We start from the raw sequence: 82,386 nt of genomic DNA on the forward strand, positions 1-82,386 counted from the left end.
CCTAAGTGAAATTACACGCGATACTGCAGCTCTTAGCCAAGACTTCTGACTAGCGACGGGTCACCCCCGTCAAGCAAGGTGGCGGATAATAGGGATCTTCTTTGGTGCCGTCAAACGTTTTTTGTAAATTAGTTACAACCACTTACAAAGCTGTTATTTACTGACTATTTTTCAACCATAAAACGCAAAAAAGGCGATGAAATATCATCGCCTTCTAAATTAGCTCCTAAAGTACTCCACTAGCGCCTGAACAAAGGCTTCGTAGCGCTAAGGTCCAAGCTAGTTGCGCTTTAACAACCTCGTTACTGGCCCAGACAGCGCGTAAGCCGCGAAAATAACTAACAGTGCTAATGGCGGGTTCATCGCCACCACCACAAAGATCACCACTAACAATACAATCTTGCGGATAGGCACTCGTCCCTTTAGGTCTAAACCTTTGAAGGAGTTGTACTTGAGATTAGTAATCATGGCCAAACCGGCAAAGGCAGTAACCACTGCGGCAGCCACTTGTACCCCAAAACTGGTTTCTACGTCATAGCCGAACCAAACCATACCCGCTACTAAGGCGGCGGCGGCCGGACTTGGCAAGCCGGTGAAGTAATTCTTATCTTCAACACCCACCATGGTATTGAAACGCGCCAAACGAATGGCCGCACAGGCCACATAGATGAAGGTAGCGGCTAGACCGACCTTACCCAAGCTATGGGTAGCCCAACTATAGGAGACTAACGCCGGGGCAATACCAAAGGAGCACATGTCCGACAAACTGTCATACTGAACACCAAACTCACTAGTGGTGTTAGTCAGGCGTGCCACCCTGCCATCCAGACCATCAAAAATCATGGCAAAGAAAATGGCAATGGCTGCGGTTTCGAACTGGGCATTCATTCCCGAGATCACCGCGTAGTAGCCACAGAAGACCGCTGCAGTAGTTAGTGCATTAGGCAGTAGGTAAACGCCTCTGCGACGTACCGGCTTCCCATCTTCAAGCACCTCTTCTTCGTGCTCATCCACGGGAAAGATGCCTTCGGCGGCTTCAATAGTCTGCTCAAAGGTATCCTTTTCCGGACCGTTTGTTTTGTTAGTTTCGTTACTCATATAACTCTCTATATAACGTCGAGTGTCGTAAGCATACAAAAAACGCGGCTAATTTGCCGCGTTTTTTTATCAGCTCATGATTTGCTGAGCTGTTTTACCTCGTAAATTACCGTGAGTCACCGGCCGTATTGAACTAACCGGCAACACCATCACAGCACTATTAGTTACGAGTTTTATCAATGATCTTGCTCTTGGCAATCCAAGGCATCATGGCACGAAGCTTCGCGCCCACTTCTTCGATTGGATGCTCTTCACCTAAACGACGCTCTGCCTTCAGGCGCGGCTGACCAGCCTGCGACTCCAACATGAAGTCCTTCGCGAACTTACCGCGCTGGATGTCATCCAGTACGCGCTTCATTTCCGCCTTGGTTTCGGCCGTGATGATACGTGGACCGGTTACATAGTCACCGTACTCAGCTGTGTTAGAGATTGAGTAACGCATGTCGGCGATGCCGCCCTGGTACATCAAATCAACAATCAACTTCAATTCATGCAAACACTCGAAGTATGCCATCTCCGGCGCATAACCCGCTTCAGTCAGAACTTCAAAGCCAGCCTGCACCAATGCTGAGGCGCCGCCACATAGTACCGCTTGCTCACCGAATAGATCCGTTTCAGTCTCTTCACGGAAATTGGTTTCAATGATACCTGAACGACCGCCACCGTTAGCACAGGCATACGACAGCGCCGTATCCTTCGCCTTACCTGAGGCATCTTGGTAGATCGCGATAAGTGTTGGTACACCGCCACCTTCCGTGTAGGTTGAACGTACAGTGTGACCTGGGCCTTTCGGGGCGATCATGATCACGTCAACGTCGGCACGCGGCTCAATCAACTGGAAGTGGATGTTAAAACCGTGTGCAAACGCTAGCGTTGCGCCCTGCTTTAGGTTTGGCGCGATGTCTTTCTCATAGATACCCGCCTGGTACTCGTCCGGTGCTAGGATCATCACAAGGTCAGCATTCGCCACAGCGTCAGCAATCTCGGCAACCTTAAGGCCTTCGCCTTCCGCTTTTTTCCAGCTAGCTGAACCCTTGCGCAGGGCAACGGTAACGCCTTCTACGCCAGAGTCGCGAAGGTTAAGTGCGTGGGCGTGTCCCTGTGAGCCGTAGCCAACAATGGCTACTTGCTTGCCCTTGATGATGTCAATGTTACAGTCTTTATCATATGAAACGTGCATGGTGTTGTTCCTTAATTCGTAAAGTTCGAATGCTTTAATTTGAGTAAAATTTAAATACTAAGAATCTTTTCGCCGCGAGAAATGCCGGAAATACCGGTTCTCACCACTTCGAGAATTTGTGTGTCGCCCACTGCCGCAATAAAGGCATCAAGCTTTTCCTGCTTACCCGCCAACTGAATGGTGTATGCCGTTGGCGTGACATCCACAATGTCACCACGGAAGATATCGGCGTTACGCATCACTTCTGCTCTGGCCTCACCCACCGCACGAACCTTAATTAACATTAACTCGCGCTCAATGTGCGGGCTCTCGGTGAGATCCACCAGCTTCACCACATCGATGAGTTTGTTTAAGTTCTTGATGATGCGTTCCATGTGGTCGTCGTCACCAACGGTAGTAAGGGTTAAGCGCGACAGCGTTGCGTCATCCGTTGGCGCTACCGTTAGCGTTTCAATGTTATAACCACGCTGAGAGAATAAGCCCACAACGCGCGATAAGGCGCCCGGGGCGTTTTCCATTAGAATCGAGACTATTCGTTTCATTAGGTACGCTCCGTTTTGCTAATCCACATGTCTTGCATTGAGCCATTTGGCATGATCTGCATGGGGTAAACGTGCTCGCTTTGATCCACCACCACATCAACGAAGATCAACTTATCTTTCTGGCTAAACGCCCACTCTAAGGCTGGCGCCAAGTCTTCTAGCTTCTCAACGCGAATGCCATCGTGACCATACGCTCTCGCCAGCGCGATGAAGTCTGGGAGTGAATCCGCATAGGTACTGGCCGAGTATCGCCCTGCGTATTGCATATCCTGCCACTGCCTAACCATACCCAAGGCCGAGTTATTCAGATTAATAATCTTTACTGGCAAGTTGTAGTGCGTACAGGTTGCCAACTCCTGAATATTCATCTGAATTGAGCCTTCGCCCGTCACCACGGCAATATCGCGCTCTGGATGCGCCAACTTTGCACCCATCCCTGCCGGCAAACCAAAACCCATTGTGCCTAGGCCGCCTGAGTTAACCCACTGGCGAGGCTCTTTGAACTGGTAGTATTGCGCGGCGAACATTTGGTGCTGACCAACGTCCGAGGTCACAATGGCATCACCGTTAGTGGCCTTGTACAACGCTTTGATCACTTCCTGAGGCTTAATAGGCCCATCGGCTTGCTGATCATAATTCGGCTGACGGTAGATACTGTACTGCGAGCGCCACTTCTCGATGCGCGCCCACCAGTCAGTTAAATCAACCTGCTCGAGCTCGGTATTCTGATAGATATCAATGGCATCGGTGAGCACCGATTTAACCGGCCCTACAATTGGTACGTCAGCGGTAACCGTCTTGGAAATCGACGCAGGGTCAATATCAATGTGAACAATCTTGGCGAACGGACAGAATTTATCCGGGGTATTGGTAACGCGATCATCGAAACGAGCACCCACCGCGAAAATCAAATCCGCATGGTGCATGGCGTTATTGGCCTCAACGGTGCCGTGCATACCCAACATGCCAATAAACTGCTCGTCGTTACCCGGGAACGCACCCAAACCCATGAGGGTATTGGTGACTGGCGCGCCACAGAGTCTGGCGAGTTCGGTAAGTTCGGCTGACGCTTCGCCCAGCACCACACCGCCACCGGAATAGATTACCGGGCGCTTTGCCGCCTTTAATAATTTCACTGCTTTGCGGATCTGCCCTAAATGCCCCTTCTGAATAGGGTTATAGGAGCGCATCTTCACTTCAGCAGGGTACTCGAAGGGATAGGTCTTGTCTGGGTGACACATATCCTTGGGAATATCGACTACTACCGGCCCCGGTCTTCCACTGCTGGCAATATAGAATGCCTTTTTGATGGTCTCGGGAATATCTTCGGTCTTCGTCACTAGGAAGCTGTGCTTCACGATAGGGCGCGATACCCCTACCATATCGGTTTCCTGGAACGCATCATCACCAATCAGATGGCTCTGCACCTGACCAGAAATCACCACCATTGGAATAGAGTCCATATAGGCGGTGGCAATACCGGTAATGGCATTGGTGGCACCCGGACCTGAGGTCACCAGCACTACACCGGGCTTACCGGTTGTCCGTGCGAACCCATCCGCGGCATGCGTAGCAGCCTGCTCATGACGAACGAGAACGTGTTCAATTTTGTCTTGTCTGAAAATGGCATCGTAAATATGTAGCGCTGAACCGCCTGGGTAGCCGAAGATCACTTCAACACCCTCATTCTGTAGCGATTTAACTAGCATGTCTCCGCCGTTAAGCATTTCCACGTTGTTTCCCCTTAGGAATGCAGCATAAATTTTGGCGCCTGTGGAACGCAGCGGATAAAAATTCGACGTGCTTGAGCTGAACTCAAGACTGATAGCAGATTTCCTTCCGACCCTGCGTGGTACACAAGAGGCCTTTCAGCAGATGCAAAAGTAAATGCACCTGTTGGACCGCTAGTGAGCTCATGGTAAAGCTAACTATCCCTGGACACTTTCGTGTTCAGGGCAAAACGAATCCCTTGTGCTCATTGTCGTCGAGGAGCGTTCAATGTCAATGAAAGACCGTACGAAAAATGAGCTTTTTTCATGGTGATTTAGAATTAGCTGCATAACCTACGCTTATACCGCTACCTCAATTACCGTGGACGGCGAGTTTTATGCTTGTTTTGATGATGTGTGGAGTGTGGTGTGCGCAGCGTTCCATACAGATACGCGCGTGCTGCGCAGAAAAAAATCCCGGCGCTAGTGTTAACTAGGCCGGGCACTTGGGGAGTATCGTTGGGGATAAGTTTAATGTGCTAATGCTACAGCTTTATTACTAAACACTAACTGATCGTTCTCAACCGTGGTGTAAATCACATCACCTGGCAGAAAGTCTCCTCGAAGGATGCGTTCTGCTAACTGATTCTCAACCAATTGTTGAACCGCTCGTTTTAGTGGCCGAGCTCCATAGACTGGGTCATAGCCCGCATCCACTATCTTACTCATTGCGGCAGCGCTTAATTCAATGTTCAACTCACGTTCGGCCAGACGCTTACGCAGGTGACCTAACTGAATATCGGCAATGCCAGCAATCTGATCCTTCGCAAGCGAACCAAATACCACCGTCTCATCAATACGATTCAGGAACTCTGGACGGAAGTGTGTTGATACCACCCCCATTACCGCTTCCTTAATGGCCTCGTAGCCTTCGTCGCGCTTCGCTTGAATTAGGTCTGAACCTAGGTTTGATGTCATCACCACCACGGTGTTGGAGAAATCAACGGTTCTACCCTGCCCATCGGTTAGGCGCCCGTCATCTAATACCTGTAACAGGATATTGAAGACATCGGGGTGCGCTTTCTCCACCTCGTCCAGCAATATGACTGAGTAGGGCTTACGACGCACCGCTTCCGTTAGGTAGCCTCCTTCTTCATAGCCTACATATCCCGGCGGCGCACCCAGTAAGCGGGCCACCGAATGCTTCTCCATGAACTCCGACATATCAATACGAACCATGGCATCTGGGGAATCGAAGAGGAACTCCGCGAGCGTTTTACACAGCTCGGTTTTACCCACACCCGTTGGCCCTAAAAATAGGAACGAGCCGTTTGGACGATTTGGATCCGAAAGCCCCGCACGGGAGCGGCGAATAGCATTCGATACCGCCACCACGGCCTGCTCCTGACCCACCACACGCTGATGCAAGATACCCTCCATAGCCAGTAGTTTGTCGCGCTCGCCCTCCATCATTTTGCTAATTGGAATACCGGTCCAGCGCGAGACCACGTCGGCCACTTCTTCCTCCGTCACCTTGTTGCGGAGCAGGGTGTTCTCTACCCCCTGTTCTTCACGTTCAGTAGCTTCTTTCAAACGCGCTTCCAAGGCGGGAATCACCCCGTACTGTAGTTCACTCATTTTAGCCAAGTCAGCCGCTCTACCCGCTGCCTCAAGATCCAAACGCGCCTTCTCAAGCTCTGTTTTCACCTGCTGAGCGCCCTGCAAAGTCGTCTTTTCAGCAACCCAGACATCATTAAGGTCAGCGTATTCGGCTTCCAACGCTTTGATATTGGCATCGAGATCAGCCAAGCGCTGCTGAGACGCTTTATCGTCTTCCTTCTTGATCGCTTCGCGCTCAATCTTCAGCTGAATTAAACGGCGATCCAACTTATCCATGGACTCAGGCTTGGAATCAATCTCCATGCGAATACGACTGGCCGCTTCGTCAATGAGATCGATGGCTTTGTCCGGTAACTGTCGGTCAGTAATATAACGCTGACTCAACTTGGTGGCCGCAATGATGGCGCTGTCACGAATGTCGACACCGTGGTGAACTTCGTAACGCTCCTTCAAGCCCCGAAGAATGGCAATGGTGTCAGCCTCGCTAGGCTCATCCACCAGCACTTTTTGGAACCGACGCTCCAATGCGGCATCTTTCTCCACGAACTGACGGTACTCATTCAGCGTGGTGGCCCCCACACAGTGAAGCTCACCACGCGCTAGGGCAGGCTTCAACATATTACCGGCGTCCATGGCCCCTTCGGCCTTACCAGCCCCAACCATGGTATGCAGCTCGTCAATAAATAGGATGACCTGACCCTCTTGCTTTTTTAGGTCCGTGAGGACGGCTTTTAGACGTTCCTCGAAGTCACCACGAAATTTCGCACCCGCCAGCAGCGCCGCGAGGTCCAGCGACAGCAAACGTTTGCCCTTCACGCCCTCTGGGACTTCGCCATTAACAATGCGTTGCGCGAGCCCCTCGGCAATGGCGGTTTTACCCACACCCGGTTCACCAATAAGCACTGGGTTGTTTTTAGTTCGGCGCTGAAGCACCTGAATAGTCCGACGAATCTCGTCGTCTCGGCCAATCACGGGATCTAATTTGCCGTTTTCAGCAAGTTCGGTGAGATCTACCGTGTACTTATCCAGCGCTTGGCGCTGATCTTCTGCGTTTTCGTCCATTACGCGCTCTCCTCCACGTACCTGCTGAACAACTGCTTCGAGTTGCGGCAATTTGACTGATTTCTTGAGTAGTTTGGCAACGTCATCGTTACCATCGAACAGCGCGAGTAGCAGCGTTTCGACGGCGACAAACTCATCGCCCATGGCCTGCATACGACGGTCCACAAGATTGAACGCGCGACTCAAATTTTGCGACAGGCTGATGTCGCCCGTGCTGTTCGTTAAGGTTGCCTGCTTATCCACCAAGGCTAGGGCGTCTTTACGCAAAGCAATGGTATCGGCATTGGCCGAGGCGAGTAACTTCGCCGCGGTTTTATCCTGTTGATCCAATAGCGCTACTAACAGGTGGCTGGTATCAATGGCGGCATGATTTCGGCCAGCCGCCAACGATTGCGCATCAGCAATAATAGCTTGGGTATTGCGAGTAAATTTATCTGGGCGCATGGTTTCCATCCTTAAAAATATTTGCTTGTTAAAGGATAGATGAGGTCGATAATTTATTTTTCAAGGCATAAAGGACAATTATTTTGTTTATTGTGGCAAAAAAGCCACATTAAATGAGTTTCTGCTAACGAAACCGCCTTGGTTTGGGAGATTAAGCTGCCGGGGGACCAACAAGGGTGGCTAGCCTATTAATAGTTTTATGGTGCCGATAACTGAAAAAACAAGGGTCCGCGGCAGTACAGAGCTGGCTTTGTTGCACATCCACGCCTGCGGTTTGCAGTTGGTGCTGGGCTAAGCCCGCTAAATCCGCGCGCAGATGCTCAGTGCCATCCGCTTGAAAATACGCGCTGAGATCCTGCTTCCATTTACTTTCAAACTCCTGACGAAAGCTTAGCGGGACTTGATACTGCGGCTGTGAAATCGCCGGGCCGATATACGCATGAAGCGCGTTGGCGCTGAAGCATTTCACGGCATTGAGCAAAATACCATTCAATAGTCCACGCCACCCAGCATGTACCGCAGCATACTGAGTGCCGCACTGGCTGTAGAGTATAACCGGCAGACAATCCGCGGTGAGCACCGCTAAGGTAGGTCGCTGGGCTAATGTTGTAGCGCTGGCGCGGGCAAACAGCCCATCCACGGTTGGCGGCGTTGAAATTGACGTTGGAATTGGCGCTGACGTTGACGCGAGAGTTGGCGTTGGAATTGACGTTGGGTCTGACGTTGAGGCTTGCAGCGGCAGATAGCGACCGTCAGCCGTGACTTCAGCCAGCGCCGTGGAGTGAACCTGGTTCATCCAGTGAATGGCGGTGCGCCAACCGTTGGCAATCTTTGCACGATTAGCCACAACGCGCTGCGGTTCATCGCCCGTATGCAGCGCCATATTGCCGTCAGCCGCCTCACTCACACCAATCAGCAGTGGCGAGGCGGTTGCCAACGGGACCCATCTCAAAGCGAGTCTTCCGCCTTAATGATTGCCAGCAGGTGAGCCATGTCATCTGGTAACGGCACTTCCCACTCCATTTGATCACCGGTTTCCGGATGAATTAGCTCCAACGCCTTGGCGTGAAGTGCTTGGCGCGGGAAGTTGCGCAGCGTATCGAGCAGTAACTCGGAAGCGCCCGCTGGTACTTTTTGTCGGCCGGCATAGGTGGTATCGCCCACCAGCGGAAAACGGAGGTGCGACATGTGAACGCGAATTTGGTGTGTTCGGCCAGTCTCCAGTTTTACCCGCACATGAGTGTGGTGTCCGAAGCGTTTGAGCACACGATAGTGAGTGATGGCTTCTTTGCCGCCACTCTTGACCACCGCCATCTTCTGGCGTGCTTTGGGGTGCCTACCAATTTGCGATTCAACCACCCCACCTCCGGTCATGGTACCCATTGTAATCGCCTCGTACTCACGACCAACCGTTCGCTCATGTAATTGCGCCACGAGATCAGCATGAGCGGTAAGTGATTTCGCCACCACCATGAGGCCGGTGGTGTCTTTATCTAAGCGATGCACAATGCCAGCACGCGGCAGCGCAGCACAATCAGGAGCATGGTGAAGAATAGCGTTCAGCAAGGTGCCGTTACGATTGCCAGCGGCCGGGTGAACCACAATGCCGGCGGCTTTGTTGATGACTAACAGGTGGTCATCTTCGTACACCACTTCCAACGGAATGTCTTCAGGCTGATGGTCTGAATCCGGTTCTAACTGAACCTCTAGGCTCACTATGCTTTCTACATAGACCTTCTCTTTTGCCTTCAGCGGATGACCGTCCACCACTAAATCGCCACTTTTAATCCACGTTTGTAGTCGGGCGCGTGAATAATCGGGGAACAAAGCCGCCGCAACGTGGTCGAAACGTTTACCGCTAAGGTCGCTGGGAACTACTTTTGATGCGCTTATCGTCTCTAACATAAGTTTTTTCCAAAAAGGTTTCTGCCAGTAGGTGCTTATGGTTAAATACTGGCCTATTAAATATAAAGATATCCGTTTTTTTTCGTTGGGAGTTAAATTGTAATGAGCCTGTTCAGAATTGCTGGCCTTTCACTAATTGTGTTGTTGTCGGCCTGCTCGAGTACAGAAGAACAAGAAACTTCCGAACAACAGTTGTACACGTCTATTCAAGGTAGTTTGCGCTCATCACAATGGGATGCCGCAATTTCTAAGCTCCACCGTATTGAATCTGAGTACCCGTTCGGTAGTTTCGCAGAACAAGCACAGCTCGAATTAGTGTACGCATATTACCAAAGTAACGAGCCAGATGCTGCCATTAGTGCCGCGGATCGTTTCATTCGTCTTCACCCCTTGCATGAAAAGGTAGACTACGCCTATTACATGCGCGGTTTGGCGGCGTTCACCCAGAGCCAGAGTGTTATTGAGCGCTTTATGCCTACGGATATCACCCAGCGTGATCCGGGCGCGGCACGTGAGAGTTTTAACTACTTTAAGCAGCTGACTGATCGCTATCCCGATAGCATCTATGCGTGGGATGCTACGCAGCGAATGATCTATCTTCGTAACGTGCTGGCACGCTATGAACTTCACGTTGCTAACTACTATTTCACTCGCGGTGCTTATGTTGCGGCATTGCGTCGTGGTCAGTTCGTACTCGAAAACTTCCCAAGCACTCCAGCGGTTCCGGATGCGCTAGCGACCATTATTCAGGCCTATCACTTGCTAGATATGAATGATCTCGCCGATGAGAACTTGGCAGTACTTAAGCTGAATTACCCAAGCTATCCGCTGCTTGATGACGACGGTCAACTTCAGTTGGCGAGAAATCGTGGTGCGAACCAGCGTTCTTGGATCAACCAGTTGACCTTCGGTCTTGCTGATCGTCCAGAGCCACCGGGTTTCGACACCCGCATTGACGGCGAGTTTGAGCGCGACTGGGACGAAACAACTCCCCAGCCGAACTAATCAAACCGATAAAAAAACGAGCCTAGCGCTCGTTTTTTTTGGCCGCTGGAAATTGACGGATGGGCGGCCTAGTGGAATGAAGGGCCCGGCAACACGCTACCAATAGCTGGGATCACTCAGCGCCGCAATATTTTGATCTTGGCTGCATTAAGTGAATTGCATCCTAGTGACAACCCTTCTGAGTTAGATTCCCGGTTTCCATCCGTTGGTGATGGGGTAACGACGGTCACGACCGAAGCCACGCTGAGAGATTCGCACACCGATTGGTGCTTGGCGGCGTTTGTACTCGTTAACGTCAACCAGACGCACCACCCGATGAACATCGTCAGCATCAAAGCCCGCCGCAATGATCATATCCCGAGATTCGTCACAGTCGATGTATCGATAAAGAATCTGATCCAAGATGTCGTAAGACGGCAAGTTGTCCTCATCTTTTTGATCGGGCGCCAGTTCCGCCGAGGGTGGCCGGTCAATCACACGCTGCGGAATCACTGGTGACAGAGTGTTGCGATAAGCCGATAGTTCAAATACCAAGGTCTTTGGCACATCCTTAAGGACGTCAAAGCCACCGGCCATGTCACCATAGAGCGTGGAGTAACCAACCGCCACTTCACTCTTATTACCCGTAGTCAGAACCAATGAACCATTTTTATTGGATAGGGCCATGAGGAGCACACCGCGCGCTCGAGCTTGAAGGTTTTGCTCCGTGGTATCTACCTCGCGGCCTTCAAAGTGGGGTGCCAGCTCCTTCATAAAGGAATCGTAGATGCCCTCAATAGAGATAACTTGGTAATCCACGCCCAGCGTTGTTGCCTCTTCCGCCGCATCCTGAATACTCATCTCCGAGGTATAACGGAACGGCATCATCACTGCCGAAACGCGTTCAGCACCTAAGGCGTCTACGGCAATCGCCAGTGTAAGAGCCGAGTCGATACCACCGGACAAGCCCAGCACCACGCTGGGGAAGCCATTCTTATTCACATAGTCTCGCACCCCTACCACTAGCGCTTGGTAGGCCGAATCCAAATAGGACAATTCCGCGGCACGCTCAGTGGCTGGAATCTTAACACCGTCATCGGTATTGATATCCACATAGGCTAGCTGCTCTTCGTAGCGGATTAGCTCAGACAGGATCTCACCGTCTTTTGCCACCAAGAGAGAACCACCATCAAATACCAACTCATCTTGACCGCCTACTTGGTTAACATAGACGATAGCCGCGTTCGCCTCGCTGGCGCGCTGCTGTAATAGCTCAATGCGTTCGGACTGCTTATTCTGATGGAACGGCGACGCACTAAGATTGATCAACACATCAATCTCGCCCTGCGAATAATCCTCACAGAGGCCCGGATGCCAGATATCTTCACAAATTGAAACACCAAAATTAACACCTAGGAAATCAACCAGCATCAACTCACTGCCGGGCGTGAAATAGCGGTGCTCATCGAACACTTGATAGTTCGGCAATTTCTGCTTGAAGTATTCGCCCACCAACTGGCCACCGTCAAAGAAGCCCGCGGCGTTATAGAGTTTGCCTTCTTCGTGGCGCGGGTAACCCACCACAACGGCAATACCATCCGTAGCCATGGCAATCTCGTCAAGCGAGCGTTCAACACGCGCCTTCAAACTTGGACGCAGCAACAAATCCTCTGGCGGATACCCTGTGAGGGTGAGCTCGGGGAAGATCACTAAATCTGCGCCCTGTGCTTTTGCCTCCGCAATGGTTTGTAGAATTACTAAGGTATTGCCTTCGATAGCCCCTACATGTGGGTTAATCTGTGCCATTGCTAATTTCATGTTGGTTCCTACTTTGGTGTTCCCGTAATGGGCGCTATTGTTCACAATTACCGGCAGAAAGGCAAAGTGTCTTTATACCTACACAATTGTCACTTACACTGATCTATCCGTAACGACATAAAGAGTGCTATGGCTGCTACCAAATTCGCCCTGTCGCAACAGCGATACTTAACGCTAAGAAGCTACAGTATATACCGTCTGCTTCTCGCTATCGCGCTGATCACATTGCTTTGGGCTGACTTAACCCAACAGCTAGTTGGTGATTATGAGAGTGATATCTTTAAGTATAGTGTGTATGCGCTAGGTATCGTTGGGCTGATTGGCCTGAGCGTGATCTTTCGCCCCCCGTTCGATCCAAATAGTCAGGAAATTGTTGGGTGGCTGCTCACTGACACCTGTCTTACCTTCGCGTTCATTTACGCCACCGGTGGTTTGGGGAGTAGTTTGCTGCCGCTTTACCTGGTGATTGTGGTGGTTGGTGCAGTATTACTGCAGGGGCAGTTGGTGTTCCTTATTGCCTCAGTGGCAACCATTAGCCTGCTAGTTGCCGCCGTATCCATTGCCAACAGTACTTCCGAGGCACAATCACTGTTCACCGCAGCCGCTTGGGGATTCGGTCTCTTTCTCATGGCGGGAAGTGTGTCGCTGCTCGCCAAGCGCCTCTACGCCACAATGGAATCTGAAGAAGCGCAATCTTCGCTGATTATCGAACTACAGGCGATCAACAATCGTATCATCGGCCGAATGAATACGGGGGTGATTGTGATTGACCACCTACTTAATGTGAAACAAATTAACCCCGCCGCGAAACGACTTCTGGCCTGTGAAAACGAAGATATTCGCAATCTTAGCGCGCTGAAAGAGGCTGCCGACTGTTTTCATCAATGGCAGGAAAACCCTCATCACTACGCCCGAGAGATAGCCGTTGATGATACGCATGTGGTGAAGCTGAGTTTCGTTGAGCTGGTAGAACAGCAGGAGAGTTTAATATTCATTGAAGATCAGGCGCGTCTGCGCTATCGCGTGGAGCAAATGAAGTTGGCCTCACTTGGCCATTTAACCGCCAGTATTGCGCACGAGATTCGCAATCCTCTGAGTGCTATTAGCTATGCACGAGAATTGCTTTCTCAGGCGCCTGAGCTCACCGACGATTCACGTCACTTCCTGGACATCATTCAGCGTCAGGAACACCGAGTGAACCGTATTGTGAGTAACACCTTCGAACTCTCAAAGCACGATAGCGTCAACAGCGAGCGGATTGACCTGAAGCCCTTCCTTGAAGCGGTCCTTCAAGAACTCCAAGAAATGCACGAATTTCAGAGTGGCGATATCATTTTTGCTGCCAACGAACCCGCATTCACGGTAGAGTTTGACCGCGACCACTTACGCCAAATTACTATGAACTTATTCGAAAACGCGAAGCGCTATGGCAAGCTCCCCATCTCCGTTGAGTATCGAATCCTTGCCGGCGCGCTGTCACTGGATATCTGCGATCAGGGTGAGGCGCTTGACGACTCCACGCAAAAACAGATTTTTGAGCCATTCTTCACATTGTCCGATAAGGGCACGGGCCTAGGTTTGTATATTAGTCGCCAGCTATGCCAAGCTAACCGTGCAAACCTCATGTATAGCAATTACCGAGGGCATTCTCGCTTCAGTATTGTCATGTCAAGTTGGTCTAAGACTGCCGACGATTAATAATAGGAACACCATGAAAGACGCCAGAATTTTAATTGTTGATGACGAAGCCGACATTCGCGAACTACTTGAAATAGCCTTACTTCGCATGGGCGCCAATACGTCTACCGCTAGATCTGTGAGTGATGCCTATGCCAAGCTCAATGAGAACGAATTCGATCTAGTACTCACGGATATGAAAATGCCCGGTGGCGATGGCTTAGATATCATAAGACACGTTCAGACCCTTAAAAATCAGCCTCCCGTTGCCATGCTCACCGCCTACGGCAACACCGAGTTAGCTGTGGAGGCGCTTAAAGCTGGTGCCTTCGATTTTGTCTCAAAGCCCATTGCGTTAGATAAACTCAGATCGCTAGTGGAAGGGGCCGTCAACATCTCGAAAACCAACCTTGCACCCAAAGCGAGCCTGATCGTTGGCGAATCTATTCCCGTGCAAAAGCTTCGCAAGCAGATAGCTAAGCTCTGTAATAGCATGGCGCCGGTCTACATTTCGGGCGAATCAGGCAGCGGTAAAGAGCTGGTTGCCCGAGCCTTACACAGTGAAGGCAGCCGGGCCGCGCAACCTTTCGTGCCGGTAAACTGCGGGGCCATTCCCGCCGAGCTCATGGAGAGTGAATTCTTCGGCCACAAAAAGGGGAGTTTCACCGGTGCTCATTCCGACAAAGCCGGCTTATTCCTTTCAGCCAACGGCGGTACGCTCTTTCTGGATGAAGTAGCTGACTTACCGTTGGCCATGCAAGTGAAGTTACTTCGCGCCATCCAAGAACGAGGCGTTCGAGCCGTTGGCGGCGAAGTGGAGCAAGCGGTTGATGTCCGAATTCTCTGTGCAACCCACAAGAATCTGGTAGACGAAGTTGAAGCCGGCCGTTTTCGACAAGACCTCTATTACCGTCTGAATGTTATTGAACTACCCGTTCCTCCCCTGCGGGAACGGACCAGTGATTTACCCATGTTAACCAATCACTTCCTCGCACGTTTCGCTGCTCGCGCTGAGTGCAGCCAGCCTGCCCTAAGTGAAAGTGCACGACAAACACTTTCGCACTACGCTTTCCCAGGCAATATTCGCGAACTCGAGAACATCCTGGAACGCGCCTTTACGCTCTGTGAAGATGACAAAATAGAGGCAGCCGATTTAGGCTTGAGCGCGAACACAACCCAGATGCTTGATAGCGTAGATGACGTGGACAACATTGACGAGTTCCTAGCAGTGATGGAACGACAAGTCCTAATCCGTGCCTTAGAAAAAACACAGGGAAATAGAACCGAGGCCGCTAAGAACCTTGGTATTAGTTTTCGAAGCATCCGCTACCGTCTAGACCGATTAAATATTAATGTTGACGAAATTGACGCGCCCTAGCGCTTAAAAATTCAACCTTTGTGGGGCTCTCAACAGAGCGCTTCTGTTGCTAGTCTCACCGAATGAATCAATTTCCTTTTCGCCAATCAAGCAAAACCATTCGAGCCGTGCCTACGAGGGTGGGTTCAGTTCCTACTCTCCGACCAAGCAAAATCACTCCTGCTTTGCCTACGAGGATGAGTGAAGCCTCTGTTCGCAAACCGAGCAAAATCACTCCTGCTTTGCCTACGAGGGTGAGTGAAGCCTCTGTTCGCAAACCGAGCAAAATCACTCCTGCTTTGCCTACGAGGGTGAGTGAACGGGGTGTGCTACTTATCGAACTATTGGCCTACCTCGTTATTCTGAGCATGGCGAGTACCGCATTTATGAGCTGGCTTAACTACTTACAACGCCAGCATTTAAGCACGGAGCTAAGTCAGCTTCAGATGGCCTTCCTTGGCGCCCAACAGTTCGCGATTGCCTCGGGAAGAACAGTCTTTATTTGCCTCGCCACAAGTGATTATCAATGCACTCAGAACAAGGCCGATGCCACCCAATGGCTAATCCACCACGATATTAGCCAACCCACCAGCCCAGCTACTGTCACTATCCTGCAAACCCTTCCTCGAGATACTAAGGTTTCATTGGAAGGTCGCTGGCAAGTATGGCGCGTGGGCCGAGATGGACTAATGCGCTCGTGGGGTAGTTGGTTGCTATGCAGCGGCTCAAATGGCGCCAAGGTCACCATCAATCGCGGGCTAAACTTCGCCAGTACCCCGCAACATTGTGAGACTTAGAGTGCGGCAGCATCTCGTAACACAGCAAGACTTGGAGTGCGGCAGTTCCTCGTAACACAGCAAGACTTGGAGTGCGGCAGTTCCTCGTAACACAGCAAGACTTGGATTGCGGCAGTTCCTCGTAACACAGCAAGACTTGGATTGCGGCAGCCTCTCGTAACACAGCGAGACCTAGATTGCGGCAGCCTCTCCTAACACAGCGAGACTTAGATTGCGGCAGCATTTCAAACACTACGAGGCTAAGACTTCGTCAACAACTCAAAACACATTAATAGCCACAACGAATAGCTAAAACCATCAGCCGTTAGACAACACACTCAACACTAGCTAGATGAGTGAAGCGCACAGTCGGGCACGCCGTCACGACCTCCGCCTTAGCTCTGGCGACGAGGCTGAAGCCACCGGTAGCGAGCGCTTCGAATTCAACCGAAAATTCCGCTTCGAGCTCTGCGGCAGTGACACTATCCACCCATTCATAGCTTCCCTTTTCAAGGGCACGCCGGTTAAGTTGCTGTTGGATAATCTGCCAATGGGCGCGCCGCTGTTCATCCTGAGCTCGCACAACGTGCTGCTGATACCTTGGCAGAGCAATGGCTGACAGCACACCAACAATCGCCATTACCGCCAGCAGTTCAATCAGCGAAAATCCCCTCACTTTCATCCAGTTCCCTCCGGTAGATGATCTGTATACTTCGTGTTGCGTGGTCATAGCGTATTGCTTCACCACCCTGAGTAGTTTGACTGGCAATTGGCAAGGCCATATCGAATCCCTGTCCACGGAGTTCAATTGTTTCAACAATTACGTGATTGTTGGAGCCACCATCAGTACCCAAAAACTCAATGAGGCATTCTTCGATCAGCGGCAGCTCGGATTTCGCCCACTGCGAACGCAGCCATTTGCACAGCCACTGCTGGATAGTATTGCGCGTATCACTAGTTCGCCGAGGGTTGAACCCATCTGGTGTGCCGTTTAGCGCCCCCGAAGACGGAATATCAAGCTTGCTGGGTCCATCTGGATGATCATCTAGCATTGTAGAGGCGCCACTAATGAGGTAGTTCAGAAAATTGCCCGAAATGCCCAGATCGCCGTTGAGTTCACAGCCACCGTAATGACTATTTAGTTCATCATCACTTGGACTATTTTCTAGCTCAAGCCCTTGCTGGAGCCAACAGCTACCGGGAGGAAAAGGCCCTTCATATTCATGCTGTGGATTGAACGCTGGGACACTCTCAAAACCCTCTAAACTCTCAAAGTTCTCAAAGTTCTCAAAGTTCTCAAAGTTCTCAAAGTTCTCAAAGTTCTCAAAGTTCTCTAAGCTCTCTAAGCTCTCTAAGCTCTCTAAGCTCTCTAAGCTCTCTAAGCTCTCTAAGCTCTCTAAGCTCTCTAAGCTCTCTAAGCTCTCTAAGCTCTCTAAGCTCTCTAAGCTCTCTAAGCTCTCTAAGCTCGTTAGGCTATTGGCAGGCCCCATGAAGTCAACACTGCCTCCTAGCCAATACGCTGCAAGTTGCAGCAAAATTAAGGACTTGGCAGAGCGAAATAGCTTACCAAACACCATAGAGCAACCACCCCTCCTGCATAATAAAGACGTTTTCCTGCTGCGCCTGATGATTAGCTTGCGCTGCACGCGCTACAACGAAGTTAGCTCTTAAATAGGGGCGCATGGTTCCGTCCAAATTTAGAAAGCAGAGAAACTCAATACCCGTATAGACCTGTGAACCATCCTTATGGGCTGTTAGCGTCATCCAATTGGTATTGAAACTCCCCTCCTCGGAAAGATAGGGCACCTCGGGTTGAAAGAACTGATTGCGGTGACGTTTACAGCTTGTGTTGCTCTCACGATCTAGCCAATCTCCCAGAAAGCACTCCCCCCCGTGGCACCTTCCACCGATAAAGCTTACCAAGCCCTGATTGAATACCCGTTGTTGCGCAAGATCAAAGAATTCTTCGGCCTCTGCCCGATAGCTATCACGTTGCGACCGCAGCGCTTGATGTTGTGTGGATAACTTACTCATGGAAACAGCCGTGACGACGGCTAAGGTCGCCAGCATCAAAAGCACTAAGCCCGTTAAGAGTGCAGAGCCATATTGTCGAATAGAAGTAATCGGGACTCGCGGTTGGCGACATACAGTGGGCGCCCGTTCTTCACTTCTCATAGAGGTATCTTCATTTCGAGTAGCGTAACCTTCGTCTCGAGTAGAGGTATCTTCATTTCGAGTAGCAGTGCCTTTGTCTCGAGTAGATGTACCTTCATTTCGAGTAGCGGTGCCTTTGTCTCGAGTAGATGTAGTGACGGCGCTCAGTGCGAGATTTTCAGCTTCGAGCGCGGCTAAGTCATATAAGGCGTTCCGATCAAGTTTATTCATAGACCCCGTGCTCACCCTCCGCGAACTTCACTCGGCAACGTGCTAAACGTAGGCCGTGTGGCCTGCGCAAGCTGTATTGACTGCGTTGACTGTGTAAGCTTTATTGACTGTATTGACTGTATTGGCTGAGTAAGCTGCATTGACTGCCCAGTCGCTAATTGGGGCCAGACGCGCCTCTGAGCGGGGGCTCCCACCATAAGCTGCAAGCCACCATGATCGTTCTTCAACTGCATCGCAATAAGTTGTGGCGAAACGGTGTTGTCATCGTATCGCCAATGTAACCAATCCCCGTCATACCATGCCCAATCCCACGCTCCGGCATAAAAGCCAATAGTGCTAGTTGCGCCGCCCGTACTCACTAACTCCGAGGACAATGCCGAACTCTGGTTTGGGCCGTTGAGTTGTCGCCACGGATGGCGGTGTTCGCGCAGGCTTAGTTGGCCTGTTGCATCGGTAAACAGCCACTGTTGCTTACGCAGAAAAACTAGCTCTCCTACCGTTTGCTGATTCCGGTAGAGACAGTTCTCCCGCTGCCCGGAGCACGCTCCCAGGTCATAGCGATAGAACCCATTGGATACACTGGGTAACGGGGGCTCGGCAATAGCCAGTTCGGCGCCGCCACAATAGGGAGAGACCAACCAATCACCAGGCGCTAGTTTGCGCGATGAGTAGAGCCTGACTTGATCACTAACCAGTTGCCAATACGCCCGATCCTGCGGTTCGGCCACCAGCAGACCAACTACCGATTTATCATCCGATAACGTTAACAACGGAGAGGGGATAGCAAAGTCCAAGCAGCTGCGATTCATTGCTCGCTCAACGCTACTCATAAGTTGCTCTGCCAACTGGAGTTGCCGTGCACTTTGCTCAGCCTGCTTGGACAGGCTGTAGGCAAAACGATTTTGACTCAGTACAAAATCAATCAGTGCCGTGAGAATTAACGCCGATATCAGGGTCCCAACTAGGAGTGATACAAGCGAAAATCCAGCCGCCGCTGGACTTGAGCGGGAAGCAATTATGTTCATTGACGCCGCTCCAAGCAGGCCTGCTCCAAGCCATACTGCCAACACACGGGGCTGGCGCTTAACCCAGTGGTTTGAAGTGACCGTGGGAGTGGCCAGGGCCAGTCGCATGCTGAGGATACGTCACAATTTAAATGGCGGTGCTGAGGCCTGATTAGGTAGCGCTCCGCCGAGGTGACAAAACGCCTTGCTTCGGCCAATTGAAAGGTGGCACTGGCGTGGGCAAGAAGTTGCTGCTGACTGGCTAGCACCAGCGCCGTTAGCAGAACTAATAATAGTGCCTCGATTAAACTGGTACCGCGTTGAGCAAGATAGGCGCTCCGCCGAGGCGAAGCACCTCGTTCATCATAGCGTTTGGCGGATGCTAACATGGTAAATCCTCCAATGGATTGACCGTTAGCATGACGAAAAAAAGGCGAGTTATGCACTCGCCTTTTAGGGGTTAATGAGAGCTTTTAGTCCCGAGTGATATCAACCAAGCGCAATTCTTTGGGCAGTGAAAAACGAATATTCTCTTCAATACCACTAATCTCCGCGGCAACGCCCGCACCAAGCTCTTCGAGGCGAGTGAGTACAGATTGAACCAATACCTCAGGCGCCGATGCGCCAGCGGTGATACCTACGGAAGTCACGCCGTCTAACCAAGCACTATCAATATCTTCCGCTGAGTCAATTAGGTAGCTCGTAGCACCTACGCGCTCAGCAAGCTCACGGAGACGGTTAGAGTTCGAGCTGGTTGCCGAGCCTACCACTAAGACCAAATCATTATTTTCGGCAAGTTCACGCACCGCATCTTGGCGATTCTGCGTGGCGTAACAAATATCGTCTTTACGCGGCCCATGAATATTAGGGAACTTTGCTCTTAGCGCATTAATCACCATGGCCGTATCATCCATGGACAAGGTAGTCTGGGTCACATAGGCTAACTTACTATCATCATCCACAGACAGTGCTGACACATCCGCTTCATCTTCAACAAGATGAATTCTGCCGCCAAAGGCGGTGTCAAATCGGCCCATTGTGCCTTCAACTTCCGGGTGCCCTTCGTGGCCAATGAGAATGCAGTCAAAGCCGGCTTTCGCGTACTTCACGACTTCCATATGGACCTTGGTGACCAGCGGACAAGTGGCATCAAATACTTTCAGGCCGCGCTTTTCTGCTTCAAGTTCAACGGCCTTCGACACGCCGTGAGCGCTAAAGATCACGATGGTATCATCAGGGACTTCGTGTAGTTCCTGAACAAAGACTGCGCCGCGCTCCTTGAGCGTATCTACCACATATTTGTTATGGACTACCTCGTGGCGAACATAGATGGGCGCGCCAAAACTATCGAGCGCACGATTAACAATTTCAATGGCTCTATCTACGCCCGCACAAAAACCACGGGGATTCGCTAAGCTAACATTCATACTCACTCGGCTGACTCCACACCAACAATAAGAACTTTGAAATTGAGCGTTTCGCCAGCTAAGGGATGATTAAAGTTAACCACCACTTCGGTGTCCGTAATTTCATGAATCACACCGGCAATTTCACCCTCGGGGCCGTTGGCGAAATTCATCACCAGCCCCACTTCAATGGCTTGATCCGGGGCGAAAAGATCGCGTGCTACGCGCTGGAAGTTTAGCTCATTCGGTTGTCCGAAGGCATCTTCCGGCGGCACGGAAAAGGTGCCCTCGAATCCGGGCGTAAGACCAACAAGGTGTTGCTCAAAGCCAGGCAATAAGGAGCCGTCACCCATGACAAAGCTGACCGCATCCCGATCAAAGGTGGAATCTATTTCGCGGCCATCTGCAGTGGTTAGCGCAAACTTCAAGCTCACTTTGCTGGTAGGTGAAATAACCTCAGACATCGGCTGTCTCCTTGGCCTTTTTGTGGTCACGATAGGCGTCTATGAGTAGCAGCACTCCACCAATACAGATTGCCGAATCGGCGATGTTAAATGCCGGCCAATACCACTGCTGGTAGTACCACTGAATAAAGTCAATCACATAACCAAACATCACTCGATCGTATAAGTTACCCAAGGCACCACCTAGGATCAGAGCAAGGGCTAACGACAATAGCTTTTGTTCGGTGGCAATGCGTTTAATCCACACCACTAAGCCCACCGAAATAATACTAGTGAGAATCACAAAGAACCAACGCTGCCAGCCACCGGCTTCAGCAAGAAAGCTGAACGCCGCACCAGTGTTATACAACAGCGTGAAATTAAATCCCGGCATAACGGCAACAGGATCAGCATAATTCAGCTGCGTAACCGCAATGGTCTTGGTGACTTGATCAATAACAAGAATAACTAGGGCAATCACATACCAACGTGCTACAGACATCATGCGAATTGACGCTCCTCACCATCACCATCCACGTTCGTTACACAACGACCGCACAGGGTTGGGTGTGATTCAATTTGACCCACATCTTCACGATGGTGCCAACAGCGCTCGCACTTCTCATGTGCGCTCTTTACAACGGCTACCTTCAAACCGTCAATCTCCGTGGCTGACGCATTGGCGTGCTCGCCAACCGTGGCACCGGAAGTGATTAATACAAAGCGCAGCTCATCACCGAATACGTTGAGTAGCGAGGCCAGTTCGGGATCCGCTTCTAGCGTTAGTTCGGCATCCAAGGAGCCGCGTATTACACCTTCGTTACGCGCCTTCTCAATGGCCTTGTTCACAGCGGTTTTAACTGTCATCACTCGCTGCCAATCTTCATCGGTGATTGCCACTTCTCCCTCTAGACGAGCGAGCTGATCATACCAGTGAGCAATGAAGACTGACTCTTCGCGCTTACCTGGGAGATACGCCCAAGCTTCGTGAGCGGTGAAGCTGGTAATTGGCGCTAACCAACGAACCATGGCCTCGGCAATATGGTAAATCGCCGTTTGCGCAGAACGACGCGCCAGCGAATCCGTACCGCAGGTGTACTGGCGGTCCTTGATGATATCGAGGTAAAAACCACCTAGATCGACAATGCAGAATTGCTGCAGTTTCTGGTAGATGGAATGCAGACTATAGGTTTCATAATCGGCTTTGATTCCGTCCTGCACTTTCGCGGCGCGATCAACCGCCCAGCGATCAATAGCCACCATATCCTGCGCGCTGACTAAATCAGTTTCTGGATTGAAACCCACCAAGTTGGACAATAGGAAACGCAGGGTGTTGCGAATACGACGGTAGGACTCTGCAGTGCGCTTAAGAATTTCATCGGACACGCTCATCTCAGCACTAAAGTCCGTCGCAGACACCCAAAGGCGAAGAATATCAGCACCCAGGTTGTTAACGACTTTCTGCGGTGACATCACGTTACCGATTGACTTGGACATCTTTCGTCCTTGCGCGTCTACGGTAAAGCCATGAGTCAGTACCTGCTTGTAGGGCGCTTCGCCGTGCATCGCGATGGCGGTCTTTAGTGATGATTGGAACCAACCACGATGCTGGTCACTGCCTTCGAGGTAAAGGTCCGCAGGGAAACGCAGGTTATCGCGACGAGACACCACCGAGTAATGAGTAACGCCTGAGTCAAACCAAACGTCTAAGGTATCGGTGACTTTGTTGTAGTGCTGAGCGTCAGCGCCCAGTAATTCCTCGGCATCCAGCTCGAACCATGCCTCAATACCTTTGCCCTCAACACGCTGAGCCACTTGCTCAATCAGGGCCGCGGTGTTGGGGTGAAGGTCACCCGTTTCCTTGTGAATAAAGAGCGCGATGGGAACACCCCAGGTACGCTGACGAGAGATACACCAGTCTGGTGAACCATTCAGCATGGTTTCGATACGGGCTTCGCCCCATTCTGGCAACCATTCAACCTGTTTTACTGCCGCCAGTGCAGACTCCAACAAACCCTCTTGGGTCATACTCACGAACCATTGCGGTGTAGCGCGGTAGATGAGCGGCGTTTTGGTACGCCAGCAGTGTGGATAAGAGTGACGGAACTTCTCTGCTTTAAGCAGCACTTTGTTCTCGCGCAGTAGTTCAATGACTTTTTCATCCACTTTGTAAACGTGCTCGCCCGCAAACAACGGCGTGCTGTCACGGTAGATTCCGTTATCATCTACACGGTTGATAGTGCCAATGCCGTACTTACGACCTACCGCGAAATCTTCAACGCCATGATCAGGCGCAGTGTGCACAGCACCCGTACCCGCATCAACGGTAACATGGTCACCTAAAATAACGGGGAGCTTGTCCTCGTAGAAGGGATGTTTAACAAGTTGATTTTCAAACTTGGCACCCATCGCATGAGCAATGATTTTGTAATCGTCTAGTTCATAGCGCTTGAAGGAGTCTGCCACTAGGGCTTCAGCAAAAACAAAGTACTCACCCTGGTGCTCAACCAAGCAGTATTCAAGCTCAGCATTCAAGCTGACCGCCTGGGACGACGGTAATGTCCACGGCGTTGTGGTCCAAATCACCACACTTACCTGACCAAGATTTTCTTGGCCAAAGGCTTCAAAAACTGCCGCTGGGTCTACCGCACGGTAGGCAACATCAATGGCGTAGGAAGTCTTGTCCTGATACTCAACCTCAGCTTCAGCCAACGCTGAACCGCCGACAACACTCCAGTAGACGGGTTTGAAGCCCTTAACGAGGTGACCGTTCTCGGCAATCTTGCCCAGTGCACGAATGATGTCTGCTTCGGTTTGAAAGTCCATAGTGAGATAGGGATTGTTCCATTCACCTAAAACTCCCAGACGAATAAAGTCAGCCTTCTGTCCGGCTACCTGTTTTGCTGCATAAGTACGACACGCTTCGCGAAACTTAGCGTAGGGAACTTTGACGCCCGCTTTGCCCAGCTTCTTTTCAACGTTGTGTTCAATGGGAAGGCCGTGACAATCCCAGCCCGGGACATAGGGCGCATCAAAGCCAGAAATGGTTTTTGATTTGACGATAATGTCTTTCAGAATCTTGTTAACGGAGTGACCAATGTGGATATCACCGTTGGCGTACGGTGGTCCATCATGAAGAATGAACTGCTCACAACCTTTACGCGCCTCGCGAATGAGCTCATACAATCCTGATTCGTCCCATTCTTTGAGCATCTGTGGCTCACGCTGTGCCAGATTTCCACGCATAGGGAAACCAGTTTCTGGCAGGTTTAATGTACTTTTGTAATCACTCATTCAATAACCTTAAACTCATTAACAAAGTAATCGCGAGCGGCCTGTTGGTCGCGTGCGATTTGTTGCTGTAATTCTGCAAACGATGAAAACGCTTGTTCATCGCGAAGTTTAGTCAAAAAGACAACCGTTATGGCTTGCCCGTAAATATCTTGATCAAAATTAAAAAGGTGAGCCTCTAACGACGGTATTGGCTCCGCACCAACGGTAGGTTTTACGCCAATATTTGCCACGCCTTGATGCCATTCACCAGCCACTAGCACACGAACCGCGAACACCCCATGCAAGGGCGAGCGACGCCGGCGCAGTGCAACGTTCGCAGTTGGCACGCCAATGGTTCTGCCTAACTGCCTGCCCTTGCCCACGTGACCTTGAATGCTAAAGTCTCGGCTTAAGAGCTGCTTCGCTTGCGCGCAGTCTCCGCTTAGCAGTAGCTCGCGAATACGCGTGGAGCTGACCCGCTCACCATGCACTTCCGTGGTAGGCGTATCTTCAACGATGAAGCCCGATTGAGGTGCTAGCTGTTGCAGCAGCGCGAAGTCACCCTCACGGTTGGCACCGAAACGAAAATCATCGCCCACGATTAAGTGCTGAGTTTTCAGCCCCTCTACCAGCACCCTAGACACGAACTCCACCGGCGTCATGTTCTGAATTTGCTGATTAAAGCGCAGACAGACAATTCGCTGGATGCCATAGGACATCAGCAACTCAACCTTATCGCGAAAACGACTGAGCCGAGCGGGCGCCTGATCCGGCGCAAAATACTCACTCGGCTGAGGTTCAAACAACACCACGGTAGGCACCGCATTGGCGGCTTCAGCGAGTTGTTTGACGCGATTAAGGATGGCTTGGTGCCCTAGATGTAAACCGTCGAATGCACCAATGGTCACCACTGATGCAGAGCTGATTTGAACTAAGTTGTGCAAGCCCCGTATCAGCTGCATGTAAGGCGATTCTCTTTGATCAAAATATGATCGTCGAAGTATACCTATAAATTGATAGCATTTCAGCTAAGAACAACAATTATTTTGGCGCTAAAAGATGGCGTTTTCGCCAGCCCAATAACGGCACTAAACCGAAGTAGCAAACTAAGCCAGAAACCACATAGAGCGCTAGATAGGAAGCGCGCTCGCCAAATTCAGCACCGTCCCAAAACAGCGGGAATTCCAGCTGCAGGAACACCAACAATGACGCCATGCAACACCCCGCGAGTAGGGGTGGAAGGATACTCATACTCTGCTGCGCCGACAACCAAGCGCCGTCTCGGCGCAAACCAAACCAAAGTAGACCCGCGTTGAGCCAGGCTGATGCCGCGGTTGCCAGCGCAAGTCCGGCGTGACCGAGATGATAATCGACCAGCAGGTAAACAAAGATAAGGTTGAAGACCATATTGGCGATCATCGCGACGATGCCATACTTCACCGGCGTTTTGGTATCCTGGCGAGAATAGAAACCCGTAGCCAGCACTTTGATCCACATGAATGCCAATAACCCTAGCGCGTAGGCGCGGAGCGCCCATGCGGACTGACGAACCCCAAAATCACTCAGTTCGCCATAACCGAATAAGGTGAAGATCAGCGGCTCAGCCAAGACGATCAACGCAATGGCCGCGGGGAAACCAATAGCGAACACCAATCTGGATGCCCAACGCAGCGTGTCTGAAAAGGCGTCAATACCCCCACGCACATGCTTGCGGGATAAGTTGGGTAACACCACAGTGGCCAGCGCGATACCGAACACCCCCAGAGGCAACTCAGCCAAGCGGTCTGAATAATACAACCAGGAAACGCTACCACCCGGAAGAAATGAGGCGATAACCGTATCCAGTAGCAGGTTGATCTGACTCACGCTGACACCAAAGAGCGCGGGAATCATTAATCTAAGTACCTTAGAAACACCCTTGTCGCCGCGAGTCATCTCGGGCTTTGGCAGGAGTTGAAGATGAGCCAAAAATGGCAACTGGAAAATTAACTGAATCACTCCCGCAATCAAAATACCCCACGCCAGTGCATAGGCGGGCTCCTCGAACCATGGCGTTAAGAAGATGGCGCAGGCGATTAACGACAGATTGAGAAATATGGGCGTAATGGCTGGCACCGCAAAGCGGTCATAGCTGTTTAAGATCGCTCCCGCGAAGCCTGTTAGTGAGATTAAGGCCAGATAGGGAAAGGTAATCCGCAGCATCTCCGAGGCCATGTTGAACTTCTCGGGCTCATCCCAGAAGCCAGGCGCAAAAATAAGCATCACCTGCGGCGCAAAAATCACCACCAACACGGTGATAGATATCACTGAGGCGCCCAGCCACCCACACATTCGATTGATGAATTGATGTACCGCAAACTTGGAGCCATTCTCTCTGTACTCCGACAATACTGGCACAAATGCTTGCGCGAACGCGCCTTCGGCAAACAGTCTTCGGAGAAAGTTAGGAATTTTAATGGCCACGTAAAATGCATCGGCCGCTGCAGTATCGCCCACAACTCGCGCAAGGATGATATCGCGCGCTAAACCAAGCACCCGCGAAATCATTGTCATAGTACTCACGATCAGGCCACTACGGACCAATCCTTGCGATTTTGCCAATTTCTTATACTCCTACGTAATTACGCAGATCTTAACACCATTACCAGTTGTGCTACACTAGCAGCCTATTGTCGATTTATTCGACATTATTGCGATTGACTATTGACAATCGGTGGCGCGAGCGGCATAGTTCGCGACCTCAATTTTTGAACCATGATTTCTTAAAGGAGCTTTACGGTGGCAAACTCCCCGCAAGCAAAAAAACGCGCTCGTCAGGCTGAAAAGTCTCGTTCGCACAACGCGAGCCTGCGCTCCATGGTGCGCACCTACATTAAAAAAGTAGTTGCCGCCATCGAAGCAGGTGATCACGAAGCAGCAAAGGCAGCATTCGCTGCAGCAGAGCCGGTCATTGACCGTTTTGCAGACAAGGGTATCTTCCACAAGAATAAGGCAGCTCGTATCAAGAGCCGTCTTAACACCCAGGTCAAAAAGCTAGCTGCTTAAGATCGCGTTAAAAAGAACCGGCTTTATGCCGGTTTTTTTTCGTCTGTACTTTTTCGCTACTTGGCGTACCTAAGCGGCCTCTCACCACTACAGCAAAACTAGATTGTCTCGGTGGATCGCCTCTCGCTCTGGCTCGAAGCCAAGCAAACCGGCAATAACGCGCGATGACTTACCCGCCATATCCTGCAATTCAAGCGCACTAAAGTTAGTCAAACCTCGCGCAAAGACAGCGCCACCCTCATCCTGTATCAGTACACATGCGCCGCGATGAAAATCCCCTTGAACGCTTACGATACCAACCGGCAGCAACGACGAACCATTCTGCTCTAAATGCTTTCTAGCGCCCGCATCCACCACCATCACTCCGCTATGCTGTATATGCCCCGCTAACCACTGTTTGCGGGCTCGAAGCGGTATTGACCTAGCTAGCAGCTGCGTACCCACACTAACCCCCGTCAGCGCCCGCTGAATGACCTGAGGCGCCGCCGCATTAGCGATAACGGTCAGTGTGCCCGAGCGCGCAGCTAAACGCGCCGCCGACACCTTGGTACTCATTCCCCCGGTCCCCACTTTGGAGCCAGAGCCTGAGGCGTACTTCAGCAGCCGATCCTCATCGGCGAAGGCCTCAGTGATCAACTCAGCCGTTGGGTCCGTATTGGGATTTCCAGTGTAAAGACCATCTTGGTCAGTAAGAAGTAGTAGCCCATCTGCGTCAATCAGGTTGGCCACAAGTGCGGCGAGATTATCGTTGTCACCCAGGCGAATTTCATCGGTAGCCACCGAGTCATTTTCATTAACCACAGGCACCGCCGACAAGCCAAGTAGGACCTGAATTGCTGCTCTGGCGTTTAGATAGCGCTCACGATTGCTGATGTCTGAGTGATTAAGCAGCACTTGCGCGACAGGGATATTCAGCTGAGCGAATTCATCGCGCCATGCCTGAACTAAATCAGATTGACCAATGGCTGCAATAGCTTGAAGTTGGGATATCTGCGCCGGACGATCGGCCATTTGAAGGCGCGCCATGCCAGCGGCAACAGCACCTGAAGAAACTACGACAATCTCGTAGCCCTGCGACATTAACGCCGCTATGTCAGCCACCCAAGCTGACAAGGCCTGAGTTGCCAGAGATGTTCCGTGATTAGTGAGGGACGATGACCCCAGCTTAACTACCCAACGCTGATTTGCCACTCATCCCCCTGCACTAATTTAAGCCGTTATTTGACGTACTCGACTTCAACGTCGTAGTCGTCTTCGTTCCAATCATCATCGTCGGAATCGTCTTCGTCTTCAAGTGTCTTACCGGCTTTTTTCGCTCGGTAAGCCAAACGAAGCTCCTCAATACGCTGACGAGCTTCTTCCTGCATGGCCAATTGGGTCTGATGCTCGATTTCAGCCAACTCTGGGTTAGCCTCCTCTTCCTCTTTCATCGTTTCCAAGCGCATCATGAGATCGTGGCAAAGTTGCTCTGTCCCTTCACCATTGATGGCACTCACGCGATAAACAGGCCCTTCCCAGCCTAGGGCATCAATCACTGACTGACAGCGTGCTTCGCGCTCCTCCTCGGGGACCATATCGAGTTTATTCAACACCAACCAGCGCTCTCGCTGAACTAAGGTTGGCGAGAACTTTTCTAACTCACGAACGATGGAAGTTGCGGCTTCAGCCGGGGTGATATCATCCCAGGGCGCCATATCAATGGTATGCAGTAGCACTCGGTTGCGAGTCAAATGCTTAAGGAAACGAATCCCCAGACCAGCACCCTCAGAAGCCCCTTCAATCAGACCCGGGATATCGGCAATGACAAAACTACGGTGACGCTGTAAACGGACCACTCCCAGGCTTGGCACTAAGGTAGTAAACGGGTAATCGGCAACCTTTGGCGTGGCCGAAGACACTGAACGGATGAAGGTAGACTTACCGGCGTTTGGCAAACCCAACATACCCACATCAGCAAGCACCTTAAGCTCTAGTTTAATTTCCCGCGACTCACCCTCTTGGCCAGGTGAGGTCTGACGAGGTGCCTGATTGACCGAAGATTTAAAACGGGTATTACCCAAACCATGCCAGCCACCTCGCGCAACCATAACTTGCTGGCCCGCTTCAGTGATATCCGCCAAGATTTCGTCCGTTTCCATATCAATTGCCGAGGTACCCACTGGCACCTTCAGGATGAGATCCTCACCCTTTCGACCTGTCATGTTACGACCTTGACCACCTTGACCGGTTTCGGCACGGAAGTTACGGGTAAAACGGTAGTCCACTAAGGTGTTCAGCGAGGCATCACCCTCAAGGAATACCGAGCCGCCATCTCCGCCGTCACCGCCATCCGGACCGCCACGTGGAATATACTTTTCTCGGCGAAAACTGAGACAGCCATTACCACCCTTACCCGCCTCGACGCGAATCGGTGCTTCATCGACAAACTTCATTTTCTACCCTCTTTGATCTGAACATTGGGTTCGATAAAAAATCGAACGCTTTCACTTAGTATGTACCCATAAACAAAAAAAGCCCCATCCGAAGACAGGGCTTTTTTCGTACGCATTGTTACTTATGCAGAAACGATGCTTACGTACTTACGGTTGTGCGGGCCCTTAACATCGAACTTAACAACACCATGTTCTGTAGCGAACAATGTGTGGTCTTTGCCCATGCCAACACCAGGACCTGCGTGGAAACGAGTACCACGCTGACGAACCAAAATATTACCTGCTAGTACTTCTTGACCGCCGAAACGCTTAACGCCAAGGCGCTTACTGACCGAATCGCGACCGTTACGAGTACTACCACCAGCTTTTTTATGAGCCATTTTACTTTACTCCTAAAACCTTTTTAAGCTTAAGCTTGAATACCAGTGATCTTCACATCAGTGTGCCACTGACGGTGACCTTGTGTCTTCTTAGAGTGCTTACGGCGACGGAACTTAACAATTTTCACTTTGTCACCGCGCAATTGGCCAACAACCTCAGCTGTTACCTTAGCACCTTCAACGACTGGCGCGCCGACTTTAACGTCTTCGCCATTAGCTACTAGAAGAACTTCGTCGAAATCGACTGATTCACCAGTTGCTACTTCAATCTTTTCTAGACGAACTACTTCGCCTTCCTGAACACGGTATTGCTTACCGCCGCTCTTAATTACTGCGTACATATATATTGCTCCAACTCCGCTATTAGGACTGTGACGCCGTGGTTACGGGGCTGAACCACTGAATTTCACAAGGTGCGGCATTCTACGAAAAACTTTGCCATAGAGCAACCCCTGTTATGCTTATTTCTTTTGTGAAGTTGACCTTCGGGCTGCATACTTCTAGCATACTCAAAACTCGGAGATAATATTGCCTAATCATGCAGTCTTTCCTAGACCTTACCAGTAGTGACCTTAAGCAGGTCGACGCCCTAATTTTAGAGAATCTAAACTCGAATGTCGCGCTCGTGGAGCATATAGGAGAGTACTTAGTTCAGGCAGGGGGAAAACGCCTAAGACCGATGCTTTCCCTTATAACCGCCAAAGCGCTTGGATTTGAAGGCTCATCTACGTTTCAGTTGGCCACCGCGGTTGAGTTCATCCACACCGCAACATTACTGCACGATGACGTCGTGGATGAATCCAACCTTCGCCGCGGTCGCGATACGGCGAATGCCAAATGGGGTAACGCACCGGCGGTACTAGTTGGCGACTTCGTCTACTCGCGCGCTTTTCAGCTATTGGTTAAAATTGGCAATCTCGATGTTCTCGACATTCTTTCCGAGACCACCAACGTACTCGCCGAAGGTGAGGTACTGCAACTCGTGAACGCCGGCGATGCGAGCCTGAGTGAGCGTGACTATTACCAAGTGATTCGCGCTAAGACCGCGAAATTGTTTGAAGCCGCCTGCGAGGGCGCAGCAATTCTGGCTTCCGCCTCTACCGAACAACGCCAACAGCTCGCCACGTTTGGCGATCAGTTAGGTATTGCTTTCCAGCTTGTCGACGACCTACTTGATTATGTTGGAAATGTGGATACCATGGGCAAGAATGTTGGCGACGACTTGGCTGAAGGGAAAACAACACTTCCCTTAATTCATGCCATGCAACACGCGTCAGCTGAAGATGCAGGGACGATCCGCACCGCCTTGCAGACTAAAAATACCGATCAGATCGACGATATCATCCGAATAGTGGAAGCGACCGGTTCGCTTAACTACACTCGTGATGCAGCTTATCGTGCAATCGAAACGGCAAAAGGTGCGCTATCCACACTACCCGCCTCTGTCTATCGTTCTGCACTCGAAGAAATCGCCGATTACTGCATCGCCAGAACGAAGTAATTAAAAATAAAGGCTAGAAACTATGTTTTTAAAACAACTGCAGCAGCTTGCGGAGCATGCTGGCGACGAGTGCGTTGCTACGCTGTGCCAGAACCCTCAACGTTTTTCCCAATTTAAAACTTCGGCGGCCGAACTCACGCTCGATACGAGCCGGCAGAAGATGAGTGCCGAGACCTTTACGAAACTTACTGGACTCGCTAACGAAAGCGGCTTCAATCACGCCTACAAAGCCATGCGTCAAGGTGATGAGATCAATTTCACCGAAGGCCGCGCGGTACTGCACACGCTGTTGCGCAACCTTGATAGTAGCGATCCACGAGCGGAAGAAGTCCGCGCCTCATTAGCTAAAATGCAAACGCTAACGAAGGCAGTTCAATCCGGCGAATGGAAAGGCTATAGCGGCAAGGCAATTCGTGATGTCGTCAATATCGGCATTGGCGGGTCGGACCTCGGACCCAGAATGATCTACCGCGCTATGCTGCACTATCGCCACAACGACATCAATGTTCACTGGGTAGCGAATATTGACCCCGCTGACATTGAGAAGAAATTGGCCACTCTAAACCCAGAGACCACCCTGATCGTTGTCTCTTCGAAAAGCTTCTCGACACCAGAGACGCTCAACAACGCCAATGCCGCCCGCAAGTGGTTGATAGATAATGGCGTCACAGACGTTGCTAAGCACGTTGTGGCGGCAAGCTCTAACGTTAAGATGGCCATTGAATTTGGTATTGATGAAAGCAATATCTTCCCGCTTTGGGACTGGGTTGGCGGGCGTTTCTCTTTGTGGTCTGCCATCGGCTTGCCGTTGATGATGGGCTTCAAACCAGGCACCTTCGAAGCCATTCTAGGCGGCGCGCTAGCCATGGACGAACACGCCGAATCGGCACCAGCAGAGCGCAATTTACCCGCTCAACTGGCCCTATTCGAACTCTGGAACGTCAACGCCCACGGTACTAGCTCGCGAGCGGTATTACCTTATTGCCATGATCTGCGTCTTCTCCCTGCTCACCTTCAGCAACTGGAGATGGAGAGCCTAGGCAAGTCCGTCAACCTCAAAGGTGAACGAGTAGACTATCCAACTGGCGGAGTGGTCTGGGGAACTGAAGGTAGCAATGGTCAACACTCTTACCACCAGCTACTACATCAAGGAAATCAAGGCATTGCCGCAGAGATTATCCTGCCACTTTCATCGCCCAACGAACCGGTACAGCACCTCAAGCTCATCGCCAATGCACTCGCTCAAAGCCAGGTATTCTGCTATGGACAAAGCGCCGCTGAAGCCAAGGAAGCATTACTCGCGCGAGGAATGGATCCAGATCAGGCCAAGGTAATCGCCAAACACAAAGAAATCTTGGGTAATCGTCCACACAGTATTGTGACGATGGAATCGCTTAACCCTCACACTTTAGGCGCACTAATAGCCGCTTACGAAAACAAAGTGTTTTTCTGTGGCTATTGGCAGGAGATCAATGCGTTTGATCAGTGGGGTGTTGAATTAGGAAAGGTACATGCCAGCACTATGGAAACCGTGCTGACATCAGGTGATACGGCAAACGTCGATGACGGCTATGCCGCCATCGTTAGCGCCTATCAATCAGCCACGCAATAAATTGCGTTTTAGGCGGCGGTTTACGGGCCGCTCGCCTAACCAAATACCGAACATCCCCTCTTTGAACAGCGCGCCTTCAACCAGGATAAATTCCTCGCCATTACGATAGGTGATGACGCCACGAGCTGGATCGTTAAAAACGGTGTAAATATCACCTTCAACAATCTCTTCCACGAACTGAGCCAAGTAATCTTCGACCACCTGCTCCACTTCCTCATAGCGCTCATACTTCTTGAAGCCATCTAACACCGCTTCCGTGAACAACGCGGTACTCACTAAGCTAGAGCGAACCTCAATTCGCAACGCCATCGGCGAAATCGTTTCGCTGACGAGCGTTTCTTGGTCTTGGCCTTCTACCGTGTAGAGCGCGATATCGTATAGCGGCACCATGAATTTGCGACGCACACCTTCACCTTGCTTCTGCATCTCGGCCTCGGCCAGCGTAAAAGTTTCCGGTGCCTCCGCGCTTACCGAGACAGCCGTTGTTAGCCCAAACAGGACCATCAACATGCTTGCGAATAACTTCTTCATTTTAACTCCTCAAACCACATTATTGTGCTTACGCACTTGTTATTATCGCGAGTAATTCATCTCGCTTTGCTTCCATCAACGCCGTATCCGCCTTCGACTCTACGTTGAGTCGGAGTACCGGTTCCGTGTTAGACATTCGTAAATTAAAGCGCCACTCATCGCCAAAGCTCATACTCAAACCATCGGTGCGATCCACCGAAGTAGCTGCGCTTTGATAGGTTGACTCAATCTGTGCAATGGCTGCTTCAGGATCTTCAAGCTTGGTGTTGATTTCACCACTGCATGGGAACGCCAACATACACTCATCCACCAATGACGCTAGGCTCACATTGCGCTGGCACATCAACGCCGTGATCAACAACCAAGGTATCATGCCACTGTCGCAGTAAGCAAAATCTTTGAAATAGTGGTGCGCACTCATCTCACCACCATAGATAGCGTCTTCGTGACGCATACACTCTTTGATAAAGGCATGGCCCGTTTTACTCATAATTGCCTTACCGTTGTAGCGGTGAGCCACTTCAATGGTATTCCAAGTGAGACGGGGATCATGAACAATCTTCGAGCCAGGTTGCTTTAATAGGAAGGCTTCGGCAAGTAAACCTACCACGTAGTAGCCTTCAATGAAGCGCCCGGCAGAATCGAAGAAGAAACAACGATCAAAGTCACCATCCCAAGCAATGCCTAAGTCCGCATTATTTGCTACGACAGCGTCAATGGTTGGCTGACGGTTCTCTTCCAACAGCGGATTAGGCACACCATTAGGGAAGTGGCCATTTGCCTCATGATGAACCTTGATGAATTCAAACGGCAGATGTTGCTCAAGCAAGTCCACCACTGCGCCCGCACCACCATTACCTGCGTTGACAACCACCTTAAGCGGCTTGAGCTGAGCGGTGTTTACATAGGTAAGCAAGTGCTGAATGTAAGCCTCACTATGATCTAAGCGACTGACCGATCCTTTTTTCTCGACTTCGGCAAAGTCACCCTGTTCCGCTAAGGCTTGAATATCGAATAAGCCGGTATCACCGGAAATTGGCTTTGCGCCCTCGCGCACAAACTTCATGCCGTTATAGTCCATGGGGTTATGACTAGCTGTGACCACAATACCGCCATCGACAGCTAACTCTTTTGCCGCAAAATAAATCTGCTCTGTGCCGCACTCGCCAATATTGACAACGTCGGCACCGCCATCGGTCAAACCTTCAGTCAACGCATCGCAAAGTGTCTTACTCGTCAGGCGGATATCGTAACCCACTGCTACGCGCTTGGCGTTTAAGAATTGAGCGTAGGCACGGCCAATACGGTAGGCCACATCGTCATTGAGTTGGTCCGGAACGCGGCCCCGTACATCGTAGGCTTTAAAACAGCTAATTTTCATTTTTTCTCCACGCGACATTCTTGTCATGTTGTTTTGCATCACACTATACCATTCAATCTGAGAGCTGTTTAGCACCGCTTAGGTGAATTATTTCCGCTGTAGGGGTGAATTTTACAATTCGACCAAAGCCGCCTGGATATTCACAAATTGTGAATTGCCGATAGTGACTTAAGAAACGCATTCCCATAAAATGACCGCACAGTCGCGCTAATTTTCATGACATTTCGCGACATTTCACAGCAATTTTTTCGAGATGTACTATGACTCAGCAAAGCTCTTATACCTACGAGGAACTTATTTCCTGTAGCCAAGGCGAACTATTCGGCCCGGGCAACGCCCAACTTCCAGCCCCTAACATGCTAATGCTAGATCGCATTACCAGCATCAGCGCCACTGGCGGCGAAAATGGCTGTGGAGAGCTAATCGCTGAACTCGATATCACGCCAGACCTCTGGTTCTTCGACTGTCACTTCCCCGGTGACCCGGTAATGCCAGGATGCCTCGGCCTCGACGCTATGTGGCAGCTGGTTGGCTTCTTCCTAGGATGGAAAGGCAACCCAGGTAAAGGGCGCGCACTAGGCTGTGGTGAAGTGAAGTTCACCGGGCAAATTTTACCCACCGCGAAGAAAGTGACGTACAAGATCACCCTAAATCGCGTTATTGAACGCCGTTTGGTTATGGGCATCGCCGATGGCGTTGTCATGGTTGACGGCCGCGAAATCTATCATGCAAAGGACCTCAAGGTTGGTCTTTTTCAAAGTACTGAGAATTTTTAAGGAGTATCCACCATGCGTCGTGTAGTCATCACGGGAATGGGCATTGTATCTAGCCTCGGCAACAGCATCGCTGATGTTGAAGATTCCCTTCGTAACGGCAAATCTGGCATATCGTTCCAGGAAGAATACAAAGAAGTTGGCCTTCGTTCGCACGTAGCCGGTTCAATTGACATTGATTTTAAAGAGCACATTGATCGTAAAGCGCTGCGCTTTATGGGTGATGCCGCTGCCTACGCTTTCATCAGTATGGATCAAGCTATCAAAGATTCAGGTTTGAGTGACGATCAGGTATCAAACGAACGCACCGGTATTATTATGGGTTCTGGTGGTGCGTCATCGCACAACCTAGTGGAGTCTGCTGACATCATCCGCAACCGAGGTGTAAAGCGCGTTGGCCCCTACCGTGTAACGCAAACTATGGGTTCAACCACTTCCGCCTGTTTGGCCACGCCATTTAAGATCAAAGGTGTCAATTACTCCATTTCATCAGCCTGTGCTACCAGTGCACACTGTATTGGACACGGCGCCGAGCTCATTCAGCTAGGCAAACAGGATGTGATTTTCGCAGGTGGCGGTGAAGAGCTTCACTGGGTTATGTCATCACTATTCGACGCGATGGGCGCGCTGTCTACTAAGTACAACGACACCCCAGACAAAGCCTCTCGCGCCTACGATGAAGGTCGTGACGGCTTCGTCATCGCTGGCGGCGGCGGTTGTGTCGTCCTTGAAGACTACGAGCATGCGGTGGCGCGTGGCGCAACCATCTACGCTGAACTAGTAGGCTACGGCGCTACGTCTGATGGCTACGACATGGTTGCACCAAGTGGTGAAGGCGCTGCACGCTGCATGCGCATGGCGATGGCTACGGTTGACGAGCCGATTGATTACATCAACGCTCACGGTACCAGCACTCCTGTGGGTGATGTGGCCGAATTAGGCGCCGTTCGCGAAGTATTTGGTGACAACACGCCGCTAATTGGCTCAACCAAGTCACTATCTGGCCACTCATTGGGTGCTGCCGGCGTACACGAAGCTATCTACTCCATCATTATGCAGCAGAATGGTTTTGTTGCCGCTTCGGCAAATATCGACAACCTTGACGAGCAAGCACAAGGACTAAATATTGTTACTGAAACTCAAGAGAAAACGCTGAAGACGGTTATGTCAAACAGCTTTGGCTTCGGTGGCACTAACGCAACATTGATTTTTAAAAGCCTGTAATTAGCCGCTATAGGCGCTAAAAAAGCCCTCAAACTGTTGTTATCTGCGGTTTGAGGGCTTTTTTTGTGGGCTTCTTTGTGGGCTTCTTTGTAGGCTTTCTTGTGGATCCCTTCAGTTGACTTTCGCAGCCTGAAAGTTAGCCTAAAAACGCTCGCCAGCGATCTAACAATCCTACCCGCCAAGGTTTTGGCTTGATGCCGAAGGCGAACTTCAGCGCCGTCCCGTCAAGCGTCCGATCAACACCTAGGCCAGCACCCGCAACAAGTTGATCCGTTGTTTCTTCACACTTATCATCACAGAGGTAGGCCGTTAAACGATGCCAGGTTACCTTCCCGCCCGATGCATAGGTGTAGCGGCCCCAGTTCTCTCCGCCCGATAACAGCTGCGCAATGACCGACGCGCAAACGCGAGACAAATCCGGTACGGTAACAATATTGAAGAACGAGCTGTCATCTAATTCACGCGTACCCGCCAGCTCAATTTCGCGCAGCACATCCGGAAAAAGACGCACCGCTAACATGGGGAAATCCAACAACATCACCCGCGCGGACTCATCGAGCAGTGGCGACTCCCAAACGTCGTCGAACTCGTCGTTATCCAGCTGAAACGACTGCAATCTTGCCTGAATAACACCTACATTCTGCAAATCAGCTTGCCGACAAAGTGCCAAGAATTCCTCAACCTGAGTGCCAAAGCTAATCACTAATTGAGCACTCTCTAGTGACTCCACGGGGTGTTCAACCTCAATGCACTCTGCACGCGGAAGCAGTGCGCGAATACTAGCAAGCAGCTCTTCACGAGCTTCCGGTGGCGGACTAACGATATAAATTCGTTCAGACATGGATTAATTCTCAAGTGTTTTGCGAAGTATATGAGATTTAACGGTGGGCGCCAACTTACCCACACTGCCTCTCGAGTAGCTAAATCGACGATGCGTGTATTACTTGCCTGTGATGGCGTGTTTTTTGGCTCACGGTTCCTTCGGTTTGGCCATTCATTGCTCTTTTGATGTTATGGCCATTTGTTTTTTTAAGGCGCTAGTGACGACGCTGCCCTATTCGATAAAAATTCAATGATGGGCAGAAAGGCTTTGGTATTCTCACTTTCCTCATTGAAGATCGCGTAAACGCTTCGGCTTACACGATGAATATGCTCGGCTTCAAATAGTTTTTTGTCGGCGATCAATTGCTCCACAATATTGGAGGGAAGAAAGGCAGCGCCACCATGTGATAGGAGAAACTCTAAGGCAATGTGACTCTGCCCAGTGTGCAGGACGGGGGCGATGGCCTCATCGAAAAATTTGGCATGCTGGAGATTGAATGCAGTACCCCAATCAACGAACAAATAGCCTACTTTGGCAATATCCTCGGCATTCGAAATCCTTTCACTACTCACAAAAACCAGGTCCATCTGACCAATCTTGCTTACTCGCAGGCCCGAGAGATTAGAGGGTTCAAACACTACTGCCATATCCAGCCTGCCGCCAAGCAGCGCTCTAACAAGTTCGCGCTGTGGGTTGATCTCGGTTCGCAAATAGAGGTCAGGAAAGGCGGTAGCCATCATTGGCAGCAAAGACTGGAGGAAGGTATCCCAGAGGTTAGACGTACCGCCAATAGAGATCTGTAAGTTTTTTTGACTTGCCACACCCACATCTTGAAGCGCAGCCTGCCAGCCGGCAAGTATATTCTCCGCATGCGGTAACAGTCGCTCACCACTCGCTGTCAGCAGGATGTTATTACGCTCACGCGTAAAAAGCTTAACGCCGACTATATCCTCCAGTTGTTTAACACGAAAACTAATAGCTGACTGCGTTAAGTAGAGATTTTCCGCCGCGCGCCCAAAGTGACGAGTCTTCGATATCTCCAAGAAAGTTCGCAATAAATCTGTATTCATGCCACCTCGATCAATATTTTTTATCGAAAATCCAAAAAGAACTCGTTTTACCTCGCAGCTACGAGCTAGTTAATATTAGCAGCATGTCATTAGCATACATATAGGGGCTATAGCCCTTTATCAAATGCATGAACATTAAAAGTAATATTAATCGAAGCGAACTATCCAGGGTGGATTAGGGAGTTTTAGGAGCTAAAAACATGAAAGTAGCCATTTTGTCGCGAGGCCCCAACCTCTATTCAACTCGACGCCTAAAAGAGGCAGGAGAAGCCCTTGGTCATCAGGTAGACGTTATCGATACCCTGCACTGCTACATGGACATTACTCGGAGCCGACCGGCGATTCGATATCACGGCGAAGAGTTACCCTACTATGACGCAGTCATCCCTCGAATTGGCGCCTCAATTACTTTTTACGGCACGGCCATTGTCCGCCAATTCGAAATGATGGGGTCTTTTTGCGTTAATGAATCAGTCGCAATCAGTCGCTCTAGAGATAAGCTGCGCTCTTTACAGCTGCTTTCACGTAAAGACGTTGGCTTGCCACGGACGGGCTTCGCGAGCAAGCCCGACAACGTAAAAGATTTGATCAAGAATGTTGGCGGCGCACCGGTGGTCATTAAGTTGCTAGAAGGCACTCAAGGGATTGGCGTTGTATTGGCACACACCAATAAAACCGCCGAAAGTATCATTGAGGCTTTTATGGGTCTAAAGGCCAATATCTTGGTTCAGGAGTTTATTGAAGAAGCAGGCGGCGCCGACATTCGCTGCTTTGTAGTGGGCAACAAAGTGGTTGCAGCCATGAAGCGACAGGGAGCCGAAGGTGAATTCCGCTCTAATTTGCACCGCGGTGGATCGGCCAAGCTCATTCGTTTGACCAAAGAAGAGCGAGCAACTGCACTAAAGGCGGCAAAGATTATGGGGCTTAATGTCTGTGGTGTAGACATCTTGCAGTCAAAGAATGGTCCCGTAGTGATGGAGGTGAACTCCTCCCCAGGCTTGGAGGGCATCGAGCTTGCCACCAAGAAAGACGTTGCCTCAATGATCTTCGAATTCATTGAAGCTAACGCCAAGCCAAATAGAAATAAGACGAAAGGAAAAGGTTAATGAAGCAGGAAATGCTAACTATCGCAGGTGTTGACATACCGCCGGGACATAGCATGCGCCTAGAAATCCCTGTGGCTAAACTCTACACGGATACGGACATCTCGATACCGATACACGTGGTCCGCGCTAAGAAGCCGGGCCCTAACGTATTTGTTTCCGCCGCGGTCCACGGTGATGAACTCAATGGCGTCGAGATTATTCGCCGACTGATTAATTCCAAGTACCTCAATCTCAAGGCAGGGAGTTTGATCCTAGTGCCAATGGTGAATGTGTACGGAGTGCTTAATCAAAGCCGTTACATGCCGGATAGACGTGATTTGAACCGCAGCTTCCCGGGCTCAGAAAAGGGATCGCTGGCAGGTCGCGTGGCCTCCATCTTCCTTGAAGAAGTGGTCAGGCATTGCGACTATGGGATTGATTTGCATACGGGAGCAATTCACCGCTCAAACTTACCGCAAATTCGCGCCAATTTATCTGACCCCGAAACGAAAAAGTTATCGGAAGCATTTGGCGTACCGGTATTACTGAACGCCAACCTGAGGGATGGCTCGCTGAGGCAATCTGCGGTGGAGTGGGACACTAAAATTCTACTGTACGAAGCAGGTCAGGCGTTACGTTTAGATGAGATTTCTATTCGGGCAGGCGTTAGAGGCGTGGTCAATGTTCTGAATGAGCTTGGACTTTTAAAGCGAAAGGTGAAGAGAAAGAAAGTTGAATTCTTCGTTGCCAACACCAGCACTTGGATCAGAGCTGGCGCTAGCGGCATTGTCAACACGCTTAAAGAGCTCGGCGACCAGGTTGTCAAAGGCGACATCCTCGCCGATATTGGCAACCCGTTTGGTGATAGTTTAGGCAAAGTGATCGCCAATAAGTCGGGTATCATTATTGGTAAGCAAAACATCCCCCTTGTTCAAGAGGGTGATGCGATGTTTCACATTGCTTACTTCTCAGAGAGCGACGAGAGTATTGCCTCGGAGATTGAAGAAATGCATGAAATACTGGAAGAAAGCTCCGAGCTATCCAACCAGGATATTACGCGCTAATACATTGTTAACGCGGGGTACCAGCGCCCCGCCTTCGTATTCCGTCACTTTAAAGTGAATGAAGAGTATGAGAATTTAGAACCGAGGTATGTTCATCCGCTAGCCATCATGAGTGAATAGGATAGTCAGCTAGTAATGAAGTACCTCAACAGAAAGGTTAATAGAATGAGTGATTCAAAGATTATTTTGGGGGCCTTGGAAGTATGTAGCCTACCAGAACTTGGTATTGCCCAGATGGATATGCGGGTAGACACAGGTGCTAAAACATCATCCTTGCATGTTGATAACATTCAGCGAGTGAAGAAAAATGGCAAGAGCGTGGTGAGCTTTGACATCCATCCTGATATGCATAATGTGGACAGGGTGATTTCCTGCGAAGCGCCGTTAACGGACATCCGCAGGATTAAATCCTCGAATGGCAACTCCGAAGAACGATACGTCATAAGGAGCTTGCTCGATATCGGCGGGCATTCTTGGCCTATCGAGATTACCCTCACCGATAGGTCAGACATGACGTATCTAATGTTGCTGGGGCGACAGGGTATGAGTGATAGGGTATTGGTAGATCCATCGGAAACATTTTTGATGTCGAGTGACTAAGACCAACAGCTCATGGCACCGGCATTCAATGTCTAAAGTGCAGAATCCATACGTGGCGTCTGTTGCTGTTGTTATCGTGTTTTGTTTGGTAACAAAACCCATAGTGCGAACGGCGTCACCTTGTCTATCTTCTTATTTACCTAAATGCCGTGATGAACCAAAAAAAAGCCCTTCAAATGTTTACACACTCAAAGGGCCTTATTTTTCATTTATTGCCTGTAAAACCAATCTATTCGGTAAATCTGATTGTGAGTTACTTAACAATAACTACTTTATCTCATTCAGAACGGAATATCGTCATCGAAAGAATCAAAGCTTGGTGCTGGCTGAGACTGCGCTGGACGCTGAGCAGACTGTTGCGGAGCCTGGCCCGGGTGCGGCTGCTGAGCCTGCGGAGCGCGCTGAGGCGCCTGTTGAGGAGCTGGCTGTTGGTAGCTAGGCTGTTGCGGCGCTGACTGCTGAGGAGCAGCCTGCTGTGCCGGCTGTTGATACGCATTTTGCTGTGGCGCAGAAGGCGCTGATGCATACGGATCCGCGTAAGCTCCACCCGGCGCTGATGTATTCACTGCCGCTGCGTTGCCTGAAGCACCCGCACCACGGCTGTCCAGCATTTGCATTTCATTCGCCACGATTTCTGTGGTGTAGCGATCTTGACCTTGCTGATCTTGCCACTTACGGGTGCGCAAAGATCCCTCGATATAAACCTTGCTACCCTTCTTCAGGTACTGACCAGCAATTTCAGCCAGCTTGTTGAAAAACACAACGCGGTGCCACTCGGTACGTTCTTGCGCCTGACCGGTGTTCTTGTCCTTCCAACTTTCTGATGTTGCGATGGTGATATTGGTAATGGCCGCACCAGCCTGGGTGTAACGACTTTCAGGATCGTTCCCCAAATTACCTACCAAGATCACTTTATTAATACCACGGGCCATTGTGTCCACCTGCCATTTAATTTGTTATTTAATTGCCTAGAATACCGAAGTCAGCGACTAGATGCATCACCTAATCGAGCGGAATTTCGCGACGGTTCAATTGTCTGACGAACGGATGCCCGCCTAGGGCTGCAGGCGTAAATCCACTTGCTTAGAATCGAACCGAGGCTTATCTACTTTTAAGTATACGCGCTGGCTAGCTACATCGAAGCGAACGCTCTCCACGCCGCTGATCTCCACTAATGCGGCGAGTTCTTCCGCCGATGTCTTAGCGGTTACCGGCCACGAAACGTTGGTAAGGTAACGAACGGGCGCCATAAAGCTGATACACAAACCCCAGATCGCCATTCCGCCAAAGGCCACCGCATAGGCTGCTTGCGGGCCAAAATTTGCTACCGCAGAACCCGCGATAACAGCGCCAAAAAAGGCGCCTGTAAATTGAGCCGTAGAAAAAACCCCCATGGCTGCGCCGCGTCGTCCTGCCGGCGCGATCTTGCTCACTAAACTAGGTAGTAGGGCCTCGGAAAGATTAAAGCCAACAAAGAACAACCAAAGCCCGAGTACTAGCCATTCAATAGTAGCGGAGGTAAACAGCACAGCAGTAGCCGCTAACAACACCAACACGGCTACACGCAAGGCTGCGCGCATTCGCCGCTTTACTTCTGCCAAAATAATCAGCGGCAACATCGCCACAAAACTCGTTCCAATAATCAGCAAATAGAACCAGCTCAACTGGACTTGAGTGACCAACTGGTAATCTGCCAACACCGTTGGCACCACCAGAAATATCGCCATCAGCGCACCGTGAAGGACAAATACTCCCAATGCGGCACGCAACAACTCTGCTCCGGTTAACACCTCACGAATACCCACAGCTTTCACGTCATTGTGAAGCAATCTCTCCGGTGGCGTAGGCACAACGACGAGCACGAGCAAGATAGCTACCACCGCCAACAATCCGCCAGCGAAGAACAGGCCGGACAGGCCCACTAGGTGATAGATCCAAGGCCCCAACACCATCGCCAGCGCAAAGGCCACGCCAATACTGGCACCAATGGAAGCCATCGCTCTCGCGCGCTTGTCCTCAGGGGTAAGGTCGGCCAATAGGGCCATGACCGTTGCAGCTATGGCTCCGGCACCCTGCAGTGCCCGACCAATGATAATCCCCCAGACAGAGTCACTCACACCGGCGATCACACTACCAACAATAAACATCAACAAACCGCCAATAATGATTGGCTTACGGCCAACACGGTCTGACCAAGCGGCCAGTGGCAATTGCAGCACGCCCTGTGACGCGCCGTAAATGCCGAGCGCCCAACCAATGGTTTCAGCGTCCGCATCGGGATAGGCGTCCAAGGCCAAGCTCAACACAGGTAGCACCATGAAGAGGCCAAGCATTCTTACCATATAAACTGCAGATAATCCGATCAGAGCTTGAGACATATTCGCCTTGTTCGTCGTATAAGGTCTTTTGGTGTAGCGAAACGAAAACTCACTACCCCATTAATTGAATACCGAAGTATACTGAACCGATGGCATAAATAGGTAGTCTGATGGATAAAATTTCTCTTCGCGGCGCTCGCACCCACAATTTAAAGAATATCGACTTGGATCTTCCTCGCGATAAGTTAATTGTCATTACTGGTCTCTCAGGTTCCGGCAAGAGTAGCTTGGCGTTCGATACGCTCTACGCCGAGGGCCAACGACGCTACGTTGAATCGCTCTCAACCTACGCCAGACAGTTCCTCTCGATGATGGAGAAGCCCGATATGGATCATATCGAAGGGCTATCCCCGGCTATTTCCATTGAGCAGAAATCAACGTCGCACAACCCCCGCTCTACTGTTGGCACGATTACTGAGATTTATGACTACCTCCGCCTACTATACGCCCGCGTAGGTGAACCGCGCTGCCCTGACCACCACGAACCACTGACGGCACGAACAGTGTCAGAGATGGTAGATACCGTCTTGGCCCTTGAAGAGGGCAGCAAGATCATGCTGCTGGCACCAGTAGTTCGGGAGCGTAAGGGTGAGCACATTCATCTGTTCGAAAAGCTTCGGGCTCAAGGTTTCATCCGCGTTCGCATTGATGGCATCATTACCGACCTCGATGACCTACCTGAACTAGACAAGAAAAAGAAGCACACCATTGATGTAGTGGTAGATCGACTGAAAGTTCGCGATGACATTCAGCTTCGTCTGGCCGAGAGTTTTGAGACGGCCCTAGAGTTGGCTGAAGGTTTAGCAACAATTGCCTGGATTGACGGCGAGCATGATGAGATTCTCTTGAGTGCGAAATACGCTTGCCCAATCTGTGACTACAGCCTTAAGGAACTTGAGCCACGGCTATTCTCATTCAATAACCCTGCCGGTGCCTGCCCCAGTTGCGATGGTTTAGGAATTCGTCAGTTCATTGATCCTGAGCTCGTCATTCAAGACGAAGAATTGTCGCTCGCCGAGGGTGCGATTCGCGGCTGGGATCGCCGCAACGTGTATTACTTCCATCTCCTCACCTCACTGGCTGATCATCTAGGCTTTAACGTTGAGACACCTTGGAAGCAACTCACTGCAGCGCAACATCACTTAATTCTCCAAGGGTCAAAGGAAGAAATTGATTTCTCCTATGTGAATGATCGCGGCGACGTTCACCGTCGACGCCATCGCTTCGAGGGAATCATTCCCAACATGTCTCGTCGCTACCACGAGACAGAGTCCAACTCAGTCCGCGAAGAGATGGCCAAGTACCATAGTCAGCAGAGCTGCCCAGAGTGCAACGGTTCGCGACTTTGTCGTGCCGCTCGACACGTTTTTGTTGATGAAAAAACGATTTCTGAAATTACGGAAATGTCGGTAGGCCGCAGCTATGAGTACTTCGAACAGCTTGGCTTTAACGGCGCTAAAGCCGAAATTGCCGATAAGATATTAAAGGAACTCAAGGATCGCTTCCGATTCTTGAATGACGTGGGGCTTAATTATCTTAGCCTCAATCGCTCCGCTGATACCCTATCGGGTGGTGAAGCGCAGCGTATTCGCCTTGCCTCACAAATTGGCGCAGGGTTAGTGGGCGTTATGTATATCCTTGATGAACCTAGTATTGGACTTCATCAACGAGACAACGAACGCCTGTTGAATACCTTAACGCGACTGCGTGATTTAGGTAACACCGTTATCGTGGTAGAACACGATGAAGACGCCATACGACTCGCCGACTACATTGTTGATATTGGCCCAGGAGCTGGCGTTAACGGCGGAGAAATTGTTGCTGAAGGCACCTACCAACAGATCCTAAAGAGTGAGCGATCACTTACTGCGAAGTATCTATCTGGCGTGGAAGAGATAGCCATTCCCGCTGTTCGTAATGCCGCCAAGAATAACCAGTTCTTGACGCTAAGCGGGTGCCAAGGAAATAACCTGCAAAACGTCACCCTTGAGCTGCCTGTAGGCGTATTTACCTGCGTTACCGGCGTGTCTGGCTCGGGGAAGTCTACGCTAATTAATCGAACGCTTTACCCGTTGGCAGCCACGGCGTTAAACCGCGCAACCACACTCAAGGCCGATGAGTATGGCACCATAGCAGGACTAGATCATTTCGATAAATGTATCGATATCAACCAGAGCCCTATTGGGCGAACACCTCGTTCGAACCCGGCAACCTATACCGGCATGTTTACGCCCATACGGGAACTATTCGCCGGCACGCAAGAAGCACGCTCACGCGGCTATAAGCCAGGTAGATTTTCATTCAACGTTAAAGGTGGACGCTGTGAGGCGTGTCAGGGCGATGGCGTAACGAAGGTAGAGATGCACTTCTTACCTGACGTTTATGTACCCTGCGATATCTGCTCGGGTAAACGCTATAACCGCGAAACACTAGAGATCCTCTATAAGGGCAAGAATATTCACGATGTGCTTGAGATGAGCATTGAAGAGGCATTGGAGTTCTTCGATGCCGTACCATCTATTCGCAATCGCCTGCAGACATTGATTGACGTGGGGCTAACCTATATCAGGCTAGGGCAAGCTGCCACCACGCTATCCGGCGGAGAAGCACAGCGAGTTAAACTAGCCAAGGAGCTATCCCGCCGAGACACTGGTCAGACGCTCTACATCCTTGATGAGCCAACTACCGGCCTTCATTTTCATGATATTAAGCAACTGCTGCATGTTCTGCACCGTCTTCGTGACCACGGCAACACCATTGTGGTGATTGAACACAATCTGGATGTCATTAAAACGGCTGACCATATTATTGATATTGGCCCCGAGGGCGGCTCCGGTGGCGGCCAAATTGTTGCCGCTGGCACACCGGAAGAAGTCGCTCAGATCGCCAAGTCACATACGGGCGTCTTTCTCAAACCCATGTTGGAGAAGAAAAAATGAGCTGGGAGCTAGATGGAAGATTGGCAGCCGATACCGTACTCGTTGCGGATTCCAGCGCCTTTCAACTTCGACTTTTAAATGATCATCGCTACGAGTGGCTAATTCTTGTTCCTAAGATTGCCAACGTCACCGAACTCTTTGAATTGCCAAGTCTGCATCAACAGCAACTTTTACAAATTTGTAATAGTGCGAGCGAGAAGCTACTTGGCGAGCGTCACTGCGATAAGGTCAATGCCGGTTATCTTGGCAATGTGGTGGCGCAGTTTCACTTTCATATTGTTGGTCGTAGAATGGACGATCCGGCATGGCCGGGGCCCGTTTGGGGTCACTCAGCCCGCGAATCAGCCCGCGACGAAGTCATTGCCGAGCGCTGTGAGTACTGGCGAGCACTTCGCTTGGTCTAACAATTACCGTAGCGAACGGGTAGAGTATGTTAAACTCAGTTAAATTAACCTACTCTGGTGTAACGAATTATGACCTACGCTACCATTTCTGGCTGGGGGAAATGCCTTCCTCCGGCGGTATTGAATAACGACGATCTCGCTACCTTTCTTGATACCAATGACGAGTGGATATACTCGCGCACAGGGATGAAGGAGCGACGCATCTCTCATGTAGACCTCTGTGAATTAGGCTATGTGGCAGCCGCCAGAGCTATCGCCTGCGCGGGCCTAGAAGCCGACGACATCGACATGATCCTATTCGGCTCTACCAGCTTTTCAGAGTTTGCCCCCAATACCGCTTCCTATGTACAAAAACGTCTTGGCGCTTCAAAAGCAGCGTGTATGGACCTCAATACCGCTTGCACAAGCTTCATGTACGGCCTAACCACTGGCACTGCCATGATCAAATCAGGTGTTTTCAAGCGCGTACTCGTCATTGGAGGCGAAGTAGTAAGTAAGCTAATGGATTGGGAGAATCGTAACGTTGCCGTACTGTTTGGTGATGGCTGTGCCGCTATGGTACTTGAAGCCACCAACAACGAGGAAGGCGTTATCTCCGAAACACTAGGCTGTTATGGTGAACACCGCGATATCCTTAAGGTACTTGGGTATGGTGGGCAGTATGCCAATAAGAACATTATGTTAGGCGATGTTGCTTGGAATTTCGAAGGTCAAGATATCTTTAAGCGCGCCGTTGCTGGCATGAATAAAGCCAGTAAAGAGACACTCGAAAAAGCAGGTTGTGGCGTAGACGATATTAATCTCGTCGTGCCGCATCAGGCTAATGTGCGAATCATTGAGGCCGTTGGTAAAAAGCTTGGTGTTGAGGCTGATAAAGTCTTCGTTAATATTGAGCGCTACGGAAATATGTCCGCGGCCACTGCGCCCATTGCTCTCATTGAGGCCGTTGAAGAAGGAAGGGTTCAACCCGGAGATCTTGTATTGCAACCGGCTTTCGGTGCTGGACTCACGTGGAGCTCACATCTAATTCGCTGGGGCCAACGGGTAACCCCCATTGCACACAGCGACGTTGAACTTTCCGCTTGCGATAAGACCGCACTTGAGTTGGTTAACGAGATGCGTAGCGTTAAGAACGCCGCTAAGGCGACGCGTGCAGCAAATAATCATGAGATGATTGCGAAATACTAACACGCTGCAGTTTTCATTAGTGCAAAAAAAAGCCGATCATATGATCGGCTTTTTTAATAGCTTGCGCTAGATGATTACTCGTCGTCAGCTTCTTCAGCTACCGGACGGTCAACCATTTCAACGTATGCCATTGGCGCGTTATCACCAGCGCGGAAACCGCACTTTAGAACACGAACATAACCACCTGGACGCGTGTTGTAACGCGGACCAAGTTCGTTGAAAAGCTTACCTACTGCTTCGTCAGAACGAAGACGAGAGAAAGCTAGACGACGGTTAGCAACAGAATCAACTTTTGCTAGCGTGATTAGAGGTTCAACAACACCACGAAGCTCTTTAGCTTTTGGCAAAGTCGTTTTAATTAACTCGTGCTCTACTAGCGAAGCAGCCATGTTACGGAACATAGCGCGACGGTGAGAACCAGTACGGTTTAATTTACGACCTGAATGACGATGACGCATAATAATATTTCCTAATCAGCTTACCAACAGGCTGCTATCACAGCATCACCCCAGGTAAGAAAGCTAAGGCGCTAACGCGCCTCAACTTAGAATCAGAAGAACCGCTGCTATTAGATAGCGAAGCGATCTTCTACTTTAATGCTTGCAGGTGGCCAGTTCTCTAGTTTCATACCTAGAGACAGTCCACGTGAAGCGAGGATATCCTTGATTTCAGTCAGTGACTTCTTACCAAGGTTTGGCGTCTTAAGCAGCTCAACTTCTGTGCGCTGAATAAGATCACCGATATAGTAGATGTTCTCTGCTTTTAGACAGTTCGCAGAACGAACTGTAAGCTCTAGATCATCAACTGGACGCAGAAGAATCGGATCAATTTCCTCTTCCTTCACTTCCTCAGCCTGTTCGACTTCGCTTTCTAGCTCAACGAAAACCGCCAACTGATGCTGCAGAATAGTAGCAGCGCGACGAATCGCCTCTTCAGGGTCTAGGGTTGAATCTGTTTCCAAATCCAAAACTAGCTTGTCGAGGTCAGTACGCTGTTCAACACGTGCGCTTTCAACACTGTAAGCGACGCGTTGAACTGGGCTGAAAGATGCATCCAGTTGCAGACGACCAATAGAACGAGTTTCATCTTCTGAGCTCTTGCGTGCAGAAGCCGGAACGTATCCACGACCTTTTGCAACGACCATACGAATGTTTAACTCGCCTTTCGCGTTAACGTTAGCGATAACATGCTCTGGGTTCTTAATTTCCATATCGCCTTCGGTCTGAATATCACCCGCAGTCACAACACCAGCGCCTTTCTTGCTGATAGTGATCTCTGCGCGATCCTTTCCTTCCATAACGATAGCAACGCCCTTGAGGTTCAAAAGAATCTCAATTACGTCTTCCTGAACACCTTCGATAGAAGAGTACTCATGTAGAACACCGTCAATTTCGGCTTCTACAATCGCACAACCTGGCATCGAAGAAAGCAGGATACGACGGAGCGCGTTACCAAGAGTATGGCCGAAACCACGCTCTAATGGCTCCAAGGTCACTTTAGCGTGAGTTGGACTATACTCGTGCACGTCGATATGACGTGGTGTAAGAAACTCATTCAATACACTCTGCATTGGCACACCTGTTGGCTTAGTTATTCGTTTACTTCGAGTAAAGCTCGATGATTAGCGATTCGTTAATGTCCGCAGACAAATCGATACGCTCCGGTAGGCGCTTAAAAGTACCTTCCATCTTCGTTGCATCTACTTCGATCCATTCGTTGGTACCGCGGTTTGCAGCAAGCTCAAGAGCTTGTGCGATACGCAACTGCTTCTTCGACTTCTCACGAACAGCAACAACATCACCTTCTTTAACTTGGAAAGATGGAATGTTTACCGTCTTACCGTTAACAGTGATTGCTTTGTGAGAAACAAGCTGACGAGACTCTGCACGTGTTGAACCGTAACCGATACGGTAAACAACGTTGTCTAGTCGACATTCTAACAACTGTAGCAGGTTCTCGCCGGTATTACCCTTGCGACGTGCTGCTTCTTTGTAGTAAGAACGGAATTGCTTCTCTAGGATACCGTACATGCGACGTACTTTCTGCTTCTCACGAAGCTGAACACCGTAGTCAGATAAACGACCACGACGTGCGCCATGTACACCAGGAGCCGTCTCAAGCTTACACTTAGACTCTAGTGGACGGACACCGCTCTTCAAAAATAGATCTGTACCCTCGCGACGGGCTAGCTTGCACTTAGGGCCAATATAACGTGCCATGGGTTCGCTCTCCTCTTATACGCGACGTTTCTTCGGTGGACGACATCCGTTATGCGGAATAGGCGTCACGTCAGAAATGTTAGTGATTTTGTAGCCACAGTTGTTCAATGCACGAACTGCAGATTCACGACCTGGACCTGGACCTTTAACTTCCACGTCTAGATTTTTAAGACCGTAGTCTTTTGCTGCGTTACCAGCACGCTCAGCAGCTACCTGTGCTGCGAACGGGGTACTCTTACGAGAACCACGGAAACCTGAACCACCTGCGGTAGCCCAAGACAGAGCATTGCCCTGACGGTCAGTGATCGTGATGATGGTGTTGTTGAACGACGCATGGATATGCGCGATCCCATCAACGACGGACTTCTTGACCTTTTTGCGAGTTTGCTTCGCACCTGGCTTAGCCATAGATCCTTCCTCCAAATGTAAGGACTAAGTATCGACCTCACAGTCGACACGACGCGTGAATGATTAGCGTTTAATTGGCTTACGTGGGCCTTTACGCGTGCGAGCATTCGTCTTAGTACGCTGACCACGAAGTGGTAAACTGCGACGGTGACGAAGACCACGGTAACAACCTAGATCCATTAAACGCTTGATGCTCATTGAAACTTCACGACGAAGATCACCTTCTACAGTGTTCTTTGCCACTTCGTTACGAAGTGCATCTACTTGCTCTTCAGAAAGACTACCGATTTTGGCGTCTTCTGCGATTCCAGTAACCGCACAGATCTGCTTAGACTTAGTACGGCCAATACCGAAAATATAAGTCAGTGAGATAACAGTGTGCTTGTTATCTGGAATGTTTACTCCAGCAATACGAGCCATTGAAAATAACTCCAATAAATTAGCTTATATAGCAATACGACAGCAATCAAAGATTGCCGGATGCCCCTTAAAAGGTGCGCAATAGTAGCGCAAGCATCCGGCTGAATCAAATAATTCTCTTCGAAAGCTAAATCGATTAGCCTTGACGCTGCTTGTGACGTGGTTCAGCGCTACAAATAACGCGAACTGTGCCCTTGCGGCGAATAATTTTGCAATTTCTGCAAATCTTTTTAACTGACGCACGAACTTTCATGGTCGGCTCCTCTTTACGGGGCGCGCTTAGCGCGCACCATTTCCGTAGTTCTTCAGGTTGGCTTTCTTCATCAGCCCGTCGTACTGAGTCGACATCATATGCTGTTGAATCTGAGCCATGAAATCCATAACAACTACTACTACGATAAGCAGTGACGTTCCGCCCAAGTAAAATGGAATGTTCGCAAACACTACCAAGAACTGAGGCATCAAACATACTGCCGCAATGTAAATCGCACCAACTAACGTTAGTCGTCCCAAAACACTATCCAAGTAATCGGCGGTCTTCATACCCGGGCGAATGCCTGGGATGCTGCCACCTGAACGCTTCAAGTTTTCTGACACTTCCTTCGAATTGAAGGTAATCGCCGTGTAGAAGTAACAGAAGAATACGATCATCAACGTGAACAAAATAATGTTCAATGGCTGCCCCGGACTCAACATCAATGCAATATCCTGGAGCAATTCAGATCCAGAAGATTGACCCGCCCACTGGGCGATTGACGCTGGGAATAGCAAGATGCTGCTCGCGAAAATAGCTGGGATTACACCGGCCATATTAATCTTGAGTGGCAAATAGCTAGCCTGCGGCTGCATTTGTCGACGACCCTGTTGACGTCTAGCGTAGTGAATTGGTATGCGACGTTGCGCGCGCTCCATACGGACCACACCCCAAACAACCGCAATCGCAACAAAGCCGATAAGAATCAACACGAGGAAGTTCAAATCACCTTGACGCGCCGACTCAAACGCTTGACCTAGTGCCGACGGGAGACCCGCCACGATACCAGCGAAGATCAGCATGGATATACCATTACCAATACCGCGCTCAGTAATCTGTTCACCAAGCCACATCATAAACATCGCTCCACCAACTAACGACATTACCGCTATCAAAGTAACGCTGACGCCAGTTGCGTAAAACAATCCTTGTCCTGATAAGCCTGCCACCATACCAGCGCCCTGAACGGTCGCCAATACGAGAGTTCCCCAACGGGTATACTGGCTTATCTTGCGACGCCCTGCCTCTCCCTCTTTTTTGAGGGCTTCTAACGACGGTATAACCGCTGTTAGTAACTGCGTAATGATCGACGCAGAGATGTATGGCATGACGCCCAGCGCAAGGATACTCATACGCTCTAGTGCACCACCAGAGAACATATTGAATAATCCTAGAATTGTGCCTTCGTTCTGGCTAAATAATTCAGCCACACGAGCAGGGTTAATTCCAGGTAACGGTATATGTGTACCGACTCGATATACGATGATCGCTAATAACAAAAAGGTAAGGCGAGACTTAAGCTCGCCTAAACCCTTTTGACTACCCGTCATCATTGCACTGGGGTTAGTCATTAATCCTCTACCTTGCCACCGGCTGTTTCAATTGCTTCTTTAGCGCCTTTAGAAACCTTTAGACCTTTAACAGTCACTGCACGACTTACGTCGCCAGAAAGGAATACTTTGGCTCGAGTGATATTTTTAGCAACTAATCCAGCATCTTTCAATGCTTCAACAGTTACTACATCACCCGCAATTGAACCGAGTTCAGATGTACGGATCTCAGCAGTAGTAATACCAATGCGTGAAGTAAAACCGAATTTCGGTAGACGCTTCTGCATAGGCATCTGACCACCCTCGAAACCTGGACGGACAGAACCGCCAGAACGAGATTTCAGACCCTTGTGACCGCGACCACCAGTTTTACCAACACCACTACCAATACCACGACCAACGCGCTTCTTGCTGTGCTTGTGGCCTTCAGCTGGGCTTAAAGTATTAAGACGCATGCTGTTAACCCTCCACTTTCAATAGATAATGGGCTTTGTTAATCATGCCGCGTACCGCTGGAGTATCTTCTACTTCAACAGTATGGCCGATTCGACGTAAACCCAAACCTGCTACGCAGGCTTTGTGGCTAGCAAGACGACCAGCGGTCGATTTAACTTGCGTTACCTTAATGGTTTTATTTGCCATTGTCGTTCGTCCTCGCTGCAAATTAGCCTTGGATCTCTTCGACAGACAAGCCACGCTTAGCGGCAATGTCTTCCGGAGAACGCATGTTTTGGAGCGCCTTAAAAGTCGCACGTACAACGTTTACTGGGTTAGTGCTACCGTAGCACTTAGCCAATACGTTATGTACGCCTGCGATTTCTAGCACAGCACGCATTGCACCACCGGCAATAACACCTGTACCTTCAGAGGCTGGCTGCATGTAAATTTTCGATGCACCGTGGCGCGCTTTGATCGGGTACTGAATGGTATCACCTTTCAGCTGTACCGTGATCATGTTGCGACGTGCATTTTCCATCGCCTTTTGGATAGCGACAGGCACTTCACGCGCCTTGCCACGACCAAAGCCGACTTTACCGTTACCATCACCAACGACAGTTAGGGCGGTGAAACCGAAGATACGGCCACCTTTAACAACTTTAGCTACACGATTAACCTGTACCAGTTTCTCTTGTAAGCCTTCGCTGTTGTTGTCTTTTTGCTTCTGCTCTGCCATGTCTCTCACCTTTAGAATTCAAGACCTGCTTCACGAGCAGCGTCAGCTAAGGACTTCACTCGACCGTGGTATTTAAAACCACTACGGTCGAACGACACTTTAGTTACACCCGCTTCTTTAGCGCGCTCGGCAACTAACTTGCCTACTGCGCCAGCAGCTTCGATGTTACCTGTTTTACCTTCACGAAGTGACTTATCCAAAGTGGATGCTGAGGCGATAACTTTACCGCCATCAGCTGAAATCACTTGCGCGTAGATATGACGAGGCGTGCGGTGCACTGTCAAACGGGTAACACCCGCTTCACGCATATTTAGGCGCGTACGACGTGCACGGCGTAGTCTTGCATCACGTTTTGTGCTCATAACCTTGCCTTACTTCTTCTTCGCTTCTTTACGACGGACATGCTCATCGGCAAAACGAACACCTTTACCTTTATAAGGCTCTGGTGGACGGAATGCGCGGATCTCCGCCGCTACTTGACCGAGTAACTGTTTATTCGCGCTTTTCAACACGATGTCAGTTTGGCTCGGAGTTTCGGCTTTTACGCCTTCCGGAAGCTCATAGTCAACCGGATGTGAGAAACCTAGAGTTAGGTTCAAGGTGTTACCCGACACCTTAGTACGGTAACCGACACCAACGAGCTGAAGTTTCTTTTCGAAACCTTGGCTAACGCCAGTGACCATGTTGCCGACCAAAGCACGCATAGTACCAGACATTGCTACACTCTTCTTATCGCCATGACGTGCTTTAAAAGTAATCACGTTGTCGTTAAGCGCGACATCTACGTTCGCGTTGAGTGGCATGTTTAGAGTGCCGTTAGCACCCTTTACAGTGATATCCTCAGCACCTAGCTTGACTTCTACGCCAGCTGGGATGCTTACAGGATTATTAGCTATACGAGACATACTAATATTCCCCTTAGAATACTGTGCAAAGGACTTCGCCACCGATGCCCGCAGCGCGAGCAGCTCGGTCAGTCATTACACCTTTCGATGTAGTGACAATAGCGACACCAAGACCAGCGTTAACTGTCGGAAGATCGTTAGTTCCAGTGTAAGAACGTAGACCAGGGCGGCTAGCGCGCTGAATCTTTTCAATTACTGGACGACCTTCGAAGTAACGAAGTTCAATTGTTAATTCGGCTTTTGGCCCTTCAGATACTGAGAAGTTACCTACGTAACCCTCAGCCTTAAGAACGTCTGCTACCGCAACTTTTAGGTTAGAAGCTGGCATAGTTACATCGAACTTACCTGCTTGCTGACCGTTACGAATGCGGGTAAGCATATCTGCCAAAGGATCTTGCATACTCATAGTTAAAAACCTCTGTTGCTTACCAGCTAGCTTTAACCAAGCCCGGTACATCACCGTTCATGGCAGCTTCGCGTAGTTTGTTACGGCACAGGCCGAACTTACGGTATACCGCGTGTGGACGACCAGTAATACGGCAGCGACGCTGCTTTCGTACTGGGCTTGCATCACGTGGCAACTTTTGAAGTTGTAGCTGTGCATCCCATTTTGCTTCTTCGCTAGCATTAGCGTCCGCAAGGATAGCCTTGATTTCAGTACGCTTCGCAGCGTACTTTTCGACCATTTTTGCGCGCTTAGCTTCGCGAGCGATCATGGATTTCTTAGCCATGTTCTATCTCCTTTAGCCTTTCAACGGGAAGTTGAAAGCACGCAGCAGGGCGCGACCTTCATCATCGGTTTGCGCAGTCGTTGTGATGGCAATATCTAGACCACGAAGAGCGTCGATTTTATCGTAATCGATCTCAGGGAAGATAATTTGCTCAGTCACACCCATCGCGAAGTTACCGCGACCGTCAAACTGCTTTGGGCTGATACCGCGGAAGTCACGAATACGTGGAATCGCAATATCAATCAAGCGCTGTAGGAATTCGTACATACGCTCGCCACGAAGGGTTACCTTGCAGCCGATTGGCCAACCTTCACGAACTTTAAAGCCAGCGATAGACTTACGAGCTTTAGTAGATACTGGCTTCTGGCCAGCAATCTGCTCGAGGTCACGCATAGCGTGCTCAAGAACCTTTTTGTCGCCCAGTGCTTCGCCAAGACCCATGTTAATGGTGATCTTAGTGATGCGTGGAAGACGCATTGGGTTCTCAACACCCAGCTCTTTTACAAGTGCTGGGATTACTTCGGTTTCATAAACCTTTTTCATGTGAGTCATCGTCCAGCCCCTTAAATCGCTTCGCCGTTAGACTTGAAGAAACGTACTTTCTTCCCGTCTTCGAAACGGAAGCCAACGCGGTCGGCTTTGTTGGTTTGTGGATTGAAGATAGCGATATTCGAAACCTGAATAGGCGCTTCCTTCTCGATGATGCCACCTTGAACGCCAGCCTGTGGGTTAGCCTTCTGGTGCTTCTTCACCATGTTAATGCCAGTAACAAGAATTCGGTTGTCGGCGCGCACTTGCGCAACACGCCCACGTTTACCTTTGTCTTTACCAGCGATAACGATTACTTCGTCGTCACGTTTAATTTTAGCCATGCTCTTTCCTTACTCCCAGGCCTTACAGCACTTCAGGCGCTAGAGAGACAATTTTCATGAACTTCTCACCGCGAAGTTCACGAGTCACCGGACCGAAGATTCGGGTGCCCACCGGCGCCTCGTTGGCGTTGAGCAATACTGCTGCATTGTCATCGAATTTGATTAAAGAACCGTCGCCGCGACGAACACCTTTTTTGGTGCGCACAACAACTGCCTTCATCACCTGGCCTTTTTTGACCTTGCCACGTGGGATAGCTTCCTTAACGGTAACTTTGATTACATCACCCACTGCAGCATAACGACGATGCGAGCCGCCCAATACTTTAATGCACATAACGCGGCGAGCACCGCTGTTATCTGCGACGTCTAAATAGGTTTGAGTCTGAATCATGATCGCACTCCGAAAATTTCAAACGCTGCTAAGAATAAGCCTAGGCTTAGATTCCCGCCGCGCGCTCATTGATAGACTTCAAAGTAAATGACTTGTCTTTCGACATTGGACGAGACTCTTGGATAGTAACAGTGTCACCAGCCTTGCTCTCGTTGTTTTCGTCATGTGCTTTGACCTTGGTAGACTTAACTAGGTACTTGCCATAGATCGGGTGCTTAACCTTGCGCTCGATTAGGACAGTAATAGTCTTATCCATTTTGTCGCTAACTACTTTACCAGTTAGCGTACGTACTACATTTTGCTCAGCCATCTTATTCACCTGCTTTTTGCGTTAGCGAAGTCTTGATGCGCGCGATATCGCGACGCACTTGCTTCAACAAGTGAGTTTGGGTGAGCTGGCCGGTAGAGTACTGCATGCGCAGCTTGAACTGCTCTTCCAGCTTCTCGAGGAGAACCGAGTTAAGCTCCTCGACAGACTTTTCACGAAGTTCACTTGCGTTCATCACATCACCTGCCGTTTAACAAAGGTAGTTGCCACAGGTAATTTAGCTGCTGCAAGGCGGAACGCCTCACGCGCTAGTTCTTCATCGACACCTTCGATCTCGTAAAGAACCTTACCTGGTTGAATTTGAGCAACCCAGTATTCCACAGAACCCTTACCTTTACCCATACGAACTTCTAGGGGCTTATTGGTAATCGGTTTATCAGGGAAAACACGGATCCAAATCTTACCGCCACGCTTAATACGACGAGTCATAGCACGACGTGCTGCCTCGATCTGACGTGCAGTGATTCGACCGCGACCAGTTGCCTTCAAGCCGAATTCGCCGAAGCTAACTTTGCTACCGCGCAGTGCCAAGCCGCGATTGCGACCTTTCATCATCTTGCGGAACTTTGTACGCTTTGGTTGTAACATATGCGTACTCCTTACTTAGCTTTCTTCTTGCCAGTTTTAGCAGGTTTTGCTTCAACTGGTGCGTTATCGCCAATGATTTCGCCTTTGAATACGTAAACCTTGATGCCGATGATACCGTAGGTAGTCATTGCTTCAAATGTTCCGTAATCGATGTCAGCACGAAGTGTATGCAACGGCACACGACCTTCACGATACCACTCGGTACGAGCAATATCTGCGCCGCCTAGACGACCACTTAGCTGAATCTTGATACCTTGCGCACCTTGACGCATTGCATTCTGTACCGCGCGCTTCATAGCACGACGGAACATAACACGACGTTCAAGCTGGCTACCGACGTTTTGAGCAACGAGAGTAGCATCTAGATCCGGCTTACGAATTTCTTCGATATTGATCTGCACAGGAACGCCCATCATCTTCGAGCATTCGTTGCGTAGAGTTTCAACATCTTCGCCTTTTTTACCAATCACGATACCAGGGCGAGCCGTGTGAATCGTAATGCGAGCTGACTGAGCTGGACGCTCAATCTGTACGCGGCTTACAGATGCATGTGCTAGCTTCTTCTTAATGAAGGCGCGCACTGTAAGATCAGCGTTAAGATTGTCAGCATAGGTTCCGCTGTTGGCATACCAAGTAGAATTATGATCCTTGACAATGCCGAGGCGGATACCGATTGGATGTACTTTTTGACCCATGAAATGGTCTCCTACAACCTAAAGTTACTGTTCAGAAACTTTCACGGTGATATGACAAGTTCTCTTGAAGATTCGATCAGCACGTCCTTTCGCACGTGGCTTGATACGCTTCATTGTCATACCTTCGTCGACAAAGATTGTTGAAACCTTTAACTCGTCGACATCCGCACCTTCGTTATGCTCAGCGTTTGCAATTGCAGACTCGAGCACCTTCTTAATCAAACCAGCTGCTTTCTTGGAGCTGAAAGCTAGAATATCTAGCGCTTCTTCAACACCCTTGCCGCGAATCTGGTCTGCTACTAGGCGAGCTTTCTGCGCTGAGATGCGCGCGCCTTTTAACTTTGCAGCTACTTCCATTTCCGTTACTCCAGTGTTTAACGCTTCTTAGCTTTCTTATCGACGATATGACCGCGATAGGTGCGGGTACCGGCGAACTCACCAAGCTTATGGCCGATCATTTCTTCGTTGATTACAACTGGTACGTGTTGACGACCGTTGTGCACAGCGATGGTTAGACCGATCATTTCTGGCAAAATCATTGAACGACGCGACCAAGTCTTAACAGGGCGCTTGTCGTTAGCTTCAACTGCAGTTTGCACTTTTTTCATAAGGTGCAAATCTACAAATGGACCTTTTTTCAGTGAACGTGGCACTTTTGATACCCTCCGTTACTTGCTGCGACGACGTACGATAAACTTATCGGTACGCTTGTTCGAGCGAGTCTTGTAACCCTTGGTTGGAACGCCCCAAGGAGATACCGGATGACGGCCACCTGAAGTACGACCTTCACCACCACCATGTGGGTGATCTACTGGGTTCATTGCAACACCGCGTACTGTTGGACGAATACCGCGCCAGCGAGTGGCACCAGCTTTACCCAACGAGCGTAGACTGTGCTCTGAGTTAGAAACTTCACCTAACGTTGCGCGGCAATCAGCTGGAACCTTACGCATTTCGCCAGAGCGAAGACGTAGAGTTGCGTACTGACCTTCACGAGCAACTAACTGAACTGAAGTACCGGCTGAACGAGCAATCTGCGCGCCTTTGCCTGGCTTCAATTCGATGCAGTGAATAACCGAACCTACTGGCATGTTGCGAAGTGGCAACGTGTTACCAGGTTTGATAGGTGCGGCGCTTCCGCTTTGCACAACGTCGCCAGCCTTCACGCCCTTAGGAGCAATGATGTAACGGCGCTCACCATCGGCATAACAAATCAGCGCGATGTGTGCTGTACGATTTGGATCGTACTCTAGACGTTCTACAGTTGCAGGGATACCATCTTTGTTACGACGGAAGTCGATAACACGGTAATGCTGCTTATGACCACCACCACGGTGACGCGTAGTGATACGGCCAGTGTTGTTACGACCACCTGACTTGCTCTTCTTTTCAAGAAGCGGCGCATACGGAGCACCTTTATGAAGCTCGGTGTTTACAACACTAACTACGTGACGACGGCCAGGAGATGTTGGTTTACGTTTAATAACTGCCATTATCTCTACCCCTTACTCGAACGTCGAGAAGTCGATGTCTTGACCTTCGGCCAAACGGACATACGCCTTCTTCCAATCGTTGCGCTTACCAATACCGTAACGAGTACGCTTGGTCTTGCCTTTAACGTTCAACAAACGAACTGACTCAACGTTAACGTTGAACAACTTCTCGATAGCATGTTTCACTTCAAGCTTGTTGGCATCAGTTGTAACTTTGAACACTACAGTGTTTGCAGACTCAGCTGCTAGCGCTGCTTTCTCAGTAACCTGAGGACCTAGCAGAACCTTGAATAGACGCTCTTGGTTCATCCTAACATCTCCTCAAACTTCTTAAGGGCTTCAACTGTTACGATGACCTTCTCACGGTGCACAAGGCTAACTGGGTTAGCAGACACTGCGTCACAAACATCCACAGAGTGAACGTTACGTGAAGCGAGGTATAGGTTCTCAGAAACGGCTTCAGTCACGATTAAAACGTGTTTTGCGTCAAAAGCAGCTAGCTTAGCTAGCAACGCCTTAGTTTTTGGCGCTTCAACATCAAACTGCTCAACAACAACCAAACGGTCAGTGCGGGCTAGTTCAGACAAAATGCACTGCATTGCTGCACGGTACATTTTCTTGTTGATTTTTTGACTGTGATCTTGTGGACGTGCAGCAAATGTTACACCGCCCCCACGCCAGATTGGTGAACGGATAGTACCGGCACGTGCGCGGCCACTACCTTTCTGTTTCCATGGCTTCTTACCGCCACCTGAAACATCTGAGCGTGTTTTCTGAGCGCGTGTACCTTGACGGGCACCGGCCAGATACGCCGTTACAGCCTGGTGAACCAGGTCGGCGTTAAACTCGCGACCAAAAGTAGCTTCAGAAACTTCAAGAGTTCCCTTTGCGCCTTCTGGTGTAGAAAGATTCAATTCCATCGGTAACCTCCTCAGGATGCTTTAACTGCAGGCTTGACAACAATGTCAGAACCCGGAGCACCAGGGATTGCGCCCTTGATCAAAATAAGACCGCGTTCAGCGTCAACGCGAACGATTTCTAAACTTTGAACAGTTACGCGCTCAGATCCCATGTGACCTGCCATTTTCTTGCCTTTAAAGACTCGACCAGGAGTCTGGCATTGGCCGATCGAACCAGGAGCACGGTGCGACAATGAGTTACCGTGTGTAGCGTCTTGCATGCTAAAGTTCCAGCGCTTTACGCCGCCCTGGAAACCTTTACCTTTAGACGTACCGGTTACATCTACTTTTTGTCCTGCTGCGAACAAATCAAGTGGAACTTCACCACCGACTTCGAGATCGTGTCCTTCAACACGGAATTCCCAAAGACCACGACCAGCTTCTACGCCAGCCTTAGCAAAGTGACCAGTTAATGATTTGTTTACGCGGGAGGCACGACGGCTACCAGTTGTGACTTGCACAGCGCTGTAACCATCAGTGTCGGCTGTTTTAACCTGCACAATGCGATTGCTATCTACTTCAATCACAGAAACAGGGATAGACACACCTTCATCGGTAAAGACGCGGGTCATACCGCTCTTGCGTCCGACAATACCAATTGTCATGTTTTCACCTCTCGTGTACGGGGCTTAACCCTCTATGGCCGCCCCAATTTAGGGCGTTACACTAAGCTAACCAGGGTGGTTAGACTTTGTATAATGTTGTGGGTTGCGATTAACCGAGGCTAATTTGAACCTCGACACCAGCCGCCAAATCTAACTTCATCAACGCGTCAACAGTCTTCTCTGTTGGCTCAACGATGTCGAGCATGCGCTTATGGGTGCGAATTTCATACTGATCGCGCGCGTCTTTGTTGACGTGCGGAGAAACCAGGATGGTGTAACGCTCTTTGCGTGTAGGTAGAGGAATAGGACCACGTACCTGCGCGCCAGTGCGCTTCGCAGTATCGACAATTTCCTGAGCAGAAGCATCGATTAAACGATGATCAAATGCTTTCAGGCGAATGCGAATGCGTTGGCTCTGCATTGATTAAACTCCGATAACATGCTGACTTTACGCCAGCTTTCCTTCTTTCTTGCACCTAAAAATTAGGTACAGCAAACTCCCAAGACAAGCGAAAGCTTAAAATGGGAGCGCGAATTCTATTGGGTCGTAAGTTCAATGTCAAGGACATATAAAGGCATCAACGCTTGACTCGAGTTAGAACTTCTACTAACCCTCGTAGACACTAGCACTCCGCCAGTAGCAACCTCGAAAATCCATCAAGTCGCTTTTCAAACACCAGTCGCTATTTCGGACAACATTGCCCACCTGCTTTAGTGCAGAGTACTCGAGCGTCAACGCACAACTAGGTATGCTCAACGAGTATAAGCACGACTAGTTGACCGATCCACAAGGCAATGTTCTACTTCGTCCTTGTATGTCGAATTAATCAATGTAGGACACACTATGAACATATTAAAAGGGCTAGTTTTTGCCCCTCTTATAGCGCTCGCGCCTAGCGCCTTGAGCGAGGGCGTTCCAACTAGCGTAGTGCCGACCACCTATACTAGCGCTGAAACGATCACCATGGATCTTACGATTAACGCAATTGAAATCTCGAAGGCGAATCACAACACTATCAGCTCGGCACGATATTTCGAACAAGCTATCAACGCCGCCGCGGGGATGCAACCACCCCACCCTGGCCTTGCAACGATTGGCGATCAATACCTCTCTTTTCTCCGCGAGACCCCCGAATCCAGCTGTGAGTGCGGCCATCGAATAGAGGAAACTATTATTACGTTGACCGACGGGCTAGAGCAAGCGGGCGCCGACCCCTACGAAGCCTTCTCAGCGTACTACAGAGGTGCGCAAGCCCTGCTCAGACACTCACACGACCTTCCTAATGGATACGACCACAATCGACTCGCAGATATAGCATTGGATATGTCCTCTGATTTATTTCCTGAAGGAAGCATTCAGCGGGTAGAAGCTCAGCTTGGGATGGCGTCGGTACTCAGCGAGTCTTCACTAAAGAGAAAAAAGGCGAAGTCCCGAGCGCTTGCCGAAAACGCACTAGAGGCACTCGACGAAAATTTTCCTAGCAACGAACAGACAACAAAACGGCAATTAGCACACCACCTCATGGGCATGTACTATTTGTCAGAAAATCGACTTTCAAGAGCTGAAGGTAGCTTTTCCGGCCTGCTCGAAGTAGAGGGAAGTAGCAAGCAAGACAATCGATATGTTCTAGCAGCCCACGCCAACTTAGTTAACATTTACTCTCGAAGGGGAGAAACAGAGCTTGCAACTGAACACTGTATCGCTATTTCAGAACGCGTTCCGTTTTCGGAAACCGAGGAACAATATCCCATTTATAGACCAGCACGTATCTATCCACAACGACTACTTCGAGAACAAGTTGAGGGCTCGGTGGTAGTAGAATTCACCATCGACGCCACAGGGCAAACTTCGGAGCTTAATATTATCGAAAGCGAATTACATATCGGCAGCTCTAGCTACGAGAATACTCGCTTTACTCGACTCATTGAGGAGGCTTCGCTCGAAGAAATAAGCGAGTATCGCTATGCGCCTATGGTAGTGAACGGCGTACCGACTGCCGTCGAGGCGGTTAGAACTCGAGTTGTCTACTCACTTGCAAAATCAACAGGTCGAAGCGCAGATCGCAGTAGTACCTACACACGCATACGTAACTGATAACTCCGCAACCCAGAAACTAAAAAGGCTGCCCGAAGGCAGCCTTTTTTAATACGCGTATTTAAGATTATTCTACGATCTTAGAAACAACGCCGGCGCCTACAGTACGGCCACCTTCACGGATTGCGAAACGCAAACCTTCTTCCATCGCGATAGGCGCGATAAGTGTAACGTGCATTGCAACGTTATCACCAGGCATTACCATTTCAGTGCCTTCTGGAAGCTCACAAGAACCAGTCACGTCAGTTGTACGGAAGTAGAACTGTGGACGGTAGCCCTTGAAGAAAGGAGTGTGACGTCCACCTTCGTCTTTCGACAAAACGTATACTTCACAATCGAATACTGTGTGCGGCTTGATTGAACCCGGCTTAGCCATAACCTGACCACGCTCAACGTCATCACGCTTAGTACCACGTAGCAGTGCACCAATGTTCTCACCTGCACGACCTTCGTCAAGCAACTTACGGAACATTTCAACACCAGTACAAGTAGTAGTAGTTGTCTCACGGATACCGATAAGCTCAACTTCGTCACCTACGTTTACGATACCACGCTCAACACGGCCTGTTACTACAGTACCACGACCAGCGATTGAGAATACGTCTTCGATAGGCATCAAGAATGCACCATCTACCGCACGCTCTGGCTCAGGGATGTAAGAATCAAGTGTTTCAACTAGCTTAGCAACCGCTGTGGTTCCCAAACCATGCTCATCTTGACCGTTCAACGCCATAAGCGCAGAACCTGGGATGATTGGCGTGTCGTCACCTGGGAATTCGTACTGCTCAAGAATCTCACGAATTTCCATTTCAACTAGCTCTAGCATCTCTTCGTATTCTTCTGAATCAACGCCGCCACAATCTTCTGCAAGCAGGTCAGCTTTGTTCAAGAATACTACGATGTAAGGTACACCTACCTGACGAGATAGCAAGATGTGCTCACGAGTCTGTGGCATTGGGCCATCAGTCGCGCCACATACTAGGATTGCACCGTCCATCTGCGCAGCACCAGTGATCATGTTCTTAACATAATCCGCGTGCCCTGGGCAGTCTACGTGTGCGTAGTGACGTGTTGGTGAATCATACTCAACGTGTGAAGTTGCGATCGTGATACCACGCTCACGCTCTTCAGGAGCGTTATCGATACCGTCAAACGCTACCGCTGTACCGCCGTAAACTTCTGCACATACGCGAGTAAGTGCTGCAGTTAGAGTTGTTTTACCATGGTCAACGTGACCGATTGTGCCCACGTTTACGTGGGGCTTGGAACGTTCAAATTTTTCTTTTGCCACGACTAGTGTCCTCGATAGCTAACAGTTAAGAAACATGATTCTTAGCGATGACTGAATCAGCCACGCTACTCGGAGCCTCAGAATACTTAGAGAACTCCATCGTATAGGTCGCTCGACCTTGGGTTGCAGAACGCAGGTCGGTTGCGTAACCGAACATCTCCGCCAAAGGGACTTCGGCATTGACAACCTTTCCTGAAGCACTTTCCTCCATTCCAGAAATAAGGCCACGTCGGCGGTTTAAATCACCAACAACATCACCCATATTTTCCTCTGGAGTTACTACTTCAACCTTCATGACTGGTTCCATCAGGATAACATCGCCTTCTTCTGCCAACTTACGAGTTGCCATACCGGCAGCGATCTTAAACGCCATCTCTGAAGAGTCCACATCGTGATACGATCCATCGTATACGGTAGCCTTCAAACCAATCAATGGGTAGCCCGCAAGAACACCATTCTGCATTTGCTCTTCGATACCCTTACCAACCGCTGGAATGTATTCACGAGGAACAACACCACCAACGATCTCGTTGATAAACTCTAAACCCTCTTCCTCTGACGGTTCAAACTTAATTCTTACATGGCCGTACTGGCCTTTACCGCCGGACTGTCGAACGAACTTACCTTCGATGTCACAGCTGCTCTTAATCGCTTCGCGGTAAGCAACCTGAGGCTTACCAATATTTGCCTCAACGTTAAACTCTCGGCGCATACGGTCAACTAACACATCGAGGTGTAGCTCACCCATGCCAGAGATAATACACTGACCCGTTTCAGGATCAGTTTTAACGCGGAACGACGGATCTTCCTGCGCCAACTTACTTAGTGCAATACCCATGCGCTCCTGATCGGGCTTCGAACGAGGCTCAACCGCCACCGAAATAACCGGCTCAGGGAACTCCATACGTTCAAGCACGATAGGCTTCTTCATATCGCAAAGCGTGTCGCCTGTGGTGACGTCCTTCAGACCCACCGCAGCGGCAATATCACCTGCCAAAACTTCGGTTATTTCCTGGCGATCGTTAGCGTGCATCTGCACCATTCGACCAACACGCTCGCGTTTTTCTTTTACCGAGTTAAACACGGCCGTTCCGGTTTCCAACTTACCCGAGTAGACTCGGAAGAAAGTTAGTGTTCCCACAAACGGGTCCGTTGCAATCTTAAAAGCTAGCGCAGCAAACGGCGCATCGTCCTTAGCTTCACGCGCTTCAACGGTTTCATCTTTATCAAGCAAATGACCTTCGATTGCCTTAACTTCAGTTGGCGATGGCATGTACTCAATAACTGCATCCAGGACTGCCTGAACACCTTTATTCTTAAACGCTGAGCCACCAAAAACCGGCACGATTTCATTCGCTAAGGTTCGCTGACGAATAGCCGACTTAATCTCCGCTTCGCTGAGATCACCTCCCTCGAGGTACTTTTCCATCAATTCGTCATTAGCTTCAGCTGCTGTCTCAATGAGGAATTCACGCGCTTCATCGCACTCATCCTTCATTTCAGCAGGAATGTCACCGTACTCAAAGGACATCCCCTGATCAGCTTCACTCCAAAGAATTGCCTTCATCTTGATAAGATCGACAACCCCTTTAAATTCATCTTCAGCACCAATGGTTAATTGCATTGGCACAGCATTAGCACCTAGACGCTCACGGAGCTGCTCTACAACGCTATTATAATCCGCACCTGCTCGATCCATCTTGTTGACAAAGACAACGCGAGGCACTTCATATTTGTTGGCTTGACGCCATACTGTTTCGGTTTGTGGCTGCACACCGGACGAACCACACAACACAACAACAGCACCATCCAGAACACGGAGCGAACGCTCTACCTCAATAGTGAAGTCTACGTGCCCAGGGGTATCGATAATATTAATACGGTGCTCATCAAACTGAGCATCCATTCCCCGCCAGAAGCAGGTTGTAGCCGCAGAGGTAATAGTAATACCACGCTCTTGCTCTTGCTCCATCCAATCCATCGTTGCGGCACCGTCATGTACCTCACCAATTTTGTGAGATAATCCAGTATAGAACAGCACACGCTCGGTGGTAGTTGTTTTACCAGCGTCAACGTGAGCAACAATACCAATGTTACGGTAACGATTAATTGGGGTTTTACGAGCCACTACAAATAATTCCTAATTTTTTAGGGTACTTCATGGGAAAAAGGCAGCTGTCGAAACAGCCGCCTTAATCTCGCGAAGAATTCTAACTCCAACTTCTTTAGAAGCGGAAGTGAGAGAACGCCTTGTTGGCTTCCGCCATACGGTGTACATCTTCACGTTTCTTAACCGCGCCACCTTTCTGTGCTGCTGCGTCAAGAATTTCGCCGGCTAGACGTCCTGGCATGGACTTCTCACCACGGCTACGTGCAAACTCAACCAACCAACGCATAGCAAGAGCTGTACGACGTGCTGGACGAACTTCAACCGGCACCTGGTAAGTTGCACCACCCACACGGCGAGACTTAACCTCAACCATTGGAGCGACGTTTTCTAGCGCTTCTTTGAATACTTCTAGTGCATCGCCTTCTGACTTTGCTGCGATAGTATCAAGTGCGCCATATACAATACGTTCTGAAAGCGACTTCTTACCGCTAACCATAACGTGGTTGATGAATTTCGCTAGCGTAACATCACCGAACTTTGGATCCGGTAGAATTTCGCGTTTTGCGACAACTCGTCTTCTTGGCATAATAAAACCCTCTTCTTCAGGCTTTCCTAGGACTGTAAGCCAGCCTAGACCTTACTCGATTCTCTAGAAACGCTTACGCTTTAGGACGCTTAGCACCGTACTTAGAACGGCCCTGACGGCGATCACTAACACCTGATGTATCCAATGTGCCTCGAACGGTGTGATAACGCACACCAGGCAAATCTTTTACACGACCGCCACGAATCAACACAACACTGTGCTCTTGCAAGTTGTGACCTTCACCACCAATGTAGGAAGTCACTTCAAAGCCGTTCGTTAGACGAACACGGCAAACCTTACGAAGTGCAGAGTTTGGTTTCTTCGGGGTAGTAGTGTAAACACGAGTACATACACCACGGCGCTGCGGACATGCCTGCAAAGCAGGAACGTCAGTCTTAATGACTTTGCGCTTTCTAGGCTTACGAACCAACTGGTTGATCGTTGCCATTAAACTACTCCAATTCAATAATATCTAAAAATGTTACTTAGAAACTAAGTAACGGCTCCCATTTATAGGGAGCGCGCATTGTATAGATGGTGATCAAGTGCGTCAAGAGGGGATTCCCCTCCTAACGCGACCATCTTAGAAGTTGCCTTTCAAGGCCTCGGTCAAAGCCGCTTCGACTTCATCAGCCGAAACACCTAATGAACCAGTGTCTTCAACCTTAACGGCACGCTTACGACGACGCTCACTGTGGTAAGCAAGGCCCGTACCGGCAGGTATTAGACGACCAACAACAACGTTTTCCTTCAGACCGCGAAGGCTGTCAGACTTACCGGTTACAGCTGCTTCCGTTAGGACGCGAGTTGTCTCCTGGAACGATGCCGCAGAAATAAAGCTTTCTGTCGCCAACGATGCCTTGGTAATACCGAGTAGCATACGCTCGAAGTGGGCTGGCATTTTGCCTTCTGCTTCCAATTTCTTGTTAGCTGCAACGATCGCTTGATATTCGATCTGCTCACCCTTGATGTATTCAGAGTCACCACCGTCGAGAATCTCGACTTTACGGAGCATCTGACGAACGATAACTTCGATGTGCTTATCGTTAATGCCAACGCCCTGTAGACGGTAAACTTCTTGAATTTCGTTAGTGATATAGTCGGTCAGCGCCTCAACACCCCTTAGACGTAAAATGTCGTGTGGGTTTGGTGGACCATCCGCAATTTCTTCACCCTTAGCAACCGTTTCACCTTCGAATACGCCCATAACACGATGCTTAGGAATCAACTGTTCCCAATGTGTTGAACCATCGGCAAGTAACTCGCCGTTGTTAGGAGTAATCACAAGACGACGCTTGCCTTTAGTTTCTTTACCGAATGAAACGGTACCTGAAATCTCCGCCAAGATTGACGGCTCTTTCGGCTTACGCGCTTCAAACAAGTCAGCCACGCGTGGTAGACCACCGGTAATATCCTTGTTACCACTCGATTCCTGAGGAATACGGGCGACAACATCACCAATACCAATCTCATCACCATCGCTCAACGAGAAGATAGCGTTTGATGGCAAGGCGTAGTGAGCTGGTGCGTTACTGTTAGGTAGGCTAATTTCCTTACCTTTGGCATCAACTAGCGTTACGGTAGGCTTAAGATCCTTACCCGCTGAAGAACGCTCATTCACATCAATTACAGCACGTGTGGAAAGACCGGTAATCTCATCCGTTTGACTGCGAATAGAAAGACCTTCTTCCATACCGCTAAACTGAACGGTACCAGCTACCTCAGAGACGATTGGGTGCGTGTGAGGATCCCACTTCGCAACCTGCGCGCCGCCGTCGACTTTGTCACCTTCTTTGATAGAAAGCACTGCACCGTATGGCAGCTTATAACGCTCACGCTCGCGACCGTTCTCATCTGCCACAGCGATTTCACCAGAACGCGCTGTAACCACGAGATTGCCGTCAGCACGGGTAACGTACTTAACATTATGTAAACGAATCGTACCTTCCTGCTTAACGCGGATGCTATCGTCTGCCGATGCACGCGATGCCGCACCACCAATGTGGAACGTACGCATGGTAAGCTGAGTTCCTGGCTCACCAATCGACTGAGCCGCAACAACACCTACTGAATCGCCTGGGTTCGTGATATGACCACGAGCCAAGTCACGACCGTAACACGCCGCACAAATACCGTGCTCTGCCTCACAGGTGATGGAGCTACGAACGATGATTTCATCAACGTTTGAGCTATCGATAAGGTTAACTTCTGCCTCATCAATCAAGGTGCCCGCCGCAAGAATTACTTCGCCGTCAACTTCTACGTCACGCGCAACCACACGACCAAGGATACGATTACCCAACGACTCGATGATGTCACCACCTTCGATGATTGGCGCCATAACCAGGCCTTCTGCGGTACCACAGTCAGCTTCAGTAACTACAACGTCCTGCGCCACGTCAACCAAACGACGAGTTAGGTAACCCGAGTTTGCCGTCTTCAATGCCGTATCAGCCAAACCTTTACGCGCACCGTGGGTAGAAATGAAGTACTGAAGTACGCTCAAACCTTCACGGAAGTTAGCGGTAATAGGAGACTCAATAATCGAACCATCCGGACGCGCCATCAAACCACGCATACCTGCCAACTGACGAATCTGAGCTGGAGAGCCTCGAGCGCCTGAATCAGCGTACATGAAGACTGAGTTGAAGCTAGGCTGCTTCTCTTCTTCGCCGTCGCGGTTGATAACGAATTCGTTCTCGATGCCGTCCATCATTGCTTTGGCAACGAGGTCGTTAGTACGAGACCAGATATCGATCACTTTGTTGTATTTTTCGCCGTGTGTAACCAAACCAGACGCGTACTGATTTTCAATTTCTTTCACTTCAGCTTCGGCCTGAGCAATAAGCTCAGCTTTCGCAGCTGGAATCTCGAAATCGTTAACACCAATTGAAGAGCCCGACTTCGTCGAGTATTCAAATCCAGCGTACATCAGACGGTCAGCCAAGATAACAGTCGACTTAAGACCTACGGTACGGTAGCACTCATCAATAACTGCTGAGATTGCCTTCTTAACCATCGGCTTGTTAACAAGATCAAACGAAAGACCCTTTGGTAGGATTTCGAACAACAGTGCACGGCCAACCGTGGTGTCTACGATCTCTCTTTCGCCCGTCTCTTTATCGGTGAAACGTACTTTCACGCGTGCCTGAAGGTCAACCTGGTTCGAGTGATAGGCGCGAGAAACCTCTGCCATGCTCTCGAATACCATCCCTTCACCCATTGCGTTAACACGGTCACGGGTTAGCCAGTACAAGCCCAATACCACGTCCTGTGAAGGTACGATGATTGGCTCGCCGTTGGCAGGCGATAATACGTTGTTTGTTGACATCATCAGCGCGCGTGCTTCGAGCTGCGCTTCAATGGTCAACGGTACGTGTACAGCCATTTGGTCACCATCGAAGTCAGCGTTGTACGCTGCACAAACGAGCGGGTGTAGCTGAATAGCTTTACCTTCGATAAGTACCGGCTCAAAAGCCTGGATACCTAAGCGGTGAAGTGTTGGCGCACGGTTCAAAAGTACTGGGTGCTCGCGAATTACTTCGTCAAGAATATCCCACACTACTGCGTCTTCTCGCTCAACCATCTTCTTAGCTGACTTAATTGTTGTTGCCAAACCACGCGCTTGAAGCTTGCTATAAATGAACGGCTTGAATAGCTCAAGTGCCATCTTCTTAGGTAGGCCACACTGGTGCAAGCGCAGTGTAGGACCAACAACAATTACCGAACGACCCGAGTAATCAACTCGCTTACCGAGCAAGTTCTGACGGAAACGACCCTGCTTACCTTTGATCATGTCAGCAAGTGACTTCAAAGGACGCTTGTTCGAACCAGTAATAGCTCGTCCACGACGGCCGTTATCTAGCAACGCATCAACAGATTCCTGAAGCATACGCTTTTCGTTACGAACAATAATATCCGGCGCTCCCAACTCCAACAAACGCTTCAAGCGGTTGTTACGGTTGATCACACGACGGTATAGATCGTTAAGGTCAGACGTTGCGAAACGGCCACCTTCAAGCGGAACCAATGGGCGAAGATCCGGCGGAAGAACTGGAAGTGCTTCCAGAATCATCCACTCAGGACGGTTGCCCGACTGATCTAAGGCCTCTAGCAACTTAACGCGCTTAGATAGCTTCTTGATCTTGGTTTCCGAGTTAGTGGCAGGAATTTCTTCGCGCAAACGCTCGATTTCGTTCTTGATATCCATGTCTAACATAAGTGACTGAATTGCTTCAGCACCCATCTTAGCTTCGAACTCGTCGCCGAATTCTTCCATCGCTTCGAAGTACTGCTCGTCAGTAAGCAACTGACCGACTTCCAACGTGGTCATGCCCGGGTTCGTTACGACGAAAGATTCGAAGTAGAGAACACGTTCGATATCACGAAGCGTCATATCGAGCAGCAAACCAATGCGCGATGGCAGTGATTTTAGGAACCAAATGTGTGCCACAGGTGCTGCAAGCTCAATGTGACCCATGCGCTCACGGCGAACTTTCGCCAACGCAACTTCAACGCCACACTTCTCACAAATAACACCGCGGTGCTTTAGACGCTTGTACTTACCACACAAGCACTCGTAATCTTTTACTGGTCCGAAGATTTTAGCGCAGAACAATCCGTCACGTTCAGGCTTGAACGTACGGTAGTTAATTGTCTCTGGCTTCTTCACTTCACCGTAAGACCAAGAGCGGATCATCTCTGGCGACGCTAAGCCGACGCGGATGGAATCAAACTCTTCTACTTGGCCCGGTGACTTCAGTAGATTCAATAAGTCTTTCAAGGTATTTCCTCCACTACGCAGGCGAAGCCGGAATGGCCTCGCCTACTGATTCAACTCAGTCGTCTGTGTCCAATTCCATATCGATACCTAGCGAGCGGATCTCTTTCAACAATACGTTGAAAGACTCCGGCATGCCTGGCTCCATACGGTGATCGCCGTCGACAATATTTTTGTACATCTTGGTACGGCCGTTAACGTCATCCGATTTAACGGTCAACATTTCCTGCAACGTATACGCTGCACCGTACGCCTCAAGTGCCCACACTTCCATCTCACCGAAGCGCTGACCACCGAACTGAGCTTTACCACCTAGTGGCTGCTGCGTTACGAGGCTGTATGAACCTGTTGAACGAGCGTGCATCTTGTCATCAACAAGGTGGTTCAATTTGAGCATGTACATGTAGCCAACTGTCACAGGGCGCGTAAACGCATTACCTGTACGACCGTCGAACAAGGTCATCTGACCTGAATCAGGTAGATCCGCTAGACGAAGAAGCTCTTTGATTTCACTCTCGCGAGCACCATCAAATACGCGTGTTGCCATAGGTACACCTGCTTTCAAGTTACCAAGCATGTGCAACACTTCTTCGTCAGTCAGCTCGCTGATATCAGTATGCTGATCGCCACCAGTGTTATATAGCTCCATGAGGAACTCACGAATCTCAGCAAGCTTACGCTGCTCTTTCATCATGCGATCTATCTTTTCACCCAAACCTTTAGCCGCTAGGCCAAGGTGAGTTTCAAGAATCTGACCAACGTTCATTCGCGAAGGAACACCAAGTGGGTTCAATACGATATCAACAGGCACGCCATTTTCATCATAAGGCATGTCTTCTACCGGCATAATGACCGAGATAACACCCTTGTTACCATGACGACCAGCCATCTTATCACCCGGCTGGATACGACGTTTAACGGCAAGATAAACCTTAACAATCTTCAGTACACCAGGAGCCAAATCATCGCCGCTGCGGATTTTGCCCTGCTTAACTTCAAAGCGCTCGTCAAGTTCTGCTCGAACTGTCTCAAGCTGAGTCTTCGCCGCTTCGATTGCTTCGTTTGCGCTGTCGTCTGCAAGACGAATCTTCATCCACTCGTCTTTCTCAAGACCAGCTAGAAGCTCGGCTGTTAACTCATCACCCTTCTTAAGGCCAGCACCACCGGTAACTTTCTTACCGATTAGCTGCTTCTCAAGACGACCGTAAGTTGCCGACTGAACAATACGGAACTCTTCGTTCAAATCTTTGCGGTATTCGTCCAGCATGTCCTTTTCGATTTCCAGTGAACGCGTGTCTTTGGCTAAGCCGTCACGAGTAAACACTTGAACATCAATAACCGTACCTTTGGTACTGGTTGGAACACGTAGCGAAGTATCCTTAACATCAGACGCCTTCTCACCGAAGATAGCACGGAGTAGTTTCTCTTCTGGCGTAAGCTGAGTTTCGCCCTTTGGCGTTACTTTACCAACCAGAATATCATTGGCATCAACTTCTGCACCAATGTAGACAATACCCGATTCGTCTAGCTTCGATAGTGCCGCTTCACCAACGTTAGGGATATCAGCAGAAATTTCCTCTGAGCCCAACTTGGTATCACGAGCAACACAAGTCAGCTCCTGAATGTGAATGCTAGTGAAACGATCTTCTTCAACAACGCGCTCCGATACAAGAATCGAATCCTCGAAGTTGTAACCGTTCCAAGGCATGAATGCGATACGCATGTTCTGACCTAGCGCCAACTCACCCAAGTCAACGGATGGACCGTCTGCTAGGATGTCGCCACGGGCTACGATGTCGCCTTCATTAACGATAGGACGCTGCGAAATACAGGTGTTCTGGTTAGAACGGGTGTACTTCGTTAGGTTGTAGATATCTACACCTGCGTCATCACCGACTTCTTCGTCAGCAACACGAACAACGATTCGACCGCCATCAACTGAATCAATCACACCGCCACGACGTGCTACGGCACAAACGCCTGAGTCACGTGCCACCGCGCGCTCCATACCTGTACCTACTAATGGCTTCTGCGCCTTCAGTGTTGGTACCGCCTGACGCTGCATGTTCGAGCCCATTAGCGCTCGGTTAGCATCATCGTGCTCTAGGAATGGAATTAGTGATGCCGCTACCGAGACAACCTGCTTAGGCGAAACATCCTGATACTGGACGTCAGCCGCCGGCTTAACGGTAAATTCACTTTCGTAACGAACGTTAACGAGTTCGTCAGTCAGCTCACCCTTAGCATTAACCGTTGCCGAAGCCTGTGCGATCACAGAACGCATCTCGTCAATGGCAGAAAGGTAGACAACTTCGTCGGTGACCTTACCGTTCTTGACGACGCGGTACGGGCTCTCTAGGAAGCCATACTGGTTAGCTTGTGCATAGGTCGCCAAGGAGTTGATCAAACCAATGTTTGGACCTTCCGGCGTTTCAATTGGACAAACTCGACCGTAGTGAGTTGAGTGAACGTCACGCACCTCAAAACCAGCACGCTCACGAGTCAAACCACCTGGGCCTAACGCCGATACACGTCGCTTGTGCGTAATTTCAGATAATGGATTGTTTTGATCCATGAACTGAGACAACTGGCTTGAACCGAAGAACTCTTTCACCGCCGCCGCTACCGGCTTAGCGTTAATGAGATCCTGCGGCATTAAGCCTTCGCTCTCCGCCATCGAAAGACGTTCTTTCACCGCACGTTCAACACGAACAAGACCAACACGGAATTGGTTTTCGGCCATTTCACCAACCGAGCGAACTCGACGGTTACCTAGGTGATCGATGTCATCGACCTCGCCCTTGCCGTTGCGGATATTGATAAGCTCTTCGATAACACGAACGATGTCTTCAGGAGAAAGCGTACCTTCACCCTCGTCACCTTCAAGCTCAAGACGACGGTTGAACTTCATACGACCAACCGCTGACAGATCATAACGCTCTGCCGAGAAGAATAAATTCTGGAAGAGACCTTCTGCAGAATCCTTCGTTGGCGGCTCGCCTGGACGCATCATGCGGTAGATTTCAACTAGCGCCTCAAGCTCGGTACGCGTGGTATCGATGCGAAGCGTCTCAGAGATGAAGTCACCACAATCAAGCTCGTTGGTGTAGAGCGTATTGAAGGTCTTAACACCTGCGGTGCCTAGCTGCTCCAATACTTCTTCACTTACCGCGGTATTACACTCAACGATAACTTCACCGGTCTTCTTATCGATGATGTCGTTCGCCAATGCTTTACCAGCAAGATAAGTAACAGGAACTAGAAGCTCTTTCAGGCCACTCTTCTCAATGCTACGAATATGGCGCGCCGTAATACGACGACCTTCTTCAGCAATGGTGTTGCCATCTGGATCAATGATATCAAACGCCGCAATTTCACCACGAAGACGCTGAGGAATAAGCTTGAGCATCAAGCCCTTCTTCGTGATTTTGTAGGTGTCAGTATCAAAGAAACGAGAAAGAATTTCTTCGTTGGTGTAGCCAATTGCACGCAAAAGGATAGTTACCGGAAGCTTACGGCGACGGTCGATACGGACGAAGACATTATCCTTCGGATCGAACTCGAAATCTAACCATGAGCCACGGTAAGGAATAACACGCGCAGAATGCAATAGTTTGCCTGATGCGTGAGTCTTGCCTTTGTCGTGATCAAAGAAAACACCTGGTGAACGGTGAAGCTGTGACACAATCACTCGTTCGGTACCATTGATTACAAAGGTACCATTTTCAGTCATGAGCGGAATTTCGCCCATATAAACTTCCTGCTCCTTGATATCTTTAATACTCTTATTACCAGAGTCTTTATCGTAGATAATCAAGCGAACACGAACACGTAGCGGTACAGCGTATGTCACGCCACGTAAAATACATTCTTGAACATCAAATTCCGGATCGCCCAATACGTAGCTTACGTATTCGAGCGCTGCGCTGCCCGAATGACTAACGATTGGAAAAACAGATTTGAAAGCAGCCTGAAGACCCATATCAAGACGCGCATCAGGATTAACACCATCCTGCGTGAACTTCTTGTATGAATCGAGCTGAATCGAGAGTAGGAAAGGCACATCCATTGCTTCCGGTAGTTTACCGAAATCTTTACGAATGCGTTTCTTCTCAGTGTATGAATAAGCCATCAGCGTTCCCCAGCTTGTTGCACCTTGTTGATAGGTCAAACAACCTTTGTGCACGGGTGGTGCACCTAATTTCCGCATTAAAGCTGCGGTGGACTTCCATAATTTTATGCCGTCATGGTTGGCAATTTCTTAAACGACAAAAGGCTGACGGTAAAAACCGCCAGCCTCGCCCGCTAGCAGGTGCTAGCGAGTAGCGTTTTATTGAACTCAGTATTACTTAAGTTCAACAGATGCGCCAGCTGCTTCAAGCTCTGCTTTAGCTGCTTCTGCGTCATCCTTAGATACGCCTTCTTTAACAGTTGACGGTACGCCGTCAACCATTCCTTTCGCTTCTTTAAGGCCAAGACCTGTAAGACCACGAACGGCTTTAATTACGTTAACTTTCTTATCGCCTGCGCCGGTAAGAACAACGTCGAATTCAGTTTGCTCAGCAGCTGCGCCGCCAGCATCTGCACCGCCAGCTACAGCTACTGCTGCCGCTGCTGATACGCCGAATTTTTCTTCCATTGCTTCAATAAGAGCAACTACGTCTGTTACAGACATTTCTGCAACTGCGTTGATGATATCTTCTTTAGTCAAAGACATGAGTCAGTACCTAATTTAGTGAGCATATTTGCTCGTATTAATAGACAAACAAAACAAAAGCTTACGGATAATCCGTGAATTAAGCTGCTTCTGCTTCTTTTTGATCGCGAATAGCCGCAATAGTGCGAACCAACTTACCCGCAGACGCTTCTTTCATAACGCTCATAAGCTTAGCAATAGCTTCGTCGTATGTAGGCAAGCTTGCCAACAACGCGATGTCCGTTACTTTACCTTCGAACGCAGCACCTTTAAGTTCAAGCTTATCGTTGCTCTTAGCGAATTCTTTAAGAATACGCGCGCCGGCACCTGGGTGCTCGGAAGAGAATGCGATAATACTTGGACCAACCAATGTGTCAGAAACACATTCGAATTCGGTACCCTGAAGAGCGCGACGCGCCAAGGTGTTACGAACAACTTTTAACCAAACGCCGTTCTCACGAGCCTCTTTGCGTAAAGCGTTCATATCACCAACTGTTACACCGCGTGAATCCGCGATCACAGCTGACAATGCGCTTTCTGCAGCTTGCTGGACTTCTGCGACAATCGCTTTCTTGCCTTCTAGTCCAATAGCCATATAGTCACTCCTGGATTTGAATAAAACCTAGCAATATTGCTAGATCACCTCGGTGCTCAACACAAATCCAGCTAAAACTGGTTTGGGAAACAACACCATCTGCGTAGGCTATTAAGTGCAAGCACACCTACGGTCTTTGATGGCCTGAATACATGTATTCAGACCCCAAAGTTTAAGCCGATTATGCTTCTAGCGAACCAAGGTCAAGGCTTAGACCAGGACCCATAGTGCTTGAAAGCGTAATCTTCTTAACGTACTGACCTTTAGCAGCAGCAGGCTTAAGCTTCTTAAGCTCAGCAAGCAACGACTCAAGGTTCTCTTTGATAGCAACTTCGTCGAATGAAACACGACCGATGCCGCCATGAACGATACCGCCTTTATCAGCACGGAAACGAACCTGACCAGCCTTCGCGTTTGCAACAGCAGTTGCTACGTCTGGAGTTACAGTACCAGTCTTAGGGTTTGGCATTAGGCCGCGAGGACCTAAAACCTGACCCAACTGTCCTACAACGCGCATTGCATCAGGTGATGCAACAACAACGTCAAAATCCATCATGCCGCCTTTAATTTCAGCAGCAAGTTCATCCATACCTACGAGGTCAGCACCAGCTTCCTTCGCAGCGTCAGCGTTTGCACCTTGAGTGAAAACAGCAACGCGAACGGTCTTACCAGTACCATGTGGCAACGTTGTTGCACCACGGATAGCTTGGTCGGATTTACGTGGATCGATACCCAAGTTCACAGCGGCCTCTACGGTCTCTTCGAACTTAGCTGTACCTAATTCTTTAATTAGCGCAACCGCTTCTGAAATGCTGTATAGCTTAGTGCTATCAACTTTCTCTGCGATTAGCTTTTGACGCTTAGTTAGCTTAGCCATGGATTACAGACCCTCTACAGTGATGCCCGCACTACGTGCAGAGCCAGCAATTGTACGTACCGCAGCATCCATATCAGCTGCTGTAAGATCTGCCATCTTGGTGGTAGCGATTTCTTCCAACTGCTCGCGAGTTACCGAAGCAACTTTAACGGTGTTAGGCGTACCAGAACCTTTCTGGATACCTGCAGCTTTGCGCAGCAGAACCGACGCTGGAGGCGTCTTTCTGATGAACGTGAAAGAACGATCTGCGTAAACAGTGATCACAACTGGGATTGGAAGACCTGCTTCCATATCCTGAGTTTCTGCGTTAAACGCCTTACAAAACTCCATGATGTTAACACCGCGCTGACCTAGCGCTGGACCAACTGGTGGACTTGGATTAGCCTTACCTGCTGGCACCTGTAGCTTGATATAAGCTTCAACTTTCTTAGCCATTTTACTTCTCCTATTGGGTACAAACGCCGCTAGGCTCCCCGGTTAACGCCACAAGGCGATTTAGCACGTTTTTTAACGCGCAAAAAGCCCACCTCAATCATTCCGATTAAAGCAGGCTTATTTCAGCGTGTTGAGCTTAGGCCTTTTCGACCTGACCGAATTCTAGCTCAACCGGCGTAGAACGCCCGAAAATAAGTACGGCCACCTTCAGGCGACTCTTCTCATAATCTACTTCTTCAACAACACCATTAAAGTCATTGAAAGGACCGTCATTAACGCGAACAACTTCACCAGGCTCGAAGACTGTCTTCGGTCTTGGCTTGTCATCCGACTGCACGCGATCCAAAATCTTGTTTGCTTCAGCCTCTGTGATTGGCGATGGCTTATCAGCCTTTCCACCAATGAAGCCCATAACACGCGGCGTCTCTTTAACAAGATGCCACGAAGCATCAGACAATTCCATCTGAACAAGTACATATCCAGGGAAGAACTTACGCTCACTCTTGCGCTTCTGACCTGCGCGCATCTCAACAACTTCTTCAGTAGGAACTAAGATATCACCGAAGCTGTCCTGCATACCAAGAAGCTCTACGCGCTCCTGAAGTGCCAACGCTACTTTCTTCTCGTACCCAGAATAAGCATGAACTACGTACCAACGCTTTGACATGTCTACTCCTAGCCAATGATGGAAGAAATACCCCAACCAAGGAGCATATCAATGAAATACAGAATGATACCCATGATGACAACTACCACCAAGACAATCAAGGTTGTTTGATTTGTTTCTTTACGCGTAGGCCAAATAACCTTACGTAGTTCACTGCGCGAAGCCGCCAGCGACACCAAAAAACCCTTACCCTTCGCGGTAAGCAATGCGATACCCGCTGCAACAACAGACAGCGCTGCGATACCACCCCAACGAATCCATGAAGAATAAGTATCTAGATAGACATTCGTTGCAATTGCCGCACCAACCAAAATAACGACAAAAACCCACTTAAGGGCGTCGAAACTTGATTCTTGCGCTTCGTTTTGTTCTGTCATATACGAAACCTGAATCCATAAAATAAAATGGCAGGCCAGGAGGGACTCGAACCCCCAACACCCGGTTTTGGAGACCGGTGCTCTACCAATTGAACTACTGGCCTGCAATCCTCCCAAGGGAGGAAAACCAGCGACCCGACAATTCGAGCCGCTAGAATCGTTACACTAAGATTATTCTACGATCTTAGAAACAACGCCGGCGCCTACAGTACGGCCACCTTCACGGATTGCGAAACGCAAACCTTCTTCCATCGCGATAGGCGCGATAAGTGTAACGTGCATTGCAACGTTATCACCAGGCATTACCATTTCAGTGCCTTCTGGAAGCTCACAAGAACCAGTCACGTCAGTTGTACGGAAGTAGAACTGTGGACGGTAGCCCTTGAAGAAAGGAGTGTGACGTCCACCTTCGTCTTTCGACAAAACGTATACTTCACAATCGAATACTGTGTGCGGCTTGATTGAACCCGGCTTAGCCATAACCTGACCACGCTCAACGTCATCACGCTTAGTACCACGTAGTAGTGCACCAATGTTCTCACCTGCACGACCTTCGTCAAGCAACTTACGGAACATTTCAACACCAGTACAAGTAGTAGTAGTTGTCTCACGGATACCGATAAGCTCAACTTCGTCACCTACGTTTACGATACCACGCTCAACACGGCCTGTTACTACAGTACCACGACCAGCGATTGAGAATACGTCTTCGATAGGCATCAAGAATGCACCATCTACCGCACGCTCTGGCTCAGGGATGTAAGAATCAAGTGTTTCAACTAGCTTAGCAACCGCTGTGGTTCCCAAACCATGCTCATCTTGACCGTTCAACGCCATAAGCGCAGAACCTGGGATGATTGGCGTGTCGTCACCTGGGAATTCGTACTGCTCAAGAATCTCACGAATTTCCATTTCAACTAGCTCTAGCATCTCTTCGTATTCTTCTGAATCAACGCCGCCACAATCTTCTGCAAGCAGGTCAGCTTTGTTCAAGAATACTACGATGTAAGGTACACCTACCTGACGAGATAGCAAGATGTGCTCACGAGTCTGTGGCATTGGGCCATCAGTCGCGCCACATACTAGGATTGCTCCGTCCATCTGCGCAGCACCAGTGATCATGTTCTTAACATAATCCGCGTGCCCTGGGCAGTCTACGTGTGCGTAGTGACGTGTTGGTGAATCATACTCAACGTGTGAAGTTGCGATCGTGATACCACGCTCACGCTCTTCAGGAGCGTTATCGATACCGTCAAACGCTACCGCTGTACCGCCGTAAACTTCTGCACATACGCGAGTAAGTGCTGCAGTTAGAGTTGTTTTACCATGGTCAACGTGACCGATTGTGCCCACGTTTACGTGGGGCTTGGAACGTTCAAATTTTTCTTTAGC

The 82,386-nt window shown here is 49.8% G+C and carries 86 protein-coding genes and 1 tRNA gene; 16 read left to right on the forward strand and 71 right to left on the reverse strand.

Annotated features, from left to right (window positions below; translation table 11 throughout):
- Nucleotides 1-279 precede the first annotated feature (279 nt).
- From pssA to rluD, 7 genes are all read right to left on the reverse strand, one after another.
- Entirely contained in the window at nucleotides 280-1,098 is an 819-nt protein-coding gene (gene pssA, locus DFR27_RS11460) for a CDP-diacylglycerol--serine O-phosphatidyltransferase (RefSeq protein WP_121877621.1), read from the reverse strand.
- A gap of 160 nt (nucleotides 1,099-1,258) precedes the next feature.
- Nucleotides 1,259-2,278, reverse strand: coding sequence for a ketol-acid reductoisomerase (gene ilvC / locus DFR27_RS11465; protein ID WP_121877622.1), 1,020 nt, complete (start codon nucleotides 2,276-2,278; stop codon nucleotides 1,259-1,261).
- A 50-nt stretch (nucleotides 2,279-2,328) separates the two neighbouring features.
- Nucleotides 2,329-2,820 (reverse strand): acetolactate synthase small subunit, encoded by a 492-nt coding sequence (gene ilvN, locus DFR27_RS11470; RefSeq protein WP_121877623.1) that lies wholly within the window; start codon nucleotides 2,818-2,820, stop codon nucleotides 2,329-2,331.
- Nucleotides 2,820-4,553 (reverse strand): acetolactate synthase 3 large subunit, encoded by a 1,734-nt coding sequence (locus tag DFR27_RS11475; RefSeq protein ID WP_121877624.1) that lies wholly within the window; start codon nucleotides 4,551-4,553, stop codon nucleotides 2,820-2,822. Before DFR27_RS11475 ends, ilvN begins: the two co-directional genes overlap by 1 nt.
- A 507-nt stretch (nucleotides 4,554-5,060) precedes the next feature.
- Nucleotides 5,061-7,655: an ATP-dependent chaperone ClpB gene (clpB, locus tag DFR27_RS11480; protein ID WP_121877625.1), complete on the reverse strand. Its 2,595-nt coding sequence runs from the start codon at nucleotides 7,653-7,655 to the stop codon at nucleotides 5,061-5,063.
- A gap of 151 nt (nucleotides 7,656-7,806) precedes the next feature.
- Nucleotides 7,807-8,607 carry a purine nucleoside phosphorylase YfiH/LACC1 family protein gene (locus tag DFR27_RS11485; RefSeq protein ID WP_147434541.1) on the reverse strand — a complete coding sequence of 267 codons (801 nt, stop codon included), beginning with the start codon at nucleotides 8,605-8,607 and terminating at the stop codon, nucleotides 7,807-7,809.
- Complete coding sequence (gene rluD, locus DFR27_RS11490; protein ID WP_121877627.1) at nucleotides 8,604-9,560, reverse strand: 23S rRNA pseudouridine(1911/1915/1917) synthase RluD; 957 nt, start codon at nucleotides 9,558-9,560, stop codon at nucleotides 8,604-8,606. The genes DFR27_RS11485 and rluD overlap by 4 nt, the downstream gene beginning before the upstream one ends.
- Nucleotides 9,561-9,662: 102 nt before the next feature.
- Between rluD and DFR27_RS11495 the strand changes: the two genes are divergently transcribed.
- A complete protein-coding gene (locus DFR27_RS11495; RefSeq protein WP_121877628.1) occupies nucleotides 9,663-10,565 on the forward strand; it encodes an outer membrane protein assembly factor BamD in 903 nt (300 codons plus the stop codon).
- A gap of 183 nt (nucleotides 10,566-10,748) precedes the next feature.
- On the opposite strand, the gene DFR27_RS11500 is transcribed toward DFR27_RS11495, so the two are convergent.
- On the reverse strand, nucleotides 10,749-12,362 hold the full coding sequence (locus tag DFR27_RS11500; protein ID WP_121877629.1) for an NAD+ synthase: 1,614 nt from the start codon (nucleotides 12,360-12,362) through the stop codon (nucleotides 10,749-10,751).
- A gap of 129 nt (nucleotides 12,363-12,491) precedes the next feature.
- On the opposite strand from DFR27_RS11500, the gene DFR27_RS11505 reads away from it, so the two are divergent.
- The 3 genes from DFR27_RS11505 to DFR27_RS11520 all read left to right on the forward strand — a co-directional run bounded on the left by DFR27_RS11505 (nucleotide 12,492) and on the right by DFR27_RS11520 (nucleotide 16,193).
- Nucleotides 12,492-14,060, forward strand: coding sequence for a sensor histidine kinase (locus tag DFR27_RS11505; RefSeq protein WP_121877630.1), 1,569 nt, complete (start codon nucleotides 12,492-12,494; stop codon nucleotides 14,058-14,060).
- 13 nt (nucleotides 14,061-14,073) lie between these two features.
- A complete protein-coding gene (locus DFR27_RS11510; RefSeq protein ID WP_121877631.1) occupies nucleotides 14,074-15,417 on the forward strand; it encodes a sigma-54-dependent transcriptional regulator in 1,344 nt (447 codons plus the stop codon).
- Between the two features lie 305 nt (nucleotides 15,418-15,722).
- Nucleotides 15,723-16,193: a pilus assembly FimT family protein gene (locus tag DFR27_RS11520; RefSeq protein ID WP_121877633.1), complete on the forward strand. Its 471-nt coding sequence runs from the start codon at nucleotides 15,723-15,725 to the stop codon at nucleotides 16,191-16,193.
- Between the two features lie 304 nt (nucleotides 16,194-16,497).
- Here the strand turns inward: DFR27_RS11520 and DFR27_RS12745 are convergent, their stop codons facing one another.
- The 11 genes from DFR27_RS12745 to murJ all read right to left on the reverse strand — a co-directional run bounded on the left by DFR27_RS12745 (nucleotide 16,498) and on the right by murJ (nucleotide 27,284).
- Nucleotides 16,498-16,854: a type IV pilin protein gene (locus tag DFR27_RS12745; protein ID WP_121877634.1), complete on the reverse strand. Its 357-nt coding sequence runs from the start codon at nucleotides 16,852-16,854 to the stop codon at nucleotides 16,498-16,500.
- Complete coding sequence (locus tag DFR27_RS11530; RefSeq protein WP_121877635.1) at nucleotides 16,826-17,749, reverse strand: hypothetical protein; 924 nt, start codon at nucleotides 17,747-17,749, stop codon at nucleotides 16,826-16,828. Before DFR27_RS11530 ends, DFR27_RS12745 begins: the two co-directional genes overlap by 29 nt.
- Nucleotides 17,736-18,557, reverse strand: a complete 822-nt coding sequence (locus DFR27_RS11535; RefSeq protein ID WP_121877636.1) for a hypothetical protein — start codon at nucleotides 18,555-18,557, stop codon at nucleotides 17,736-17,738. The genes DFR27_RS11530 and DFR27_RS11535 overlap by 14 nt, the downstream gene beginning before the upstream one ends.
- 11 nt (nucleotides 18,558-18,568) lie before the next feature.
- On the reverse strand, nucleotides 18,569-19,582 hold the full coding sequence (locus DFR27_RS11540) for a PilW family protein (RefSeq protein WP_121877637.1): 1,014 nt from the start codon (nucleotides 19,580-19,582) through the stop codon (nucleotides 18,569-18,571).
- Nucleotides 19,579-19,950, reverse strand: a complete 372-nt coding sequence (locus DFR27_RS11545; RefSeq protein WP_121877638.1) for a hypothetical protein — start codon at nucleotides 19,948-19,950, stop codon at nucleotides 19,579-19,581. Before DFR27_RS11545 ends, DFR27_RS11540 begins: the two co-directional genes overlap by 4 nt.
- Before the next feature lie 84 nt (nucleotides 19,951-20,034).
- On the reverse strand, nucleotides 20,035-20,988 hold the full coding sequence (ispH, locus tag DFR27_RS11550; RefSeq protein WP_121877639.1) for a 4-hydroxy-3-methylbut-2-enyl diphosphate reductase: 954 nt from the start codon (nucleotides 20,986-20,988) through the stop codon (nucleotides 20,035-20,037).
- Nucleotides 20,989-20,990: 2 nt separating this feature from the next.
- A complete protein-coding gene (locus DFR27_RS11555) occupies nucleotides 20,991-21,431 on the reverse strand; it encodes an FKBP-type peptidyl-prolyl cis-trans isomerase (protein WP_121877640.1) in 441 nt (146 codons plus the stop codon).
- On the reverse strand, nucleotides 21,424-21,915 hold the full coding sequence (lspA, locus tag DFR27_RS11560) for a signal peptidase II (RefSeq protein WP_121877641.1): 492 nt from the start codon (nucleotides 21,913-21,915) through the stop codon (nucleotides 21,424-21,426). Before lspA ends, DFR27_RS11555 begins: the two co-directional genes overlap by 8 nt.
- Nucleotides 21,912-24,704: an isoleucine--tRNA ligase gene (gene ileS, locus DFR27_RS11565; RefSeq protein WP_121877642.1), complete on the reverse strand. Its 2,793-nt coding sequence runs from the start codon at nucleotides 24,702-24,704 to the stop codon at nucleotides 21,912-21,914. Before ileS ends, lspA begins: the two co-directional genes overlap by 4 nt.
- On the reverse strand, nucleotides 24,701-25,645 hold the full coding sequence (gene ribF, locus DFR27_RS11570; protein WP_121877643.1) for a bifunctional riboflavin kinase/FAD synthetase: 945 nt from the start codon (nucleotides 25,643-25,645) through the stop codon (nucleotides 24,701-24,703). Before ribF ends, ileS begins: the two co-directional genes overlap by 4 nt.
- A gap of 79 nt (nucleotides 25,646-25,724) precedes the next feature.
- A complete protein-coding gene (gene murJ / locus DFR27_RS11575; RefSeq protein WP_281269026.1) occupies nucleotides 25,725-27,284 on the reverse strand; it encodes a murein biosynthesis integral membrane protein MurJ in 1,560 nt (519 codons plus the stop codon).
- Nucleotides 27,285-27,461: 177 nt separating this feature from the next.
- On the opposite strand from murJ, the gene rpsT reads away from it, so the two are divergent.
- On the forward strand, nucleotides 27,462-27,728 hold the full coding sequence (rpsT, locus tag DFR27_RS11580; RefSeq protein WP_121877644.1) for a 30S ribosomal protein S20: 267 nt from the start codon (nucleotides 27,462-27,464) through the stop codon (nucleotides 27,726-27,728).
- An 87-nt stretch (nucleotides 27,729-27,815) separates the two neighbouring features.
- On the opposite strand, the gene proB is transcribed toward rpsT, so the two are convergent.
- From proB to rplU, 4 genes are all read right to left on the reverse strand, one after another.
- Complete coding sequence (gene proB, locus DFR27_RS11585) at nucleotides 27,816-28,919, reverse strand: glutamate 5-kinase (protein ID WP_121877645.1); 1,104 nt, start codon at nucleotides 28,917-28,919, stop codon at nucleotides 27,816-27,818.
- Between the two features lie 26 nt (nucleotides 28,920-28,945).
- Complete coding sequence (cgtA, locus tag DFR27_RS11590) at nucleotides 28,946-30,160, reverse strand: Obg family GTPase CgtA (RefSeq protein ID WP_121877646.1); 1,215 nt, start codon at nucleotides 30,158-30,160, stop codon at nucleotides 28,946-28,948.
- 122 nt (nucleotides 30,161-30,282) lie between these two features.
- Nucleotides 30,283-30,540, reverse strand: coding sequence for a 50S ribosomal protein L27 (rpmA, locus tag DFR27_RS11595; protein ID WP_121877647.1), 258 nt, complete (start codon nucleotides 30,538-30,540; stop codon nucleotides 30,283-30,285).
- A 29-nt stretch (nucleotides 30,541-30,569) separates the two neighbouring features.
- Nucleotides 30,570-30,881 carry a 50S ribosomal protein L21 gene (gene rplU / locus DFR27_RS11600; RefSeq protein ID WP_121877648.1) on the reverse strand — a complete coding sequence of 104 codons (312 nt, stop codon included), beginning with the start codon at nucleotides 30,879-30,881 and terminating at the stop codon, nucleotides 30,570-30,572.
- A 197-nt stretch (nucleotides 30,882-31,078) separates the two neighbouring features.
- Here rplU and DFR27_RS11605 point away from each other — a divergent pair, with 197 nt between their 5' ends.
- Nucleotides 31,079-32,041: a polyprenyl synthetase family protein gene (locus tag DFR27_RS11605; RefSeq protein WP_121877649.1), complete on the forward strand. Its 963-nt coding sequence runs from the start codon at nucleotides 31,079-31,081 to the stop codon at nucleotides 32,039-32,041.
- A gap of 22 nt (nucleotides 32,042-32,063) precedes the next feature.
- Complete coding sequence (gene pgi / locus DFR27_RS11610) at nucleotides 32,064-33,653, forward strand: glucose-6-phosphate isomerase (protein WP_121877650.1); 1,590 nt, start codon at nucleotides 32,064-32,066, stop codon at nucleotides 33,651-33,653.
- On the opposite strand, the gene DFR27_RS11615 is transcribed toward pgi, so the two are convergent.
- Nucleotides 33,639-34,184, reverse strand: coding sequence for a chalcone isomerase family protein (locus DFR27_RS11615; RefSeq protein WP_121877651.1), 546 nt, complete (start codon nucleotides 34,182-34,184; stop codon nucleotides 33,639-33,641). The genes pgi and DFR27_RS11615 overlap by 15 nt on opposite strands.
- Before the next feature lie 28 nt (nucleotides 34,185-34,212).
- Nucleotides 34,213-35,565 (reverse strand): phosphohexomutase domain-containing protein, encoded by a 1,353-nt coding sequence (locus DFR27_RS11620; protein WP_170150855.1) that lies wholly within the window; start codon nucleotides 35,563-35,565, stop codon nucleotides 34,213-34,215.
- A gap of 260 nt (nucleotides 35,566-35,825) precedes the next feature.
- On the opposite strand from DFR27_RS11620, the gene fabA reads away from it, so the two are divergent.
- Nucleotides 35,826-36,341 carry a 3-hydroxyacyl-[acyl-carrier-protein] dehydratase FabA gene (gene fabA, locus DFR27_RS11625; protein ID WP_211327632.1) on the forward strand — a complete coding sequence of 172 codons (516 nt, stop codon included), beginning with the start codon at nucleotides 35,826-35,828 and terminating at the stop codon, nucleotides 36,339-36,341.
- A 12-nt stretch (nucleotides 36,342-36,353) separates the two neighbouring features.
- On the forward strand, nucleotides 36,354-37,562 hold the full coding sequence (fabB, locus tag DFR27_RS11630; protein WP_121877653.1) for a beta-ketoacyl-ACP synthase I: 1,209 nt from the start codon (nucleotides 36,354-36,356) through the stop codon (nucleotides 37,560-37,562).
- 136 nt (nucleotides 37,563-37,698) lie between these two features.
- On the opposite strand, the gene DFR27_RS11635 is transcribed toward fabB, so the two are convergent.
- Nucleotides 37,699-38,403, reverse strand: coding sequence for a dTDP-4-dehydrorhamnose reductase family protein (locus DFR27_RS11635; protein ID WP_121877654.1), 705 nt, complete (start codon nucleotides 38,401-38,403; stop codon nucleotides 37,699-37,701).
- Between the two features lie 188 nt (nucleotides 38,404-38,591).
- Nucleotides 38,592-39,455, reverse strand: a complete 864-nt coding sequence (locus DFR27_RS11640) for a LysR family transcriptional regulator (protein WP_121877655.1) — start codon at nucleotides 39,453-39,455, stop codon at nucleotides 38,592-38,594.
- Between the two features lie 200 nt (nucleotides 39,456-39,655).
- Here DFR27_RS11640 and rimK point away from each other — a divergent pair, with 200 nt between their 5' ends.
- The 3 genes from rimK (at nucleotide 39,656) to DFR27_RS11655 (ending at nucleotide 42,204) form a co-directional block, all read left to right on the forward strand.
- On the forward strand, nucleotides 39,656-40,561 hold the full coding sequence (gene rimK / locus DFR27_RS11645) for a 30S ribosomal protein S6--L-glutamate ligase (protein WP_121877656.1): 906 nt from the start codon (nucleotides 39,656-39,658) through the stop codon (nucleotides 40,559-40,561).
- The gene (locus DFR27_RS11650; protein WP_121877657.1) at nucleotides 40,561-41,604 is read left to right on the forward strand and encodes a succinylglutamate desuccinylase/aspartoacylase family protein; all 1,044 of its coding nucleotides are present in this window, start codon (nucleotides 40,561-40,563) and stop codon (nucleotides 41,602-41,604) included. The genes rimK and DFR27_RS11650 overlap by 1 nt, the downstream gene beginning before the upstream one ends.
- Nucleotides 41,605-41,769: 165 nt before the next feature.
- The gene (locus DFR27_RS11655; protein WP_121877719.1) at nucleotides 41,770-42,204 is read left to right on the forward strand and encodes an ATP-dependent zinc protease family protein; all 435 of its coding nucleotides are present in this window, start codon (nucleotides 41,770-41,772) and stop codon (nucleotides 42,202-42,204) included.
- A gap of 281 nt (nucleotides 42,205-42,485) precedes the next feature.
- Here DFR27_RS11655 and ssb read toward each other — a convergent pair whose 3' ends face one another.
- Nucleotides 42,486-43,136 carry a single-stranded DNA-binding protein gene (gene ssb / locus DFR27_RS11660; RefSeq protein ID WP_121877658.1) on the reverse strand — a complete coding sequence of 217 codons (651 nt, stop codon included), beginning with the start codon at nucleotides 43,134-43,136 and terminating at the stop codon, nucleotides 42,486-42,488.
- A gap of 123 nt (nucleotides 43,137-43,259) precedes the next feature.
- A complete protein-coding gene (locus tag DFR27_RS11665) occupies nucleotides 43,260-44,582 on the reverse strand; it encodes an MFS transporter (protein ID WP_121877659.1) in 1,323 nt (440 codons plus the stop codon).
- Between the two features lie 110 nt (nucleotides 44,583-44,692).
- Between DFR27_RS11665 and uvrA the strand changes: the two genes are divergently transcribed.
- From uvrA to DFR27_RS11680, 3 genes are all read left to right on the forward strand, one after another.
- Nucleotides 44,693-47,521 (forward strand): excinuclease ABC subunit UvrA, encoded by a 2,829-nt coding sequence (gene uvrA, locus DFR27_RS11670; RefSeq protein ID WP_121877660.1) that lies wholly within the window; start codon nucleotides 44,693-44,695, stop codon nucleotides 47,519-47,521.
- A complete protein-coding gene (locus DFR27_RS11675) occupies nucleotides 47,518-47,925 on the forward strand; it encodes an HIT family protein (protein WP_121877661.1) in 408 nt (135 codons plus the stop codon). The genes uvrA and DFR27_RS11675 overlap by 4 nt, the downstream gene beginning before the upstream one ends.
- A 69-nt stretch (nucleotides 47,926-47,994) precedes the next feature.
- Nucleotides 47,995-49,113 carry a ketoacyl-ACP synthase III gene (locus DFR27_RS11680; protein ID WP_121877662.1) on the forward strand — a complete coding sequence of 373 codons (1,119 nt, stop codon included), beginning with the start codon at nucleotides 47,995-47,997 and terminating at the stop codon, nucleotides 49,111-49,113.
- A 74-nt stretch (nucleotides 49,114-49,187) separates the two neighbouring features.
- On the opposite strand, the gene rplQ is transcribed toward DFR27_RS11680, so the two are convergent.
- From rplQ to rpsJ, 28 genes are all read right to left on the reverse strand, one after another.
- A complete protein-coding gene (gene rplQ, locus DFR27_RS11685; protein ID WP_121877663.1) occupies nucleotides 49,188-49,571 on the reverse strand; it encodes a 50S ribosomal protein L17 in 384 nt (127 codons plus the stop codon).
- A 110-nt stretch (nucleotides 49,572-49,681) separates the two neighbouring features.
- Nucleotides 49,682-50,683 carry a DNA-directed RNA polymerase subunit alpha gene (locus DFR27_RS11690; RefSeq protein ID WP_121877664.1) on the reverse strand — a complete coding sequence of 334 codons (1,002 nt, stop codon included), beginning with the start codon at nucleotides 50,681-50,683 and terminating at the stop codon, nucleotides 49,682-49,684.
- Between the two features lie 28 nt (nucleotides 50,684-50,711).
- Nucleotides 50,712-51,332, reverse strand: a complete 621-nt coding sequence (gene rpsD / locus DFR27_RS11695; RefSeq protein WP_121877665.1) for a 30S ribosomal protein S4 — start codon at nucleotides 51,330-51,332, stop codon at nucleotides 50,712-50,714.
- Nucleotides 51,333-51,347: 15 nt separating this feature from the next.
- Nucleotides 51,348-51,740 (reverse strand): 30S ribosomal protein S11, encoded by a 393-nt coding sequence (gene rpsK / locus DFR27_RS11700; protein WP_121877666.1) that lies wholly within the window; start codon nucleotides 51,738-51,740, stop codon nucleotides 51,348-51,350.
- 63 nt (nucleotides 51,741-51,803) lie between these two features.
- Nucleotides 51,804-52,160: a 30S ribosomal protein S13 gene (rpsM, locus tag DFR27_RS11705; RefSeq protein ID WP_121877667.1), complete on the reverse strand. Its 357-nt coding sequence runs from the start codon at nucleotides 52,158-52,160 to the stop codon at nucleotides 51,804-51,806.
- 136 nt (nucleotides 52,161-52,296) lie between these two features.
- On the reverse strand, nucleotides 52,297-52,413 hold the full coding sequence (gene rpmJ / locus DFR27_RS11710) for a 50S ribosomal protein L36 (protein WP_121877668.1): 117 nt from the start codon (nucleotides 52,411-52,413) through the stop codon (nucleotides 52,297-52,299).
- 26 nt (nucleotides 52,414-52,439) lie between these two features.
- Nucleotides 52,440-53,765 carry a preprotein translocase subunit SecY gene (gene secY / locus DFR27_RS11715; RefSeq protein ID WP_121877669.1) on the reverse strand — a complete coding sequence of 442 codons (1,326 nt, stop codon included), beginning with the start codon at nucleotides 53,763-53,765 and terminating at the stop codon, nucleotides 52,440-52,442.
- Nucleotides 53,765-54,199: a 50S ribosomal protein L15 gene (rplO, locus tag DFR27_RS11720; RefSeq protein WP_121877670.1), complete on the reverse strand. Its 435-nt coding sequence runs from the start codon at nucleotides 54,197-54,199 to the stop codon at nucleotides 53,765-53,767. Before rplO ends, secY begins: the two co-directional genes overlap by 1 nt.
- A gap of 4 nt (nucleotides 54,200-54,203) precedes the next feature.
- The gene (gene rpmD / locus DFR27_RS11725; protein ID WP_121877671.1) at nucleotides 54,204-54,386 is read right to left on the reverse strand and encodes a 50S ribosomal protein L30; all 183 of its coding nucleotides are present in this window, start codon (nucleotides 54,384-54,386) and stop codon (nucleotides 54,204-54,206) included.
- 22 nt (nucleotides 54,387-54,408) lie between these two features.
- Nucleotides 54,409-54,918, reverse strand: coding sequence for a 30S ribosomal protein S5 (rpsE, locus tag DFR27_RS11730; protein WP_121877672.1), 510 nt, complete (start codon nucleotides 54,916-54,918; stop codon nucleotides 54,409-54,411).
- A gap of 11 nt (nucleotides 54,919-54,929) precedes the next feature.
- Entirely contained in the window at nucleotides 54,930-55,280 is a 351-nt protein-coding gene (rplR, locus tag DFR27_RS11735; protein WP_121877673.1) for a 50S ribosomal protein L18, read from the reverse strand.
- 9 nt (nucleotides 55,281-55,289) lie between these two features.
- Nucleotides 55,290-55,823 (reverse strand): 50S ribosomal protein L6, encoded by a 534-nt coding sequence (gene rplF, locus DFR27_RS11740; RefSeq protein ID WP_121877674.1) that lies wholly within the window; start codon nucleotides 55,821-55,823, stop codon nucleotides 55,290-55,292.
- Nucleotides 55,824-55,836: 13 nt separating this feature from the next.
- Nucleotides 55,837-56,229, reverse strand: a complete 393-nt coding sequence (rpsH, locus tag DFR27_RS11745; RefSeq protein WP_121877675.1) for a 30S ribosomal protein S8 — start codon at nucleotides 56,227-56,229, stop codon at nucleotides 55,837-55,839.
- Nucleotides 56,230-56,248: 19 nt separating this feature from the next.
- The gene (rpsN, locus tag DFR27_RS11750) at nucleotides 56,249-56,554 is read right to left on the reverse strand and encodes a 30S ribosomal protein S14 (RefSeq protein WP_121877676.1); all 306 of its coding nucleotides are present in this window, start codon (nucleotides 56,552-56,554) and stop codon (nucleotides 56,249-56,251) included.
- A gap of 12 nt (nucleotides 56,555-56,566) precedes the next feature.
- Nucleotides 56,567-57,106 (reverse strand): 50S ribosomal protein L5, encoded by a 540-nt coding sequence (gene rplE, locus DFR27_RS11755; RefSeq protein WP_121877677.1) that lies wholly within the window; start codon nucleotides 57,104-57,106, stop codon nucleotides 56,567-56,569.
- 11 nt (nucleotides 57,107-57,117) lie between these two features.
- The gene (rplX, locus tag DFR27_RS11760) at nucleotides 57,118-57,426 is read right to left on the reverse strand and encodes a 50S ribosomal protein L24 (RefSeq protein ID WP_121877678.1); all 309 of its coding nucleotides are present in this window, start codon (nucleotides 57,424-57,426) and stop codon (nucleotides 57,118-57,120) included.
- Nucleotides 57,427-57,448: 22 nt separating this feature from the next.
- On the reverse strand, nucleotides 57,449-57,817 hold the full coding sequence (gene rplN, locus DFR27_RS11765; RefSeq protein WP_121877679.1) for a 50S ribosomal protein L14: 369 nt from the start codon (nucleotides 57,815-57,817) through the stop codon (nucleotides 57,449-57,451).
- Nucleotides 57,818-57,863: 46 nt separating this feature from the next.
- A complete protein-coding gene (gene rpsQ, locus DFR27_RS11770; RefSeq protein ID WP_121877680.1) occupies nucleotides 57,864-58,127 on the reverse strand; it encodes a 30S ribosomal protein S17 in 264 nt (87 codons plus the stop codon).
- A gap of 1 nt (nucleotide 58,128) precedes the next feature.
- On the reverse strand, nucleotides 58,129-58,320 hold the full coding sequence (rpmC, locus tag DFR27_RS11775) for a 50S ribosomal protein L29 (protein ID WP_121877681.1): 192 nt from the start codon (nucleotides 58,318-58,320) through the stop codon (nucleotides 58,129-58,131).
- Nucleotides 58,320-58,733 carry a 50S ribosomal protein L16 gene (gene rplP, locus DFR27_RS11780; protein ID WP_121877682.1) on the reverse strand — a complete coding sequence of 138 codons (414 nt, stop codon included), beginning with the start codon at nucleotides 58,731-58,733 and terminating at the stop codon, nucleotides 58,320-58,322. Before rplP ends, rpmC begins: the two co-directional genes overlap by 1 nt.
- Nucleotides 58,734-58,744: 11 nt before the next feature.
- Nucleotides 58,745-59,428: a 30S ribosomal protein S3 gene (gene rpsC, locus DFR27_RS11785; RefSeq protein WP_121877683.1), complete on the reverse strand. Its 684-nt coding sequence runs from the start codon at nucleotides 59,426-59,428 to the stop codon at nucleotides 58,745-58,747.
- Between the two features lie 24 nt (nucleotides 59,429-59,452).
- Complete coding sequence (gene rplV / locus DFR27_RS11790; RefSeq protein ID WP_121877684.1) at nucleotides 59,453-59,785, reverse strand: 50S ribosomal protein L22; 333 nt, start codon at nucleotides 59,783-59,785, stop codon at nucleotides 59,453-59,455.
- A gap of 17 nt (nucleotides 59,786-59,802) precedes the next feature.
- Nucleotides 59,803-60,081: a 30S ribosomal protein S19 gene (gene rpsS / locus DFR27_RS11795; protein WP_121877685.1), complete on the reverse strand. Its 279-nt coding sequence runs from the start codon at nucleotides 60,079-60,081 to the stop codon at nucleotides 59,803-59,805.
- Between the two features lie 15 nt (nucleotides 60,082-60,096).
- Nucleotides 60,097-60,921 carry a 50S ribosomal protein L2 gene (gene rplB / locus DFR27_RS11800; protein WP_121877686.1) on the reverse strand — a complete coding sequence of 275 codons (825 nt, stop codon included), beginning with the start codon at nucleotides 60,919-60,921 and terminating at the stop codon, nucleotides 60,097-60,099.
- A 12-nt stretch (nucleotides 60,922-60,933) separates the two neighbouring features.
- A complete protein-coding gene (gene rplW / locus DFR27_RS11805) occupies nucleotides 60,934-61,230 on the reverse strand; it encodes a 50S ribosomal protein L23 (RefSeq protein ID WP_121877687.1) in 297 nt (98 codons plus the stop codon).
- The gene (rplD, locus tag DFR27_RS11810) at nucleotides 61,227-61,841 is read right to left on the reverse strand and encodes a 50S ribosomal protein L4 (RefSeq protein ID WP_121877688.1); all 615 of its coding nucleotides are present in this window, start codon (nucleotides 61,839-61,841) and stop codon (nucleotides 61,227-61,229) included. The genes rplW and rplD overlap by 4 nt, the downstream gene beginning before the upstream one ends.
- An 11-nt stretch (nucleotides 61,842-61,852) precedes the next feature.
- Entirely contained in the window at nucleotides 61,853-62,485 is a 633-nt protein-coding gene (gene rplC, locus DFR27_RS11815) for a 50S ribosomal protein L3 (RefSeq protein ID WP_121877689.1), read from the reverse strand.
- A 109-nt stretch (nucleotides 62,486-62,594) separates the two neighbouring features.
- Nucleotides 62,595-62,906 (reverse strand): 30S ribosomal protein S10, encoded by a 312-nt coding sequence (rpsJ, locus tag DFR27_RS11820; RefSeq protein ID WP_121877690.1) that lies wholly within the window; start codon nucleotides 62,904-62,906, stop codon nucleotides 62,595-62,597.
- Between the two features lie 423 nt (nucleotides 62,907-63,329).
- Between rpsJ and DFR27_RS11825 the strand changes: the two genes are divergently transcribed.
- Nucleotides 63,330-64,580 (forward strand): energy transducer TonB, encoded by a 1,251-nt coding sequence (locus DFR27_RS11825; protein ID WP_121877691.1) that lies wholly within the window; start codon nucleotides 63,330-63,332, stop codon nucleotides 64,578-64,580.
- A 67-nt stretch (nucleotides 64,581-64,647) separates the two neighbouring features.
- Here DFR27_RS11825 and tuf (DFR27_RS11830) read toward each other — a convergent pair whose 3' ends face one another.
- The 14 genes from tuf (DFR27_RS11830) to tuf (DFR27_RS11895) all read right to left on the reverse strand — a co-directional run.
- Nucleotides 64,648-65,871: an elongation factor Tu gene (gene tuf / locus DFR27_RS11830; RefSeq protein WP_121877692.1), complete on the reverse strand. Its 1,224-nt coding sequence runs from the start codon at nucleotides 65,869-65,871 to the stop codon at nucleotides 64,648-64,650.
- A 25-nt stretch (nucleotides 65,872-65,896) separates the two neighbouring features.
- Nucleotides 65,897-67,999 carry an elongation factor G gene (gene fusA / locus DFR27_RS11835; protein ID WP_121877693.1) on the reverse strand — a complete coding sequence of 701 codons (2,103 nt, stop codon included), beginning with the start codon at nucleotides 67,997-67,999 and terminating at the stop codon, nucleotides 65,897-65,899.
- Nucleotides 68,000-68,096: 97 nt separating this feature from the next.
- On the reverse strand, nucleotides 68,097-68,567 hold the full coding sequence (gene rpsG, locus DFR27_RS11840) for a 30S ribosomal protein S7 (protein ID WP_121877694.1): 471 nt from the start codon (nucleotides 68,565-68,567) through the stop codon (nucleotides 68,097-68,099).
- Nucleotides 68,568-68,640: 73 nt separating this feature from the next.
- On the reverse strand, nucleotides 68,641-69,015 hold the full coding sequence (gene rpsL, locus DFR27_RS11845) for a 30S ribosomal protein S12 (protein WP_121877695.1): 375 nt from the start codon (nucleotides 69,013-69,015) through the stop codon (nucleotides 68,641-68,643).
- 135 nt (nucleotides 69,016-69,150) lie between these two features.
- Nucleotides 69,151-73,350: a DNA-directed RNA polymerase subunit beta' gene (gene rpoC, locus DFR27_RS11850; RefSeq protein WP_121877696.1), complete on the reverse strand. Its 4,200-nt coding sequence runs from the start codon at nucleotides 73,348-73,350 to the stop codon at nucleotides 69,151-69,153.
- Nucleotides 73,351-73,405: 55 nt separating this feature from the next.
- Nucleotides 73,406-77,479, reverse strand: coding sequence for a DNA-directed RNA polymerase subunit beta (rpoB, locus tag DFR27_RS11855; protein WP_121877720.1), 4,074 nt, complete (start codon nucleotides 77,477-77,479; stop codon nucleotides 73,406-73,408).
- Nucleotides 77,480-77,692: 213 nt separating this feature from the next.
- Complete coding sequence (gene rplL, locus DFR27_RS11860) at nucleotides 77,693-78,064, reverse strand: 50S ribosomal protein L7/L12 (RefSeq protein WP_121877697.1); 372 nt, start codon at nucleotides 78,062-78,064, stop codon at nucleotides 77,693-77,695.
- A gap of 79 nt (nucleotides 78,065-78,143) precedes the next feature.
- Complete coding sequence (rplJ, locus tag DFR27_RS11865; RefSeq protein ID WP_121877698.1) at nucleotides 78,144-78,638, reverse strand: 50S ribosomal protein L10; 495 nt, start codon at nucleotides 78,636-78,638, stop codon at nucleotides 78,144-78,146.
- 181 nt (nucleotides 78,639-78,819) lie between these two features.
- Entirely contained in the window at nucleotides 78,820-79,515 is a 696-nt protein-coding gene (rplA, locus tag DFR27_RS11870) for a 50S ribosomal protein L1 (RefSeq protein WP_121877699.1), read from the reverse strand.
- Nucleotides 79,516-79,518: 3 nt separating this feature from the next.
- Entirely contained in the window at nucleotides 79,519-79,950 is a 432-nt protein-coding gene (gene rplK, locus DFR27_RS11875) for a 50S ribosomal protein L11 (protein ID WP_121877700.1), read from the reverse strand.
- A 136-nt stretch (nucleotides 79,951-80,086) separates the two neighbouring features.
- Nucleotides 80,087-80,617, reverse strand: a complete 531-nt coding sequence (nusG, locus tag DFR27_RS11880; RefSeq protein WP_121877701.1) for a transcription termination/antitermination protein NusG — start codon at nucleotides 80,615-80,617, stop codon at nucleotides 80,087-80,089.
- A gap of 8 nt (nucleotides 80,618-80,625) precedes the next feature.
- On the reverse strand, nucleotides 80,626-80,994 hold the full coding sequence (secE, locus tag DFR27_RS11885) for a preprotein translocase subunit SecE (protein ID WP_121877702.1): 369 nt from the start codon (nucleotides 80,992-80,994) through the stop codon (nucleotides 80,626-80,628).
- Nucleotides 80,995-81,022: 28 nt separating this feature from the next.
- A tRNA-Trp gene (locus tag DFR27_RS11890) sits at nucleotides 81,023-81,098 on the reverse strand.
- A 67-nt stretch (nucleotides 81,099-81,165) separates the two neighbouring features.
- The coding region (gene tuf / locus DFR27_RS11895) for an elongation factor Tu (RefSeq protein ID WP_121877703.1) at nucleotides 81,166-82,386 on the reverse strand (1,221 nt) is incomplete at its 5' end.

This window comes from Umboniibacter marinipuniceus, assembly GCF_003688415.1.
In the GTDB taxonomy this organism is placed as follows: domain Bacteria; phylum Pseudomonadota; class Gammaproteobacteria; order Pseudomonadales; family DSM-25080; genus Umboniibacter; species Umboniibacter marinipuniceus.

Coding starts and splice junctions, on each gene's coding strand:
- DFR27_RS11825 (WP_121877691.1), top strand. CDS start 63,330: ATGAACATATTAAAAGGGCTAGTTTTTGCCCCTCTTATAGCGCTCGCG.
- DFR27_RS11655 (WP_121877719.1), top strand. CDS start 41,770: ATGAGTGATTCAAAGATTATTTTGGGGGCCTTGGAAGTATGTAGCCTA.
- rpsG (WP_121877694.1), bottom strand. CDS start 68,567: ATGCCAAGAAGACGAGTTGTCGCAAAACGCGAAATTCTACCGGATCCA.
- DFR27_RS11650 (WP_121877657.1), top strand. CDS start 40,561: ATGAAGCAGGAAATGCTAACTATCGCAGGTGTTGACATACCGCCGGGA.
- uvrA (WP_121877660.1), top strand. CDS start 44,693: ATGGATAAAATTTCTCTTCGCGGCGCTCGCACCCACAATTTAAAGAAT.
- rplP (WP_121877682.1), bottom strand. CDS start 58,733: ATGTTACAACCAAAGCGTACAAAGTTCCGCAAGATGATGAAAGGTCGC.
- DFR27_RS11640 (WP_121877655.1), bottom strand. CDS start 39,455: ATGAATACAGATTTATTGCGAACTTTCTTGGAGATATCGAAGACTCGT.
- rplN (WP_121877679.1), bottom strand. CDS start 57,817: ATGATTCAGACTCAAACCTATTTAGACGTCGCAGATAACAGCGGTGCT.
- ispH (WP_121877639.1), bottom strand. CDS start 20,988: ATGAATGTTAGCTTAGCGAATCCCCGTGGTTTTTGTGCGGGCGTAGAT.
- DFR27_RS11530 (WP_121877635.1), bottom strand. CDS start 17,749: ATGGTGTTTGGTAAGCTATTTCGCTCTGCCAAGTCCTTAATTTTGCTG.
- rplU (WP_121877648.1), bottom strand. CDS start 30,881: ATGTACGCAGTAATTAAGAGCGGCGGTAAGCAATACCGTGTTCAGGAA.
- DFR27_RS12745 (WP_121877634.1), bottom strand. CDS start 16,854: ATGAAAGTGAGGGGATTTTCGCTGATTGAACTGCTGGCGGTAATGGCG.
- pssA (WP_121877621.1), bottom strand. CDS start 1,098: ATGAGTAACGAAACTAACAAAACAAACGGTCCGGAAAAGGATACCTTT.
- rplA (WP_121877699.1), bottom strand. CDS start 79,515: ATGGCTAAGCTAACTAAGCGTCAAAAGCTAATCGCAGAGAAAGTTGAT.
- rpoB (WP_121877720.1), bottom strand. CDS start 77,479: ATGGCTTATTCATACACTGAGAAGAAACGCATTCGTAAAGATTTCGGT.
- rpmA (WP_121877647.1), bottom strand. CDS start 30,540: ATGGCTCATAAAAAAGCTGGTGGTAGTACTCGTAACGGTCGCGATTCG.
- ribF (WP_121877643.1), bottom strand. CDS start 25,645: ATGCAGCTGATACGGGGCTTGCACAACTTAGTTCAAATCAGCTCTGCA.
- rpsK (WP_121877666.1), bottom strand. CDS start 51,740: ATGGCTAAGCCAGGTGCGAAGCAAACTCGCAAAAAGGTCAAGAAGTCC.
- rplC (WP_121877689.1), bottom strand. CDS start 62,485: ATGACAATTGGTATTGTCGGACGCAAGAGCGGTATGACCCGCGTCTTT.
- fabA (WP_211327632.1), top strand. CDS start 35,826: ATGACTCAGCAAAGCTCTTATACCTACGAGGAACTTATTTCCTGTAGC.
- rplE (WP_121877677.1), bottom strand. CDS start 57,106: ATGACTCACATGAAAAAGGTTTATGAAACCGAAGTAATCCCAGCACTT.
- DFR27_RS11555 (WP_121877640.1), bottom strand. CDS start 21,431: ATGTCTGAGGTTATTTCACCTACCAGCAAAGTGAGCTTGAAGTTTGCG.
- DFR27_RS11540 (WP_121877637.1), bottom strand. CDS start 19,582: ATGAACATAATTGCTTCCCGCTCAAGTCCAGCGGCGGCTGGATTTTCG.
- DFR27_RS11535 (WP_121877636.1), bottom strand. CDS start 18,557: ATGAATAAACTTGATCGGAACGCCTTATATGACTTAGCCGCGCTCGAA.
- rplL (WP_121877697.1), bottom strand. CDS start 78,064: ATGTCTTTGACTAAAGAAGATATCATCAACGCAGTTGCAGAAATGTCT.
- rplV (WP_121877684.1), bottom strand. CDS start 59,785: ATGGAAGTAGCTGCAAAGTTAAAAGGCGCGCGCATCTCAGCGCAGAAA.
- ssb (WP_121877658.1), bottom strand. CDS start 43,136: ATGGCCCGTGGTATTAATAAAGTGATCTTGGTAGGTAATTTGGGGAAC.
- DFR27_RS11675 (WP_121877661.1), top strand. CDS start 47,518: ATGAGCTGGGAGCTAGATGGAAGATTGGCAGCCGATACCGTACTCGTT.
- rpsJ (WP_121877690.1), bottom strand. CDS start 62,906: ATGCAGAGCCAACGCATTCGCATTCGCCTGAAAGCATTTGATCATCGT.
- rplF (WP_121877674.1), bottom strand. CDS start 55,823: ATGTCTCGTATAGCTAATAATCCTGTAAGCATCCCAGCTGGCGTAGAA.
- rplD (WP_121877688.1), bottom strand. CDS start 61,841: ATGGAATTGAATCTTTCTACACCAGAAGGCGCAAAGGGAACTCTTGAA.
- DFR27_RS11690 (WP_121877664.1), bottom strand. CDS start 50,683: ATGCAGAGTGTATTGAATGAGTTTCTTACACCACGTCATATCGACGTG.
- ilvN (WP_121877623.1), bottom strand. CDS start 2,820: ATGAAACGAATAGTCTCGATTCTAATGGAAAACGCCCCGGGCGCCTTA.
- clpB (WP_121877625.1), bottom strand. CDS start 7,655: ATGCGCCCAGATAAATTTACTCGCAATACCCAAGCTATTATTGCTGAT.
- DFR27_RS11620 (WP_170150855.1), bottom strand. CDS start 35,565: ATGAAAATTAGCTGTTTTAAAGCCTACGATGTACGGGGCCGCGTTCCG.
- DFR27_RS11665 (WP_121877659.1), bottom strand. CDS start 44,582: ATGTCTCAAGCTCTGATCGGATTATCTGCAGTTTATATGGTAAGAATG.
- rplJ (WP_121877698.1), bottom strand. CDS start 78,638: ATGGCTATTGGACTAGAAGGCAAGAAAGCGATTGTCGCAGAAGTCCAG.
- rpsD (WP_121877665.1), bottom strand. CDS start 51,332: ATGGCACGTTATATTGGCCCTAAGTGCAAGCTAGCCCGTCGCGAGGGT.
- rpsL (WP_121877695.1), bottom strand. CDS start 69,015: ATGGCAACGATCAACCAGTTGGTTCGTAAGCCTAGAAAGCGCAAAGTC.
- rpsQ (WP_121877680.1), bottom strand. CDS start 58,127: ATGGCTGAGCAAAATGTAGTACGTACGCTAACTGGTAAAGTAGTTAGC.
- rpsC (WP_121877683.1), bottom strand. CDS start 59,428: ATGGGTCAAAAAGTACATCCAATCGGTATCCGCCTCGGCATTGTCAAG.
- rimK (WP_121877656.1), top strand. CDS start 39,656: ATGAAAGTAGCCATTTTGTCGCGAGGCCCCAACCTCTATTCAACTCGA.
- nusG (WP_121877701.1), bottom strand. CDS start 80,617: ATGTCAAAGCGTTGGTACGTAGTTCATGCTTATTCTGGGTACGAGAAG.
- rpsN (WP_121877676.1), bottom strand. CDS start 56,554: ATGGCTAAGAAATCCATGATCGCTCGCGAAGCTAAGCGCGCAAAAATG.
- DFR27_RS11615 (WP_121877651.1), bottom strand. CDS start 34,184: ATGAAGAAGTTATTCGCAAGCATGTTGATGGTCCTGTTTGGGCTAACA.
- DFR27_RS11495 (WP_121877628.1), top strand. CDS start 9,663: ATGAGCCTGTTCAGAATTGCTGGCCTTTCACTAATTGTGTTGTTGTCG.
- rplR (WP_121877673.1), bottom strand. CDS start 55,280: ATGAGCACAAAACGTGATGCAAGACTACGCCGTGCACGTCGTACGCGC.
- rpmC (WP_121877681.1), bottom strand. CDS start 58,320: ATGAACGCAAGTGAACTTCGTGAAAAGTCTGTCGAGGAGCTTAACTCG.
- DFR27_RS11545 (WP_121877638.1), bottom strand. CDS start 19,950: ATGTTAGCATCCGCCAAACGCTATGATGAACGAGGTGCTTCGCCTCGG.
- cgtA (WP_121877646.1), bottom strand. CDS start 30,160: ATGAAGTTTGTCGATGAAGCACCGATTCGCGTCGAGGCGGGTAAGGGT.
- secE (WP_121877702.1), bottom strand. CDS start 80,994: ATGACAGAACAAAACGAAGCGCAAGAATCAAGTTTCGACGCCCTTAAG.
- DFR27_RS11635 (WP_121877654.1), bottom strand. CDS start 38,403: ATGTCTGAACGAATTTATATCGTTAGTCCGCCACCGGAAGCTCGTGAA.
- rplX (WP_121877678.1), bottom strand. CDS start 57,426: ATGGCTAAAATTAAACGTGACGACGAAGTAATCGTTATCGCTGGTAAA.
- DFR27_RS11510 (WP_121877631.1), top strand. CDS start 14,074: ATGAAAGACGCCAGAATTTTAATTGTTGATGACGAAGCCGACATTCGC.
- secY (WP_121877669.1), bottom strand. CDS start 53,765: ATGACTAACCCCAGTGCAATGATGACGGGTAGTCAAAAGGGTTTAGGC.
- rpmD (WP_121877671.1), bottom strand. CDS start 54,386: ATGGCAAATAAAACCATTAAGGTAACGCAAGTTAAATCGACCGCTGGT.
- DFR27_RS11505 (WP_121877630.1), top strand. CDS start 12,492: ATGGCTGCTACCAAATTCGCCCTGTCGCAACAGCGATACTTAACGCTA.
- rpmJ (WP_121877668.1), bottom strand. CDS start 52,413: ATGAAAGTTCGTGCGTCAGTTAAAAAGATTTGCAGAAATTGCAAAATT.
- DFR27_RS11500 (WP_121877629.1), bottom strand. CDS start 12,362: ATGAAATTAGCAATGGCACAGATTAACCCACATGTAGGGGCTATCGAA.
- rplW (WP_121877687.1), bottom strand. CDS start 61,230: ATGAACCAAGAGCGTCTATTCAAGGTTCTGCTAGGTCCTCAGGTTACT.
- DFR27_RS11680 (WP_121877662.1), top strand. CDS start 47,995: ATGACCTACGCTACCATTTCTGGCTGGGGGAAATGCCTTCCTCCGGCG.
- ileS (WP_121877642.1), bottom strand. CDS start 24,704: ATGAGTGATTACAAAAGTACATTAAACCTGCCAGAAACTGGTTTCCCT.
- rplO (WP_121877670.1), bottom strand. CDS start 54,199: ATGCGTCTTAATACTTTAAGCCCAGCTGAAGGCCACAAGCACAGCAAG.
- fabB (WP_121877653.1), top strand. CDS start 36,354: ATGCGTCGTGTAGTCATCACGGGAATGGGCATTGTATCTAGCCTCGGC.
- DFR27_RS11605 (WP_121877649.1), top strand. CDS start 31,079: ATGCAGTCTTTCCTAGACCTTACCAGTAGTGACCTTAAGCAGGTCGAC.
- ilvC (WP_121877622.1), bottom strand. CDS start 2,278: ATGCACGTTTCATATGATAAAGACTGTAACATTGACATCATCAAGGGC.
- rplB (WP_121877686.1), bottom strand. CDS start 60,921: ATGGCAGTTATTAAACGTAAACCAACATCTCCTGGCCGTCGTCACGTA.
- rplQ (WP_121877663.1), bottom strand. CDS start 49,571: ATGCGTCATCGTCATTCAGGTCGTAAATTAAACCGTACTGGTTCTCAC.
- rpsM (WP_121877667.1), bottom strand. CDS start 52,160: ATGGCTCGTATTGCTGGAGTAAACATTCCAGATAACAAGCACACTGTT.
- rluD (WP_121877627.1), bottom strand. CDS start 9,560: ATGTTAGAGACGATAAGCGCATCAAAAGTAGTTCCCAGCGACCTTAGC.
- rpsE (WP_121877672.1), bottom strand. CDS start 54,918: ATGGCAGAGCAGAAGCAAAAAGACAACAACAGCGAAGGCTTACAAGAG.
- pgi (WP_121877650.1), top strand. CDS start 32,064: ATGTTTTTAAAACAACTGCAGCAGCTTGCGGAGCATGCTGGCGACGAG.
- rplK (WP_121877700.1), bottom strand. CDS start 79,950: ATGGCTAAGAAAGTTGAAGCTTATATCAAGCTACAGGTGCCAGCAGGT.
- rpsH (WP_121877675.1), bottom strand. CDS start 56,229: ATGAGTATGCAAGATCCTTTGGCAGATATGCTTACCCGCATTCGTAAC.
- lspA (WP_121877641.1), bottom strand. CDS start 21,915: ATGATGTCTGTAGCACGTTGGTATGTGATTGCCCTAGTTATTCTTGTT.